Genomic DNA, 115,343 nt, shown 5'->3' with positions numbered 1-115,343 from the left:
ATCTGAGTTGTAAACCACATATCATCTTCTAAAAGTATAAAATATTCACTGCCTTTTAAAACTTCATCTCTCCAAAAATTGGCAGGAATCACTTTTTCCGGAACTATATTTGAAGAAATAGCTGCACTTTTTTGATTGTAATAAGGCGATTTTACAACTTCTACTTCTGGAAATAAATTTACAATTTTATCTAAATATTTTTGAGGTGTTCCATCATCTAAAACCACAATTCTTGCATCGAAATGTTGTAAAAAATGATATATACTGGCAATGGTACGATGCAGCAAATACGGGCGATTAAACGATTTTATATACACATCCATTTAAAAACCATTCATTTTTTCAATTATAAAATCTTGCTCATCAACCGTTAGCGATGGGTTCAGAGGAATACTCACAATTTGCTTGTGAACCAACTCTGAAATCGGGAAACGCAAATCATTTAATTCGCTCATTGCTTGTTGTTTATGAGGCGGAATAGGATAATGAATCAACGTTTGAATATTGTGATCCATGAGATATTGCTGAAACTCGGCCCGATGCTCTACCCTCACTGGGAACACATGAAAAACATGCGCACTAAAATCATTTACAAACGGCAAAACAACCAACGGATTTATAATTTCTGTTAAATATCGTTTTGCGATGCCTTGTCTTTTCTTGTTATCAAAATCTAAATCTGGTAATTTCAATCGCAAAAAAGCCGCTTGTAATTCGTCTAGCCGCGAATTGATACCTTTATATATATTGTGATACTTTAATTCAGAACCATAATTTCGCAAACTGCGCACACAATCAGCAAGTTGTGCATTGTTTGTGGTTATGGCACCACCATCGCCCAAACAACCTAAATTTTTGCCTGGATAAAAACTAAATCCGGCCGCATTGCCAATAGCACCGGCTTTTCTATCATTTGCCACCGCGCCGTGTGCTTGTGCTGCATCTTCTATTAGCAGCAATCCAAAATCTTTACAAAATGTTTGAATAGCCAACGCATCGGTGATTTGTCCGTATAAATGCACCATCAAAACCGCTTTGGTATTTTGGGTAACTTGCTGCTGCAACACATCAATTGTAAGATTATAATTTAAAAAATTAGTATCGACCAATTTCGGGGTTAAACCTGCATTTTGTATGGCTAAAATACAAGCAATATAGGTATTTGCAGGCACAATCACTTCATCGCCCGGTTGCAAAGCTCCTAGTTCAATATAAGCTTTAAAAATTAACAGTAAAGCATCTAAGCCATTGCCAACGCCAATGCAGTGCGACACCTTGCAATAGGCTGCAAATTCCTGCTCAAATTTCAACACTTCATCACCTAAAATATAATGCCCTTTATCAAAAAAAAGTTTGGTTTTTGATAAAAAAGCTTCCTGATACGGCTGGTTTATTTTTTTTATGTTTAGATAAGGAATCATAGCCTAATTTGATAAATGTTTTGTGGATATGCACGGCATCCCAATTCTTTTTTCTGATTCATTAAACCAAGATTGATACCCTCGGGAAAAGAGGCATCAGTCGCGGTACCCATATCAAAAAAAGCAAAATTAAGTTTTTTAAATTTATGGATGAGTTCAATAAATAAAAAGTCCATAGCTCTTAATTTTTTTCCTAAAGCTGACGATGCACCGTATTGCGATTTAACAATAAATCCGGCATGTACAAACAACGTAATTCCTGCCACAATTTCATCCTTATAATAAAGGTTGCATTGAATGATATTTTTATGGAATTTTTTCTTTAAAGATGTAATTTCTTCCAACGAATGCAAAGGTTTTGTTAGATATTTCTCTTTTAACAAAGGTTCTAAAATTTCTTCCCAAAAAGGTTCAAACGCATCATCTTCCACCAATAAAAAATTATTTTTTACTGCACGGTGATAGTGCTTTAATTTACTTTTAGAAATTTTAAAATCATTAAGGTTCACTTGAAAATTACTCGTTTGCTGAACTAATTTTCTATCAAGACTTAAATCATCATTCCACATTTGCCTTTGATAAGGCGTTGGCATTTCTTTAATAATCAAATCGGTAAAACCCATCCCTGAAAGATAATCTTTAATATGTTGCCAAAAAAATGCATGAGTTTCATCGGTGCAATGAGGTGCAATTAGCAATCCACCAAAAGTTAAACCTTGGTGTGAATATATCGTTTTATCTAAGACATTAGCGGGCAAAATGGCTTTTAAACTGCCCTTGCAAAAAAGCATAAGCGAAAAATCTTCGAATCGGTCTTTGTGATATTCCATAAAAGCTCTATGAAACAAAAAAGTTCCATTTTCAGCATTATCAACAAAGGAATCCCAATCGTTTTTAAAACGATTTTTATACCGAACAATTTCTACCAAATCTTTTGTAATCATTATAACAACGAAATAAAGCAAAAACTATAACATTTCATAATGAAAGCTTACTATTTTTTGTTAAGGTAAAATAATTCTTTAGTATATTTGCATGATAAATTTAAAAAGCAAAATGATTAAAATAACATTACCAGATGGTTCGGTGCGCGAATACGCTTCAGGCGTAACACCGCATGAAGTCGCTTTAAGCATAAGCGAAGGTTTAGCACGTAACGTAATTTCAGCAAATTTTAACGGAACAACCGTTGAAACGGTTACGCCTTTAACCACCGATGGTAGTTTAACGTTATATACTTGGAACGATGCCGACGGAAAAAAAGCTTTTTGGCACTCTACATCACACGTTATGGCACAAGCTTTGCAAGAGATGTATCCGGGCATTAAATTAACAATTGGCCCTGCAATTGACAACGGATTTTATTATGATGTGGATTTTGGTGCAAATAAAATCTCAGACAATGATTTCAAAGCCATTGAAGATCGAATTTTAGCAATATCAAAGGAAAAACACGAATTTAAAATGCGATCTGCTACAAAGGCAGAAGCATTAGAATTATATAAGGATAACGAATATAAAACCGAATTAATTCAGAATTTAGAAGACGGCACAATAAGTTTTTGCGACCACGCAACCTTCACCGATTTGTGTCGTGGAGGGCACATTCCAAACACCGGAATCATTAAAGCCGTAAAAATACTTTCTGTTGCAGGTGCATATTGGCGCGGTGATGAGAAGAACAAGCAATTAACGCGTGTTTACGGTATATCGTTTCCAAAACAAAAAGAACTTACCGAATATTTAGAAATGATCGAAGAGGCAAAACGCCGTGATCACCGTAAATTAGGTAAAGAATTAGAATTGTTTCATTTCTCGCAACGTGTAGGGCAAGGATTGCCATTGTGGCTGCCAAAAGGTGCTGCATTGCGCGATCGTTTGGAACAATTTTTACGCAAAGCACAAAAGAAAGCAGGTTATGAACAAGTTGTAACGCCGCACATTGGTCAAAAAGAATTGTATGTAACGTCAGGGCATTATGCAAAATATGGCGCTGATTCATTCCAACCAATTCACACACCGGCAGAAGGCGAAGAGTTTTTATTAAAACCAATGAACTGTCCGCACCACTGCGAAATTTACAATGCAAAACCTTGGTCGTACAAAGATTTGCCAAAACGTTATGCAGAATTTGGAACGGTTTATAGATACGAACAATCAGGTGAATTGCATGGTTTAACACGTGTTCGTGGTTTCACTCAAGACGATGCCCATATATTTTGTACACCCGATCAGTTAGATGAAGAATTCAAAAAAGTAATTGATTTGGTACTTTACGTATTTGGATCATTAGGTTTTGAAAACTTCACCGCTCAAGTTTCCGTTCGCGATTTAAGCAATCCGGATAAATATATTGGGTCGGTAGAAAATTGGGAAAAAGCAGAAAATGCCATCATCAGCGCAGCAAAAGATAAAGGCTTAAACTATGTGGTGGAATCGGGCGAAGCAGCTTTCTACGGACCAAAGTTAGATTTCATGGTGAAAGATGCTTTAGGACGCAGCTGGCAGTTAGGAACCATTCAGGTAGATTACAATTTACCCGAGCGTTTTGATTTAACCTACAAAGGAGCAGACGATAAATTGCACCGCCCCGTAATGATTCACCGTGCCCCCTTTGGTTCAATGGAGCGATTTATTGCCATTTTATTAGAGCATACTGGCGGTCATTTCCCATTATGGTTGATGCCAGAACAAGTTATTATCTTGTCTTTAAGCGAGAAATATGAAAATTATGCAAAAAAAGTTTTAACTTTGTTGGAAAATAACGAAATTCGCGCTAAACTTGACGACCGCAACGAAACAATAGGTAAAAAAATTCGAGAAGCCGAATTACAAAAGTATCCGTACATGTTGATCATTGGCGAAGAAGAAGAAAAAAACAACCAAGTTTCAGTACGCAAACAAGGCGAATCAGGAAAAACAAACACATCAATGAGTATTGAAGAATTTTCTTCATTAATTCAAGATGAAATAAACAAAACAATAAAACAATTTTAAGTTTAACCGCTTGGCAACAAGCACAAAATTTTAAACCCATAGCAGTACATAACAGAAGAGGTTTCAAACCTCACGAGAAGAAGGAAGATGCACACAAAACAAATGAAGCGATTCGTGTGCCAGAAGTTCGTTTAGTAGGCGATAATGTAGAACCAGGAGTATATAAAACTTCTCAGGCAATGGCAATTGCAGATGAGCAAGGATTAGACTTAGTGGAAATTTCACCCAACGCTGCACCACCTGTTTGTAAAATTATCGACTACAAAAAGTTTCTTTACGAACAAAAGAAACGTGACAAAATGTTGAAAGCTAAAACTGCACAAATTACGGTTAAAGAAATTCGTTTTGGCCCACAAACAGACGAACACGATTACGAGTTTAAAAAGAAAAATGCGATGAAGTTTCTTAAAGAAGGTTCTAAATTAAAAGCATTTGTATTTTTTAAAGGACGATCAATTATTTACAAAGAACAAGGGCAAATATTACTATTGCGTTTGGCACAAGACCTTGAAGAATATGGTAAAGTAGAAGCCATGCCCGTTCTTGAAGGAAAAAGAATGACGATGTATATTGCACCTAAAAAGAAAAATTAGTATTTTTGCAAAATATTGTTAAGTAAGATAACATAAATACCTAGGAACAAATGCCTAAAATGAAAACTAAATCTAGTGCCAAAAAACGTTTTACCGTTACAGGTTCTGGAAAAATTAAAAGAAAACACGCTTTTAAAAGCCACATCTTAACAAAGAAGTCTAAAAAGCGTAAACTAGCTTTAACACACTCTGGTTTAGTACATAAAGCAGACGAGAAAAGCATCAAAGAACAATTAAGAATCATCTAATCGTTCTTTCGGTTAAAACAATTTAATAACCCTGGAGTGGGCTGATCTTTAAAAATATTCGGTCGAAAGTGGTGTGTTTCACATCCGCCCTACTACAAAAAAAATTTAAAATTATGCCAAAAGCAAATAATGCAGTAGCATCAAGAGCAAGAAGAAAAAGAATTTTGAAGCAAGCCAAAGGTTTCTTCGGAAGACGTAAAAACGTTTGGACAGTAGCTAAAAACGCGGTAGAAAAAGCAATGCAATATGCATACCGCGACAGAAAACAAAAGAAAAGAAATTTCCGCGCGTTATGGATCATGCGTATCAACGCTGGTGCACGCTTACACGGAATGTCTTATTCTCAATTCATGGGTAAAATCAAAGCGAACAACATCGAGTTAAACCGTAAGGTTTTAGCAGATTTAGCAATGAACCACCCAGAAGCTTTCACAGCTATCGTTAATAAAATTAAATAAACGTTTGTAAAACCCGTTTATCTTACTTATCAAATATAAAAAACCTGCTTTATGGCAGGTTTTTTTATTAGATTAGAAAAAATAAGTAATAAGATTAATATATTTGCAAAAACTGATTTTATGCAAGAATTAAAAAACATCATAGAGCAAGCTTGGGAAAACAGAGAAATGTTACAACAAGAAGCTACACAAAACACCATTAGAAAAGTTATCGATTTAATTGATAATGGCGAATTGCGAACTGCAGAACCAATTGATGGTGGTTGGCAAATAAACGAATGGGTTAAAAAAGCAGTTGTTCTCTACTTCCCTATTCAAAAAATGGAAACATTAGAAGCCGGAATTTTTGAGTACCATGACAAAATGCCTTTAAAACGCAATTATGCTGAAAAAGGTGTTCGTGTGGTTCCAAATGCAGTTGCTCGTCATGGTGCCTATATTTCTGCAGGTGTTATCTTAATGCCGTCGTACGTGAATATTGGTGCTTATGTTGATGAAGGAACAATGGTTGATACATGGGCTACGGTGGGTTCTTGTGCACAAATTGGCAAAAACGTACATTTATCGGGTGGCGTTGGTATTGGTGGTGTTTTAGAGCCTTTACAAGCCGCTCCTGTTATTATTGAAGATAATGCTTTTATTGGTTCTCGTTGCATTGTGGTGGAAGGTGTTCGTGTAGGGAAAGAAGCTGTTTTAGGTGCCAATGTGTGTTTAACTGCTTCTACAAAGATTATCGATGTTACTGGTGAAACTCCTATTGAAATTAAGGGATATGTCCCAGAACGTTCGGTTGTTATTCCAGGTTCTTACACTAAAAAATTTCCCGCGGGTGAATATCAAGTTCCATGTGCATTGATTATCGGGAAACGCAAAGAAAGTACCGATAAAAAAACTTCTCTAAATGATGCGTTGCGTGAGCATAATGTAGCTGTATAAAAATAAAATCCCTTTAACGTGAAAATTAAAGGGATTTTTTATTAAACACGACCATTAATAATGTTCTGAACCACTTCGGGATTAATCATCGTTGATGTATCGCCAAAATTTTCCAATTGATTCATTGCTATTGATCGCAATAGTCTTCGCAATATTTTACCTGAACGTGTTTTTGGTAAATCATCCACAAACTGCATTTTATCAAGTTTACCAATTGGTCCGTAATGATCTGCAATTAATTGGTTAATTTCCTTTTTCAAGTTTTCTCGGTCGCGTGTGCTTCCTTCTTTTTTTAAGGAAATATATCCATATAAAGCATTTCCTTTTATATCATGTGGAAACCCAACCACTGCCGATTCTGCTACAGCCGGATGTTGGTTAATAGCATCCTCAATGGGTGCTGTTCCCAAATTGTGTCCTGAAACAATCACCACATCATCTGCCCTACCTGTAATACGATAATAACCTACTTCATCTCGCAAGGCGTTATCGCCCGTGAAATAAGTTCCTGGAAAATCAGTGAAATAGGTATTTACAAAACGTTCATGATCGCCCCAAATGGTTCTTGCAATCGAAGGCCACGGAAACTTCACACATAAACTGCCCATTACTTGATTGCCTTTTATTTCATTGTTTTTTTCGTCCATTAAAACCGATTGTATGCCGGGCAATGGTAAAGTAGCATAGGTTGGTTTAGTTGGAGTTACATACGCCAGCGGTGCAATCATTATAGAACCTGTTTCTGTTTGCCACCATGTATCTACAATCGGGCATCGTTTTTTTCCAATAAAATCATTAAACCAGTGCCAAGCTTCTTCATTAATAGGTTCGCCAACCGAACCTAAAACCCGCAAGGAAGATAGATCGTGCGAAGCAACATAAGAATAATCAGTGGTCATTAACGATCGAATGGCTGTGGGTGCTGTATAAAAATGTGTGATTTTATATTTATCAATGATTTCCCAATAGCGCGATGGATCAGGATAAGTAGGTATTCCTTCAAAAAGAACTGTTGTGGCACCGTTTAACAAGGCACCATATAAAATGTATGAATGTCCCGTAATCCATCCTAAATCGGCACTGCACCAAAAAACATCGGTATCTTTATAATTAAAAACATTTTGAAAACTATAAGCCGTTTGCACCATATAACCAGCAGTAGTATGCACCATTCCCTTAGGTTTACCGGTTGATCCCGAAGTATAAAGGATAAATAATGGATCTTCCGCATCCATAATTTCAGTAGTATTTGTGTTTTCAGCAGCTTGGTACAGTTCATCAAACCAAACGTCTTTCTCGGGATTAAACGCCACTTTTTCATTGGTGCGTTTCACAACCAAAACTTTTTCTACAGTAGTTAATCCTTCAATTGCTTTATCTACAACTTCTTTGGTTTTGATTGTTTTTTCGCCGCGGAAACCTCCATCTGAAGTTACAATTATTTTTGCAGCACAATCTTGCACACGCGAACGAATGGCCGCATCTGAAAATCCTGCAAAAATCACAGAATGTATGGCACCAATTCGGGCACAAGCCAACATGGTTATGGCTAATTCTGGAATCATTGGCAAGTAAATACATACACGATCGCCTTTTTTAACGCCTAACGATTTTAAAACATTTGCTGTTTTTGAAACGCTAGTGTACAGTTCATTGTAACTAATGTGTTGCGGTTTTTCAGACGGATTGTTCGGTTCAAAGATTAGAGCTGTTTTTTCGCCACGCTTTGATAAATGTCTATCGATACAATTTTTGGTAATATTTAATTTGGCATTCACAAACCATTTTATAGCGCCTTTGGGAAAATCAACTTCAAAAACTTTATCCCAAACCTGATACCAAATAAAGTTTTCTTCAGCAATTTTGCTCCAAAACTTTCGAGGCTCGCGGACTGATTTTTTATAATGTTTAAAATATTGTTCTAAATCGGTGATTTTGTAATAACTCATAATTTTATTTATAGGTTGGCTTTCTAAAATTAATAAAAAAAGGAATATCTATTGTAAATATTCCTTGCTTTTATGGGTTTATTATGAATTTAGAACGATAAATCGACTTTAATGGATTGATGAAAATCGGCAATAATTTCCTGCATCACATCATCAACTGGTTTAATTTCGTTAATCAAACCAACAATCTGACCAATTTCGAGTTCACCATTTTCTAAATCACCTTCAAACATACCGCGTTTCGCTCGTGCCCTACCCAACAATGCTTTTAGATCGTCTGGAGTGGCACATTTTCCGTACGCTTCTTGCACTTCGTTAAAAAATTTATTGCGAATTAACCGCACCGGTGCCAATTCTTTCAACGTAAGATAGGTGTCACCTTCTTGTGCATTCACACATGCATCTTTGAAATGTTGGTGCGAAGAACTTTCGATAGTCATTGCAAATCGGGTACCCATTTGTACGCCATCGGCACCTAAAACCATTGCAGCATGCATCGACTTTCCGGTTGCAATTCCACCTGCGGCAATCAAAGGAATTTGTAAATGCTGTTTTACCATGGGTATTAAAGTCAATGTTGTGGTTTCTTCCCTACCGTTGTGTCCGCCGGCTTCAAAACCTTCAGCAACCACAGCATCAACTCCGGCTTCTTGTGCTTTAATAGCAAACTTTGACGAACTCACCACATGAACCACCGTAATGCCTTTTTCCTTTAACCAAGAAGTCCATGTTTTGGGATTTCCTGCCGATGTAAACACAACTTTAACACCTTCTTCCACAATGATATTCATAATTTCATCGATATTTGGATACAACATGGGAACATTCACGCCAAAAGGTTTATCGGTTGTTTGCTTACATTTTTGAATATGTTCGCGCAAAACTTCCGGATACATGGAGCCGGCGCCAATTAAGCCCAAACCGCCAGCATTGCTAACCGCTGCTGCCAATTTGTACCCGCTGTTCCAAATCATTCCGCCTTGAATAATTGGATATTTTATATTGAATAATTGTGAGATTCTGTTCATTTTATTTATTTTTCGATTCTTACAAAAATAAAAAAACCAAGCCTAATATGCTTGGTTTTTTCTCGATATATCTTATTAAATCTTCGATATCACTCCAGAGCCTATTAATTCATCATCTATATGCCATGAAACAAACTGTCCTTCGGTAATGGCTGATTGCGGTTCATTAAATCGCACAAATAATCCTTTTTCGGTTTGATGCAATGTTGCTTTTTGCAACGGCTGACGGTATCGAATACGCGCCATTACTTCCATGGTTTCGCCATTGTTTATACGCAAATCTTCGCGTATCCAATGGATTTCATGTGGCTGTACCAAAAGCGTTTTGCGAAACAAGCCAGGATGAGCATGGCCTTGACCTGTATAAATGGCATTTTCGGTAACATTGGTATCAATAATGAACAATGCTTCTTGCGTTCCGCCAACATTCAAGCCTTTTCGCTGACCAATTGTAAAATAATGCGCACCGTTGTGTTCACCTACTTTTTTGGCCATTTCGAGAGTGTATTTCACTGAGGTGGCTTCCCAAGTTAATTCATCAATCAACGAATCAAAAGTCGGTTTTTGATTGGTATAAACTGCATGATCTTTAGAAACTTCGTAAATAATTCCCTTTTTAGGTTTCAATTGCTGTTGTAAAAAATCAGGTAAACGTACTTTTCCTATAAAGCACAAACCTTGTGAATCTTTCTTTTCGGCTGTAATTAAATCGTTTTTGGCAGCAATCTCACGAACTTCTGGCTTTAAATATTCACCAATCGGGAACAATGCTTTTGCTAGTTGTTCTTGTGATAATTGGCATAAAAAATAGGATTGATCTTTGTTGGGATCTTTACCAGCTAATAATTTGTAAACTTTTTTTCCGTTTACAATTGCTTCTTCTTTTCGGCAATAATGACCAGTTGCTACAAAATCGGCACCTAATTCTAATGCAATTTTCATGAACACGTCGAATTTAATTTCACGGTTGCACAAAACATCCGGATTGGGTGTACGTCCGTTTTCATATTCGTTGAACATATAGTCCACGATACGTTCTTTGTATTCTTCGCTTAAATCTACTGTTTGAAAAGGAATTCCCAATTTATCGGCAACCAATAACGCATCGTTACTATCTTCTAACCAAGGACATTCATCGGAAATGGTAACGGAATCATCGTGCCAGTTCTTCATGAACAAGCCAATCACTTCATACCCTTGATCTAAAAGCAATTGCGCTGCAACGCTGGAATCTACACCGCCAGAAAGACCTACTACTACTCTTTTTTTCATTGTTTATAAATCGAAAAGCAAAGTTACAACAATTGATTGAGTTGTATTTTATTTGGTAGTTTTTTTAGGTACAATTAGCTTTCCGTTAACATATTCGGCTTCATCAGTAATTTTTCCGTTGGTATCACGAATGATGATCTTTCCATCCAATGCACCATTTTTGTAATGCGTTTCTTTAATTTTTACTCCGTTTTCAGCATATTGATTAGAAATTCCATCTTCGATACCGTTTTTGTATTCTAGTTCTTCCGACAATTTACCCGAACTGTAATAGGCTTTTTTCACACCGTGCAATTTGTCGTTTTTATAGGGTTCTTCTGCCATTATATTTTGCCCGTCCACATGATAAATCTTCCAAATGCCTTCTCGCATTTTGTTGATATAAACCCCTTCAGACATTTTCTTTTTACCATTATAAAAAACAGTGTACACCGATCCGTCAGCTTTAAACTCTTTAGTAGCAATGAGCTTTTTATCGGGTTCATCGGCATAAAACTTAAAAGTTCCTATTTCTTTACCGTTTTTAAAGGTTCCTTCATATTTTATATGATTTGTTTTTGGATAATATCCCACCCAAACACCTTCGCGTTGCCCTTGCGCATTGGTTTTATTAACATCTTGTGCATATACCGCAACCGATGCAGACATCACAGCAGCTACTGTTATAATAGATTGTTTCATTTTTCAAAGATTATTTTTTCAAAAATACGTTTTATGATTTTGTATTTACAATTATTTTGCCAGAAATTATAATTTCACTTATCAAATTCAAGTTGGCACAAGATTTATAAACTAAAAATCGAAAATTAATAGTATAAACTTGAAAATTAGTAAAAAAAGCGTGTATTTTTGAATTATATAATTGTACTATGCATTTAAGTTTTTGGGAATTAGAAACATACTTTCGAAATATTGACTTTACTATTGTTGGAAGCGGAATTGTGGGTTTGAGCACCGCTTATCATTTACGATTGAAACATCCAAATGCCAAAATCATCATTCTGGAAAAAGGAATGCTTCCCGAGGGTGCAAGCACGAAAAACGCCGGGTTTGCTTGTTTTGGAACTTTGTCGGAAATACTTTGGTATCTGGAATCGAATGCTGAAGAAGATGTTTACAAGTTGGTGGAACGAAGAGTAAAAGGTTTGCAAAAGTTGCGGTCATTAATTCCCGATGAAAAAATGAATTATTATCAATACGGCGGTTTTGAAATTTTTCGAGAAACTGATAAAGAGTTAATGGATAAAAGCTTAGAAAATTTGGATCGAATTAATTCTTGGTTGCATCCCATTTTTCAGGAGAATGTATTTCGAAAAGCTACTAAAAGCTTTGGTTTTAAAGATACAATTGGCATGATTGAAACCGATTTTGAAGGACATATTCACACCGGAAAAATGATGAAAAACTTCATGAAATTGGTTGTTTCAAATGATGTTTCAATTTTAAATAATGTGGAAGTTGTAAATCTAAATGACACTAAACAAGAAGTTCAAATTGAACTCAAAAACGGATTTCAATTCAAATCAAAAAAAGTTTTACTCTGTACCAATGCATTTACTTCAAAATTATACGATTTAGACGTTGTTCCCGCACGGGCACAAGTTTTGGTCACCAAACCAATTGAAAATTTACCTTTTAAAGGATGTTTTCACATGGACGAAGGTTTTTATTATTTTAGAAATGTTGGTAACCGCGTGCTATTCGGAGGTGGAAGAAATCTGGATTTAGAAGGAGAAACCACTACGGAATTTGCTACAACAACATTAATTCAAAATCAATTGGAAACTTATTTAAGAGAAATCATTCTTCCGAATCATACATTTGAAATCGATCATCGCTGGAGCGGCATTATGGGTATGGGTTCAAAACGAAATCCGATTGTGAAACAGCTTTCCAACAATGTCTTTTGTGGCGTTCGTTTAACGGGTACGGGTATTGCGATTGGATCTATTGTAGGTGAAGAATTGGCTGATTTGTTGGATTAGCATAGATTGTCTTAACTAAGACCTGATTTAACTTAACATTCTTATGCAAATTCAGAAATTTAGCGTAGCTGGAGACAGAACCATTGTTAATCTTCTTCACCTAAGAAATCAAGTTCATCACTTCGTTGTTCATAATCGTGTGCAATTCCGGGTGGATTAAACAACCCCCAAGAGTCTGTAATAAAATGTTTTTTGTTAAAACCTGCAACCCATTCCACAAAAAGCAATCGAAATTCTTCAATTTGATTTCTTACAATTTTATAATATTCCACATCTTCAAAACCAAACATTTTTAAACTGTGATAAGAAACCATTAAATCGCGTGCTGCTTTGCGAATTAAGGCAGCATTTTCCATTTTTATGTCATATAACTTCGCACCAAAAGCACCAGCAAGTTTGGCTTGAATAAGCATGGCATCACCTAATAATTGCGCTTTCAGGTCTAACAATATCTCATCATCAGTAGAAAATAAATCGGTAATGGTTTTAATCGTATCGAAAATTTCTTCTGCTTTCTTGTAAATAGGTGTTTGTAAGTAATCTCTCATGATTTGCTTTTATATTAATCTACTAATCGTACTCTTAAAGGTTGGTTTTTCTTGCTTTCAAACTATGTTCTACCACATTAATATATAACCCTTTCAGGGAAAAACTATACATATTCTCTTATTACCAATGCGGTGCATTGGGTTAGAATACATTTCCCTTTCAGGGAAAACCTCACTTTTAATGAAAAGACTGAAAAGCCTTATATATCTTAACCAAAGGCAACGTCTTTGGTATGAATGCTTATAAAACTGTTGCGCCCTGAAAGGGCATGATACTATTTCTTTGAACCAAATGCGGTGCATTGGGTTAGAATACATTTCCCTTTCAGGGAAAACCTCACTTTTAATGAAAAGGCTGAAAAGCCTTACATATCTTAACCAAAGACAACGTCTTTGGTGTAAGTGCTTATAAAACTGTTGCGCCCTGAAAGGGCATGATACTATTTCTTTGAACCAAATGCGGTGCATTGGGTTAGAATACATTTCCCTTTCAGGGAAAACCTCACTTTTAATGAAAAGACTGAAAAGCCTTATATATCTTAACCAAAGGCAACGTCTTTGGTATGAATGCTTATAAAACTGTTGCGCCCTGAAAGGGCATGATACTATTTCTTTGAACCAAATGCGGTGCATTGGGTTAGAATACATTTCCCTTTCAGGGAAAACCTCACTTTTAATGAAAAGGCTGAAAAGCCTTACATATCTTAACCAAAGGCAACGTCTTTGGTTTAAGTGCTTATAAAACTGTTGCGCCCTGAAAGGGCATAATATTATTTCTTTGAACCAAATGCGGTGCATTGGGTTAGAATACATTTTCCTTTTAGGGAAAACCTCACTTTTAATGAAAAGGCTGAAAAGCCTTACATATCTTAACCAAAGGCAACGTCTTTGGTATAAGTGCTTATAAAACTGTTGCGCCCTGAAAGGGCATAATATTATTTCTTTGAACCAAATGCGGTGCATTGGGTTAGAATACATTTCCCTTTTAAGGAAAACCTCACTTTTAATGAAAAGGCTGAAAAGCCTTACATATCTTAACCAAAGGCAACGTCTTTGGTGTAAGTGCTTATAAAACTGTTGCGCCCTGAAAGGGCATAATATTATTTCTTTGAACCAAATGCGGTGCATTGGGTTAGAATACATTTCCCTTTCAGGGAAAACCTCACTTTTAATGAAAAGACTGAAAAGCCTTATATATCTTAACCAAAGGCAGCGTCTTTGGTATAAGTGCTTATAAAACTGTTGCGCCCTGAAAGGGCATAATATTATTTCTTTGAATTTTCTTTTGTCAGTTAAAAAAAAGCACCCTTTTTTAAGGATGCTTTAAATATAATCAAAAATAAATTATTTTTTCTTTTGAGCATTTTGCTGTTGCTGTGCCTGCTCCATCATTTCTTCCATTTTGCGTTGGAACTTAGATTTTGGCTTTTCTTTTGATTTATTGGTTTCGATAATTGCTTTTACTTTATCTTCTGTAACAATTTTGTTTTTAATTACATACATAATTCCTATGGTAATTAAATTTGAAATAAAGTAGTACAACGACAAACCAGAAGCGTAATTGTTAAAGAAAAACAACATCATCACTGGTGAAATATAAATCATCACTTTCATGATTTTGCTCATATCCGGCATACCTTCTTGTTGCGGAGTCATGGCAGCCTGATCGCCTGTTGTCATTTTCATATAAACAAACGTTGCCAAAGCAGCCAAAATGGGGAACAAACTTACGTGGTTTCCGTAAAATGGAATCGAGAACGGTAAAGTAAACACGCTATCATACGACGATAAATCGTCTGCCCAAAGGAATGCTTTTTGTCTTAAATCAAACGCCGAAGGGAAGAAACTAAACAACGCGTAGAAAACCGGCAACTGAATAAACATTGGAATACAACCTGCCATTGGGTTTACACCTGCTTTGTTGTAAAGCTTCATGGTTTCCTGCTGTTTCTTCATTGGATCTTTCGCATACTTTTCATTTAATTCGTTTACTTCTGGGCGAATTAATTTCATTTTTGCCTGCGAAACATACGATTTGTATTGAACTGGCGACATGATCAAACGAATCACGATTGTGAACAATACAATGGCAATTCCGTGAGGAATTAAATTCGTTAATACTGTAAAAATCGGAATAATGATTAATTTATTCAACCAGCCAAAAATTCCCCATCCTAATGGAACAATCTCGTCTAAATTTTTATCGTAATCGTTTAAGATGTTATAATCAGTGGGGCCCATATACAAATTCATGTTATACGAAAGTTCACCACCTTTATACTCTAATGGCATTACTGCCTGAAAATCTTTTAGGAAAGCAGCATTGTTATCTTCGTCTTTCACTAAATTTTCCTGACTTAATTTTGCTGTTTTGATAGGTGTTTCGGTTAATAAAACCGAAGTAAACAAATGCTGTTTGAAAGCCACATAGGTTAAATCTTGTGCATCTTCAGTAGTTGTTTTTGCAGGATTCAGATAATCGTCTTTTCCGTCTTCGTATTCATAGACAATCTCTGCATAACGATTTTCGTAAGTAATCGATTTTTCGTTTCGAGTAGCTTTTAGCTGCCAAGTTAATTCTGCCGGATTTGCCGTATTAAGCACATTGCTTAAACCAACCGATTTTATACTTAAATCAAGCATATAATCGTTAGGTTTCAATACATAACGATATTCCAAATAAGCCGTTTCCGAAGTTTTTAACTTCATAGAAATCACTGTGTTTTCACCTTCTTTTGTTTGTGTAGGTTCAAAAAACAAATCTTTCGTATTAAGAACACGGTTGTCTTTTGTGTTGAATTTTAAATTGAGTTTGGAATTATTATCTGTAATAATTTTAACTAAATCGGTATTTTGACTCGAAATTCTCTTTTGATCGTTTACCGTTACTTCTTTAATATAACCGCCTTTACCAGAGAAAACAACTGTTAAAACTCCATTGTTTACAGTAATGTCTTTTGCCCCAACAACTGTTGGTAATGCTGCGCCGTATGCAAACGACCCTAGTTCATTTTTAAGTTGTGCAGTAGCAACTGAATCGTTTTGTGCATTTGCCGCTAATTGATCAATCGGCGTTTTGGCAGCAGTTTCGGTTGTGGTGGCTTCTTTCGTTTTATTGTCTTTTTTATCTGAAAACATGTTTCCAGATACCATCCAAATTAATAAAACAGTGATAATAGCCATGCCTATAAGGCTACTTTTGTCTAACTTTTTTTCTTCCATTATTGAAAAATTAATTACTCTTAAAAAAGCGAATCTTTCTAGATTACGAATTAAGTTTTTTATCAACAGCAGCCTTCACAAACGCAGAAAACAACGGATGTGGATTAGCTACGGTACTTTTATATTCAGGGTGATATTGTGCAGCTACGAAAAACGGATGGTTGGGCAATTCAATGATTTCCACCAAATTGGTTTCAGGATTTACGCCCGAAAACACCATACCTGCTTTTTCAAATGCTTCGGTATAATAATTATTAAACTCATAACGGTGACGGTGACGCTCGTTAATCATTGTATTTTGGTACATATCAAATGCTTTTGTACCTTCTTTTATTTGGCAATCCCAACCGCCCAAGCGCATGGTTCCTCCTTTATCGGTAACTGTTTTTTGTTCTTCCATAAAGGTGATTACCGGATATGGTGTGTTGTCGTTCATTTCAGTTGAATTGGCATTCTCGTACCCCAAAACATTTCGTGCAAATTCTATAACAGCCATTTGCATTCCCAAACAAATACCCATAAACGGAATATTGTTTTCACGGGCAAAACGAACGGTTTCAATTTTACCTTCGATACCTCTTGATCCAAATCCAGGTGCTACTAAAATACCATCTAGATTCTTCATTTTATCGGCAACATTTTTAGTTGTTAAATATTCTGAATGAATACTTACCACGTTGACTTTAGTATAATTAGACGCACCTGCATGAACAAATGCTTCAAGTATCGATTTGTACGAATCTTGCAATTCTACATATTTACCCACCAAACCGATATTCACTGTGTGTTTTGGATTTTTTAATCGATGTAAAAAATCGTTCCACTTGGTTAAATCAGGTAATCCTTTTTCAGGAAGATCTAATTTTTTTAAGGCAACAGTATCCAAACCTTCTTCTAACATATTATTTGGAACTTCGTAAATGGTTGATGCATCAATTGATTGAATCACCGATTCTTGCGAAACATTGCAAAACGCTGCTAATTTACGTTTGATATCTGAAGATAGTTCGTGTTCTGTTCTGCAAACCAAAATATCGGCTTTAATACCGCTTTCCATCAATGTTTTCACAGAGTGCTGCGTAGGCTTGGTTTTCAACTCACCCGCTGCTGCCAAGTAAGGCACTAATGTTAAATGAACCACAATGGCATTTTTATCGCCTAAATCCCACAATAACTGACGCACCGATTCAATATAAGGCAACGATTCAATATCACCCACAGTTCCACCAATTTCAGTAATCACAATATCGAAATCGCCCGATTTTCCTAACAATTGCATGCGTTCTTTAATCTCATTTGTAATATGAGGAACTACTTGCACGGTTTTACCTAAAAATTCGCCACGACGCTCTTTTTCGATAACCGATAAATACACGCGACCTGTGGTAACATTATTCGCTTGTGAAGTAGGTACATTTAGGAAACGCTCGTAGTGTCCTAAATCTAAATCGGTTTCGGCACCATCATTGGTTACAAAACATTCGCCGTGTTCATACGGATTTAGTGTTCCTGGATCAACATTGATGTATGGATCAAACTTTTGAATAGTGGTTCTATATCCGCGAGCTTGTAATAATTTTGCTAGGGATGCTGCTATAATTCCTTTTCCAAGTGATGATGTTACACCGCCGGTTACGAAAATATATTTACATTGTTTCATTTGTATAATATGTTGTGTGTTGTGTTGTTTGCTATTAAACCGGGCAAAATTACAATTATAATTTGGGTTTTGAAAGTTTTAATATTAACAATTAACTGTGTTTATGGCTTTGGATATTTATTCTGAATATTTCGTATTAAAACCTCTAATCCGTTGAGCTTGATTTCATACATCATTGCCAGTTGTTTACCCAATTTACCTGCCGGAAAACCTTTGTTTTTGTACCATACATAATAAGGCTCAGGTATATCTACTAAAAAATACCCTTTGAATTTTCCAAAGGGCATACGCGAATAAGCAAGCTCTAACAAGCTGTTTTTATTATTGTTATCTATTTCTTTCACTATTTTAATTTGAAATTTGCAATCATTTCGCAATATTAATACTCTAATATCTGAGAATATTTATTCCCGGGCCAATCTTTCAAATACACTTTCAGTAAATCTTCTGTAATGTATTTTACCGTATTTTGGTAGAACGATTTCGAAATATTATAGTACTCCAATGTATTTTGCAAATGCGAAGATATGAATTCAATTTCATTTCTTTTTGATTTGATTGTAACTGATTCTAAGTTTTCAAAAAGAAATAATTTAACCTGTTCCGGCTTAATTAATATGATTGATGAATTCAATCCGTGAAAATCTTTAATGGTTCCTGAAAGCAATTTAAAGGTTAGTTCTTTATTGTTTGAAAATTCAAAAGTGATAACATCATTTTTATAAAACTTTCGGTTTTTATTTGAGTAGGCAATTTGCATATAGAAATCACCTTTCACAACTCGGAACGAAAAGCCAAATGTATTATTGGTTAAATACTGAATAGGAATATAATCTAAACCAATTTCAAATATATTGGAATGATAAAGCCTGTAAGAATCTAACATATCGTAGTTTTTTCTTACAAGCTCTATTTGATTAAGTATTTTATTTTCGGGTCCTGTGAAGATCATTGTGTAAAAATATAAAATATTATTTTTTATCTTCTGACCTACCATTGAATAGATCTTTCATTGCTATATACATTAAACCTAAAACATTTATTGTGGTTGTACCTAAAAGTGTAATTAAAACCTCATCACTAAGTTTTATAAGATGATGGTTTAGGCAAATTAAAAAGAAAACTAGTACTAAATATGTACTAACTAAATCTTGAGCCCAGCAAGCTAATTTATTTCTTAATTTTGTATTTTGGTTATATCTTTTACTATACAGGAAATCAATTGATTGTTTCTTAATATCTATTTCTTTAGCAAAATCTTTTTCTTCTTTATCTTCGTCTATTAAATCATTATAAACATCTTGCTCTCTTTGTATTAAATTAATAATATTTTCATTGTTTGAAAATATTTCCTTTTGCATATCTGAAGATAAATTTTCTTGATTTTCAAAAACATCTTTTTCTAATTCAGGCATCTAAATTTTCGTTTTTATTAGTTAGACACCTTGCTCATTTTGTTCCCCTCTACAATTCTGCGGTAATGTTCTTTTATTAGATCATTAGGTATTTGAAAACTATATTTCATTTCTCCATTCTCTAATTTATTCCAAATAATCGACCATGGTGTATTTGGTTGATGTGTTCTGTTACTTAACTGTGTTCCAGTTTCTTTTCCATAGGTTAACCATATCTTATCTAAAAACTCTTTATCGGTATTACCAATATTAAGATTATCAGTACTTATTTCTAAAGGTAGGATTGGATTATTTCTGTATGATTTAAATTTAGCATAAATACTTGGTATAACAGGCCCGTATTTCCATGCTTCTGGAGTTTCTGTTATTAATGGTTTTCCGGTAAGACCTAAGCACCAGCCATGTGCAATATAGACCAATTTAATTAATTTCATTGGTGTTATATTACCTGAACTCCCATACTTATTGATAAAGTATTGAGCTATTAAATTTGCATTGTACATAATATAATTGGTAGTGAGGTTAAACATTTACAAAGATAGTAAATATTTGATTGATACTTATAAAACATTTTTTAATTATTCATTATTAGAGTTTTAACTCAGTATATCATATAAATAATAATAAAAAAAACACCCATCTTTCAACGAGTGTTCTAGTTAAACATAAACGATTATTAAGTAAACATCCAAATATACACTATTAACCATTAGTCAACAATAGGCAAAACACCTATTAACAGTTAAATCAATATAATGTAACCTATAAAGATATAAATAAATAGATTTTTATTTTTAAAACAACTCCCCAAGAACTTCATTAATTGGAATTGACAAATCTATATATATGAAATTTATTTCGGATAACTCCCTCAAGGGTGTATACATTTTTGAAAAGGCTTTTTGGTCTTTTGAAATAAAAGCGTCAATTTTCCTATTATGAATTTGGGCAAACAGTTTTAAGTCATTAATAATAACCTTTCTTACAGAAGATTCTCTTACTTCAGCTTTATCTTTTAGTAAGAAATAATACATACCTGAGGTTTTTGCATCGCCATAATCAAACTCCAAAACTTGAAAAGTGTTTAAACCAAGAAGATTATCTGGATCGTCAGCAACAGCGTACTCACTAATCACAACAGTTGATAAATACATTTTAATATTTTTACTCAAGAAGTATTCAAAGTACCTTACAACATTTTCATGACAAGGATCGTCCTTTTTAAGTAATCTTGTAACAAATGAATTGTCTAATAAAACAGATTTAATATTCATCATATGCCATCGGTTTTTAAATCATTAATCCATTTATCTACATCTTTTATTTTGCTTAAATTTAATGATGCTTTTTGGATCATCTTATCAAGTAAACTTCTGTTAAATGTTGGTTCGTATGTAATAAACTCAACAAGTTTTAAATCAGATAATTTTCCATCTTCTAGACTTTTCTTGCCTCTCACTTTAACACCATACATCTTGTAAGTTTTCTTATCGCCTTCTTTAATTTGTTCTTTAGTAGCAGCTATTGTTAGATTACCATATTCTGGAGAGGTAATATTTATATTGGGAGTTTTACCTCCTTCTTGATATATTTCACCATACAAATAAAATTCGCTTTCAATGAATTTAGGAGCTGTCATAACAAAGTCAGTTAAACTCGAAATTATAAGATTTGAATTTTGTTGCATCGAACTATTAAATTCAAAAGTCAACCCTTTTGTAGAAGCGATTTTTTGAAATTTACTTATAATTTCTTGTCTTTTGTAATCTAAAAAATCAATTGAATTTCTTCTATTAATTTCTTGGGTTAGACCATTAAACATAATTACAGCTGATATTGGAAGATTAAATAAGTGTTTAGCAGACCCTGGTTGGATATCGTAAGATATATGTGGACGAGATTTCTTGTCTTCTTTTGTAGGGTATATAAAATTTTCGATATCGGAAATAAGATTCCTGATGTCGGAAATATCGACCTCATTAGGTGAGTAAGAATTATCAATATTTTCTACTCGTATCTCTATATATCCTTTTTCTTCCATTTAACTAGAAAAGATAATTTAATTTATTAAGACAAAGATAAATAATATAGTTGTTGTTATTTTATTTTTAGTATTTATATTAACAAAAACGAATATCACACTGCTTAACTATCCCCCATCGCAGCCTAAACAATTAGTTTCTTTGTTTTGGTGGGGTTAGTTGTTAATTTGATTTATTACACCTGGGATTCTTTTGTCTATTTCTTCAATCCACCTTTTTTGATGCTTACTTTTTAATTCTTCTAAAGCAACTTTACCGTACCTAACATCGTTAATTTTAAAGTTAGAAAATATTATTGAAATGTTGTTTTGTGTTTTTTCTATCTTAATTGAATAATGTATTTCCATAGCACTTCCATAAATCATTTTAGTAAAAAAATTCTTTGCGTAAATTGTATTATCTATATTAATAAAGTCCACAAAATTTAATTCAATAAGCTTCTTTTTAAAATCTTCTAAAGAAATAATTTCTGCTGTTCGTTGATATTTATATTGGAATAGCTTTAAATCATCGCTAAACTTTACTTGGCTTACCGCAGTGTAACTAAACAATAAAAATGTAAGCATTAAAACATAAGTAATTCTCTTCATAATTTCCGTTTATTAAATTTATAATTGATTTCTTCTTATTTTAATTGTACTTAGTAAGGTTTTTCGAAATACATCTTTTCATTTGCTAAATAGACCTTATCCAAATTAGGATAGACTACATAATAATGCCATGAAATTCCGTCACTAGTACAAGCTATAGCAAATTCATTTGAAGTTATTTCGAAAATATAATATTCGCCACATCCGTATATATTATTTTTTATTAAAACCTTTCCAATATTCGCTATATTATCACCAGCAGGCTTCCAATCATTTTTATATACTTTTGTTTTCTCAATATCATCTATTCCGCTGTCGTTTTTTGTTACATATTCACTAGAACGATTAATAGATGAAGAGTTTGGTTCTTTCGAATTAGTATCTGAACTACATTCATTTAATATAACTAAAAAGAAAATCACAGCAACAATACATATTATAGCTACTATAGATAAAAAGGAATTATCATTATTTTTAGAGAAACTTTTATTAATTGTATTGTTAGGTTTATTTTCTTCTTTTTCAGCACTAATAGGATAACCACAATTTGGGCAACTACTAGCTTTGTTGCTTATTTTTCTTTCACATTCAGGACAGTTTATTAAAGCCATAATATATAATTTATTTAAGTTACATTGCTACCCGTTCAAACTGTGCCCAAGCAACAATTTGAAACATTTTTGATACAAAAGTGATAGGCACTTCTTCCGACTCATATACTGTTTGATTATACTCTGGTAACGGATCTGGTATCAAAGTTAAAAAACCTTCTTTTTCGCTTCGTTTTACAATCTTTACCGTTCTTAATTCATTCTTCATTAATACAGCGTAAACTTCGTTTGTAGGAAAGTACATTTCCCAATCAAAGATTTGCCTTAAACCTATTACAGCTCTATGCGGTATTCGTCTTGATATAGATTGCCCAATTAAATTACATGCGAAATCTGCCTTTTCAAAATCGGGACTGGTTATAAAAAAACTTGGTAATTGGTTGGCAAACACTTCTTCACTACTCCATCCCCCAGCATAATCAATATCGTAATATGGTACCCCGTTGCTATTTTTTGCTTTTTTAACTTCATATTTAGTTTTTACTTCATATTCAGTATCGCTTTCGGAAAGTAACATTTTGTTACTTATAGACTCAAAAAACAATGATAACATTTGTTGTTTAGATTCGGGTATATCGTTTTTCGTTTCGTACGTGTTGATTGTTTTTCTACTAACATTCAGTTTTTTAGCTAAGGTTTCTTGACTAAATCCAAACTTTTCCCTTAATTCTTTTAGTTGTATTCCATTCATATTCAGTTATTTAGGTTAAGCTGTAACTTTTTTTTACTCTTATTGTAACATTTTTACTCCTTTTTACTTGTTTTGTAACTTTTTGTTACTATCTTTGTACTGTAATCAATTATTCAAAACTAATGCCAAACGCATTAACATTTGATTAAGACGGTAAATATACAAAATTATAAATGTCGTTCAATGTGGATTACCTCATCAAGGTTGACGAAACCTTTTAAAACAAAATCTCGTAGAGTGGTTGACACGATAATAGACCATAGCCGTTGCGATGCGGTTGTAGGGGGTGCCCGAAACGATATCGCCATTGAAACCATAATGTATGAAGCTATACAGTGAACCAATGCACACTATCCGCGGACAAGTAGAGTTGAGCGGTGGAAATATAAGAACGTGAATACCTATTATCGGATATACTGCTGTGAAGCATTAATCCAACAATTACCCAAATACGCAAAATGGTAAAGCGGCCATACTTAGGATATGGTGATGATGCTGGTTCGAATCCTGCTTTGGGTACTAAAAATTATAAATTATGGATCATGAATAGAGAAACTATAGCACAAATAAAGCTTATTGGATTAAAAATAGCTTTGAAAATGCACGATGGAAATTACACAAATAAAGAAGGAAAAGTTTCATCAACAGAATTATTAAAAACCGCTGATGAAATTAACAAGTGGCTTCTTGAAGATTTTAAGGATTTACCTCAAGAATGGCTCTAATAATAAACTTATTAATAGTTTGAGAATAAACATTAGGATTTTTCTCAACTGAGAAATGTATTATTTTCTCGTTTTGTTTAATCTCTTGGTTTAATTTGTTTTCAGTTTCAGTATTTCCAGATGAACTAAACTCAATAATTCTAAATCTTTTCATAATAAATTATATTAAATGTTTGACACTCTAATATAATTAAAAAACCGCTGTTGAAACAATCAATTTACAAGAGTAATACTTGCAGCGGAACTAAAATTTATAAGCATGAAAAAAGAAAATTATCAAATAGGAAACATCGTACTATATAAAGGTGAAGTAACTGAAATAACAAAAGAGCTTCTTGGAAAATATCACTTGGAACAGTTAGATGAACCATTTACACCAATAGAAATAACCAAAGAATGGCTTTACAGATTCGGTTTTAGATGTTTAGATGGTCATATTTATACCATTCTAGATAAAGGAATATATGTTTCAAAATTAAACTTAGAACATTCCGGATTTTGGTTACTTGGCTCTCCTAAATTAGCTCAATTGGCTTTTGAAATAAAGCATGTTCATGAAATTCAAAATGCTGTTTCACATTTAGAACAAACTTCAATTGATTTGAGTATAAGTACTGAAATCGAAATCTTAGGCGCAAAATTATTCAACCTGTCTCCTATTGAACAACAGATTGAAATTCTTAAAAAACAGATTGAACTATTTTACTATGAAGATAGTCCTTATAAAGAGAGTTATAAAATTGAACAACTGAAATTACTTTCTATTCTTGAAGATTTAAAAGAGAAAGAATAGCAGTAAAGCATGGAATTATCTTTACTAATTCTTGACTTGTAGGATTCGTACAGAAATTATTGATATCAATTCTATAAGTATTCATTACATTCTGGGCTAAAACGAGATCATCGACCAGAAAAGTACTTTCTATCAGAGAATTAATCTTTTCTAAAACATCTGCTTTTGGTATATCATCTCGATAAAGAAAAGCATTTATCAAACGTACAAATTCATTTTTCATAATAATTAAATTTTTGTTAGCACTTCAAATTTAATTAAAAAACCGTTGGTTTTGAAATAGAAACTTGCTTCAATGCTACAACGGTTCAAGTTAAACCATCCCAATTTATTACATAAGTCCATTTTTAGTAAGTTGTAGTTGTGGGGTGAACTGCGAGGGATGGGCGGTTCACCTTTTTTTTAACCTTAACACCCAATAAACCATGCTTAAAGGATTGATAATTGACATCAAATTAGTTGCTGGGAAGTGGCTAATTAACGGCAAAACCTATTTAAAATGCTCTAGAACCGAACAAATGTATTTTGAACAGTATTTAAAATATAACAGAGCTTAACCTATAAACCACCAATACCATGAATTTAGATGAAATCACCAACAAAATCAATTTAGAAATGCAAGCTATTTCTAAAGCAATGAAAGCAGTAATTGATCAAAACAAATCAACCGCAGCTTTCGTAAAAGAAATGTATAACCAATATAAAATAATTTGTTTGTAATATGGAAACTACCCTATCAAGAGAAGATGTGGAGCGCATTGCAAGCCTATCAGCTGTAAAAGTATTTGGTTTAATCAAAGATCTTGTTAACCCAAAAGAAGAAAAGATTAAAACCAACCGCTCCTACTCTACCAAAGAAGTATCAGAGATTTTTAGAGTGTCACCACACACCATTCGCTATTGGTTTGGAAATAACCGCGATTGCTTACTAAAAAAGCAAAAAGGTGTGAATAAGTTCTCTGGAACATCTGTAAAAGCAGAATACGAACGTATTCACGGAAAAAATTAAAGGGAGTGCTTTTTTGCAAACACTCCCTTTTTATTAACCTAAATCAGAATTATACCACTAATCCTAATTCTATGACAAACTTAAACAAATCTTCGTTAAAAGGAAAATTTAAAAAAGTCTTTTTCCTTAATTCCAATCAGGAATCTAAATTTTCAAATCTTGTTTTAAAAGAATTTGAAAAAACCACAGATAAGCAGAAAGCTTTTGAATTGGTTGAATTATCCAAAGACAAAAACTTTCCATTCGCTCACAAAATAGAGCAAAAATTCAATTTAAAATACCACGCTAACCTACATTAATTATGAAAAGCATTGCCTTAAAAAAGTTATCTCTTACAAATTTCAAAGGGATTAAAAACCAACACATCGATTTTAGCGATGTAACAAATATTTACGGTGCCAATGGTACTGGTAAAACAACCATATTTGATGCGTTCACCTGGTTGCTTTTTGGAAAAGACAGCCAAGACCGAAAAGACTTTGATATTAAGCCGCTAGACAAAAACGGATTGCCAATTCAAAAAATAGAAAATGAAGTGGAAGGCGTTTTGGATGTAAACGGTGAGGAAATCGTTATTAAAAGAATACACCGCGAAAAATGGGTAAAGAAAAGAGGATTTTCAGAACCTGAATTTACCGGAAACGAAACGGTTTATTTTTGGAACGAAGTGCCAATGAACGCCAAAGAGTTCACTAGCAAGATTAATGATTTGCTTGATGAATCGGTATTCAAACTTATTTCAAATCCTTTAGCGTTTAATAACCTAAAATGGCAGGATAGAAGAAAAGTATTGATCGATATTGCCGGAGATATTAATGTTGATTATGCTTCAAACGGCTTAAGTCACATTTTACAACTCACCGAAAAGAAAACTATTCGCGAATTGCAGTTAGAAAATGCTTCAAAAGTAAAAAAGGTAAAAGAAGAATTAAAGCAAATACCAACGCGCATTGATGAAGTGCAAAAATCAAAGCCGGTTCCGCTGTTATTTGAAGATTTGGAAAAAGAATTGTCGCTTAACGAACAAAGATTGAACGATATTGATTTGCAGTTGCAAGACGCTTCTAATCAAAATCAAGAGTTTATCAATAAGAAAACCTCTATTCAAAATCGAATTTTTGAACTCAAAACGCAAATCAGTACTATTGAAAACGAATTGCGAAATAAAGCTGCCAATAAAACGATGGTTGACACCTCAAAGGTTGACACATTAAAGCAACAGTTATCAAACCATCAGTACGAATTAACAAACGCTCAAAACAACTTACAGCAAGTTGATAACAAAATCACTTCATCTAAAAAACAATTGGAAAGTATTGATTTTGATATGCAGAAATTGCGTGAAGAATGGCAATCGGTTAATTCTGAAAAATTGACTTTTGATGAAAGCGCATTTCATTGCCCGGCATGTAAACGCGAGTTTGAGAGCGGTGATGTAGAAGCAAAACGAAATGAGCTTACAATTAATTTCAACACCTCAAAGAAAAACAGACTTGATGCTATCACTCAAAAAGGTTCACAACTAAAAAACGAAAAGGAGTTTCTTGAGCAAAATTTAAAAGGTTTTGAAAATCAGAAAAACAGCGCTTCTGAATATATTACGAAACTTAATAGTGAAGTCACATCAATTAATGCAGCAATTGAATTGGAACAAAATGTACTAAATTCTGCTGATACTAAATCTTTTAATGATTTGTTTACTGAAATGCTTTTAACGCATCCAGATTACGACAGTCTTAAAATTGAGTTGAACAACAAAGAAACCGAATTAAGCACCATTCAGCCTACAAACAATGAAGATTTGCAAATTCATAAAACTGCTATTCAAAATCGTATCAAAGAAATTAACGAAAAGTTAGGTACTAAAATTCAAATTGCAGCCGCTAACAACCGTATAAAAGAATTAGAGCAAGAAGAATCGCAATTAAGCAATTCGCTTCTGGAATTGGAAAAACAACAGTTTGATATTGAAAAATTCATAAAGCTAAATATTGAAGCTTTAGAAGAAAATATCAACAACAAGTTCCAGCTAGTTACTTTCAAATTGTTTGATACGCAGATTAACGGTGGTGAAGTTGAATGCTGTGAAGCTCTAATAAATGGCGTTCCATTTCATAGCGCAAATACGGCATCGCGAATTAACGCAGGAATCGATATTATAAATACATTATCTGAATTTTACAATGTTAGCTCACCCGTATTTTTAGACAATAGAGAATCAGTTTCTTATTTAATTGATACAAAATCGCAAATCATAAACCTTATTGTAAGTGAAAAAGACAATGTTTTAAGAGTTGATAATGTATCGTCTGAATTCATAATATCTGCTTAACCAACCACTCTAATCCATGGGAAAAATAATTTCTTATGGAACTCAATATAATTCTTGAAGTAGTTACAGAGGAGACCAACACCACACCCGATGTTTTAAAGTCTCCTCTTCGAAAAAGAGCAATTGCCGATGCACGCTTTTTATTTTTCTGGTTCGCATTCTACTTGACAAACAAGTCTTGTAAAGAGATTGGAGATTATTTAGGCAGAAAACACAATACCGCTATACATGGTGCCAACAGGGCAACCGAATTAAAAAAATACCATAAAGATTTTAAACAAAAATTTAAAAATATTAACGATAAACTTAACTTATCATGAACACACAAAATCCAAACCCAAACCCAAACACACAAGTATCTGAAGTAAAAAAAGATATATCTACACAGGTGCTTGCAAAAGTAGAATCATTTCAAAAGTCTGGCGAATTAGTTCTGCCAAAAGATTACATAGTTGAAAACGCTTTAAAATCTGCTTACATCATTCTTTCGGATCCTAAAAACAATCTTATTGAAAAATGCGATAAAGCATCGGTTGCAGAAGCATTATTAAAAATGGTTGTTTACGGAGTTTCGCCGATCAAAAAACAATGTTATTTCATTCCTTATGGGCAAAAATTAGAATGTTCTATTTCTTATGCCGGAAACATTGCAATTGCTAAAAGATATGGCAATCTTAAATCAATCAAAGGAAACGCAATTTTTGAAGGTGATGTTTTGGAATTCGAAGTTGATGCAATGAGCGGTCGCAGGAAAATAATCAAACACACTCAGTCTTTAGATAGTATTGGCAGTACAATTTTAAAAGGCGCTTATGCTGTTTATGAATTGAAAGACGGTACCGTAGATGTTGAAATTATGAACATAAAACAAATTCAGGCTGCTTGGGGTCAAGGTGGTTCAAAAGGCAATTCTCCGGCACATAAAAACTTCCCTGATCAAATGGCAGTCAAAACCGTTATTAACCGAGCTTGTAAATTATTGATCAGCAGTTCAGACGATTCAATCCTATACGATCCATTAGAAGAAAACGATTACGTTGATACTGAAAAAGGTAAAGTTCAACACGAAATCAACCAAAATGCAAATAACGAAACAATAGGATTTGAAAACTATGAAGAAGCTGAAATCGTTGAAGAAAACCATCAGGAAATCATCGACAATCATAATGAGGTGGTTGAACAAGAAGCACCGCAAACAGTAATGGATGGACCAGGGTTTTAATTTAAAAAGTGAAATATGAAAATCTATAAATATAATTTAAGTGAACTAAATCTTTTTAAAAATTACAGTTCAATTGAGCTAAAAACAATCTTGAGTATATTTTCAATATTGGCTTTTAGACAAAAAAATCTTTCTGCCCCTCATAAATTAATTCTTAATTCTCAATTCTTAAACACTAACGGAAGTAACGTTTTTATATCATTAAAAACATCAAGTTTTGAAATATCAAAACATAAATTTAGTAGTGATAAACCAGGAGGTAGACAACAAAAAGAAGTTATTCAAACGCTTGAAAGTATTAGTTCAAAGCATGGGACTCTAAAAATAAGTTTTTGTAACACGAACGAAATTCGCGTATTAATTGATCCGATTTTAACAGATACTCAGGTTTTTAAATTCATTTACTCAAATATTGATTTTATTTACAAATTCAATAACTACTTTACCTTTAACAAAGGTACTTCAAGAGTGAGTGAGCTTTTTTTTAGATCGTTTATTTTCATTTTATCTCAAAACACAACCTTTGAGATAACAAAAAATCTACTGTTTGAAATTATAGCTCCAAAACATTTCTCTAAAAGTAGAATAAATTTAATAGATGAACAGTTGGAAGAAGTTGTTGATTTTTTAAAAAAAATAAAAGTTATTAAATCTTTTAAAAAGGAACACAAACCTCTGTTTCTTGGAGGGGATCATTTTAAGTTCATTATCAATGAACCTTAAAGTAATTGCACGATTAGACTTAATAATCGTGCTTTTTATAAATATCAATTATGGCAAAATGGAAACTTCAACACAGTAAAAGCAAACCTGCTTGGAATATTGTAGGCACGCAATTGGGTGGTAGATATAAAATCGCACAATTTTCATACTTAATTAGTCAAGACTTTTCTGAAGAATGGAATAATAAAGAAATGGATGAGCAAAGGCAAAACGCTTTGAAATGTATTCACGCCGAAGATATGTTTGAAATCCTTGACACATTAGAAAATGACGATAATTCAATACCGAATTTTTTATGGTCTAAAATTCAAAACGTCTTAAAAAGAATTAAAGATGAACCTTAAAGTAATAGGCACAGGAAGCCAAGGTAACGCATACCTTCTCTACAACAAAGAGGAGGTATTGCTTATTGAATGTGGTGTTGTTATCAAAAAGATAAAAGAAGCTTTAAATTACGACTTTTCAAAGGTTGTAGGCTGTTTGATTTCTCACGAACATGGCGATCATAATAAAGCGATAAAAGATGTTCTTTCTGCCGGGATTAAAGTTTACGCAAGTCATGGAACGTTAGAAGCATCCGGAGTAGCAGAACATCACAACACTCACCCTATTCAATCAAAAAAAATATATCAAATCGGAAACTTTAAAATTATTCCATTTGATATACGGCACGATGCAAATGAACCTTTAGGTTTTTTAATACAGCATCCCGAGTGTGGTGTAACATTATTTTTGACGGATAGCTTTTATTCGCCTTACAAATTCAACGGTTTAAACAACTTGATAATTGAAGCTAATTTTTGTGAGGACATCATCGACCAAAAATTAAAGTTTGATAGAAAGTTTTTAAGAGATCGTATTTTAAAATCACACCTATCTATTCAGAAGTGTATCGATCTGCTTAATGTGAATGATTTAACGGCAGTTAACAACATTGTTTTAATCCATTTATCTGATTCCAACTCTAACGAAATAGAGTTCCAAAAGAATGTCCTAGAAGCAACCGGAAAGAATACCATTGTTGCGTATAACGGACTTGATATTCTATTTAATAAAAATCCTTTTTAGAATGAGTATCACATCAAAAGAAAATATTCAAAAAGAACTCGGGGAAATACAAAATTTCCTTGAGATTACTCTCAGCGAGGATATAAATGAAGCTGTTGTTCGCGGTAACGATTTAGCAGTTTATATGGCTCGTTCTGGAAAGCTTTTAGCTGATGCTAAAATTCATAAGGATGAAGCGCTTAAAAGCGAAACAATGGCACGAATAAAAGAGCTTTTGAGTTTGCCAGCAAGTACTTCAAATAAATTCATCGAAACATTAACCAAAGATGAAAATCATCTTGTTACATGGGCTGATAGAATTAACGCAGCATGTTCGCGCCAATTAGAATGGTGTAGGACTGTAATTTCAAAAGGTAAGGCAGAATATCAAGCCTTACATTCATATCAAGGATAGTAAATTATTTATTATGTTAGTAATCAATCATCATGAAAACCTACCTGAAAACCAAAAACATTTCGACCAAAACAAACGACATTTTTCTGCGCAGTGTAGTATCGTTTTACAAGCTTTGCAACGCGGTGAACGACTTACTACTATTACGGCCTTAATGAAATACAAAATAGGCGATTTAAGGCGAAGAATCAAAGACCTTAAAGATTATCACAACGTTGATATTCAATCTTCTTTTGTTCCAGGAACACGATTCAAAGAGTATTTTTTAAACAACTAATCACAAACTTTTTTACATGAAAGATCCTGCATTTTTACTTTATTCAAAAGATTTTCAATCCGGTACTCAGGATATGAGTTGTGAAGAGGTTGGAGCTTACTTAAGGCTTTTATTGTATCAACATCAAAATGAAAAAATACCGAATGAAAAAGAAAGATTGATGCGAATAACGGGTATTTTTTTAGAATCAAAATTTGATGCAATTTGGGAAATGGTTGGTAAAAAATTCAACCAAACGGACAACCATTTGGTTAACCAAAGGCTTAACCGAGAGGTCAACGAAAGAGCAACCGGCAAACCTAAAAAAATAGCTTCGGCAACTTTTGCCGGGCTTATTTCTAAGTCAAATTTAAACTTAAAACAAACGCAAAAAATCAAAAAAAGTTTCCAAATTTCTGATTTTATATATGAAAATGGAATTTTAATTAATGATGAAAACCTAATAAAATCAAGCGTTAGAGAGTGGTTTAATAAAATGGTTAACCAAATGGTTAACAATTTAGCAGATGCAAATGCAGATGCAAATGCAAATGCAAATATAAATGTAGATAAAGATAAAGGGGGTGTGGGGGAAAAAGAAAACAAAAAATTCATTCCGCCATGTTTAGATGATGTTGTTGATTTTTTTAAAGAAAATGATTTTCCTGAAAATTACGCCCAGCATGTTTTTAAATACTACAACGATGCAAATTGGAAAGATTCTTCCGGCAAGCAGGTTTTGTCTTGGAAACAAAAAATGCGCGCCGTATGGTTTAAAGATGATAAAAAAATAAGTCAAAATGGAAAATCAACATTCTCAACAAACCGATAATCTAATTGGCAAAGGAATTGGCAGGCATAAATATGCCGAGCTAAAATCAAAAGATCCTAAAATTCTCACAGAATTTGAAAAAAGGCAAATAGAAATTTATGAACATCGTAACAACCGTGGAAAAGAAGCCAATGCTTATATTCATGATTATTTCGAAAAAATAAGCAAACCAAAACCGGTACGAGAAATAAAAATCGAAGCTAACCAACTTTTTTCGGCTTTTAAAAATCAATTCGAAATTGAACAAAATAAAAAATTTGTTTTAAACGAAATTACACGTGAAAATATAGCGCCATTTCTCTACTATTTTTCAAATGATAAAAAATTCTTTAGCTGTAAAAATCTCACAAATTTATCAAAACCATCTTTTGAAAAGGGGCTTTTAGTTATCGGAGATTTTGGAAACGGAAAAACAACTGTTTTTAAAACTTTTGAAAGTTTATTTAAAAAATTACCAAGCCATATTTTTACCGGATACACCGCAAATTACGTTGTTTCTGAATTTGAAAAATGTTCTGATGAAGAATTAAGAAAAGACTTTGAACGCAGAATGTTCAAAGGGCGTAGGTATTTTGATGACTTAAAAACAGAGCGTATCGCATCAAATTACGGCAAAGTAAATATCTTCAAAGAAATACTCGAAGAACGTTACAATAGGGAATCAAAAACTTACATCTCATGTAATTACAAAGATCAATTCCCTAACGACATCAACGAAGCTTTGAAAGAGTTTGGAGAAAAATACGGTGGACGTGTTTACGATCGATTATTTGAAATGTTCAACATCATTGAATTTAAAGGAAAATCATTTAGAGTATGAAAGCAATCACAATAAAACAACCATGGGCTTATCTTATAGCATCAGGCGTCAAAGACATCGAAAACCGTACTTGGAAAACTCACTTTCGAGGAAGAGTTTATATTCACGTATCGGCAAAAAAGGCTAATTTTTGGTTAACAGAGCAAGCGTCTATTGTTCATGATGAATTAGTAAAAATCAGCCTTGATGATTATAAAAAAACTACAGGTTTATTCTCCGCTATCATCGGAGAAGTTGATATTGTTGATTGTGTGATAAATCATCCGAGTATTTGGGCTGAAAAAGGGTTTAATTATGCTTCATATGATGGAACGCAATACAAAGAAGTTTACAATTGGGTACTTGCAAATCCAATTCTATACGAAAAACCAATCCTAAACGTTAAAGGGAAGTTGAGTTTTTGGGATTTTGACCCTTCAATTTTGAATAATGTCTAAAAAAGAACTCTGGCTACAAGAAAACCTTGTTGAAATCAGGAATAAAAACCTACAAACACCCATAAAATTAGATCAAGCAACAACGATTATGAATATTGAAAAATATTTGAATTGTTTAGAAAAATCACTACTACATACTTCCAATAAAAAACTAGAAAGGCTTTTTGTGGATAAAATTGAAGCATTATTGAAACTATAATTTTTGAACAATGGCGGATAATTCAGAATTCAAACACACAAGGCATCAAATTGAAAGAAAAGAAGCCTTAAAAGCTCAAGAAATTGCTAGAAAGCAAACAGCCGAAAAAATTAAAGCAGGCGCAAAATATGTTTCTGGCCCGATTAGAAGCATGATTTTAAAAAAATAATTTTTAACCTAAATTTTTATATCACATGATTAATTTATTTAATACCCAAATCGAAAGTTTATCAATCCACCGTGTGGGAAATAAAAGCCGTAACGAAGCGGTTTTTTTATCTGAAAATAATTTCAGATTAAACGATGAAGTTACACCGCTTTTAAAAGAATATTTCTTCAAACCTTTTCGTGAAAAAGAAGAAAATTACTACCAATTTGCACACGATGTTGATTTAGATTATAACGATGTTTATCAATTCGCAAATGAGATTTTCTCTAATCCGAATAAAGCGCACGATGTTTCAAAAAAGATTACAAAGCATCTTTACGAACAATCAAACCATCCGCATATTAAAAACGGTGAGGTTTATGTCTGCTACCTTACAAACGTTACCATTGATAACAATGTTGTTGATGCAATAGGAATATTCAAAAGTGAAATAAAAGCAGATTTCATTCAGTTTCAAGAAAAGGAAAGTAACCTAGAAATGGAATTGAAGCAGGGAATAAATTTGTCAAAATTGGATAAAGGCTGCATTATTTTCAACTACAAAAAAGAAGAAGGCTATAAAATCTTAACAATAGATAGCAATCGTTATGATGCGCGTTACTGGATGGAACATTTTTTATCGGTTGATACTTTTCAAGATGAAAAATTCAACACTAAAAAATACTTGAAGTTTGTTCAGGATTTTGCAAAAGACGTGGTATTACCTGCCGAAGATAAAAAAGAAGAAGTGATGTTTATGAACCGATCAGTAAACTACTTCGCTAAAAATGACGAGTTTGAAGAGGAAAATTTTATAAATGAAGTAATTGAAAATCCTGACTTACAAGCTGAATTTAAAAGCTATAAAACAGACCGTGCCGAGAAGTACTCAATCGAAGATTTAAGCACATTTCCGATTGATAATGGAGCTGTTTCGGAAGCTAGAAAAAAGATTAAAAATGTTATTAATCTTGATACGAACGTAACTATCAAACTTGATTTTATCAATCCTGAATCTACCGAAAAGTTCATTGAAAAAGGTTGGGACCAAGAAAAGCAGATGTACTATTATCTTGTTTATTTTAATAAAGAACAAAAATCGTAGAGTTATGGATTACATAGTATCAGTTAAATCAACAATTCAAGTAAGCAATGAATCCTGGGAAAGAGTTCTAATTGTTGGAACATTTCACAAAGAGAATTCAATTGAAGATATATTTAATTGGGCTGAATCAAAGAAAGGCGATTTGTCAACAATTAAAATTCACAAGAATGAACAAAATAGATAAAGTAGCAGCGGTATTATTTACCGCTTTTTTAGTGTTTAATTTTTTAAGGATACTATTATGAAAGGAACAGATCATTTTAAAACCGCCATTCAAAACCACTTGAATGGTTTAGCTGCAAAAGATGAATTATTTGCCGATAGTTTGAAAAAAGATAATAAAAATATAGATGACTGCATCACTTACATCTTAAACCAAGTAAAAGCATCAGGTTGTAACGGCTTTGCAGATGAAGAAATATATCAAATGGCAGTTCATTACTATGATGAAGATGATATTGCTATCGGAAAGCCATTAAACGGAACTGTTGTTGTTAATCATACAGCTACTAATAAGTCAAAGGTAAATATAGAAAAACCTAAAAAAGTAGCGAAGCCTACTAAAAAACAGAAAGTTGTTGAAATGGACACATCAAAACAGGTATCACTTTTTGATTTTGAAGGTGTATGAAACCAAGAACAAAAGCCCAAGTTGAAGTCTTTAATTTAAGTAAAATTGTACTCGATGTAGAAGATAAAATTAAAGACTGGGCTTTCAAAGAGTGCAACGAACATATTGGAATAGCAACTAAAAAATACTTTTGGTGTATTGATTGCGGAAACGAACATTCTATAGACATGGTTGAAAACAATAAAGTAACCTGCCCTGCCTGCAATACTGAATTAAATATTACAAAATCATTGAAAAGAACGTTCGAACAAAGTTACTACGTTGCTTTTGCGGAAGTTTTAGGCGATTATCAAGTTGTTAGATTGTTTGAAATAATTTCATATCACAAAAAATATACAAAAGCTATTTTTAGCATACGAGAAAACGTAATGCAATTTATTCCTCCAGATCATTCGAAAATTCAGTATATCGGAAGAATGTGCAACACTGGCGCTGGTAATCCAAGATATGGAGCTTTAGAGAACAGAAAACCGTCTTACTACAAGGAACAATGCTACAATCCGTATCCTTTCAAATACTATCCTGGATCACAATTCAAAGACGAATATTCTAAATACGGAATAAACCACGAACTACAAGGATTAACGTTTTTAGGAGCATCAAAAGTACTTAAATACAACAATAAAGCAGAAACGTTATTAAAGGCAAAACAATTTAGCTTATTTGCTCATACAAATTATCATCCAAACCTCATCGCTACATATTGGGCATCAATAAAAATAGCTATGCGAAATAATTATGTTGTAGCAGATGCAAGTTTGTGGCTTGATTACCTTGATTTACTTTCGTATTTCTTAAAAGATCTGAGAAGTCCGAAATATCTATTTCCAATTGACTTAAATAAAGCGCATGATAGGTTAGTCGAAAAGAAAAAGAAAATTGATAAAGAAAAAGAGTTAAAAGAGCGTTTAAAACAAATTAAACAAGAACAAAAGAATTACTCTCAAAAAATTCAAGACTTTGTTGGATTGGAATTTTCAAAAGGAAAATTATCGGTAAAAGTTTTAGAAACTATTCAGGATTTTATTGATGAAGCTGATACGCACAAACATTGCGTTTATACTAATAAGTATTATTCAAAAGATGATTCTTTAATATTTTCTGCTACTTATAACGGTAAAAAAGTAGAAACGGTTGAACTTTCACTTTCAAAATTAAAAATTATTCAATCTAGAGGATTTGGAAATGAAGCTACCAAGTATCATAAATCAATTATATCTCTAGTTAACGAAAATTTAGATTTGATTTCACAACGAAAAAATAAACTACAAAATACTGCTTAAAAAATGCGCAAAAACAGATTTGACACCATAGGCTACTTATTTGTAGCCTTTATTTTTTTACTAACAATTTTAATGATGTATTTATGGTAAAATCAACACAAGACAAAATAGTACACGCTATTCTTTCATCACAATTAGCGTTAAACAACAATGAAGATTTAAAAAATTCATTGCCAAATGTATTTTCAAAAACTTTAAAATCACGAACAAACAACTATTTAGAAGAACTTATCAAACGCGAAAAAGATTTTGACTTACTTTTTGATAAAGAAGAAGATTCTTTAAAACAAGTTTATAATGTTCTTGAGAAATTCACAAGTGTAATATCAAAAATCCCAATTTGGGAAATGGAAAATTTCACACAAGTAGTAAAAGCTTATTTTAAAGACCGAAGTAGTATTGAGGGAATTGTAAAAAAGATAAATAGATGAAAGAGAATATTATAAGTGTAGTCAATAGACTATACGGTATTGATGGAAATGATATTTTTAATCATACACGAAAAAAAGAAATTGTTCAAATAAGGTATCTTATATTTTACTTTTTAAGAGAAAATAGAAAATGGACATTTAGAAAAATAGGTGAATTTTTCAATTTAGACCACGCTACTGTAATTTATGGCGCAAATTCTTTTAAAAACGGTTTGGAAATCTATAAAAAAGACAGAATTAACTTCCTAAAATTCCAGAATTTTATGGAAAACAAAGGGCCTTTAGATAAGTATTTGCTTGCTGAATTCATTAATGACAATGAAAAGTATTTAAGCAACGATTTAAAAGAATATTTAAAAGTTAGGTTGTAAAATTAGTAGCTAACGTTACGTTTCGGGGCATATACGCTGCCCCGAAATTGCAAAACATAAGTTGAACAGCGTATCGTCCGCAGAGGTAGCGTATATGCCTTGTTAGCGGTTCGGTGCGGTAAATGAAAACAAAATGACAGTCAAAGAATTGAAAGAAAAAATCGCAAACCTACCTGATAGTATGGATGTGTTTGTTGCTGAACGAAAAACAGAGTTTACATACGGACTTGTAAACAGTGCCTTTGTGAAGATGATAAACTTTATGGAAGAGCCAGATGGTGAAGTTTTAGCACAGGATAATGTTCTTGTTTTGGACGAGGAATAGCACTTGTAGGTAACGGGGCGGCGGCTTTACGAAGTTCTTTTTCCGAGCTTGCTCGGGGAAAGGATTTTGCAAAACCGCATGATGTGCGAAGTTCGCGAAGCGACAAGCGCATCGTGCGGTGCAGGCGCCGCCCCGATGTAGCGAAAGGAGCGTAAGCGGATTTCGCTACATCGTTATCGCATAACAGTAGTTTAGGAAAAGTAAGCCTAATCTATCGTAGTTAAAAACCAAGATTACAAGTACAAAAACAATTATAAATCTAGTCTATTGCCTAAATTACTGTTATGCAGTGTTAGCAAATCGGCTTTTTAAAACTTAAAAAAATGGAAAGAGTATTATTATTTATCGACTTTGAAATTGAAAGCTGTGAAAACAGAATTGACGAAGAAAAAAACGAAATTACTAGGCTAGGATTAAAAGAAAGAATGAAAGCTTTTAAAGAGGTAAAACATAGATTAGAAAGTGAATTAGACCACGACAATGGGATGCCTCAATTAAGAGCGTTTGGCTCAATTCCTTTGAATGGCATTGCTAGGTAAGCTGTTTGCTAACGGTTTGGCTATGCGTTCGGCTGACGATAGGAAGCCTGGAGTATAGCCGTTGTTATGCACTGATGCGGATTATTAATCTTAAAACTTTAATAGAATGAAGATACTAATAGCTTGTGAGGAAAGCCAAGCAACAACAATTGAACTTAGAAAACTTGGATTTGAGGCTTATAGTTGCGACTTACAGGATTGTAGTGGTGGACACCCTGAATGGCACATAAAAGACGATGTTTTGAATGTGCTAAATGAAGGCTGGGATATGATGATAGCTCACCCGACTTGCACGTACTTAACTAACAGCGGTGTTTGCTGGCTTTACAATAAAGACGGAAGCCGAAATGAGGAAAGGTGGCAAAACCTTAAAGATGCTGCTGAATTTTTTAAGAAGTTGCTTGATGCACCAATTCCTTTAATTGCGATTGAAAACCCAATACCTCATAAATATGCGGTTGAATTGATTGGTAGAAAATATGACCAATTGGTGCAACCCTATCATTTCGGACATACAGAAAGCAAAGCAACTTGTTTTTGGTTAAAAGGGCTACCTAAGTTGATAGCCACGAATGACGTAAAAGAGCAATGGAAGCAACTCCCAAAAAATGAAGCTCAAAGATTACACTATTTGCCACCTGGTCCAGAACGTGCAAAACTACGTTCAAAGACTTTTCAAGGTGTGGCACAAGCTATGGCGAAACAATGGGGAAACTTCCTTATGGAACACAAACGTAGCATTTGTGCATAACGTGTCGCAGCTAAAAAATCGGGCGGATTAAAGCCCACAAACTTTGAATTATGAACGAACAATTGCAAATACCCTTAGACCAATCGAAAAGCGATAACCCCGCCTGTTTTTTAGGTGATGTTAGAGCAAGTGCCCTAATTAGTGATTGCGGAAAATATCGTTATTCTTTGACCCGCATTTGGGATTCAGAAAAGCCGAAAGTGTTGTTTATAATGCTGAACCCATCAACCGCAGATGGTGAGCAAGACGACCCAACAATTAGAAGATGTATTGGATTTGCGAAGGCGTGGGGATATGGAGGATTATATGTCTGCAACTTATTTGCTTATAGAGCTACAGACCCGAAAGAATTATTGAAAGCGGATAACCCATTTGGCGATAAAAATATATGGTGTACCAAGAAATTAGCTGACAGGGTTGATAAAGTGATTTGTGCGTGGGGCAATCGGCCAATCCTGAAAAAAGTATTGAAGGGTCAAAGCGAAATGGATTTGGTTCGTTTTGCGGAGGGCAAGCTATACGCTATTGACTTTGCGAAAGACGGAACGCCCAAACATCCACTATACTTGAAATCGGAGCTTGTACCCCGTGCGTTGTCGGGGCATTTGCTCTAACACCGATATACACGCAATAAAAGTAATACTTATAACTTATGAAGCCTTTAAAGTACAGCGAAGTATTTGTTTTAAAAATAAGCAAAACACAAAAACAAACGCTTCAAAAAATTAAACAACGTGGTTTTGTGGTGCAAAAGTTTGTTCGTGAAGCAATAAAAGAAAAAATCAATCGAGATCATGCAGATTTACAACCAAAACCAACAATTGAAGACTGTCCTTTTTAATAATATTTTAATAACCCAAAATATGAAAAATAAAATTTCCATTGGCATAGATCCAGATTGTGATAAGTCTGGATTTTCTTTGATTAATGGCGAGCATTACGAACTGCAAACATTAACCTTTTTCGATATATTCAAGCGGTTTAAAGAACTTATCCTACTTCATGGCACCGAATGTATCACCGTTTACATTGAATGCGGATTTTTAAATAAATCAAATTGGCATAAAATAGTAAATCAATCGGCTAATGTAAATGCAAAAATAGGAGAAAGAACAGGCGCTAATTTTGAAGTTGCTAAAAAACTATGCGAAATGTGCGAATATTTAGGATTGAAATATATCCAAGTTAGACCAACACGGAGAAAATTAGATGCATCCACTTTTAAATCAATTACTAAAATAAATCAGCGCACAAACCAAGAAATGAGGGATTCGTTTATGTTGATTTTTGGGAGGTAAGTTATTAATGAATATTTAAAATAAGAATTATGAAAGCAACTATCAAAGTAGAAAAAGAGTTTGACTTAAAAACATTAGAAGTTTTTGCAAAAGTAAGATATTGGGAAGATTCATCTGTAAACGAAGAAGACGATACAGAGAATGGAGATTTAATTCCTTGTAAGGTTGATGATAATTGGTGCCCCATTATTGATATTGATACTGGAATTATTACCAATTGGGAAAAAGGAAAAACAGCAGAAATTCATTACAAAGTTTGCGATTGTTGTGCTTGGGGAATAAAAGATATCGAAGGTAATCTTGTTTTAAAATCTGAAGGTGATTATGTTCCAGGTACACTTTCCCCTAAAGAGCCTGGTTATGGTGATTATATCATAATGGATATAAGTGAAGATGGTACAATTCAAGATTGGCATTTCTATATCGAAGATTTTATCAAAGAAGACGAATATTAATGCAAACTAAACGCCAATCACTAATCGAAACGGTTACATCTACATTGATAGGTTTAGCCGTTTCATTTTTAACTCAAATTATCGTTTTCCCAATATATAATTTAGAGGTTAATTTTAATCAAAATTTACAAATCACAGCTATTTTTACCGTTGTATCTATTTTTCGTGGGTACTGCGTAAGAAGGCTGTTTAATAAGAAGAAAGTATGAAAGCAAATGAATTAAGAATAGGAAACTATGTAAACATAGATGGTTATTTTATAAATGTAGATTCTATAACCAATGTTGGAATTTGGTATATAGGAAAAGATTTAAAATTGTCATCTGAATTTATGAGCAACATTAAACCAATCGAACTAACAGAAGAAATTTTGTTGAAGTGTAGGTTTAAATACAGACCATGTGGAATACAAGGCGCTGATATGTGGCAAGGTTTAGCCTATTGGGATTATAAAGAATTACATTTAAGAGGGGATAAAAATATTAAATACCCTTTAAAGGTACAAGGTTTTATTAATTCTGAAATTAAATATCTACACCAACTTCAAAACCTTTACTTCGCATTAAAGGGTGAAGAATTACAAATTAATTTATAAATTTATGACTAGATTTTTAATTGATAATGGCAGAATTTTGTTTTAAATGCTCCAAAAAGCTCGGTTTAGATTTTGATGGATTTTACGAGGGTGAAACTTGCGAAAGCTGTGGCATCGTAAAGTCTAAAAACATTAATATTTTCAAAAGATTTTTAAATTTTATGTATTATATGCTAATTAAGCGATAATTTAAAATATCGTTTGACTGACCGATAAAAAAGCTACTCAATCACGAGTGGTTTTCTTCTTCTTTTGCCAATAAATAACCCAAATGCACTAATGTTTTTGCACCGTATTTAATTCTGATTTTCCGCACTTCTTTTTCAATGGAACTTAATCCATTAGGCTCAATGTTATTTTTCTTCAATTCTTCGGATATTTCTTTTTGCGTTAATCCGATTTTTAGCAGCATGATAACGTAGCTATGGAAGTCGTTTGGCTTCATAGAGTTTTTAAATTTTTAGGCAAATTATCAGTTCTACGACCCAACGCATTTATCGCTTTTTCAAACATCAGATTTAAATCTGTTTTACCTTCCTGGTCTTCAAAAAAGAAATTTACATTTATCACTTTTGCAATCTTCAAAAAAGTATCTAAAGTAGGTTTATATTTTAGCGCAAAAAAACGGTTTACATTTGATTGTAATAACCCCGTATTATCAGCTATTTCCTGCTGTGTAATTCCTTTGCTTTCTGCGATTTCTTTAAGAAGTAAAACGAGCAATTTCCACTGCTCGTTATTATTATTATTGTATTCCATATCCTATTAAATTGTTAAGACCTTCTTTGTATTCTTCTTTAAAATCTCTTAATACTCTTTGTTTTTTAAGTTCTGAAAGATCTTCAAAATTCTTGCACCACGCTCTTAAGTTAGTATCATGTGTTATGTATCTATCGCCGAAAGCAGCCTTTTGTTGATCATTTAAATTGTTCCAATCTTTTATTAGAGATTCTTGATTATTGTTTGTTTGTAAATTTTTCATAATTAATTAGTTTTTGTGTTCGTAATATTCTGCTTCTGCCATTCTTTTTTGAAAATTCTTGTAATCCGCATCTATTACTGCTTGGCTTGATTTTGCAATTTTTTTAAAAACTTTTGCTTTTGGCATTTCTTCAATTTCTACAACTTCTACAGTTGATTTCGCGAACATCTTTAATTTACCTTTATTATCTTCTGTAATAAAGAAATCACCTCTTTCGCCTGTTACTTTGTAAGTTGTGTTGTTGCTGATAATTGCTTTCATAATAATCTTGCCGTATTATCGAGTTGCCGCCTCTTTTTAAAGTTTGCTGTGTAAATCACTTCCTTAACTCTTATACAAAGATACAACTATATTTTAAATTATATCATATATGATATAATTATTTTTGTTTTTTTTCAAAATTTAACATTTGCAACGGTTTTACTGGGTTTATAAAACAAAAAAAAGCGACACATTTCTGCATCGCTAATAGATAGTTTCTCCTTTCTTTTGCAATGTGCAAATAATGCACATTAGTTAAACTAATCCAAATCTTTTTAAAACAAAATAACCCAACCCACCAATTACACAACCACCTACAATCCACAGCCAAAACGGCTCTCTACCTTTTGAGGATTGTTTTTGTTGTAAATCGGTTTTTGTTTCTGTTTGCGCATTCTCTTTGCGTTCTGTTTGCGTGTTTTCTTCGGTTGCAGCAACTTTATTGCTTTTGTTATCCGTTTGTTCGGTTTTTGCAATATCGTTTGTCTGTGATGATTTTTGACTAACCTGCGGATTTTTAAAAGTCCATTTGTTGCCGTTTTTATCTTCAAACGTTGCTTCATCAGATTTTATTTGCATCCACGCTTCAAAGAATGATTTATCGGCAGTTGTTTCCGTTTTGGAAATAACTTGGTTTTCTTCAACCGTTTCTTTTTTTGCAACGGTTGAATTATCAATCACAGAAACGTTTTCGGTCTGCGTTTCTTTAAAATCGGTTGTGCTTTTTTTGGTTTTGCACGACCATGTTGCTATTATCAGCAAAATGGTTATAAGTAGATGTATTTTTTTCATTTTATAAATGTTTATATTCTGTTTTCGCATCAAAAGACGGACAATCTTTCGCAACGTTTGGGAAATCTCTATGACCTTGAATAATAGCATTTGGATATTTAGCTTTTAAACCACAAATAATTTGCAAAAGTGTTCTTTTCTGCGCTTCGGTTCGGTTATCAATTGCTTTTCCTTTATCGTCTATTCCCCCAATGTAGCTAACGTGTATTGATTGGCTGTTATAGCCTTTTACGCCGTTGCAAATTGTTTCATCGAGCGCCAATCGTTCATGATCTCCGTTAGGTTTTACAATAATATGGTAGCCAGGTTGTTTCCAACCCAAATTTCTTTTCCAATAATTTCGGATTGATTCTACAGTGGTGTTTGGCTTTGTTGCCGTGCAGTGTACGGCTATGTATTTAATTGTTCTCATAATCCTCTATTATTAAATTTTTCTAAATCGTTAATCATTTTTTGTAACTCTCTTTTTTCTAAGCGTTGGCGCTTTAAGTCCCTTTCACGCTGACGTATTGTTTTTAATTCAATTAGCAGTTGTTGTTTTCTTTCGTCTAATTTTTCAGAAACATTTAATTGAAATTCAACACTTGTTTTTAATACAGTAAGTGCTAGTGTGTCTTTTTCAAATTGCGTTAAATCTTCATTTGTTTTGTCGTATTTTTCAGATGTAATTTGCTGATATGGTTTGATTCCTAAAAACAGAAATGGAACCACAAAAAGTATCTTTCTCATTTTAAAACCTCCTTTCTTTTTTGAATCTCTTCTTCTAACTTTTCAATTTCTTTCGATTTTTTGATATTAGTATTTGAAATATTTTCTTGAACCTTTTGCATATAATCGTAAGTGAATTCGAGATATTCGCGCTGCTCTGCTTTCAATTCATTTCGGACTTCTTCTTTTAGCACAATCATTTTATTTTGAACATCGTTCAATGTTTTTTTGAGCTCTTTATTTTCGTTTTGCAGACTTGTAACCGTTAAACGAAGATTCTCTACAAAGCCGTACCACATGCCAAAACCAGCAATTAAAAAGCCGATAGCACCGCTGCCAAATCTTGTTTTGCTGTATGATTGCAAAAACAGAAGTGTTTTTTTGAATATGTTTAATTTTTCTTCCACTATGTATTTTTTTAAGGCACTTGCACCCATTTCGTTATTTGTTCTGCCCAAATCCATCTGCTGCCTGTTGAACTGCCAAAAGAACTCGTACCGCACATAGAGAGCAATTCACCGCCTACGTTGTATTCATATCCACACGTCGTAAAACAAACTTCGTCACCATCATATTTACCATTTACTAAATCGAATGTATAAGGACCGCCGCCTGCGGTACATCGCACAATCGTCATTGCTAACTGATTATCAATTGCATGTCCTCCCGGAGTGAAATCCAAAACTTCAACACCCGGATTTGGCAAACCTGCGCCTGCTGGTCCTTGTGGCCCTTGCGGACCTTGTGCACCGGTAGCACCTTGAATACCTTGCGGACCTTGTGCGCCTGTCGCTCCTGTATCGCCCTTATCACCTTTATCACCTTTGTCGCCTTTTACTCCTTGAATACCCTGCGGACCAGTTGCGCCCGTATCGCCTTTTAAATCTACGTAAGTACCCCAAGTACCGTTTGGGTTTTCAAAACGTAGTTGCGTGCCACTCCAGCTGTGTGCTGGTTTATCGCCTTTATCGCCGGTATCACCCTTTGGACCCGGGGTAAGTGATATATTCTGAATTTCTTGGTCAACGTATGTTATATCGGCTTTTAGATCTAACTGCCCCAAATTAACTGCATGACCACTTAACGTACCGTTTGGAACAACCGGACTGTGCGTAAAAGTCTTGGTGTCTTGGATTGTTTCAACTCCCGTTTTGCCGACAAACAAACCTAAAGCTTGTGCTTGGGTGTAGGTTTGGGAAAGTAACACATAATTAGCAGGATCGAAGTTACTTGTGTGCCAAAATTCTACGAAATTTTCATTTATATTAGAACGTCTAAAAAACCTATTACCCGACAAAGAAGTCCAATCTTGTAGAACATAGTTAGTACCGGCGGTAGAAAAATACTGCTGAATTAAAAATCCACCACCACTTATTGGTTTATTCGAAGATGTAGACCTTGTGTAAGATAGATATGTTCCTAATGGCGGTGCGTTTAAGTCAATAACGTGATTAGGTAATACACTGTTAGCTACCGCACCTTTTGCTACAAAATTATCCTTTAAACTTTGAGTTGCATCATACGCTTGTTTCCATTGTGAGCTATTACCATGAGAAACTGTGTTTATTTGCTGGTTAAACGTTTTTACACCCTCAAAAGTCTGCGCCCCAGTCGTAACAACCCCAGAAAACGATGCACTCGCAGGTGTTAATTGTAAGGTTAAATCGGATAACCCAACACGTTTAAACGTGTAAACAGTACCTGCTGTTGTGCCGTTTGTGGTTATAATTTGGTCTAGGTAGTTGTTGACTAGCGTTGGTTTGTTTTTAATAAAATCAAATTTTGTAGGATCGGTTTGGTTCCAATCGGCCACAGATTCATTTGGGTTTAAGTGCCAATTAGTACCAACAGACCCTTCTTGTAGCTGAAAATTAGCAAAGTGTATACCCTCGACGGTATCATAAATATGAGGAATATCATAAGTTGCAATAGATTTCGATATAAACGTATGATATATTCTCGTTGGCGTATTAGTAACCAAATGATTAGTAATGTTGTAACTCCCTAAATAATAACTAGCGATTCTTATAGCTTGTGAAATCCCAACAGACGGATCTAAAAATACATCCATTGACCACGTGTAGGTTTTGTTAGGAAATATAGGTGTAGACTGAATTCTAAACGATGTGACGCTAGTTGTTTTTCTTAGCCATTGTTTGCCATCAATTAATGTAGGAGTGAGTCCATTTGAAGCATAATCGGTGCTATAAAAGAAACTTGGAGAATAGTTATTGGAATGCCCTCCAGGATTAGCTAAATTTCTACCACCTATATTTTCTTTAATCTCATCTAACCCCAACCAAGATTGCATACCTGATTTGTTCGTCTGAAAAATCCCGCCGTTTGTTTCAACGAAAACATTGTCGAACGTACTGCCTACATTAAAGTCCGTAAATGTGTAAGTTCCTAAACCTCCTGAACGGTGGTTTGGCCAGTATGTTTGTACTGGTATGTTGGTACCGTCTATTTTGGCTAAACCGTCTTCTATTTGTTCTATTTCTATTTTTTGCGACATAATCTACCCCATATAAACTACCTCTACCTGTTTGCCTACTTTAATAGGCGTTGGTAAAAGCGATTGGTTAATAGTCATTTGATTCCCTGCTCCGTTAATGTTGATTGCTGGTGCTGGCACTTTTACGCCATTATAAAAAGCCATTATTAACGAGGTGGTTTTTCTTACTGCCGTTAAGTTTAGCGTTACGTTTCCACCCGAGATATTACCGGCAACAACAATAAACATATCATTACGTTGTGTGCCCATAAAGGTTGTAACATCGGCCAACGATGCAAAGCTTTTACCATTCAACCAATCATTCAACACTTTATCGCTCCATAGTTTTGCAGTTGTATCGGTTCCAGCATTTAACGTTGCCAATGTACCTGCGGTATAGGTTGTATTAGTATCCGTCCACGTTGCCGTACGTGTTGAACCATTGTTTAACGTAACCGTAATAGTTTTGGTTCCAGAACCGGTAACGACTATGCTAGCAACACCTGTTGGGTCGGTTTCTGCGGTTAAGAAAATAGATGTATCTATAAAACCTGCCAAAACATCCCATGCCGTTCCGTTCCATGCTACGTTTGAGCCAGCTGGGTAATTTTGCCCACCTACTGTGAAAGCATTTACAATATTGTAGGTATGCCCGGTTTGGTTTCCAGTTGTTGGTAAATTCGCATAATTGGTTACCTGCCCTTTATAAACCATTGCCGCCGCTAAACGAGCGTTTAAATAATCTACTAATACTTTATCTGAAATTACCTTGTTTTCGGTGCTGGTTCCTGCTGCTAATGATGCTGCCGATATAGCATTGTAAACGGTATTCATATCAGAAAATGTACCCGTTACCGTATTACCATCGTTCAAGGTAATTGTCAACGTTTTGGTTGTTGTACCCGAAAAAGCAATTGAAGCAACGCCTTTTGGATCAGCTTCGGTTTTCAAAAATCCTTGACTGTTTACATAACTTTCAGTTGCAACATTAGCTGGTAATGTTGATTGCGGATTTTTAGGATCGGTATTATCGATATAGTTTCCGGTAATACTATTTACTAAATTACCGTCTATTTGCTCTTGATCTATTTTTTGCGTGCTCATTAGTATCTGTATCTAAATGTTAATTTCATACCTGCCAAAATCTCATAACCTATATTTGATTTGGCTATTATTACTTGATGATCTTGTACGATATAATCATCGTCGTTTACATATAGTCCGTTTATATGTAAATCGTAAAACTCATTAAGCAAAGGCGTTGCTTGCAATTCTAAAGTAATGGTCGCTTGCTCTATATCGGTTGGGGTGAGCGTGTGCACGAATATTTGTTTTTGTTTGGGGGCTTCTGTAAAACTTGAAATTGGAATGATTGATAATGGTTCACCCACAAAATCTAACAACTCAAGTGCATTTGTTTCTTGGTTTACTGCTAATGAAACTTTGTTTCCGTCTAAATAAGATTGGTCTAAAGTCGCCAAAATGTTACCTTCCGAATCTTTAATTTGGAGTATAGAAGAACCTAAAGGATTAGATAATTCTAGATTTTTAAGGTTTTCAAATTCTTCAGATGTTACCTCAGTTGCTTTATAAATTTTTTTACCGGTAGAAGTTCCATCGCTCACCGCTATATATAAATCAGCTTCTTCATTAGGTACGAAGTCTGATAGCTCATGTATTTTCTTTGAATTTTGAGCAATTGAATTTAAGCGGTTAGTTAACTGCGTTAATTTTTCTAAAACCAAGTTAAGAGTACGATCCATAAAAAAAGAGATTTAATCTAATTTCATTAAATCTCTTTTCTCATTAAAACATTTGGTAATTAAGTTATTGACATTGACTATAACCCAATATATCCATCAATTGTATTTTCAATTAAACCAGGGACATTGATAGTTACATCTGTAATTATTTGACTGTTATTAGAATTGCTATTGAATACAAAACCGTTTTTAATCATTGAAGCTGTCAACTTGTATAAATTCGTTGAACCAAGGTTTTCTTTTTGAAATTCAGCATTTTTCGTATATCCTACACCATCTATAAAAACAGAATCCATTGATAAGGCTAATTTTACTTTTCGATACATTTCTAAAGGCAGTGGAATAAATTCAAAATCTGTAATTTCGTAAACGTCTGATTTTAGTAATTCGGTGTTGGTATCTGTTTTGTAACTTTCGTTGGAATCACTATCAACCGCTTTAATCGTATTATATGGAATTCGTAGTAAATGTTGTATTCCAGATGAATAAATGACATTTGTGTTTGTTGAATTAAAATAACGTATTTCTAAATACTTTTCTAAACTTTCAACTACACTAATAGTTTCAGATTTCCAAATATGAGTACCAAAATTAGGGTCTTGGTTTCTAATTTCAATCATTATTTCTTTACCTAAATAATGCTGCATATCTATGGTAAACTCGTAAACCTCGTAATCTTGAATATTATAAACACAAGACACAATAACATCTTGCGTATTAGGCGATGATGTGCCATTGAAAATTAGAACCTCAGCGTTTACATTTTCATCATATCCTATTGAATCAACTGCGTAAAAAGTGCCATTTATATCAATTACATTGCCTAAAACTGCCCAAATTGGCAAACTTCCATTTAAGTTGTAAGTATCGAAAACAGCATTGGTATCATAGTCTAATATTTGGCCGGTTTCAAAATAGATACCAAATTGCGTTGGGCTTATTTGATACTTTTTTACTTGATTGTATTTTGCTTTTAAACCGATGTTGTTGGTTAATTTGCTTACGAATACGAAATCATTATTATCATCGGTTTTATTGAATAAACTAACATTTACATCATTATAATTTGATCTAAACTGTGTAGTTATTATATCTGTGTTTAAAAATTCTTGAATATAACCGTAATTCAATTTAGCAGCAGACTTGCAGAAAGTTCTATTTTCGTCTGTTTCGTATGCACCTGATGGTTCAACAAATCTTATGGAATTTTCTTTTGATATAAAAACAACCGGCTCACCAAAGTTTTCACCTAAGATTGAAAAAGGAATAATTTTAGAACATCCTAAATTATCTTTTACATACAGAGAATATTCACCTTCTAATAAACCTGCAAAAGTGTTGCTTGTTTGCCAATTTTCATTATCCAATGAAAATTCATAAATCAGCATATCAGTGTAAGGATGGATTACAGTAGCTGTTGAACTGTTATCTCCTTTATTAACCACAACTTTTATACTATCATTTACCGTTTCAATTAGTGGCGGTGTGGTTATGTTTCTACTTATTTGAGTGCCTATGTAATCGGTTAATCTTAAATTTAATGCAAAACCTCTGTACCATTCAAATTCGTAAACCGGACCATTTATAGGTATCCATGCTCCGTGATTGATACTTGCTTGAGCTATTGGCTGATTTGCAGTAACTTTTACCATAACTTTACTGCAAGGTGAATTTTCCGCGGTATAAAATTCAACGGAACTAATATTAAACCCAGAAACAGGAATTAATTGAGGGTTTAAATCTAATGGAAGTCCTATCGGTATTTTGATACTATCAACAAATTCCCAACCAGGTAATTTTGATTTCATAGAAACCAACGAACCATCAAATGATATATTGAATTCATTACCATAATCAGCTTTGAATGCATTGTTTAAATTTTGAATAGTTTGTTGTTTTGTTTGCCCTAGTTCAATTTGATAACGACCAGTTCTTTGATTTGTGAAAGTACCTATCACATTGTAATTAGCGCCTATATTGTCTTTTAAGTAAATAGCAAAATTATTCTCTAAAGAAACATTTTCCGATAAACTAATGCCTATTTCTAAAAAATTATCTTCCATTATTTTTGATATTGTAACAGTTTAAAATTTCCAGCTCCATTTGGTTTTAATGCCAATAAATAACCTTTTTCTATCTCTCCATTCTCATTGATAAATTCCACAAGGCCATAGCAATTTCTAATTTCCTTGCCAAGGATATTGCTTCTACCCTCAACCATTTTCATTATCTCATCATTACAGATGTGTTCAAATTCAATAATTCGCGGATAATACCTAGGTTTTTCAAGTTTTACATTCTCTATCTCCCCATTTTCGGCATATAAAGTAACCAAACTGCTATTTCCTTTTGAGCTTGAATATTTTATTTTTTCAAAACTATATTTTGTCAATCCTGCTGAAATGTTCCATCCGTGCCTTAACATGGAATTAAAAGGCGTGATGCGTAAATTAAATGCTGTTTCAGGCGAAAATACACCTGTTGGCATTTGGTTAAAATCATCATTCCATAAACGCGGTATATAGCTTTCAAGGGTTTTGGTCGCTCCCCTAAATGGCCATGTTGGAAATGTTACTGTTTTCGGCTCATCTTTACAATCTATGAAGAAAATATCTTGATCGTAACTGGTATCTTCGGTAGGATAGTCAAAATATGGTTTTCGTCTTGCAAACTCCATTCCGTAAGTATCTGCCCGATACTTTGAAAGCTTGGTGTATTTATTTTCCACGCGGTGAATGCAAGTTGTATAGGAATTGCGAATGTTGTATTCATCCAATCCCATGGCCTCTTCATACTCCCCTCCTTTTTCAAAACCAATTTCAATACTTTTGTAAAAACTAGTTGGATCTGTTGAACGTTTTATTTTGGTGATTTTGTTTGGTAGTTTTATAGTTGTGTTTCTATTGTAGAAATATTTTAAATCCTCTATAACTACATACTCCCTTGCTCCTATTTTTTCAATACCTACGCCAATATTTGCCACAGCCATTAAAGACTGTGTAAAATCTCTGAAATTTGTAGTTAATGGTTTGAATTTACGATCTTCTTCTGGAAGACTTGCATCAACATCTCTACTAAATCCACGAATCCAAAAACCATGTGTTATCAGAAGATTTTTCCATTTTCCTGATTGAAGAATCTCTGATTTTACAGCGTTTTTCCTGCCAGTTATAATTTCAACAAGTCTATTTGCTAATTCAAAAGGTTTTACGGCCTTACATGCCGTTTTTTTAAATTCAGAATCTTCTTGGATTTTGATAGTGCCTGATTTTAATGTGTAAAACAAATTACGTTTATATGTTCTACCCCAACCACCCAATATATCAGATTTGAAATCTGAATATATCATCACCTCTAAACCTAGACTTTCACCTTGATTTAGTGTGATATCGAACGTTTGCTCATCAATAAATACATTTCCAGAGTATATTGGATCCTTTCCAGAAAAATCAAACCTCCAAATATCATTAACGTTTCCAGTTCTGTCGAAATTAGAACCATTTGCATACACTACCAAAGAAATAGAAGCATAACCGTTATCTACTTCCCATGATTGGTTTGTGAAGAGCAAAACTTTTAAATCGCTAACTTTTACTTTAAACTTTCTAGTTCTATCAATGTTTGATAAAAGCATCATTGTTGATTGCCCAATGTGCTCATTCCCATCTGAACCGTCAAAAGTTGGGTTTGCTTGTTCGTGTGACTTTTTATCAATATCAAATGGTAAAGTATTAGATAAATATCTTTTTTCTCCGGCTGTACTCTTAATAAGCAATTCTTTTTGATACGTCATAGGCGCAGCTTTCCACGTTGACTCTAGAAATATCCTACGTCCATTCAATTCAACGTTTACGGTTTTTAGCGTATCAATCACTTTGCCATCTATCGTGTCTTTTCGGTCTATTTCTACATCTTCACCCTCTCTGTTTTTTAAAATAGATTCTAAACCACCTGAATTGAATTTTAAACTTAATTGATTGTTTTCGGTTTCTTCGGTAGACAAATCTAAATAACCTGTGTAAGCTGTTTCCCAAACATCTGTTTGGTCATTCTTGCTTTCTTTTGTTAACCTAATTTCGGCATTAATACCATCTGTTTCAGACACTAATTCGATAAAGTCTTTGCTTAATTTTGTAAATCTCAGCGCATTTGAAAGGGTCGTGAAAATACCATGCTCTTCTTTGTTTCTGCCAAATTCTTTTTCATCTTCATCCCAACCAATTGGCTCTGGTATTTGAATAGTACCAAAACTTTTACTACTTAGAAAGTAGCGGACACGGTCTGAATATTCTGTAAATATGTTAGTTGCCATAATTAAATTAGATGAATATCTAATTTAAAAGATGTGAAAATTAAATGGGTAGAATTTGTAAAGGAGTTATTGACAACGAAATATTTTTTTATTATTTGTAATTTATATTAAACTATTTTCTAATTTTGTAATAATATTTTGTTCAATATTTATATAATACAATTATGAAATTTATCAGTATTATAACAACAAGTTTTCTATCAGTATTTTCAGCTATTTCCCCTATTCTTGACTGGATTTTTAAAGATAAATCATTAAAAGAAATTAGTCTTGATAACAGGATATCTGAAGTAGAGAATGAATACAAGAAAGCCTTAAGCGATATTAGAGACGGAAATGTAAATCGTGTTAAAATAAACTTAAAAAATGGTGATACTTTAGTTTTAAAATCTCTTAAGTAATACCAATGGAAGATTTAAAATTAGCCACAAGCGCAATTGCACTTATTTTATTCCTGGTTATACCAGGAATATCTTTTAAAGGAGGTTATTATACACAAAGATTTGAAAGTTTATTAAATAGAGGTTCTTTTCAAGATAGATTAGTTTCGACAATTTTTATATCAATACTATTTCAGATATGCATTATTTTACTAAATAATTATTTTTTCGATTCTAAAATAAGTTTTAAAACCTACACAACACCCTTGCAAGAAGATTTTTTATCGAATTATAATAATATTGATTTTGATAGAAAAACATTAGTTTTCGTTTTAAAATATTTACTATTCAGTTCCGTTTTCCCATTTTTTATAGGCTTACTTTTTAATAAGTTGATTTGTTTTTTTAACTTGGATTTATATATATCTTATTTTAGATCAAATGATTATTGGTATTATTATTTTAGAGGTAATATACCTAACAATGATCGTTTTAGAAAAAAAATTAAAAACGTAAAAATTAATTCAACGATTATAGATGCGTTAATTGAAACTCCCAATGATAGCAGATTATATTCTGGATACTATGTAAATCATACATTAAAGAAAGATAGTAACGATATAGATACTCTTATTTTAACTGACGTAAATCGTTTTTCAAATAATCAAAAAAAATTCGTAACAGTTCCTGGACACTATTTTAAAATCAACGGCAACAAAATTATTAATTTAAACACTAGATATATTGAAGAAAAAGTTGTTAAAAGGAGAAGGAGTTTTGATATAAATTCGTTTTTAGCCATTCTGTTACTTACCGAAATAATAATAAGTTTTATTATTCCATTTTATTTAGAAGGAGGCTTTTTCAAATTAATTTTAAATATTATTATACTATTATTAATTAGTTTATTCTCCACTACATTGTTTCATAGTGTATTTTCAAAAGAATATAAGCCAGATAGATTAAAAACTGTTTTTGGATTTATTATATCTGTAATAATATTTGGTTTAGTTTTTTATTTTATAAACAAAGGCAGCTTTTAACTGCCTTTGTAATTTAATATCCCAATTGTTTTGCTCTCCATGCTGCGTGTGCTAAATCAATCTTTGGTGTGTTGACCGTTACAGACATATTTTTGGATTTCGTAATCTTAATAAGTTCATCGAGTTTTCTTTCTATTGTTGAATTATCTAAAATCGGCTGATTGTTAATAAATGCCTGCATTTTAAGATGATCTTTTACCAAATCATTTTTAAATTGATTTCTTCGAGATTGGCGGTATTTTTCAATAGAGCTGTGTACTTTATCGCCTTCTAATAGCTTAACGAGAGTATCTCTTCTTGGTGTAATTTCAGCAGAACCGTCTTTATGCTCAATAACCTCATGCACACCACCATCACCAACAATCGCTATTTCTTCCGGGCCATCTTCACGCCCCATTTTATATTTTGGTATTGGAGTAGCTAAAACAGCAGCGGTTTGTATAGCGCCTAAAATTCCAGCCATTATTGATAATTTTGTTGCAGTAATACCAAAATCAGCTTTAGGAACTTCAGCCCAAATACTCATTATTGCTTTTGCAGTGCTTATACCAATATCCGCAATAGCCATTGTTTTATTAAAAACAGCTTGTTTATGTTGCTCTTTTCGCTTCTTGGCTTCTAATTTTTCCCTTTCTTTTTCTTGGCGGATTCTAATGCGCTCCTGCTCCTGTTCGTTACCTTCTGCAAGTTCATATTCTCGTTCATATTTATCATCAGTACGTTCAATATCCTCATCGATGCGTTGAATACGGTTGTCAAAAATAGCATTTGTCAAGTCTATTAAAGCTATTTTTATGTCTTCTGCTAATTTTTTGTAACGTTGCGCTATCTCTTCAGTTTGCTCTAATGATTCAACATGTGATTCATTTTTAAATTCACGGACTTGATTTTCTAATTCTAACTGCTTATCAAGTATGTCTTGATTTACTTTACCTTTTTTCTTTTCGCTTTCAACAATTGTATTATAAACCGCTAACTCATCTTCAAGGTTTTTAAGCAAATACTTTCTTTTTATTTTGTAAACTGATTTCTCGTAATTTTCAACATCAGTAAGATTGCTACCTATCGAAAGTGCATTTATTTCACCAGCTTCATCTTTATTATTTTGTGAAGTGATTTTTTTTACTTTTTCCTGCGCTTGTTTCTTTAAAAGGTTTGCTTCAAATTCAACACTATCTTTTAAATCCTTCTCATTATCCTTACGCAATTTTTCCTGCGCTGCATAAAACTTTTCAAGAATTAGAAGTTCCTCGTTTGATAATTGATTTTTAATCTCTTTGCGATCAATTAAATCTTGTATTTCTTGTTTGGTAAATTCATCAGTACGTTTTTGAAAAGCACGCGAAAGGGTTAATTTTTTTTCAAGATTCAATCGCAAAGCACTTTCTTCTAACTGCTGGGATTCCATTAAAGCATTGTATCTTTCTTCTTGGGTATTCTTTTCGTTGATTGATTCGTCTTTCAAAATTTCTGCTTTGCTTTCAGTACGCCAAATCGCCAAATCGATTTCAGCTTCGTATAATTCTTTTTGCTTCTTCAAACGGTCTTGTTCCGCTTTTTCTGCTTCTCGTTGCGCCTTTTCCCTAGCGGCTCTTGCTTTTCGCTCTGCTGCTTCTCTTTTCTTTTTTTGTTCTTCGGTTTCTTTAGCTTGTGCTTCCTCCAGTTTCTTTTTTTCTGCTGCACGCTTTTCTGCTTGCTCTTTATCCCACTCATCCTCTAAATACTGTCTTCTTGATTCAGGTATTTTTTCTAATGCAGTAAAAGTTATAGGATTTTCTTCGTTAAATTTATCATAAAGATTTTTTAAGTGGTTTAAGTTTTCTGTAAGCCTTAAAATATCTTTCTCAAACCTATTTACACCTCTTGAATCAAATTGTAACGCCTTATTTTCTTTACCTAATTCACGCATTTTTTTTGCGGTTTCGTTTAGGTTATCTCTTGTTACATTTAAGCCTAAATTATATTTTAAATTTAGCTCAACGAGCTTCTCAAAAAGATTATCTTCTGCTACAATAACAGATCTTGTTGCTGCTTCAATACCTTTTAACCTATCTTGTTTTTCTTCTGCTATTATTTGTAATCTTATTCTTTCTTTATAATTATCATTTACTTGGTTTAAAGTTTCAATTAAATTTTTATTGGAATAATCTTCATCTTGGATAAAAGAAATAAAATCAGGATAGTTTTTTTTCAATTTTTCAATCAATGAAAGTCTTTCTGCGTTTGAAACATTAGCTGATGTTATTCTGCCAATAAGCATATTCAATTCTAACTGTTCATTTTGAATAGTTTTAGAAAGTTGTTCTTTTGCTCCAATTAAATCTAAAATCTTTGAAGTCATTTCAAAAAATCCTATTCCAACTTCAGTTATAGTTCCCTTACCATTATTCAAATTCTCAACAAATTCCGTCCATTTATTTGAAGCTCTGTTTTGTGCAGCTGCTAATGTTTCTACTCGTTCAACTTGATTGGCTCCAATAGCCTTTTCATATGCAACCGCAAATCGTGGCAATACGTCCGCTGCCATTACCTCACCTTTTTTAAGCATTTCGCCTAATTCCATAGTTGTTACATTCAAAGCTTTTGCCATAACTTCAAATGCACCGGGTAAACGTTCACCTAATTGTCCGCGTAACTCTTCGGACTGAACAGTTCCTTTAGACATCATTTGCGAAATTGCCAAAAACGCACCTTCTTGTTGGTCAACTGATAAACCAAGCATCGATGAAGATTTAGAAATCTTTTCAAAAATGGTTTGCATTTCTTCAAATGATAATCTACCTTCCTGAATAGCTGTTTTTGCTGATGCGTAATAATTTTTATAGGCATTGGTTGTTGTAATCAATTCTAATCCATATTGCTCTGAAATGCGTACCAAAAATTCTTTATTCTTTGCGTATGTTTCTTCCGTTTCAGAAAGCATTTTTAAAGCAATTTCTTGGCCTTGAATTAATTTTGTAGTTTCATAAATCGATTTACCCAATGCTACCAAACCAGTCAAACCCCCAACAATCCCAAATGCTCCTAAAATATTAGATACACCGGCAAAAGCCGATTTATAATTTCCTACATTTTTAGTAAAATCGCCTGCGGCTTGATCTGCTCTCCTAATTTTTTTATCAAGAACATCAAATTCCCTTTGTGCTTGGCGTAATTGTTTATTAGAAGCGTTACCTGCTGCAATTAAATCAAGTAATTTCTTTTTGGCTTCGGTTCTTTGCCTATTTAGTTTTTGATATGGGCCAATAAGCCCCATTTTAGCAAGCACCGCTTCTTTATCGGCTTTGTTTGCCAATTGTTGCTGAACGCGTTCTTCCATGGTAACAACCTTGTTTTTTTTCTTTTGGTTGTTTTCTGCATTTTCAAGATTGATTAACTCTCTTTTTAAACGAGATTCTTCTCGTTGGGTTTTAATCAACTCTTGTTTTACGCGCTCAACTTCTTTTGCGTTGGTTTGTTCGTTTTGGGCAATTTGCCTACTTAACTTTTCGTTTTCCTGCTGTACTTTTAAAAGTTCTTTTTCGGTTTTAGCGCGCTCTTGTTTTATTTTTTCGATTTCCTTTTCGGCAGCTGCTTCCATTTGTGCCTTTTTAATCGACACGTTCAAACTTTCTTGCGCAACCTTTAGCATTTCCCTTTCGGTTTTTAGTTTTTCGCGTTTAATTCGCTCCAACTCTTTTTCGAGAGTAGCCATTTGCCTTAGTTCATTTAAAATCTGTTGGTGAGCCGCACTTTCTTCTTTGGCAGCTTTACGAAAATCAAAGTTATCTTGCGCTTTTCGGTATTCGCCCGATACTTTGAATAATATTTTAAACTGATCTATTAATATTTTATTGGAAGCAATAGCTTCTTCAACGCTCTTGCTGTATTCTTTACCAAAATACAAAGCTTCATCGGTGATGATTTCTTTTCGCGTGATAATACCGTCTCCTGATGCCATAACTATCGAATGTTTAGTTTTTGAATTTGTTCATCTTGCGCTTTAATCTTGGATTGGGTTTGTTTTTTATAGGCTAAATAGGTTGTGCATGGTATGGTGTTGAAATCAAAAGAAACACCTAATATGCTGCATATAGAAGCCAGCATATCGTCAATCGAAGAATTGTCATTGCTCTTTTGAGTTGTTTTTTGTTGTTCTTTTAATCGCTGAATCTTTGTATTGATAAGACTTATTTTCTTTTCAATACGTTCTAAGTCCTTGTAGTAATATTCGGTTCTGTTTGTCCGTATTTTGTGATGAGCTTCTTGTTCTATTGATGCTTTTACTTCATCATCATATTCAAATCTTAATATCTCAACTCCTAAAGTGATGATTTTCACTTTTGTTTCTAAATGCGAAATTTCTCTTTGTAATAAAAATTCGCGGTCAAACTCCTCACCTTTGTCAATTTTATTGAATTGATCTGAAAGACTATCAAATAAATCTTTTAATTCTGTTTCATCAAGATTTGGGGCGTTCAGCAGTTTTAAATTGCCTGTTTCCTGAATTTTGTAAAAGGTTTTGATAGGTAAAAGGTCTAAAGTGTTGTAAATCATAATCCTTTTATTTTTTTATATATAATACCTAAAAGAGGAATAATTATATCATTTGTAATAACTTCACCTTTATCCGTTTTTTCAAATAATTGTTGGGCATCTATTTTCATAAAAGATGCTAACAAATCATTAATACCTGGTATGTAACTACTCAACTGATATAATTCTTCTTTATGAACTCTCCCTTTTAATAGCATTTGTGCTATAATCTGTAAAACTTCTGGATTCATATACTTAAATATTTAAAGTATTTCTAATATTTTTTAATAAAAAAGGGAGAATATCATTACTGACAATCTCCCTTAATTTGTTATCAGTCAAACCAAATAATGCATCTGATTCCCAAGTGTCGAGTATTTCGTACGTTTTAGGATCCTTAGAGAACAACCTGAAAGCATCACCTACAATTTCAAGGTAAAAACCTTTGAAAAAAGCACCTGTTTCTTGTGCTGTGAAAGGTGTTCCTGCTTTCTTTATATCCTTTCTTTGACCTAATAAATATTGATTTGTGGTAATTGCTTCAGTAGCTTTTGAGTACAAACCAATGGTTTTATTATAAACATCTTTACCTTTTGACAATTGGTCTTTATTGGCATCGATTATATCTTTTTGAATTGATTTAATAATTGCAAAAAGAAACTTTTCAATATTATTTGGCTGGATCTGTTTGGCTGTCTTTAGTGCCTGTTTTAGCGTTGCCATCTCTATTAGCTTTAGTTGCTATTTGGTAAGCCTTTTTTAATTCTGCTTCTCGCTTATTTTCTGGAATATTTTTAAAAACATGAGTTGAAGCAAACTCTTTTTTAAAATCCGCAAAGGACTTATTATAGCCCTCTGCGAATGTTATTCCTTTATAGCTGCCCATTATGCAACTGTAATTTTAGTTGGTTCAGGAGATTCAAAGTTCATATCGTCCACCGTAACAACATTTGTTAATCCGATTGTGTAATCGGTAGCGAAACCAGTGCCTGTAACTGTATAAACTCCATCTGAATCGGCTGCAACAAAAGAAACAGTAACTAATGCTCCAGAAGCATCACGAACCTCAACATCCCCGGATGCTAAATCGTGTACTTGCTCATCGCCAGAACCGCAACCTGAAGCTACTGTAAACTTGATTTCTGTTGATGAAGCAGATACTACATTTACAAAGGCATCGAAAATTCCGTACAACTCAATGTAACTCCATTCAGGACGTAAATCGGCACCCATATCCTCACGTTCGTTAAAATCTTTGTAGTTTACTGTTACCACAGCGTTTTGTGGTAATTCAGCTGTAGAATCTTGCAATCTACCTACGTTCAACGTAACTGTTTGGCCTTTCACCTTTCCATCAGCAGTTAAAACCGCCTTTACACCAGGATCAGTTGTAAACTCGAAAGCTTGCATTTCTTGACCGTCAAAAGATTTTAAAGCGTTGTAAGAACACAATCCTAAAATAGAACGGAAAGTTCTAATTTTCTTTGCCGGAGTGGTTTCAATTCGCGTGTTTTCACCTTCCCAATATGCAGCTTCTGTGTCTGCTACTGCATATTCTTCAGCATCGTATAATGGGAATAGTTTTTTGTCTGCAATAGCTGCATCCCATTTGGTTTTGTCTTTTGCATCTTCAATAGAATCAAAACTAAAACCTTTTACCGCAACGGCATAACGCACCGTTTTCTTTAATGTACATTGCTTTTTAGCACCTGTATTTTTAAAACTTGTTTTTTTAGAGCCACACTCTACGTAAGGTCTATTCATAACTAACAATTATTAATGTTATATTTTATTTTACCTGTGATTGAGAATATGTGCCAAGGCTGCATATCACTCAATTTAATTTTAGAAGTATCAAAATCATTTAAGGCATTCAAACCAATAGTTAAATCTGCTAATTCGAATTGCGGCAACTGTACTAAAAGTTCAAGAACTTCATGCTGCACTTCGATATCATTTCTAAGATTGTCACCTTTTAATTGAGAAAGGTTAAGAATAAAAATGATTGACAAATCAGTTTGCATGTGTTGAGTATTCTCAACTGTATGCTTAAAAGAATCCGAGAAGAATACTGTACCCGATTTTAAATCGTTTGTAAAAACTTCCTGATAGTTTTTAGCACCTGAATAAATCTCTGGAATCATCTTACCATTATCAGATTTGGTTGGGTTTTTGTAAACCCTTCCATGAAAATCAACATTCTGCCATTTTAGTTTTTTCTCTAAATGCTTTTTGATGATTGAAACCTCTCTATCTAATCCGTAATTTACCATTCGGCACCTCCTATTATTTGAATTGGTTCTGGAAAAAATATTTTTTGCGCTTTTCGAATTGAAGAATAGAATTTTGCATTCAAACCTTGCGAAATTGTAAAACCTTGCTCGTTTTTAACTCCTTCCAATTCTATTTTAAGCATTTCAAAACCTAATTTGGTATTTCGCTCAATGTAGTTTGAGCGGTTTGAACTCAAAAAGGTTTCAATGCATTTTATGGCTAAAGCATAGCCCAAAGGTTCATCAAATAATGATTGATACTTCTCAATTCTCTTATCGTAATCGAATTCAAAATCATAACAATGATGTTGATCGAGTATTTTATTCATTACTTCAATAGCACCTTGTAAACGAATATCATTTAACAATTCATTAAAATAATTTTCGCTTAAATAGCTTTCATCTACCGTGTGAAATAGATTAATAGCATTTGCTAATTGATGAAATGAATTAACACGTCTGCCGGAAGTAGCAATTTGATTTTCCTCATTAATAGAAATTGGAATTAAAGAGCCAGCCGGGTTATCCCAGCCAACTCTTTTACTAATTAATATTTTGCTACTTTCAGAATACATTACACAGCTTCGGTTATGTTAGCTTCAAATACCGCAACCTGCTCTTCATTAAACTTGTTAATGATGTTCGCTAATGCTGCATCTGTTGAATCAACTGTAACAGTAGATGTTGGTTTTACAACTTTAATTGCTGCAACTACTGAAGCTTTTGTATATGCTGTTCCGTTGTAGTCGAAATTAGCATCACCTTCTGTTTGTTCATCTTCTACGTTTGCTATTTTGGTATCTAATAAAGAAATCAAACCTCCATTATCAATAACCGGTAAACATAAAGCCTCTGATGAAGTCCACTCAGAAAAAGGTTTGTTTTCAGACCATTTCTTTACTAAGATATAAGCACCAGCTTTTTCGTATGAAATCGATGTGTTTTTTCTTGTCTCTTCCGCAAGGGTTCCGTATACTAATCGACCGACATTCTCAGAAGGTAAGAATGTTGCAATACCTGTTTCCCACGGCGTTTGCGTAGAACGTATTCCATTCTTTTCTGAGTTCATAGTGCGATCAACTACGATAAGGTTTAATTTGAATTTAGTTTTGAAGAAGGACATCAATTGTTCATCACTAAGTGTGGGAACGGTTCCTCCTTCAGTTACAATACCTTTATTAAACGCAAAATGATTTTTTACTTGATCATTAGCACATAAGTACGATAATGTACTATCATCAATCATCAAAACCTTATACTTTATCCCTTGTGCTTTAGCAGCCTTAATCACACGACTGATATCATCAATTATTAAAGCTGTGTTATCACTCCAAGGTTTCGAAGCATTGTGTTTATTTTTTTCTTTAAACCCAAAGTCAATACGAACTCCAAGACCTACATTATCTTTATCTTCGATTAATGTTTGACCTGTCGATAACGCTTGTAAAAACATGAATTCGTTATTTTCATGGATACCCAGTATCGATTTTTTAACTTGTTCAAATATTTTACTCACATAATTTACAACGGACATACCTTTAGCAATCATTGTATCAATATCAGATAATTGCTTTTCGGTCAACTTAAACATCATACCTTGTTTTGGTATTTCACCAGACGCTGTTTCAATAGCATCTTGTCTTTTTAATGGTAATTCAGAATCCATAGCAACAACATCAGCTCTAATAATTGATTTGTTGTATGTAGAACTCCCCCATCTTAAATCGGCAGAATGCTCTTCTTTAAGCATTTTTTTATGTAAGTAATCTTCACCATCATTTTCTAGCTTACCATCTGTAAAAACAGATAATTTACCTACAATTTTACCGAACCATTCTTTTAAGTGTACAAAAATTGACTTTTCCATCTTTTATTTATTCTTTAATGAAACGAATTAATGGAGCAAGTCCATTTTTAATAGCTGTTGTTGGCGGATATGGTGAAGCAATTTCATTTACTGTACCTCTAACACAGATTCCAACAAATGGCTTTTTAGCATCAACGGTTGATATTACCACGCCAACAAATGAATGACCAGCAGGTAAAGCTTCATACGCATCAGCATTACTATTTAGCGGCATTGGTTTATGGTCTCCCGTTGAATCTTCTTTAATCACAACTGTACCAGCCTTAATAATTTCAGGTGTAAAACCTGTAGTATCTAGTGTCCTACCACCGATAACGGTTTCCATTACACGAGGTATAACAATAGTGTCATTCCCTGTATCAAAACCTTGTTTTTCATTGTTTAATGAAGCAGTTACTCCCATTTTAATTAGTTTTAAATTCTACAATCTACCCATTACAGCATCTAGATCAGCATCAGCAACTGCTGTTTTACCCTCGGTTTTATTAAAAGTGCCGCCAGCTAAATCTGCTGAATCAGCAAAAGACTGTCTTAGTTCGGTGTATTCAGTTTCTAATGATGCTACTTCAGCAGCTAAATCTTCAGATTCTAAATTCACACGTTTTAACCAAGATTGTTTTTGATTTTCTGGAAGTCCTTTCAATATTTCAGATTTTGAGAATAAATCTGCAACGGTATTGGCTTTTGATTCGGTGATTTTACCTTTTTCTAAAGCATCCACTTTACTAAGTAAAGCTTTAGCCCATTCAGGTGTGTCATCTTTTGGCGGCTCAGGTGTAGGATCATCTTTTGGCGGATTTCCACCTTCATCACCTTTTTTTTGATTTGCTTCAAGCGTTCTTACTCTATCGTCCTCTTTGGCTATTGCTTCAAAGTCCATGAATTCGTTAGCTTGATTTACAATCTCGTCAATTGCCGTATCGTCTGCATCATCTGATACTTTAGATTCAAGTTTAGCCGTAATCACGTCTATCCTTTTAGTCGATAAGTTAGCCTTAGGGAAAAGTGCCTTAAGTCTACCTGCTATCTTTTGTCTTTTGTTCATGATACTGTTATTAAGTTATTTAATGTTCAGTATCTAATTTAGTTAGCGGTTGTGGTAGATAAAAATTTTTAGGTAGTGAGTTATTGACATTTGAGAATGGTAATAAAAAAAACACCTATAAAGGTGCTTTTTCATTTGTAATACTTTTTTCGTTATTTATTTTATCCAATTCTTCTGTTTTATCCTCAACCATATCTAAATAATCGACAGCAGTTTCTTTGCTCATAACACCACCATTCACCGCGCTTGTAGCAATTTCAACAGCTTCTTTTAAATCATTTGGAAGTATGGAATTGAATTGAACTGTAATAAGTAGATCTTGTTTACTTAATTTTGTTTCAACTGTTTTTTTGGTACCAGATGCAATGATATTTAAACAACGTTCAACCATCGTCCTGTTTTCTCCTTCATTCATTTTTGCCTTAATTATTGCATCAAGGAACATTAATTTTAGAGCAATTCCACTCATAGCGCCTAAACCTTTTAGATTTTCAAAAGCGATATCTGGGGTTGAACTCATAGCGTGGATTAATGAATAAAGTTTTTCCAATTCTAATTTAACGGATTCAGCAGCGTTATTTGCAGTTAAAAATTCTGCATCACCATGTATTGTTTTACCTGTATCGTCAACTTCTTTCATAGGAAAACGTAAAGTTTTTCCATCGTCGTTGCGGTCTGGCATTGATACCAACTCACCGTAAAGCTTTAATAAAGGATAACCTGCATAATCATTTGAACCTCCAAGCTTTGACAATGCAACTTCAAAACGGTCAATTATTGTTTTTACATCCTCCCACTCTGGCAAATCTTGTTGCAGATACATAACTGGAATACGATCAAAACCGTGCGGTTTTCTAGATGTGATTGAATAAGTGTTGTTAACCGAGTTATCTAAATCAATACGTTCTTTATCTGTATAAATCCAAATATTATCAATTTCGGAATGGCTCTCACTTTTAGAAGTAAAACGCCATACAAACATTTGCATATTACCGTATTGGTCAAATATAGGATACATTCTACCCTCTTTATTAGTTTTTACATTTGATTTTATCCTTTTCTTTTGGGTAGTAAATAGCTTAGTAATCCATGTTTTATCTCTTGGAACATCTTCAATATGAAAAATAATACAGCTTTCAAGTTCTGATTTCTTTTTCTTTAACGCTTCTTGGAGTTTAGAATCCATTCTATTCAGTTTCCATGTGCTTTTAACCGAATCATATAGCTCGTTCTTTTCATCAGCAATCAAAGTAACCGGTTCACCTAATTCAAAAGCAACTGCTGTATTTACAATCTTCTTTGCAAAAGGAATAGATAAACGAATTGCAGTAACCGATTTTGCTTTTTCACCGGTGCCAACAATCTTATCTTTTTGAATTCTACCAACTTGGGAGTTTCGCAAATCTCTTGCATTTCCGTTAAACTCTTTATTTAGATATTCCCAAGTATAAGCTTCTAAACGATGCTTTTGGTTTTTTTCAATAAAACCAATTGCTTTCTGAATGTCTGTTTTTAATAATTCTAAAATATCCATGTTTTTACAACTAATAATTAATACCCAATTCATTCAATGTTTCGGTGGTTTGGTGTAAGGTAAGCGGTGTATTAAATGCCATGTGAGCGTATCTACAGTTATGAACTAAAATACCATTTGCAAAATATTCGTGCTCATTATCAACAGACAAATCAAAGACCTCTCTTTCGTAGAGCCCAGTTACATGTAAGCGAACAAGTTTTGCCTCTACTATATTTGTTGGTTGTGTATTCTTTGTTGCAACTTGGGCATATTTTAGTGACGTTATCACTTCCGATTGCTCTTCTGTGCTTTGATTTACATTTGTTTGAGCAAAATTGGTGGTCAATGTTACTCTTTTCAAATTCTTTATTACAGGATTTGCATTTGGATAGCCCATATTTTTTTGAACCAAAATTGAATTTCTCTGCATGTTCTTTATGCCATTTAATTCCTTCTGGCGAACCATGCCAGTCTTTTGCTGACTTAACACCTTTTGAAATAAAATCTTCAAACCATTTTTTATTCGTTTGAACTCTTTCTTTCGTATGCCTTGATATATGTAAAGCACCTTCAAGCAACTCCAAATTTTCAATTCTGTTATTATGCGGGTTATTGTCTTTATGGTGAACATGAAATCCTTTGGGTATTTTTCCATTAAAGAATTCCCAAACGTCGATATGCATTCTTTTGTTCCCTCTTGAAAAGTATCGTTCGTTTTTATAAAGTTTGTAACATTTTCCGTTGAATTCTTGTTTAAGTAAACCGTCATCCCCTCTTTCAATTTTGAAATCTCTATCCATCCTTTATTTGTTTTTATTTTATGATTTTCGGTACACTCTAATTCTAGTGTTTTACCTTCGAGAATTAATGTGTATTTTCTAACTTTCTTGATTCCGTTTTTAAAAACATGATTTACCAAATTTAAACCTCCAGAAGTGTACACATAATCTCCAATAGCGATGTTTTTTATACATTTTACCCCTTTATCGGTTTTGACTAATGTATCGCCTACAAAACAACTATCCCACATGTGGTTGTATTTATCTATTGGTTGGTTTATTGGTATTCCGTTAACTTCTTTAAATCTGTAATTCTGCTGCTCGATCTTTACGAACTTTCCTAACTTCTCATTTCTTATCACCAGATGAATTTTCTTTTTTTTCATTGAACCAATCCAATAGACAACACCTTTGTTTTTAGAAACCTTTTTAATGGCATATCCTTTCTTTTTTAATGATCTGACCATTTCAACAGTTCCTTTGTTTTCACCGGTGTATTTATCAGATGAATCTGCGGTAATTGGAATATCTTTTTCAACCTTGAGGCTAACAAATGCTGTATCTAAATCATCTGGATGGTCAATTGGTTCGTAAAGCAACAGTTCAATCCATATATTCTGATCATCTTCACCAAATCTAGTTAATGCGGTTGGGTCATTAGTGAAACCAAAATCAAGACCATATGTCCATGCAATATCTTCTGGCCATTTGGTTACATACTCAACATTTGAGAAAATAACGCCGGTCATTGCGCCGCGTAATCCTAAGCCATATACTTTCCAGTAGAACTCATTCGCTGTACCCTGCTTGATATTTTTCGGGTGCGGAGGCGGTTGGTTATCATCTGATATTGGCTCAACTTTTCCGGTTTTCTTATTAAAGCATTTGATAATATCATCTTCAACAATATAAGATCCTGGAAGCCATGGTTCAGAATTTAATATTTCTATTTTTTGACCAATAGGAATATGTGGATTACCTCTGAATGTTGAGCGTAAATGCCCAACATCATCACGTGTGATTACTTCATTAAATATCCAATGTTCAGTTACAGACGGGTTAAAATCCGATATCCAAAACTTATTACAACGCATTGTAAGGTTTTTGAATACTGCCTGATCAATGGTAAGAACTTCATTAAAATATAAATAGTCAGATGTTGCACCGTGCACCTTACTTGGTTGATCGGCTCCCATGAAATTTATTTGATTGCGACCGATGTAAAACGATTGTACATCTTTAGCAGTTTCAAATGGATTTGGTAAACCGAATTCACGCAATATCTTTTTGAAATCTAAATACAGTGTTGTTTTAAATTCGTTGTATGTTTCACGTACGATATTAATAACGCATGTTTCTTCAACATGTAAACAGATGTATAATATGAAGTAAAGACTAGAATAAGTTTTTCCTGAATTATGTACTAAAATTGGCTCTGAATTTGTTTCAATAAAAAAATTAGAATTATCCTCTACTTCAATATCATAAACAATAGGAACGTCTATTAATTTGATAGATTCAATATTTTCGAAATCTATTTCCATAAAACATTACCGTTTACTATCTCCTGAATATGTTTAGCGGATACGCCGAATTCTAACGCATATTTATTTCTGCCCCAAAACCTTCCTTTTGTTCTCTTTTCGTTTCTTAAAAAGTCAACTTGGTCTCTAGTTAATTTTGATGCAGGATTGCTTTCTCCCTTTAATGGAATTTGAAGTTTATTATCAAAAGAATGTTGAATGTTTTCAGAATGCGTGAGCCATTCCAGATTGTCAGGTCTATTATTCAATTTATTGCCATCTATGTGATTAACTTCATGTTTTAACGATGGTTTATTCTGCTCTGAATTCATTATTACTACGTGAACCCGGACTGTTTTATATTTATTATCATCATTTAGTAAAACTGTTTTATAATAACCTCCATCAAGAGCAGGTTTAAGAATTACTTTTCTATTTGAGTTTTTATAATTAGTAGATCTAATCAATCCAGTATTTGAATATTCATATCTTGAATATCCTTTTACTTTTTTCCATATTAATTTTTCATTATCCATAACTATAAATTCAAAATATCTTTAATTGCTAAATACTCACCTTTATAAAAAAATTTATGTGATTCAGTACACCTTATAACACTTCCATCTTTTAATGTTATTTCAAGGCATTTTTTTACATTTTTTTGAGGAATTTTGTCTAATACTTTTTTTAATTCCGTTTCATTTGTGGAATGATTAAATGACAAAACACGTTCTCCAATTTCAATGTCGCTAATCGGCTTACTACCGTATTCTGTTACAACTAATTGATTAGGGCTAAAACAACGCGCCCCCCCTTCTAATACTACGCCTTTTGAACCAGCGACTAATTGTTCGTTAACATACTTTTGATCTTCAAACTGCTTTTTTAAATACTTATAGTTTATGTTAACTTCTTTCGGTAAAATGTTCAACTCTTCAATTTTGATAAGTTGTTCCATTTCTAATATTTCGGCATCGGTTAACATTACCCTTTAAGTTTGCTTTTTAATTGCTCTAGTCGGCTTTGGCGGTCTTCCTGTTTAAATATGTTGATTGCTTTTTGTTTGTTGTCTTTTTCATAGAAGCCTAGATGTTTACATATTTTTTCAATTGACCAATCAATACCATGTAATTTTAATTCAAGTCCGTACTTACCTTCTTTAATGCTTTCGATACACATAAGTTGTTCTTCTGTTAGTTCATCAAAAGGCTTAAATTTTAGCACTGGGTAGCTACTAGTACGCGGAAAACCATCATCATCAAGTTCTGTACTTTCTCGATATTCCAAAACAACATAATCATCTATTCTAGCTTTTCTCAAAATATTAAGATGGTTCAATATTTCCTTGTGCGTGATTTGAAATTCTTTTTCTGCAATTTCTCTCGCTTTTGATTGTAGTTCATCTATCCTTGCATTAACCTTGTACTCTTTTGACAACCTTGATGCTCTTTCATGAATAGTTTCAGGCTTCATCTTAGAACAAGAATAAACCTCTCTGTAAGCAGCAGATTTATCACCTAAACGCATATACGCTTGGCAAAAAGCTTCCTGTTTAACTGTGAGAGGTTTATTACTCATTACTAACCTTAAAAATTTATTATGAAAAAAAACTATATCTAAAGTAAAATATATGTTTGTGAGTGAGAAGAAAATGCCAAATGAGTTATTGACATTTAGTAAATTAAAAAATCCTTTAGTATAGCAGTACTAAAGGATTTTACAAAAATTAATTACTAAAAATTTATGACAGGAAAAGATATTAATAAAATTTTAAAAAAAGAGGGGAACCACCCCCTCTTTATAGCTTAACCTAGATCACCTTAATCCATGATTGTTGATGAATGCTTCAAAAGTACTTTATATATTTTACAAAGCAAGATAATAACTAACAAAGTTATTGACATTATTTTATAGAATTAAAAACTAAGTCTAATACTTTTTTATGTTCACGATCTTGTACTTGATGATTTATAGCTCCTTGGTACCCAAAAGTCATGCCCTGAGGTTTATGCCCTTGAATTTTCATAATGATTAAATCATTTATTAAAAGGTTTCCGGCTATTGTTCTAAATAAATACCTCGGTGCTTTTGTTTTAATATCTGTATCAATACCTAGGTACTGGGTTGCTTTTTTAAATCTTGACTTATTAAGTCTTGCTAAGAAATTATGATAAATCTCGTAATCATCATTAGGATCTGGAATATGGCTAAAAATACGTTCTGATGATTTATCTCCATATTTTTCAATTACATCATTAGCAAAATCACTTAACATAACACTCACTTCTACTGGGCTTACTTTATTTCTGTTTTTAGTACGATGAAAAACCAAACGATTTTTTTTTATGTTGTTCCATTTCAAATTAGCTACATCAATGAAGTCATGACCGCCGATAGCAAATTGAAAAAGAAAAATATCAATATCTCTTTTTATGGTTTCTACCGTGCTAACTCTCGTAATATTTTTTAAAGAAACCTCTTTAAAATCGCTATTGACTAATTTTGATAAATCTTCGATACTGATTTCGTATTCAATTTTTCTTCGTTCAGGAATAAATATTTTATAAAAAGGATTTGTTTTCTTGATATTTAAAGACTCTCTGGATTGCGCTTCTTTGTAAATTGAACTTAAATATGTGAAATATGTTTTTATAGTCTTTGGTTTATTACCTCTTTCGGACATCTTAATTTCTAAATCGATAAGAAACTCTTTTGTTAAATCGTTTATTGCAAAATCCTCCTCTGGTTCAATTAATATTTTAAGAATATTTAAAATAGTAGTATGAGCTTTTACATCTTTATTTAAAAGCTTTCTTTCTTTGATTAATTCCTGGGTAAATTGCAAAAAACCTTTTTTATTTTTGATAGAACTTTTCTTGTATAATTGTTCGAGCTTAAATTCTAACAATTTTATTTCACTTTCAATATCATCTAATGGAATGCCGTTAAGAATAATATCGAACGCTTGGTTTAACCTTAAATTATTTTTGTTACAATAATCTATTTCTTTTTCAAGATCAAGGTATCGTCTTTTTAAAAAACTATCTAGTTTAAGTATTTTGGAATTTTGGTAAACTTTTAAGGGAATATATCTATGGGGGGAATTCTCCTTTTCTAAAGAATCGTATATTCTTATTTTAACTGGAAATCCTTTTTTGGTTTTTCGTCTATCATCAATAATTATTTCGGCACTTATCATAACAATATATAGCGGGTTAAGGTCATTGCAAATTTAAAATTATTTGCAATCAATTTGCACTATTATATTTCTTTTTTAATGCTTTTTTACGTTTTATTATTCGTTTACAAATTCCGTAAGAACTTATATACTATATAAATAAAGTGAAAACCAATTAATTATAACGGATTACAAAAACAGAATACCCTTTGAATTTTCCAAAGGGCATTTTTGTATGTGCTAAATCTAACAATTCTTTATTTTGATTTTCCATTTGATTATAAATGAACACATTGTGGTTTTTTAATTAAAGTGTTACATTAAACACTTGCTCTTAAATTATCTTCAATTAGAGCTCTTGCGAATAGGTATTTATCAGGATGCACTTTTTGCAAAATTGATAATCTGTGTAAATCTTCTTCGTCTAAATCTTCTATTGAATGATAATTTTTTTCTTCTTTTTGATCAATAATAATTTTAGTAAGATCATAAAGAATGATTTCTTTTTCTTCTTCTGATAGCATATTTTTTAATTTAAGGTTCACCTAAATGTACGCATTTTTATAAAACCTTACAATTACATGACCCAGAAATTAGTTCCAGTTAAAATTTATGGTTTTTTTAATATCGGGGTGCAAACTTAAAAAAACTGGGCAGGTCATTGCTGCACGCTCTAAAATAACTCGGTTTTTTTCATCGGAAACTCCTTTCATATTTAAAACCACTATTATTTCACTGATTTTTCTAGGTTCGGCTTGCATTATTTTTGTAACATCGGCTGTGGATCCTTCTATATGAACATTCATAGCATTTGCCTTAATACCCATAATGCTAAACATACACGTTGCCAGTGAATTGGCAACCATATCTGTTGGTGAAAAAGCTTCGCCTTTGCCATGATTATCGGTTGGGGCATCGGTTATAATAACTGTACCCGATTGCAAATGGGTCGATTCGGTGCGTAATGTTCCTTTGTAAACAACTGTACTTGTAGGCATTATTGAGCTTCTTTTAGAGTTAAATCTTCATTGTATTGCAAAATGTAAACTGCATTGTTATAAACACCACCATTTTCATTCACGTATGCAAATTTGTTTTCAACTTGTTGCGATCCGTAATCAAAAATATTAGTATCTTCTTCAGATTCAAACATGCGGGTAATAACATCGTAGGTGACATCGTATCCACGAACGGCAAACCTGCTCGGATTTTTTCCATAAGCAGTTCGATAGGTGTTTATAAACTTGCTTTTCTTGGAATTTTCGGCATCGTTTGTAATTGATGGAAAGGTATATTTTAAAGCAATTAGATCATTAATGGCTACATCTGAAGAATCTAATACCTCTAACTTTTCAAGTGTTACCAACTGAATTATAAACTCTTTTTGCAATGTTTTCAGTGTGTTTAAAAGCTCTACCGTTGTGGTTAACGAATTGGCATCATACAGAATATAATTTGTTTGCTCTTTTGACAGTAAATTTCTTAAAATCGTTGGACTTACTTTTTCATCTGTTAGCACATTTAACGAGGTAATTGTAGGAAAATTCGTAGCAAAATAGTTGGCATTTGTATTCTTTCCGTCGGTAATGGCAATGATTCGCTCTTGTTTAGAAAGCAAATATTCAAGCATTTCTTTTTTTACCATATCGCTGTTTGGCATGGTGTGTACTTGGCGAGGATACGGTTTACCTTTGTCGGTAGAAAGTGGCGAAACCACAATAGTGTGCTGGTTTTTAAAAGCTTCGGAAACAGCATCAACATTTTTTTGAAAAAATGGCCCAATAATTACATCGGTTGCAGCAAAATCGAAATCATCTTTTAAAGTGCTTACATCAAGTGCTCGTTTTGTTTCTTTAGAATCTACAATTCGGATGTTTAAATTATAATTTTTATCTTTTAAATGTTCAATTGCCAGCTTTACACCCGAATAAAAATCTAAAGTCATGTTTAAAAACACGTCTTCTTTAATATTTTGATGTATCGATGGGTTATTAAAATGATGTTTTACTGTATTAAAAGGCAACAACAAAACCAATTCCTTAGTTGAACCATCGTTTGGCAACGTTAAATCGATTCCTTTTTTTGTAGAAAAAACGCTGTTTTCAAAAGGAACTGTATTAGGAATTTTACTATTTGGGATGCTATTATCCGATTCATAACCCACAATTAGTGTGGTTCCTTGTTTTAAACCATTGATAAGTTCGGGATTCCATTTCATTAATTGTTCTTGTGAAACATTGTAGGATTTCACGATACTATAAATGGTCTGCTTGGGTTGAACAACAATGGTTTTAGGATTACGTTTAGTTCCTTCAACTTTTAAAGGTCTATTTTTATACTCATCAATAATCATTGTACCTTTATTATCAATGAAAACAGGAATATTAATCGCCTGCCCTACCTTTAAACCATTTTCTAACAGCCCCGGATTTAATTCATACAAAACCGAAACCGTTGTGTTGTTTTTAACGGCAATTCCGTAAATAGTTTCGCCTTTTTCAACAATTACTGTTGTGCTGGCAACGTTTTTTAACGATGACGCATTGGAATGAACACCACTTAAATTTAAAGATTGCCCAATCTTTAAACCATTTTCCTTTAAACCAGGGTTCAAATCGTATAATTTTTCAATGGCAATATTGTATTGCTTTGAGATGCCATAAATGGTTTCTTTCGGTTGCACAGTATGCTGAACACCCGCTGTGGTTGGTATTTTTAATATTTGATTTTCACTGATGCCATCAACTGCTTCCGGATTCAATAAAAACAAAACATTTTTGGTGGTATTGTATTTTTTTGCAATCTGTGTAACTGTTTCGCCCTTTGCAACAGTGTGTGTTGTAGTAGCTGTTTGTGCATACAAAGTTGTTGCACCAAACAAAACCGATAATGTTAATAATATTCTTTTCATAAAAACAAATATAAAAACAAATAGGCTTTTTTGCACCATCAAATATTTAATAATTTGACTTCTTAATGTGCGATTTATTATTTCATGAAAAGCTCCACGCTAAAATTCTGCTTCGTTTATTGCCCTGCATCATGGGCACTATTTCTATGCGCTTTGCTTTTTGTTGAAGTTGATTTTGTAAGGGTTTCAAATGATTTTCGTTTGATATTAAGCTGCTAAACCAACCCACTTGTGTTTTAAACAGAAAACTTTCTTTAATATAATTCAACACAAAAGATAATTCGCCGCCTTTGCACCACAATTCGTTGTTTTTACCCGAGAAATTATGAATCAGTTTGGGTGTTTTGCGTTTAGCTAATCCTTTTAATTTACGAAGCGTTTGTGCTTCGGCTTCTTCTTTCGATTTAAAAAATGGCGGATTGCACATCACAGCGTCAAAATAATCATTTTTAGTAATGATTCCTGAAAGTATCTTTTTTTGATTAGATTGATGTCTTAATTCGATTTTTGAAGATAAATGCGGATTTTTCTCAATAATTTTCTGAGCAATTTCTATTGATTTTGGCTCGATATCGGTTGCAACAAAATTCCAATGATAAACCGAAGTTCCAATTAACGGATACACCAAACTTGCACCTGTGCCAATATCTAAAATAGATGTTTTTTTAGAATCATCAGCCTTTAATAAATCAGCTACATAATGAATGTAATCTGCCCTACCCGGAATGGGCGGCACCAGATTTTGATTGGGAATATCCCAAAAATTCAAATTATAAAAATGCAGCAGTAAAGCTTTGTTCAAATAATAAACTGCCTTTGGATTAGCAAACAAAATGGTATCAATTCCCTCTCGATTTTTTACAATGAATTGTTTTAATTCGGGAACTTTTACAATCAATTCCTGAAAATTATAAGGCTTGTTGTGAAAACTTCTAGGATGCAATTTATCTTTTGAATGATTCATTTAGAAACTATCTTATATAAAAACAGCCTTAAAGTTAATTTTTAAGGCTGTTGTAATTTATTATTCCCACTCAATTGTTGCTGGTGGTTTAGAGCTTATATCGTATGCAACGCGGTTAATACCTTTTACTTCGTTTATGATTCGGTTTGAAACCAATTCTAAAAATTCGTAAGGTAATTTACTCCAAGTTGCCGTCATAAAATCAATAGTGTTTGCCGAACGCACAACCGCTGTATATTCATACGTACGCTCATCGCCCATTACACCTACCGATTTTACTGGTAACAATACTACGAAAGCTTGCGAAACTTCGTCGTATAAATTATGATTGTAAAGCTCATCGATAAAAATCTGATCAGCTTCTTGCAAAATTCTCACTTTTTCGGCATCAACTTCACCTAAAACACGGATTCCTAATCCTGGTCCTGGAAACGGATGGCGGTAAACCAATTCGCGCGGAATACCTAACTCAACACCCACTTTACGCACTTCGTCTTTAAACAATTCGCGCAAAGGTTCTAACAATTGCAATTTCATGTGTTCTGGCAATCCGCCCACATTGTGGTGAGATTTTATAGTTGCCGATGGTCCTTTTACCGACTGCGATTCAATAACATCAGGATAAATTGTTCCTTGTGCCAAGAATGATGCATCGCCAAATTTTTGAGATTCTTCATCGAAAACAGCCACAAAGTCACGCCCTATTGATTTGCGTTTTGCTTCAGGCTCATCGATTCCTTTTAAATTGGTTAAGAAACGTTCCGAAGCATCAACCATTTTAATGTTCATGTGAAAATGCTTGCCGTAATTTTCCATTACTTTTTTGCCTTCGTCTTTGCGCAACAAACCTGTATCAACAAAAATACACGTTAATTGGTCGCCAATGGCACGATGAATTAAAACAGCTGCAACCGAAGAATCAACTCCGCCCGAAAGCCCTAAAATAACTTTTTTATCGCCAACCACTTCTTTAATTCGTTGAATTTCGGTTTCGATAAAATCTTTTAAAACCCAGTTTTTCTCTGCTTTACAAATATCAAAAACAAAGTTTTCTAACATTTTAGATCCAAATTCAGAATGGGTTACTTCGGGGTGAAACTGCACCGCATAAATACTTTTGGCTTCGTTTGCCAAAGCAGCAATTTCTATATTCGATTTTCCTGAAACAACGAAACCTTCTGGTGCTTTTTCCACTTCATCAAAATGGCTCATCCAAACGGTAGATTTATCAGGAATTCCGTTAAATAATCTATTAGCAGCTAATACGGTTAATTCAGATTTTCCATATTCGCCTTTTACACCTTTCTTCACTTCGCCACCCAAAAGATGCGAGATCAACTGCATTCCATAACAAATTCCCAAAACAGGAACTCCCATTTCAAACAATTCTTTTTCCACTAAAGCAGCCTCACTGCCAAAAACAGACGAAGGACCGCCAGAGAGAATAATTCCTTTGGGATCGTGTTTTTTTATTTCGCTAATAGGTGCATTGTAGGGAATAATTTCAGTGTAAACTCCAAATTCTCGAATTCGGCGGGCAATTAACTGGTTATATTGCGAACCAAAATCTAAAATAATAATACCTTGTGTCATTGTGCTGTTTGTGTTTGTGCAAAAATAACCTAAATCTTGCATTTTTAAAATATATTATGCCTTTTTTACCATTATTTTTTTGTTTTGATAAATAATGGAATTATTTTTGTTAAACTTACAAAAAGATAAAAAATTGTTTTGCTTATGAATTCTTTTAAGAATTTACTTCTTGCTGCGGCTTTTGTACCTGCTTTTTTTTCTTGCACAGAAAAGAAAGAAGAAAAAGTTTTTATTCGGCCGGATTTATTAGACACCATTTTTAGCAGTTCGTTTGAAGGCGTAATTCCTTGTCCGGATTGTCCTGGAATTGAATCATCTGTAAGAATTTATAGCGACAGCACCATTTCGCGAACGGTTTATTACCAAGACCGAAATGAATTGCCGGTTACCAAAGTGGGCACTTGGAAACTAAACGATAGTATTTTTACGGCAACTTTTGACAGAGAAAAATTGTTTTTCAAGATTAAAGATTACAATAAAATTTTGCGTGTGGGTAGCGATTTAAAAGAAGTTACCGGCGAATTTGCAAATGATTACGTGTTGCACAAACGCAAAACCTTTAAGCCTGAAAATATTGAAGGTATTTATTGGGTGGGCGATACATTGAATTTATACAACAAATTGCATATAAAACATTTGAAAAAAGAAAACTATAATTTGGTTTTTTCGCACTACAATAAATTGGATTCGTTGAGTAATTGCAAAACCTCATTTAAAGCTGTTTTAGATAAAAATCTGCAATTAAACAGCAAGTTGAATGATAGTTTGGGCGATTTACGCATTGTTTTCACTCGGAAAGCTGCTCATGTTTTGTTTGAAAATGTTTCAAAAGATTCTTTGCGTTTTAAATGTAACGATACCGTTCGTTTTGTTCCGTATAAAGGTTCTTATAAGAAAAGATAGTTGTTTTTCTGCTAAAAAAACAACTATCTCATTGATAATCATAAAAAAAAGCTGTTCAATCGAACAGCTTTTTTTATTAAAATCTATATCCTACACTAAAGTCGCCTCTAAAAATACCAGACGCATTAGGGTTTTCATCCATAAGGTTTCTACCGTAACCTGCTTTTATTTCGAAAACAAAACCAATAGTGTTTACCCACTTCCAACCTAAAGCAAAACCTGCTGCAACGTCAAAGTAATCATCTTTTCTTTCATAATAATAATAGTTTCCATAAGGATCTATTGTATAATTATTAAAGTAGTTATAAGTTCTACCAGAATAGAAATCTGCAAAACCTTCTACAAACATCCCTTTTGCACCGTATTCTTGACTTTTGTTGAAATAGAATCGGTAGTAAGGTGATATTGAGAAAAGCTGTTCTGTATAAGCTATATCTTGATTGCTTCCAAAGCCAATAAGCATATTTGCACCAAAACTTTGGTTTCTGTCAATAATTCTTTCGTAACCTAAATCGAATGAATTTCCAGTTAACAATCTTATTGTACCTATGCGCAATTCATTTTTTTTGTTGAAAACCATATCCGATGACTCGGGATAAGTGGTCTGTGCGTTTCCAATAATGCCTGCAAGCAGTGAAAACATTAGTGCAACTTTTTTCATAATTTATAGTGTTATTTTTTTAAGAATTAATTATTGCGCTTCCATATCAACCGTAGTTTCTGCAGCGATTTTTTTGTAAGTTCCATCGATTAATTTTCCTCTTATAGCTTCAAAAGCAGCCAATGTTTGGTCGATATCTTCGTAGGTATGTGACGCGGTTGGAATTACACGCAATAAGATGATTCCTTTTGGAATAACCGGATATACCACAATTGATAAAAAGATGCCATAATTTTCGCGTAAATCGTTTACCATAATCATTGCTTCAGGTATCGATCCTTCTAAATAAACAGGTGTTACGCAGGTGTTGGTATCACCGATATTGAAACCGCGGTCTTTTAAACCATTTTGTAGGCGGTTTACGTTGTCCCACAATGTATCTTTTAAGCTAGGGTTTTCTCTCAACAACTGTAAGCGTTTCAATGCACCTTTAACCAAAATCATTGGTAGTGCTTTGGCAAACATTTGCGAACGTAAATTGTATTTTAAATAATCGATAATATCTTGATCGGCAGCAATAAATGCACCAATTGAAGCCATAGATTTTGCAAAAGTAGAGAAATACACATCAATACCGTCTTGACAATTTTGCTCCTCTCCTGCTCCTGCTCCTGTTTTTCCTAAAGTTCCAAAACCGTGTGCATCATCAACCAACAAACGGAAATTGTATTTTTCTTTTAAAGCAACAATTTCTTTTAGTTTTCCTTGCTGACCACGCATACCAAAAACACCTTCGGTAATCACCAAAATACCTCCGTTTTGTTCGGCAGCCATTTTAGTAGCACGTTGTAAGTTTTTTTCTAAAGACTCCACATCGTTGTGTTTGTAAGTGAAACGTTTACCCATGTGCAAACGTACACCATCGATAATACACGCATGTGAATCAACATCATAAACAATTACATCGTTTTTAGTAACCAATGCATCGATAGTAGATACCATTCCTTGGTATCCAAAATTTAATAAATAAGCGGCTTCTTTATGTACAAAAGCGGCTAATTCATCTTGTAATTTTTCGTGCCAATCTGTATGCCCAGACATCATGCGAGCTCCCATTGGGTATGCTGCGCCAAATTCTGCTGCTGCATCGGCATCAGCTTTCATAACTTCAGGGTGCGTAGCCAAACCTAAATAGTCGTTTATAGACCAGTTTAACACTTCTTTCCCTTGAAACTGCATTCTTGGTCCTAACTTTCCTTCTAATTTAGGAAATACAAAATAACCTTCTGCTTGTGAGGCCCATTTTCCTAATGGACCTTTATTATCGTGAATTCTTTCAAATAAATCTTTAACCATTTTTATTTGTTTTTTTAACCGTGCAAATGTAGTGATTTTTTTAATGTAAAATATTTTATTTATTAACGTTTTGAAAATGATTGCTTTAACACTACTTAAATTTTAAATAGTGAATGATTGTAATTGCCACCACTGCATAACTGTATAATAAAATAAATAAAATGATACATGCTGTTTTACGTTCTTTAGTTGATGCGCTTCGTATGTGCTTTTTGAGTTTTCTATAATTAAAAATTGTATAAATTGAGAGCGTAATGGCTAATAAATATGCAAGCAGCAACGCAATTTGAAATCCAATAGAATGCCTTAATGCAAAGGCGTCGTTGCCTTTAAACATTTTCATTTTATCTTTCAGCGGATGCTGGTACAAGTTGACCGCTTTTTTATCGATAAGTTTATTTAAACTTCTTTCGTGGATATATTCTAATTCTTTTTCAATAATCTGCTTACTAAAAAAAGGTTCTACCCCCACTATGGCATAGTGTTTAATTTTTTCATTTTTGATTTGTTCAGCACCCTTTTCATCTACATAGTGAATTGCAACTGGTGTATAAATCATTTCTAGGAAATTAAGCGGCGTGGATACCTTTCTGGTTTCTTCTTTATGAATAGACACCACTTCTAGTTTGTTCCACTTTGGATGCGAAATTTTAAATTCTAACGACCTGAAATAAGGTGAAAAGGTGTAGCAAATGGCAGCAATTACTGTAAAAGTGCAAAATAAATTCACGAATTGTTTGTCGGATCTTTTTCGTGTACCAAAAAAAGCGCGGTCTATAATTACAATTATAAAACTGATTACAAAACCGTAAATAAACAGGCGCACACTGTTTAACAATACCCATGTTAAAAACAGCAACCAAAGAATAACTTTAAACGGATTGTATTTCATTGTTGAATTATAATTTATCAAATATAAAAAAAAGCAGACAGAAATAATAAACCCTCAAAAAGTTTAACTTCATGAGGGTTTTCAATTTTTTATGCATTATAAACCTTTAATGCTTCTTTAATGATATCGGCAGATTTAATTAAGTCTTCTTTATTGAGAACATAAGCCAATCGCACTTCGTTTAAACCAACACCAGGTGTTGAATAAAAACCTGCAGCTGGTGCAACCATAACAGTTTCGCCGTTTAAATCATACGATTCTAATAGCCATTTTGCAAAATCTTCTGCATTTGCAACTGGCAATTTTGCGATACAATAAAAAGCACCTTTTGGCATGGAAACCTGAACGCCATCAATAGCATTTAGTGCGTTTACCAAGGTATCTCTTCTGTCTTTATATTCTGTAATTACGTTATCAAAATACGATTGCGGCGTATCTAAAGCTGCTTCTGAAGCAATTTGGGCATAAGTTGGGGGCGATAAACGTGCTTGTGCAAATTTCATAGCCGTTGCCATTAATTCTTTATTTTTTGAAACAATGCAACCAATACGGGCACCGCACATGCTGAAACGTTTTGATACAGAATCAATCATGATAGCGTTTTGAGCAATACTTTCTTCGTTCATTACAGAAAAATGCTCGAATCCATCATAAGCAAACTCGCGATAAACTTCATCGGCAATTAAAAACAAATCGTGTTTTTTAACCAATGCTGCCAATTGCTGAATTTCCTCTTTGCTGTACATATATCCCGTAGGATTACCTGGATTACAAATTAATATTGCTTTGGTTTTTGAAGTGATTAGTTTTTCAAAATCGGCAATTGGTGGCAATGCAAAACCTGTTTCAATGCCCGACATTACTGGAACTACTTTCACACCGTTTTGCGTTGAAAATCCATTATAATTTGCATAGAAAGGTTCCGGAATAATGATTTCGTCTCCTTCGTCCATTGTAGATCCCATTGCAAAAATCAATGCTTCTGAACCTCCCGTGGTAATAATGATGTCTTCTTTATTAATAGGCAGTCCTTGCTTTTGATAATAGGCAGCCAACTTTTCTCTATATGAATCAAAACCTGCAGAATGACTATATTCTAGCACAGAGATATCGACATTTTTAACAGCGTTTAAGGCAACCTCTGGCGTTTTAATATCGGGTTGACCAATGTTTAAGTGATACACTTTATTTCCTTTTTTCTTTGCTGTTTCGGCAAAAGGAACCAATTTTCTTATTGGTGATTCTGGCATTTGCAAGCCTTTATGTGAAATTCTAGGCATGATGTTTAGTTTATTTGATTTGCAAATTTAGTTTTTTATATCAAACAAAACACCTCTTTTTTTATTTGTTTAAATTTAGTTAAAATAAAGGCTAACCTATATAATTTAAGTATTTTTGTGAAATTTCAAAGTACACAACAACATACTATGAGCAAAATTATCTCCTTTTTGTCATCTACCCGGTTAATGGCCGTTCTTTTCCTTGTTTTTGCAGCTGTAATGGGAATTGCAACTTTTATAGAAAATGAATACAATACAGACACTGCCCGCATTTTGGTTTACAACACCAAATGGTTTGAAGCCATTATGCTAATTTTTGTTTTTAACTTTATTGGAAATATTAAAAGATACAATTTGTTCAGCAAGGCTAAATGGGACACTTTAATTCTGCATTTGTCTTTTATTTTAATCTTAATCGGAGCTTTTGTAACTCGTTATATTAGCTTTGAAGGAATGATGCCGATTCGAGAGGGCGAAACAGAAAATCAATTTTATTCCGACAAAACTTTTGTATCTATTTGGGTTGATGGTGATTATCAAGGTGAACCTAAACGTAAGAAAATTGAGCAGCAACGCTATTTCTCGGCAGCACTTAATCAAGACAATTTCATTAGCAATTTTGCTTCAAATGATTTTAAAATCAAGGATAAATTTGATCAAACACCTTTTGAAGTAGAATTCAAAAACTTTATAATGGGTGCCGAAGAAACAATTGTAGCAGATAAAAACGGAAAAAGTTTTCTGAAATTAGTAGAATCCAGCCATGGAGAACGCCATGAACATTTTATTGAAGAAGGAACCCAACAAGATATCCATGGTATGCTGTACACCTACAACAAAAAGGTAGAAGGCGCCGTAAATTTCTTTACAAACGAAAGCGGTGAAATGCAAATAAACACGCCATTTTCTGGTTCATACCGTATCATGGCCACACAAGCTACTGGCGAAGTTACTGCAAACACTACCGCTCCGTTAAACTATCGTTCCCTATATGAATTGGGTGGTTTGGTACAGTTTGTAATGGATCGGCCAATAATTGGAAAGCGTGTTTTGAAATCGAACGGAGATTATAAGGCAAAAGGCACAATCGATGCTTTGGTTTTAAACGTGCGTTCACAAGGACAAGAAAAAGAGGTTACTTTAATGGGATCGAAAGGACAAATGGGCGTTCCGCAATCTTTTAAATTAGGTGATTTAGAATTCACTTTATTTTATGGATCAAAAGTTTACACCACTCCTTTTCAAGTAAAACTAAACGATTTTATTGCTGAAAAATATCCAGGAACCGAAAAGAATTATTCTTCGTTTGAAAGTCAAGTAACGATTATCGATCCAGAAAAAACATTTGATTACCGCATTTATATGAACCATGTTTTAGACCACAAAGGCTATCGTTTCTTTCAAGCTTCGTATCAACCTGATGAAAAAGGAACAATTCTTTCTGTAAACCACGATTTTTGGGGAACTTGGATTACTTATATTGGCTACACGTTGTTATATATTGCCATGTTGTGTATTTTATTCAACAAAAACACCCGTTTTAACGACCTAAAAAAGAAATTAGACAAAGTTCGCAGTAAAAAAGCTGCACTAACCATTTTATTGCTCTTTTTTGGATTTATTGCAAACGCACAACACGCACACAATAAACCTACTGCAAAACAGATTGATTCGTTATTGGTTAAAACAACCGTTTCACAAGAACATGCCGATTTGTTTGGAACTATTATCATTCAGGATGCAGGCGGACGTATGAAACCCATTAACACCTTTTCATCTGAATTGCTCCGAAAAGTAAGCAAAAGCGATCATTTCCGAGGTATGGATTCTGATCAAGTAATGCTTTCTATCACCCAATTTCCGCAGTTGTGGTACCATGTACCCATTATTAATCTTAAAAAAGGAAACGATAGTATCCGCTCTGTTATTGGAATTCCTGCCGATGCAAAATTTGCAACATTAGCCGATTTTTTTGACGACAAAGGAAACTATAAATTAGATAAATATTTAGATGAAGCCCAAAGAGCCGCTGTAAAAGATCAGTTTCAAAAAGATTACATCAATGCCAATGAAAAAGTAAATCTTTTATATTCGGCAATTAGCGGACAAATCATGAAAATATTTCCAATTCCCGGACACGAAAACAACAAATGGGTTTCGTATTTAGAATTGAATGAATCGGGCATGAAAGGTATGGATTCTATCTATTCAAAAAACATCTTGCCCATGTACACCACCACGCTTTTAAAATCAATCGAAACAAAAGACTTTAAACCGTCAGATGAGCTTTTAACATCCATAATAAACTTCCAAAAAAAATACGGCAGCGAAGTGATGCCAAGCGAACAAAAAATTAAAACCGAAATTTTATATAATAAATACGACATCTTTAAAAAGTTGTTCTCTTATTATATGTATGTTTCAGCGTTAATGTTCATTATCTTAATCGTTCGTATCTTTAAAGAAAATATAATCTTAGCCGTTTTAACAAAAATATGTACCATTTTAATTATAGGGTTATTTGCATTACACACCTTTGGCTTAATTGCCCGTTGGTATGTTTCAGGACATGCACCATGGTCTGATGCTTATGAATCGATGATTTTTGTGGGATGGGCTACGGTTTTATTTGGATTGCTCTTTGGACGAAAATCCGAATTAACCATTGCTTCCACTGCCTTTGTTGCCAGCATGATTTTAATGATTGCACATTGGAATTGGATGGATCCTGCAATTGGAAACCTTCAACCAGTGCTTGATTCTTATTGGTTAATGATTCACGTTGCCGTAATTGTTGGTAGTTATGGACCTTTTACGTTAGGAATGATTTTAGGCGTTGTAGCATTGCTTTTAATGGTTTTCACCACGAAAAACAATAAAGCCAAAATGGAATTAAACCTAAAAGAAATCACTTATATCAATGAAATGGCATTAACAGTTGGTTTGGTGATGCTAACAATAGGAAACTTTTTAGGCGGACAATGGGCAAATGAAAGTTGGGGACGCTATTGGGGCTGGGATCCTAAAGAAACATGGGCATTAATATCAATTATGGTTTATGCTTTTGTGATTCACATGCGCTTTGTTCCAGCATTGCGCGGTTTATGGATTTACAACCTTATATCTGTTTTAGCGTTTTACAGTATTTTAATGACCTATTTTGGAGTAAATTTCTACTTATCAGGCTTGCACTCTTATGCAAAAGGCGATCAAGTAGTAACACCATCATTTATATGGATTTCGGTAGGATCGGTAGTTTTACTTGGTTCACTAGCCTTTTACAAATACAGAAAATACTATAAAAAATAAACATAAAAAGCTTTCCTTTGGAAGGCTTTTTTTGTAAATTTATAAACCTAAATATCCTTAAAACAATGAAAATTTTAGTATGTGCAGCCGCTTTTTTAGCATTGAGTTGCAACGATAAACAAAAACCAACCCCTAATCCTGAACAAGTTATGGAACAACAAAAAAGTGTAGAACCAATCTATCAATTTAAAGTTAAAGATATCACTGGCAGCGATTTTAACCTGTCCGATTTAAAAGGAAAAAAAGTGCTTATTGTAAACACAGCATCTAAATGCGGATTGACCCCACAGTTTGAACAATTAGAAGCCTTGTATCAAAAATATAAAGATCAAAACTTTGTAATTATTGGTTTTCCAACGAACGATTTTATGAGTCAAGATCCGGGGACTAATGAAAAAATTGCAGAATTTTGTAAGTTGAATTACGGAGTTACTTTTCCAATGATGAGTAAAATTGTAGTAAAAGGCGACAACAAAGAACCTTTGTTTGAATATCTTACCACCAAAGCACAGAATGGTTTAGATGATTATGAGGTGGAATGGAATTTTCAAAAGTTTTTGATTAATGAAGATGGTAAACTAGCAAAAGTGATTAGTCCGCGTACATTGCCAAACGATCAAGAAATAATCAATTGGATTGAAGGAAAATAAGCTTATTCAAGCAAAAAATTTCAGGATAGTTTGTATCTTTGATTAATTAATTTTTAGAAATGAATTATCCTGAAATACCTTTGGCTCAGAGCATTTTGCAACTTTTTAAGGCAAAGGAAATCAAACATATTATTATATCACCAGGTTCTAGAAACGCACCGCTCACAATTGGGTTTACAAACGATTCTTTTTTCACCTGCTACAGCATTGTAGATGAACGCTGTGCTGCTTTTTTTGCTTTGGGAATTGCTCAGCAAACCCTTCAACCTGCTGCCGTTTTGTGTACATCGGGTTCGGCTTTGCTCAATTATTACCCAGCAGTTGCCGAAGCTTTTTACAGTCAAATTCCTTTGATTGTTGTTTCCGCAGACCGTCCTACTTCAAAAATCGATATTGGCGACGGACAAACCATTCGCCAACGAAATGTTTTTGAAAATCATTCGCTGTTTAATGCCAATTTATCAGACGTAGCTTCCGTGGCAAACGATGAATTGATTCAAAATGCCATAGCTGCTGCTAAAAATAAAAAAGGTCCGGTGCATATCAATGTTCCTTTTGAAGAACCACTTTATAATTTGATACATGCACCAACTTACCAAGCAAGGGTTATTGATATACCGCAAGCTGTGGTAGATTCATCTGATTTCAAAAAAGTTTTTTCAACCATAGAAAATGCAAATAAAATAGTTGTATTAATTGGAGCTCAAAATCCAAACGCAATTTCAAAAGAACATATTGATTACTTAGCCAATTTACCCAATGTATTGCTTTTAACCGAAAGCAATTCCAATGTGCATCATGCGCGTGTTGTGGCCAATATTGATACTTTGATAACTACTTTTTCTGAAGAACAAATTCAGGATTTCCAACCCGATGTTTTACTAACTTTTGGAGGAATGATTGTATCAAAACGAATAAAAGCGTTGTTCAGAAAATATCCACTTGCTTTTCATTGGCATATCGATGAATTAAGAGCTTATGACACTTTTGGTGTTTTAACCGATCATTTGGTAAGTGCTCCCAACGATTTTATTGATCAAATGAAGCAGAAAATTAGTGCAAAAAGTTCTTCGTATGCAGACTTCTTCCTAGAAACAATGCAAAGAAGAAGAGAAAAGCACAACGAATATGTGGCATCTATTCCTTTTTCCGATTTAAAATCGTTTGGTATTATTTGGAACCATTTACCGCAAAATATACAACTGCAAATAAGCAACAGCGCTGTGATAAGGTATGCTCAATTATTTGAAACACACCAAAGTATAGATGTGTATTGCAACCGCGGCACGAGTGGTATTGATGGATCCACATCAACCGCAATTGGGGCAGCAGTTGCCGCACAGCAACCCGTTGTTTTTTTAACGGGTGATATCAGCTTTTTTTACGACAGCAATGCATTATGGAACAATTATATTCCAAAAAATTTTAAAATCATCATCATAAATAATAGCGGTGGTGGCATTTTTAGAATTTTGCCTGGTCATCAAGAAAACAACACTTTTAATACATTTTTCGAAACAGAACATCATTTAACAGCCGAACATTTATCAAAAATGTATCAATTTGATTATCTTACGGCAAAAAATGAAGAAGAATTAAATATGGCATTGAAATTGCTATTCGCTAACGATTCGCATCCACAAATTTTAGAAATTTTTACACCTTCTAAGATTAATCGTGATTTGTTGCGAAATTATTTCACAAGTATCTCTTAAATAAAAATTTAGTATGAAAAAAATGATCATTCCAATCGCAGTTGTTTCATTTATGTTGGCAAACTGCTCGGGCTTACAACAAGTTGCTAATCAACTTCCGCAAATCTTAGAAAATGGTTCGCTAGGACAAACCCAAATTGCTGCTGGTTTAAAAGAAGCTTTACAGCAAGGTATAGACAAACAAGTGGTAAACCTTACCAAAACCGATGGTTTTTATAACAATTCATTGGTGCGTATTGGTTTGCCCAGTGAGTTACAAAAAGTAGAAAAAACCTTGCGTGATGTGGGCTTGGGCAGCCTTGCAGATGAAGGAATTAAATCGTTGAACAAAGCAGCAAGCAACGCCGTTAAAGAAGCAACACCCATTTTTGTAGATGCCATTACCAGCATGACTATTTCTGATGCTACAAGTATTTTAATGGGCAACCGAAATGCAGCTACTCAATATTTGCAAAAAACTACCAAAACATCGCTTTACAACAAATTTAATCCTGTAATTAAATCTTCGTTTACCAAAGTTGGTGCAGATAAAGTATGGAGCAATATCATTACAAAATACAACGCACTACCAATGGTGAAAAAAGTAAATCCCGATTTAACCGATTATGTTACCCAACAAGCATTAAACGGCGTTTACACCATGATTGAAAAAGAAGAAGCAAACATTAGAACAAATGTTTCCGCACGTTCCACAAACCTTCTGAAATCTGTTTTTGCCATGCAAGACAAGAAATAATGAAAAGGTCAGTTTAAAGCTGACCTTTTTTTATTTAATTTTAGCACCGGTATAGTAAAATGCCAAAATTGAATAGAGAAAAAACACGTACTGGAAAATAATAAAACATGACACAGCTTCAGATTATAGAAATTATTAAGCAAACCTTGCCCCAATTTGATGTAAATAATGAAGGTGATTTAATAAAAGCTGAAAAAATTTTAAAAGCCTATCAAAAGACCGATGCCGCACTAAGCCACAACGAGATTGAAGCATTTCTTGATTTCTATAAAAACAATGGAAATAAGTATGAGGAACTGTTACAAGAAAAAAACATACACAAACTTCTTGCAGATCCAGCGCATCAAATAGTTTTAGCCGATTGCGTCTTTTTTGCTAAATTTAAAGATTTATATGAAGAGTTTGCGGTTGATTTTGCAGAACCTGTTGCTGATTATATCCAATGGAATGTAAAAAATAATTGTTGGGCAAATCTTAAAAATTTCTATAACAATTACCACCAAATCATCAGTTTTGAAAACAGAGATTTGTTAATTGAAAGTATAACCTCAAAAAACAACCTGATTAGAACTGTTATTCCTTATCCTGAACATTATCAGTTGTTGCTGAACGAATATAAATTTAGTGTGGATAGAAATTTTTTTGCCATACAATCTGATATTGATGCTGCCTATTTCAACAGTGAAATTTTAGATATAAATAACGATATTGCTGATTATCAATCAGAACATATTTCATCCAAACCGTATCTGGGAAGAATTTTAATTGCTTTAGGGGCTTTTGATGCTTATACCGATGACCTGAAAAAGATTTTAGCAGATAACGCAAAAATTGGAATGAGTTGGGCAAGCAAAAAAATAACAAAACCCAAAAAGAAAAAAGTTATAGTTGAAAAAGACTATGGCAAAACTGCCGAGTGGATTTTGTTAGTAATTTTTTATCTGGTGCTTTGTATAATTGGTTATTTAATCTACACGAAATTTAATAGTGCTTTTTGGATTTTGCTGGTGTTTGAAACGCTGCTGTTCGCTATTTTGAATAAAAAACTAAATGGGCATTACAAAGAAACATCACAAGTAACAAACGACTCCTCGTTTCGCAGAAAACTAAAAAAATTCAGTTTCAAATTGCTAATTCTTCAGGTGTATGCGTTAGCAGTTGCAGCAATTTTGGCGTTAGGTGCGGCATTGGTTGGAATAGTCTTTTTATCTGGAGGTGTTGGTATTGGTGGATTTTTAGTTATTTTCTGGATTATTAGAGCAACCATCAAAAAGAACTAGCCATATTAAAAACTAAAACCCTCAACGCGAGGGTTTTTAGTTGATTTATTTTAAACCTAAACTTCCATTGGTATCTTCGTATCGATCTTTGGGTTTCACTTTTAGCAAGTCGTACAACTCATGGATGATAAATTTCACTTCTTTAAAATTATTGTTTTCCATTGCTTTATCACCCGAAGCGATTAATTTGCTTGCTTTTTTGGCATCTTTATAATCATCTAAATCGCGGTATTTGTAATAATAATACAGGTTGCCATACGATTCTTCTTTTTGATAATAAATATCGGAACACAATTGATCCAACTCTTTCGTTTTACGTTTAATAAGCGCTTTTTCGTTCGATTCAAGAAAAACTTTTTCGCTTTTAATGATTTTTTGAAATTGTTCTTTTTGACGAGGAGTTGCTTCATCCAATCTACTTTCCGCTTCGGCTTTTGTATTTTTGTACAGATCAATCTCATAAATCACATCTCGAAAACGCACGATTTGATCGTATGCTTGCAAAGCACGTCTTTTGCGTTCATCCAGCTGAAAAATGCGTTCCGATTGGTCGTCTTCATCCACCTCAACCAAATCAAATTTTATATTGAAAAGTTCGTCTTTTATCTTTTTAAATTTCACTAAAACCGCAATATCTTCCGGATCTGCATTATCAATATCATCCACATAGCTCAATTCGGTTTCAATAGCATCAAGAACCTTATCAATATCTTCATCAAATTTCTTTCTATTGATATTTTTGGTGTGTGGATTAAAAATTTCTTTCTTTTCAAAATCAATCGAACTGATATAAACCGCCACCGAAAGATCGCGCGATTCACTCATACTGAATTTCAGTTCAATATCCATTCCTTTCAAAAGATTCATCGGAAAATCTTTGGAATTGATTTCAATATAACCAATACTCATATTGCTTGCTGGCAATGTGGCACTTTTTCCTTCTAAAATATTGATGATTAATTTATCGTTTGCCTCTACACTAAAATTTTTCGATGTGGTTTTATAAACGGTTTTTGTAAGCGGCAGAATATCATTTTTCTTGAAAATTCGCTCTAAATAAGTGTCGCCAAACTGATCATCGACTTCTAAACAAATGTCATTGGGCAAAGGTTGACCCGATATGTTATAAATTCCGTGATTAATAGCTACATTATTTTCTTCATAAACTAATTCCTGATTTTGATTGAAAACCGAAACCGTAAATTGATTTTTTTGTTTAGGAAGAATTTTTACAAATTCAGAAAATTTGTTTTTAAAAGTCATTAAACCGGTATCAAATCCTCCATCTTTCCTAATGATTCGATAAAATCCATCAAAATCACTCAAAACTTGACCCACCAAAAGTTCTTCACTGTCTTGGGTGTTTACTTCATAAATCAATTTAAAATCGATTGATTTTTTTGGTCGATTTTCCGTGTTTTCAGTCACAGAATTGTTTATGGTTACAAGCTCGGGGTCTGTTTCTTTGGTACCGGCAAAATACGCTGCGCCAGCCATTACAGCAGTTGTAGGGTCAATAGAATGATCTACCATAATGCCAAAAACCTCCTGCAAATGTTGTCGTATGTAAGGAATATATGTGGTGCCGCCCACCAAAATAATGCGTTCTATTTCGTTGGTACTTTTTTGATTGTCTTCTAAAAGTTTTTGTATCAATACAATGGTTTCGTCAACTTTCGGAGCAATTACCTCATTAAATTGCGTTCTAGAAATTTCAAAATCAATGTAATGGTCGCCGTCGTTCCATTCAAGTTCGGTATGAATTATTTCCTTCACAGACAATTCTTTTTTCACCTCTTCTGCCTTGTACAGCAATTCGTAATACAATTTTGCATAGAAGTTATTTTCTTTGGTTATTAATTTTTTGAATAAATGTTGTTCTTGCAAAATTTGTTCAATCTTGGGAACAAACAAATGTTCAATCACCAAATGGTCTAGATCTACACCTCCCAGGAAATTATTGCCTTCATGGTCGGTTATTTTTAGTTCGCGTTCGTTAATTTTCACCAAAGCTACATCAAAAGTACCGCCACCAAAATCATATACCAACCAATTTTTTTCTTGCGTTTGATCTTGTTCTTGCGAATTGGCATAAGCCAAACAAGCGGCAATGGGTTCTTGCAACAAAACCACTTGTTGAAAACCGGCCAATAATCCGGCTTTTTTTGTAGCATTTGATTGTACCGTATCGAAAGAAGCCGGAATGGTAATCACAATAGCTTGCGGTTTTTCATCGGGCAAAAAACTTTGCAGCTCTTTAAGAATCATTGCCGATAATTCCACCGGGCTTTTTTGCTCTTGTGTATCGGCTATCTGATATAAATGTTCGGTACCCATTTTCCGTTTGAAAGACGAAAACACATCTAAATGAGCCGTTTTTAGAAGCTCTCGGGCTTTGTCGCCAATAAATATTCTGCCTTTCTTGTAAGCAACAATAGAAGGTAGTGTATCGCTAAAGCCCACGGGATTTTTGTAAATAGTAACTTTACCGTTTGTGAATTGAGCAATACCCGAATTGGTTGTTCCTAAATCTATTCCGAAATTAATTGTTCCCATATTATTCAGCTATTACGATACCTTTTTGTAGCAAAACCGTTTCTGTGCCATCATTTTGAAAAATGGCAGGCTTTAAAACTTTAGTAATGATTGGATTTGCAGCATTTCCAACAATATTAGCTTCTACCGAAGTATCGCGAGCATCGTAGTGTTTGCCAATTGGATTGCTGATTGTGTAGCCCATTTCTTGCAATTCATGATGAATACGTTCAAAATTTCGTTCAAAAAGGGAAATGTTTTGATCGTTGGATTTTTTTTCGATTTCAAAAATTTGGTTAATAATTTGAAGCATGTTTTATAAGAGTTTTAAAAGTACAATGTAGGTATTTTTTTAAAATTTGACAAATAAATGCGGAATTTAAGATGCCCTTTTTTAATGTGGAATTATTTTAGTTTGGGTGATGGAAATGCCCCAAATAGTAAGAAACTAATTGGGGCATTTTTCATTCTTGGAGTTTAATATACTACTCCTTATTTTTAATTACCAATCGGAAACCTTCGCCGTGGATGTTTAAAATCTCTACATTTTCATCGGGCTTTAAGTATTTTCGCAATTTGGCAATATACACGTCCATACTTCTTGATGTGAAATAATTGTCATCGCGCCATATTTTTGTTAAGGCTACTTCGCGTGGCATTAAATCGTTTTCATAAAGAGCCAACATTTTCAACAATTCATTCTCTTTTGGTGACAATTTGATAGGTTCTTCGTTTTCGAATGTTAAAAAGCGAAGTTTGGAATTCAAATTAAACTTTCCGATTTGAAATTCGAATTTGGTATTTTCTGCTTTTACTTCCGATGATTTGCGTTGCATAATTGCTTTAATCTTCATTAGTAAAACTTCAGAATCGAATGGTTTGTTTAAATAATCGTCTGCTCCTACTTTGTATCCTTTCAAAACGTCTTCTTTCATTGTTTTGGCAGTTAAGAAAATAAGCGGAATTTCCTTATTTTTATCTCTAATTTCGCGCGCCAATGTAAAACCGTCTTTATAAGGCATCATTACATCTAGAATGCATAAATCGAATGTATCTTTCTTAAATTTTTCGAATCCTTCCATACCGTTTTTGGCAAGAGTTACCTCGAAATCGTTCATTATTAAATAATCTTTTAAAATAGATCCGAAATTTGGATCATCTTCTACTAGTAAGATTTTTTTGTTCTTTGTTTCCATATTTACACTATTTGTTGTTTCGTTTTAATTTATTAATGGTATTTTGATAATAAAGGTGCTGCCTTTTCCTTTTTCGCTTTCCACATAAACTTGTGCATTGTGGTCATCTACGATTTGTTTCACATAAGCCAAGCCTAAACCGTGTCCTTTCACATTGTGCAAATCGCCGGTGTGTTCGCGGTAAAACTTATCAAAAATCTTTTTGGTTGCGGCTTTACTCATTCCTGCTCCTTTGTCTTTTATTCGTACGATAATGGTGTCTTTTACATTTTCGGTATAAATATCAATAACTGGGGCATTGGGCGAATATTTAATAGCGTTGTCTAAAATATTTACAAAAACGCTTGTGAAATGTGTTGGGTTTATAAGAACGGTATCTCTTGTGGTGTTGAAATGCGTGTTCAATTCGCCTTCGCGGTCTTCAATCAACAAAGAAACGTGGTCTATGGCAACTTCGAGCACCTCGGTTAATTCTACTTTTTCTTTGGGAATATCTAATTCTTTTTTCTCTAGTTTCGATATTCTTAATATGTTTTCAATTTGTGCGTGCATGCGTTTGTTTTCGTCGCGGATCATTTGCACATAGCGCAACACTTTTTCTTCATCGCTTATGATTTTTGGGTTTTTAATGGCATCTAATGCAAGGTTTATGGTTGCAATAGGTGTTTTAAACTCGTGTGTCATATTGTTGATAAAGTCATTCTTTATCTCTGAAATCTGCCTTTGAGTGATTAATTGTCTAATAGCACTGTAATAGGCCGCAATGATAACAATTGTAAACAATAAGGATATCAGAATGAAAGGCAATAAATCGGATACTAAAAATTTTGATTTCTGCGGAAAACTAATATACAGTTGGTATTTTGATCGATTTTCTAAATCGGTTAAAATAGGCACTGAATAGGTATTATTATCATTGAAAACAAATTTACCAGATTTCACAGATGTTTCTAATCCGTTATTAAAAACAGCATATTCAAAATTGGTAGTAAGTTTCCTATTTGCGAGTTCTTGCTTCAATAGTGATTGCAACACTTTGTTGTCTAAGCGCTCTTCAATAGGATAGGTTGATACAATATCGTTATAATAAATATCAAAAAACTCTACAACATTCTCTTCTTTTTTAATTACTTCATCGGGTTTGCTTTGCGTATTTAAAGACCTGTGAACACCTGCTTCTAACCCGTCGATAGGTTGTTCTTTTCCTTTATATATTTCTGTTTTGCTACTGCTTATATAATTTTTATAATCTTTTTTTGATCCGCTGGCACTGTCAATGAACGTTTTCCCAAAGTTGAAATCTTTAATATTTTCAACAGATATGATGTTTGAATAAACAATTTCTTGATTGGTTCTATTGTCTTTTTCGATATAAAATATCTCCTTTATGGCTTTTTTATCTGGTGCTTTTCCAGTTTTTGTTTGATATTCATAAAACTTCTTGTTAAATGCATATCGTTCTTTTTCTTTTACTTTATCGGCAACTTTACCAATGGTTTGATTTACCAAGTGCTGAAATTGAATATCATTGTTTTGATAGCTTGCACTAATCCAATAAAGTTGTATTAAAATGATGCCTAATAAAGCCAAGCTCATTAGTACAATTAAAAACTGAAACCTGTATTTATTCATTATTTTTTTAAACTATACTTCAAATTTAACATTTTAACAATTCAAAAATAGTGCTTTTAACCTAAAGTTAACATTAAAAATCAAATTGTTTTAATTTTTTCTAGAACATAGTCAACACTCTTAAATGTTTCGTTTAAATCGATATTCTCAACAACGAAAGTAGCTAAGAGAGATTTCTCTTCATCAGATAGTTGGTTTTTTACCCGGTTTAATACTTCTTTTTTTGTAACCTGATCTCTTTTCATAACACGTTGCATACGAATTTCTAACGGAGCAGTAATTAATATAGTGGCACTACATTCTTTGTAAGCACCCGATTCAAACAAAACAGCAGTTTCTTTAAAAACAAAAGGCTCTTTCTGATTGCGTTCAAGAAAATTTTTAAAATCAACCATCACTGCCGGATGCACAATCTGGTTCAATTGTTTCAACAGTTGGGCATCATTGAAAACCAATTTTGCAATTTTAGATCGATCTAAAAAACCATCGTTTTGCAACACATCATTATTGAAAAGTTGTTGTACTTTTTCAATGATTTCGGGCTTTTTCATCACTTCTCTACCCGCGTCATCGGCCACATAAACGGCGTAGCCTTTTGATTGGATATAATTAATCACAGTGGTTTTTCCGCTACCAATCCCGCCGGTAACACCTATAATCTTTGTCATTTTATTTAAAAAACATTTCAGGCATTGCTTCAACAGCATCCTCCTTTTTTATATTTAACAGAAAATAACTATACAAAAACCCTGCCCCATATCCAAAAAATTGAATAAAACTTGCAATTATAGTTAAAAAACTTATTTTTAAGCTTTTTGTTGCAACTAAACTTTGCATGAATAATGCCAAAAAATAGAACACATACAATGCAATAAATACATATATTCCTAGAAAAAGAGCAAAAACCGAAAAACAAAACCCAATAATAAACAACGACGGAAACCAATAGGTGATTTTGTTGTATTCAGGATAGCGCTGGTTTAAAATAGGGCGTGCTTTTCCAAATTTATTTACTTGTTTGTAGAATTTTTCCCAATCGATTCTGCGTTTGTGGAAAACATAAGCATTTGTTATTAAAGCAGTTTTAAAATGCAATTTCCACAAGCGTATCGATAAATCGGGATCTTCGCCGGGATGAATTCTTCCAAAACCTCCCGACTCCATAAATGCTTTTTTAGAAATTCCCATATTGAAACTTCGTGGTTGAAACTTACCTAATTTTTCAGATGCTCCGCGAATACCACCTGTTGTTAAAACCGATGTCATTACTTGGTTAATTGCCTTTTGAACATCAGAAAACGATTCGTGGGCAGCATCGGGTCCGCCAAAACAATCTACATAATTGTGGGTGAGATACGCATGCACTTCCGTTAAATAATTGGGTGGAAGAATACAATCTGAATCCAAAATTATGAAATAATCTCCTTTTGCCACCTTCATGCCATAATTGCGTGAATCGCCCGGGCCGGAGTTATCTTTATAGTGGTAAGCAATGTTTAGTTGATCGCTGTATCTGTTCACCACCTCACGGCAATCAATAGTTGACCCATCTTCCACCACCACCACTTCAAAATAATCGGTATAGGTTTGTTTGGATAAACTATAAAGCAATTCTTCCATTTCCTCCGGACGGTTAAATATAGGTATTACAAAAGAATAATTCATTTAAAATTTTTAGTTAACCCAACGGCTAATTGCTGTTGTTTTTATTAATAAGTGGTACAAATGTACCGAAAAACAAAATATTTATAGCATTTTTGCAATAAATAACCCTTGCAATTTTTAGGTGTTTTTTAAGAAATGGATACAAGATTTTTTAGTACATTTAAACCTTGATACCCTTTTACATTTAAAAGGTTAAAACATTATTGCTATGAACGAAATTAAGATATTATGGGTTGATGACGAAATTGACCTTTTAAAACCACATATATTATTTTTAGAAAAAAAGGGATACCAAGTCACTACTGCTACCAATGGGCAAGATGCGATTGATTTGTTTGATGAAGACAATTTTGACATTGTTTTTTTAGATGAAAACATGCCGGGAATTACCGGTTTGGAAACGTTGGCAGAACTAAAAGAAAAAAAATCGACCACTCCTATTATAATGATTACAAAGAGTGAAGAAGAATATATAATGGATGAAGCCATTGGTTCTAAAATTGCCGATTATTTGATAAAACCCGTAAATCCCAATCAAATTTTATTGAGTTTAAAAAAGAATTTAGACCATTCAAGGTTGGTTTCCGAAAAAACTTCTTTAGATTATCAAAAAGAATTCCGAAAAATTGCGATGGATATGATGCAGGCAAATTCGCACCAAGATTGGGCCGATTTGTACAAGCGTTTGATTTTTTGGGAAATGCAATTAGAAAATATTGAAGATCAAAATTTGGCGGAGATTCTAGAACGCCAAAAAGAAGAAGCCAATATTCAGTTTGGTAAATTTGTAGAAAAAAACTACGAAGATTGGATCAATGATGAAGAAACTGCCCCATTATTTTCGCACAAATTATTCGTAAGAAAAGTAGTGCCTGAGCTTCGTGGCGAAGAAAATATCTTATTTATTGTGATTGATAATTTGCGATACGATCAATGGAAAGCATTTGAAGGCATCGTGAACCAACATTATAAAGTATTAAAAGAAGATTATTATTTTTCAATACTGCCCACAGCAACTCAATATGCCAGAAACGCCATTTTTTCTGGATTAACGCCCCTAGAAATGGAAAAACAATTGCCACAATATTGGAAAAACGATACAGACGATGGCGGAAAAAATCTTTTTGAAGCCAATTTCCTAGAAGAGCAATTAAAACGTTTGCGCATAAACATTAAACACGAATACCATAAAATCACCAATTTAAAAGACGGTAAAAAATTCGCAGATAATTTTAAATCAATGAAAGACAATAAGTTAATTGCATTGGTTTATAATTTTGTAGATATGATATCGCATGCAAAAACCGAAATGGAAGTTATAAAAGAATTAGCGTCAACCGATAAAGCGTATCGTTCGCTTACTCAAAGCTGGTTTAAAAACTCTCCGTTATTAGATATTATTCAACAAGCACAAAACAACGGTTTTAAACTAATTATCACAACCGATCACGGTACCATTAACTGTAAAAACCCGTCGCAAGTGATAGGTGACAAAAACACAAGTTTAAATTTGCGTTATAAAACAGGAAAATCACTAACCTATGAACCAAAAGATGTATATGTGGTGAAAGATCCTAAAAAAGTACAATTACCGGCAATAAATATCAGTAGTTCATATATCTTTGCTAAAAGCGATTATTTTTTGGCGTATATTAACAACTATAATTATTATGTGAGTTATTTTAAAAATACGTATCAGCACGGAGGAATTTCTCTAGAAGAAATGATTATACCATTTATTACATTAACACCAAAAAAGTAAAAAATGACCATTACCTACTCTATCCAAAATTTAGATGAAGTGGCGAAGAAGTTAATCAATAGCAGCACGCACAAAACATGGCTTTTTGAAGCACAAATGGGTGCAGGAAAAACCACGTTGATCAAAGCACTTGCAAAAAATTTGGGTGTAACCGATATGGCAAATAGTCCTACTTTTTCTATTGTAAACGAATATTTCGGAGATAAAGGCAAGGTTTTTCATTTTGATTTGTATCGATTAAAAAATCAAGAAGAAGCTTATGATATGGGATTAGATGAATATTTTACTGAAAATGTGTGGTGTTTTGTAGAATGGCCTGAAATGGCTATGGATGTAATACCCGATGAAACCCACAAAGTTTCCATCAGAATAATAAATGAACACACACGCGAATTAAATTTTGAATAATTTATGGATACAATGAGCCCTTTTTCAAAATCGCAATTAATTCCTCAAGAGGAAAAACTGGAAATCCGTAAAAAACGCGGACAACTTTTTATTGGTATTCCCAAAGAAGATTTTAAAATTGAAAAAAGGGTGTGCCTTACACCCGAATCGGTAAATATGCTTGTAAAAGCCGGTCACAAAGTATTGATTGAAGCAGGTGCGGGTGTAGAAGCTAGTTATGACGATAAAAAGTACAGCGAAGCAGGTGCTGTAATTACCCACGACAAAGAAAAAGTTTTCGGCTGCCCTATTCTATTAAAAGTAGAACCACCTACAATAGAAGAAATACGGCTCATGAAACCCAAAACCTATCTGTTTTCAGCCATACAATTAAAAACGCAAACAAAGGAATATTTCGCAGCACTCGAAAAAAAGAAAATTACTGCTTTGTGTTATGAATTCATCAAAGACCGCTACAACGCTTATCCGTTTTTAGATGCAATAAGCCAAATTGCCGGAATTGCTTCGATTCAAATTGCTGCCGATTATATGTGCAGAATGAATGGTGGCAAAGGCTTGCTTTTTGGCAATGTAGCCGGTGTGCCTCCAACAGAAGTTGTTATTCTCGGGGCAGGTTTGGTGGCAGAATCGGCCATACGAACGGCATTGGCTTTAGGCGTAAACGTGAAAGTGTTCGACAATAACATTCACAAATTAAAACGTTTACAAAAAACATTGCCTTCACAAGTTTTCACATCAACCATACAAGAAAAAGTACTTTCAAAAGCGCTTATGCGTTGCGATGTGGCCATTGGCGCCGTAAAAGGTTGCAACCGCTCCCCTATTTTGGTAACAGAAGAAATGGTGCAACGCATGAAACCAGGTGCTGTGATTATAGATGTTTGCATAGACAATGGTGGTTGTTTTGAAACATCGGAAGTAACCACACACGAAAAACCAACTATCACAAAATATGGCGTGATTCATTATGGAGTGCCTAATATCACAGCAAAATATTCTAAAACAGCCTCTTTGGCTATAAGCAACATTATATCGCCCTATTTGCTAGATTTAAGTGAAAACGGTTCCATAGATGATGCGGTGAGCTACGACAACACCATTCGTTCGGGAATTTATATGTACAAAGGAATTTTGGTTAACGAAGCAATAGGCAAATGGTTTCACTTAAATTATAAAGACATTAATTTAATAGTGCTTTAAATGAGAATAGTTGTACTTTTGGCAAAATTATTTTAATATGAAATTTTCACAGCGTTTCGCTTACTATTTATTAGGACTTTTAATTGGCGGTATCATTGTATTCTATTTTTTCGATGCAAAAGATACGGAGTTTTGCTACCTACCCAATTGTAGGGTTTTAAAAGATTTACGTTCAAAACCATTAACAATTTCTGATAAAGCACAAACAAGTTTCGACCAATCGGTGGTAGATATGAACGATATTAAAATGTGCTTAACCCACGGCGACGTAGATTTTGACAGAAGCAACATTGCCGAGCAAAATGGTAAATTATACGTTATCGAAGGACAAAATGCTCAAAAAGAACCTATTACTGTCGAAATGATCAATTACAGCGACAAAGTGCTTATTAAAGACGTTTATCCCACAAAAAAATAATTTTGTTTTTTTATTTCTGAAAATGAAACAGTTATAAAAAAAATAAAAAAAAACACACAAAAGCCTTTGCAGAATAGGAAATTCCCTCTATATTTGCATCACAATTAACGAAGGAAACAACGTTAAGGAGAAATGGCAGAGTGGTCGAATGCGGCAGTCTTGAAAACTGTTGACTGTAACAGGTCCGGGGGTTCGAATCCCTCTTTCTCCGCAAAAATGGTCCGGGGAGATACTCAAGCGGCCAACGAGGACGGACTGTAAATCCGTTGGGAAACCTTCGCAGGTTCGAATCCTGCTCTCCCCACAAAAAAGCTTAACATATAGTTAAGCTTTTTTTGTTTTATCTACCTTAAATAAACTGCATTACACTTCTTTTAATTGTTCCTTTTTAATATTTTTGTAAAACTTAAATTTTAAAAATGGAAAATAAACAACATATTATTGACCGATTTGTAAGTTACGTGACCGTAGATACCGAATCGGATCCAAATTCAGAAACTACACCATCAACCAAAAAACAATGGAATTTAGCCAACCAATTAGTGGAAGAGCTGAAACAAATTGGTATGGAAGATGTAACGATTGATGAAAACGCATACATCATGGCAACATTGCCGAGTAACGTATCGCACGATGTGCCAACAATTGGTTTTGTTTCGCATTTTGATACATCGCCCGATTTTACTGGTGCAAATGTAAAACCCCAAATTGTACATAACTACGATGGTGGTGATATTGTATTAAACAAGGAAGAAAACATTATTCTATCACCCAATTATTTTGATGATTTGTTGCAATATAAAGGGCAAACACTAATAACAACAGACGGAACAACTTTGTTAGGTGCAGATGACAAAGCAGGTATTTGTGAGATTGTATCCGCTATGGAATATCTGATCCAGCACCCAGAGATTAAACATGGCAAAATCCGAATTGGCTTTACACCCGATGAAGAAATTGGCCGCGGAGCCCATAAATTCGATGTAGCAAAATTTGGTGCTGATTGGGCATACACCATGGACGGAAGCCAAATTGGTGAATTAGAATACGAAAATTTTAATGCTGCAGGTGTAAAATTAATCTTTAAAGGAAAAAGTGTACACCCAGGATATGCAAAAGGAAAAATGATTAATTCTATGCTTTTGGCAAATAAATTCATATCTAAATTACCAAGCAAAGAAGTACCGGAAAAAACAACCGGTTATGAGGGCTTCTTTCATGTAAACGATATTCATGGATCAATCGAAGAAACAGAAGTGCACATGATTATTCGCGACCACAGTATGAAAAAATTTAAAAAGCGTAAAAAGTTAATCCGCGAAATGGTAAACAAATTCAATAAAAAATACGCTGAGAAATTTGGTGATAAAATCGTTGAATGTGAAATTAAAGACCAGTATTATAATATGAAAGAAAAGGTAGAACCTGTGATGCATATTGTTGATATTGCTGAGCAAGCGATGAAGGAATTGAATATAAAACCAATTATAAAACCAATTCGTGGTGGTACGGATGGCTCACAGCTTTCGTATATGGGATTACCTTGTCCAAATATTTTTGCAGGCGGACACAACTTTCACGGAAAGTACGAATATGTTCCAGTTGAAAGTATCATGAAAGCTACACAAGTTATTGTGAAAATTGCCGAAATCACCGCTAAAAGATAATTCTTTTTAAATAAAAATTAGTTGTAAAATCAGCACTTGTAAAAGTATTTTTGCAGGTGTTTTTTTTGATTTATTGGTTTATGCTGAACATGTTTTTGTTAATTTTGGCTGCAAATAAGCGTATTCTATCTTCTGTATGAAGTGTTAGGGATTTAGGTGGTAAAAGTCCATCTAATGACGCTAAAATAACTTCCAACATAAATTCTATAAACGGTGTTGAATTTCCTTTTTTATCGGATTCAAATAATTTGTTGTAATGGTCATCTTGTTTTTGCTTGATGAGTGATTCCACAAGTAACTTTAAAATGGCATCGGTAATCTAATAAGGTGGTTTCATACACTACTTACTATTTTTATAATACTGTCGGATTCAATCTCATAAACTCGATTTCATTTATTATAGTATCATTTGATAGTATCATAAATATACGTAAAAACTAATAAGCCACAGGTAAATTATTTATCTCTCGCTTATAAGTCTTCCAATTAGGCATAAACCTACTTAAAAGAGCCTTAAAATTATCATTGTGATTGCGTTCGATAAAATGTATTAACTCGTGAACAATTACATACTCTAAACAATGTCTTGGCTTTTTAGCCAATTCAAGGTTTAATAATATTTTTCTTTTTTCAATACTACAAGAACCCCATTTTGTCCGCATTTTTTTTACATCCCAAGAATTGCAATTTTGTCCTGTTTTATCTTCCCAAAATTCTAAAATCTCTGGAACAATATTTTTGAGGTGGTTTCTGTACCATACATTGAAAACCTTTTTTCATATCTTCCTATTCTTCTTAAAATTCTCTGCTTGTTCCAACACGTTTTTATACACATCGTCTTGTGTAATGGGTGGATAGCCAAATTGATGCAATTTTACGATAATATCCATTTTTAATTGCGCTTTAATGTCGTCACGATCATTCCAATCAGGATATTTAGCTGTGCTATCAACAATCTTTTTTATTTCACGAGCTAATTCCAACATCTTGTCATTATCAAACTCAAAACCGTATTGCTTACAAATCATATCTAGAATGTCATAGAACGCTTTTTCTTCGTAATCAATGCCTAAATCTTCGAACGAATCCATTTCTGCACGAAGTTTTATGATGAGATTCAGCATTTGTTCGGCTGTATCAAACTGAATGCCTTCATAATCTAAAATATCACCCTCGCTGCGTTCGTTGTAACGGTTGATAATCGACTGCAATCGTTCTGCAAAATCTTGTCCTTTTACTTTGTTTACTTTTTTAAAATCGTTGATTGCCTGCTTCAACAAGCGTTCTAATATTTTGATTTTTGTATTGGGTAATTCTAAATTAGCTATTTTTTCGATGAATTTATCATTGAACAAATCAATGGCATTGGCTTTATTGTCATCTAACTTAAAAATCTCTTCGACTCCTTCTGAAATAATGGCTTCTTCTACCAACTTAGCAACTTTAAGGTTCATCTGAGCTGTATCGGGTGCTTCGCCTTTTGTTAGTTTCACCACTATTGATTTTACGGCAAAATAAAAATGAATTTCATCTACTTCTTTTTCTGTAAACAATTCTGAACCGCTGACTAAATTGTAGGAAGATTTTAACTTTTTGGTTACGTTCACAAAAAACTTTTCTGATTCTTCGGTTTGTAATACAAATTCCGAAGCGCTGTTTAAACAGTTTAAACGCTGAATAGGCGAGCCTTCGAAATAATCTTTTGTATCAAAGCGATGAAAAAATTTGCCTAATAAATCCAATTGGTCTCTAACCAATATTTCCGCCTGCGAAATATCTTCAAAATCATCATCGGCAGTTTGGCTATTAAACAAACTTAGCGCATGATTCAGATTCTTTTTGATGCCGATATAATCAACTACCAAACCACGATCTTTTCCTTGGTATTTACGATTTACACGCGAAATAGTCTGTATTAAATTATGTGTTTGTAAAGGTTTGTCAATATAAATCGTATCCAAAAAAGGAACATCAAAACCGGTTAACCACATATCAACCACGATGGCAATTTTAAAATTGGAATTGATCTGTTTAAACTGTCGATCCAATTCTTTACGATCATCTTTACTGCCTAATAAATCCCACAATTCCTTTTCATCATCTTTATTACGTGTCATAATCAACTTTACACGCTCCATCGGTTTTATTTCCTTTTGTTCTTTTTCGTTTAAACCTTCAGGAAGCAGCATTTCTCCCCATTCTGGTCGTAAAGCTAAAATCTCTTTAAATAATTTGTAAGCGATACCGCGAGATGCACATACAAACATTACTTTGCCAGCTACCGTTGCGTTTTCTTCTAAACGATTTTCATAATGCTCCACAAAATCTTTCGCTATTGCTTTTATACGGTCACCATCGCCTAAAACTACTTCCATTTTGGCAATAGCTTTTTGACTGGCTTCTACATGATATTCCGAAGCTCCTTCTGCAACAGCATTTTCGTAATACTGTTCAATTTCCTGAACTTTATTGTAATCTAAATTTACTTTTGCAGCCCGACCTTCATATACCAAGCGTACGGTAATTTCATCATTTACCGATTCAAACATGGTATATTGATCTACCACCTCACCAAAAACTTCTAAGGTTTTATCAATTGGTGTTCCTGTGAAACCCACATACGTTGCATTGGGTAAAGAATCGTGCAGGTATTTTGCAAAACCATACGATTTGGTTACGCCTTTCTCTTCATCTATTTTAACTTTTAAATCTAAGTTTACTTGTGAACGATGCGCCTCATCTGATATACAGATGATATTCGTTCTGTCTGATAAAATCTCAGCATCCTCAGCAAATTTTTGAACGGTAGTTAAATACACACCACCACTTTCAATTCCTCGTAAACGATCTCTTAAATCTGCTCTTGATTCAATATTGATGATGTTTTCATCTCCAATAAATTTTTTGGCATTGGTAAAATCCTTAGATAATTGGTCGTCTAAATCGGTACGATCTGAAATGATGATGATGGTTGGACTTGCAAAATCGGTTGAACGCATTAATAACCTCGAAAGATATAACATGGTATAACTTTTTCCACAGCCTGTTGCGCCAAAATACGTTCCACCCTTACCATCTCCTTCTGGTTTTCGGTGTTTTAAAATATTTTGATACAATTTATTCGATGCGTAATATTGCGGATAACGTGTCAATATTTTTAGTTCATTTTTTGAAGTATCGGGAAACAACACAAAGTGATGAATAATATCAACTAAACGGTTTTGGTTCAACATTCCGTGAACAATCGAAGTTGTGGTGTCAATTCCTGTCAATGCTTTCTTTTCATCGCCTGTAATTTTGTTCCAACCATAAAAGAATTCGTAAGGAGAAAATACCGTTCCTGCTTTGTTGTTTACCCCATCACTAATTACACAAAAAACATTGTATTTCATCATTTCCGGAATAGCCCTGCGGTAACGAACCGTTAATTGTTTAAACGCATCATAAATGGTAATTTCTTCCTCAATAGCCGTTTTAAATTCAAACACCACCACCGGAATGCCATTGATGTACAAAATTAAATCGGGAATACGCAATTCCGAACCTTGAATTTCTAATTGATTGACAATCTTAAAAGTGTTAGCTTGTATATTTTCAATATCAATATATCGAATGTGTAAATCTTTCTTAGCCGGATCATTGCGTTTAAAAATCAATCCATCAGCCAATAATTTACATATATATTTATTTGATTCATACAAATTAGATGCAGATTGAAAAGCAATTTCATTGATAATGCTTTCAAGTTCTATTTCTTCTAAATCACTGTATCGAGCCAACAAAAAAGTACGTAAATCTTCTTTGATTAATACTTCTTGATTGGAAGTTCTAACCAATTCTTTTCCGTTGATATAGCGATAACCTTCTGTTTCCAGTAGGCTGATAAAGGCTTGTTCTAATTGAGATTCGGTGTATTTCATGCCAGGGATTTCAAGTTTAGTTTTTTTGTTTTCAATTAATGGATCGTATCCATTATTTGGTTTTCTTTTCTAAGGTAATTTCTCCAATATTATAAGCGTAGACTGAGGCTGGAACAAAAGTAAAACTGATCTCACTCTCAAGCTTTGTATCTTGCTTGTCGATCGTGGTTACTAATGCCTTTTCAAATTGGTTGGCTTTACAAAATTTTATTAAACTCTTTAAATCTTGAGGCATTTCGAAAAAGCGATTACTCCATTTTATTTCTACACCCCAAACAGGTTTAAATTTTTTATCGTCTACTAAAACCAGATCTACTTCGCCTTCAGAACGTCCATCTTTCCATCTTGCATAGGTTAAATCCAAATTTTCACGGTGCATCCATTGGGAGAGAATGGCCGTTTCTACCATATTTCCCATTTCACTATCCATGCCTTTTACGGGTGAAAATAAAGCGGTTCGAAGGGAGGGATTGGTTAAATACACTTTGAAGCTGGTCACTCTTTTTAATCTTTTAGCATTGATGTCCACTTTGTTTAGCACTTTTATTAAAAAAGCAGCTTCTAGATATTCTAAGTATTTTTTCAGTGTTTCTTTTTGAATTCCAGAATCTTTAGACATGGTTTCGTAGGAAAATTCGTTTCCTGTATTATAGGCGATGTAAGTAAAAAAACGATTGAGTTCTTGTACATCTTTGATGCCGTATAAGCTGGGTAAATCCCTTAATAACACTTTATCTACAATGTCGTTTTTCACATACCTTCCCATATCCTTTTGGATTTTTTCGGATAATACCACTTCGGGGTAACCACCAAAATTCAGGTATTGAATAAACTCATCGTTCAACTCATCAATATTTATGGGTAAGCAATACGGAATTTGTTTATCACCGTATTGTATGGTACTTTTCTGAATGAGGTGATCTCTGTTTTTTAGATGGATGAATTCCTGAAAAGTAAGAGGAGGCAACATAAAATCTGTAAATCTTCCCGCACCACTTTCTGTACTATGCCACTTCAGAGCGGCAGCAGCAGAACCCGACACAATAAATTTGGTCTTGGGATAGGTATCTACCAATACTTTTAAGTGGCGTTCCCAATCTTTGAGATACTGTATTTCATCAAAAAATACAAAGCAGTTTTCTAAATTTTCCACCTTTACAGAATCTTTGCATAAATCTAAAATCTCCTGTAAGCTTAAATTAACATAGATGGGATTATCAATACCTATAAAGAAAATACGTTGTGGATTTATATTTTCATTAATTAACTCGTCTATGGTGTGAAACATCATGACGGTTTTACCCACACGTCTAGGCCCCATTAAAACTACTGCTCTGCGAATGTCTGTCTCGGTAACAAAGGGATAAAACAAATCAAAATACAGACGTTTGGACATTTCTTTATAGAGCGAAGGAATCTCTTTAGTCGCCCACCACGGATTTTCGTACTGCAAGCGTTCTATAATTTTCTCTGTCGGAATAAGTCTTGAGTTGCTCATTTTTTTTCTTATTTACACAAATATAGTTAAAATAAACAAGTTTAAATGTGTTTATTGTTGCAAAATTGTCTATGTAGTTTGTTTTACGACCTTCTTAATTATTTATTTTCACCATTCACAATAAGGATTATTCTGTTGTGGTTTTTGTTTTTAAAAAAGCTTGTACTAATTGAGATTCGGTGTATTTCATTTTATATTTTTTTTTGTTGAGGCGAATCGTTAGGGTTTGGGCAAATTGCAATTCGCCCGTACTACGAAATTATTTTATCCTATAAAATTTATCATCGTCCCAGCGTTTCGGATTATTTCTAATATAGTCAGATATTCTTTCGTATGCCTGTTGGTTTCTAATGATATGCTCATAATAATTCCTTTGCCAAATCTTAAAATCTAATTCTTTTATCTTTTCCGTCGGGGCGATTGGGGCGGTCGGGGCGATTGGGGCGGTTGGGGCGGTTGGGGCGGTTGGGGCGAATTGCAATTCGCCCGTACTGTTTATTTTTTCGCTCGTTCTTCCTGAAGATTTTTCGCCCATATTTAAGATATAATCTTTTATTTTTTTAATCGTTGCTATTTTATATCCTCTGATAATAGCTCCCACCGTTTGTGATGGCGATTTAAATTTCCCAATCTCATTATTTCCTTTTTGAAATTTTATTTCTACGATTGAATGAAAATGATTAGGCATCACGACAAATTCGTGTAACAAAACATTATCTCTTATTTCACTAGTATTTAGCCATTCTTTTTGTACTATTTCTCCATAGCTGTTCAATATCATTTCTCCGCTTACAACCTTCCCAAACAAATGCGCTCTATCCTGACAACAAATCGTGATAAAATACAATCCTTCCTGGCTATAATCATAATCTTGCAAACGTATCGATCGGCGATGGTGTTTTTGTGGATTGTATCTATTCATAATTAATTTATCGTTTTTATTACGTTACCGTTGGGGCGGTTAGGGCGGTTGGGGCGGTTGGGGCGATTGGGGCGGTTGGGGCGATTGGGGCGATTGGGGCGGTTGAGGGCGGTTGAGGGCGGTTGAGGGCGGTTGAGGGCGGTTGAGGGCGGTTGAGGGCGAATTGCAATTCGCCATTACACCGTTATCTTTTTCCTTTCTTCCTCCCCAACCGCCAACCGAGACAACAACAAACTTTGGAGTTGAGTGAGTTTTTGGTTTTCTATTTCGATTTTACTTTTTAAAATGAATGGTTTTTCTACATAATTTTCGAATAACTTTAAATCAAAATTTGGAAGTAATACTTTCAATTGTTTAAGGTCAGTTTGAGTTAATAGTGCCTGAACACCTCCTTTGTTTAATTCATCATAATTTAAAAATTTCAATATAAAATAACTGAAATACAAATTTTCAGGTGTGAAAACTAACGTATTATCTGAAGGATATGATTTTTCATATTCAATAAATACTTTTCCGTGCGTTCCAACTCTTCCTATAATTATTATTTTTTCATTAAATAAATAATCATCTGAGTATCCAGTTATTCCTCCAGCTCCATATATTGGATATTTTGTCCCTAAATCTCCTTTTGATTTTTTGCCACTTGTTACTTTAGCAATTGTTTGAAATTCTTTCACTTCCCACCCCTCCGGAATCTCCTTCCCAAGTTCCTCATTCCAAACCATTTTACCGCCAGAAGATTTGTATCCTCTGGTGGCTGAGGCTCTCGAAGCCACACCAGACACTTCGGGAGCCTCACCTAACACTTCGAGAGCCTCACCAGACACTTCGGGAGCCTCACCAGACACTTCGAGAGCCTCAGTGTCCGATAAAGGAGCCACTGTGTCGGATAAAGAAGCCTCAGTGTCCGAAAAGGGAAACTCAAAATCTACAAACCAATGTTTATACAAAGCCTGTGCAGTAGCTTCTAGTTTTTCGCAAATGGCTTCGTTAACTCGTATTTTGTTTTCTACCGCTTGGTATTGGGCTACAATTTCACGTTGCTTTTCGATGGATGGAATGGGTAATTCAACTTCACACATATCTTTCCAATCAAAAACTTCTCTAACACTTCCAATAGAATGATATCTGGCGTATCGATCAAACTCTGGTCGTGAGAACCACATCATCAAGTAATCTGGTGATAGTTCATTTTCATCAATAATTTTAAAACTTGTATATGCTTGTGAAATCATAGCTTTATCAAACTCTTTCAACAATGCTATTCCTATTTTATCGCCTCGCCTAGATGTATCTGCTATATAAACAAAATTATTCCTCTCAATCAGTTTATATTTTGACATATCGGATCCAATTGTATTGGCTATTGAGGGGATAAATCGTTTTTGTACAGAAACGCCTAGTAATGGAGCATCTGACAATTCTTTATTCCGATTGTCTATTAGTGTAATATATTTTCCTAGTTTTTTATAACTCATACCCCAAAGTTTTAAAAACGTTGGCAACCTCTTCTTTTAATCGGCTTTCTTTCTGAAACAAATCTTTCAAATCTGCTTGTAAACTTTGCATCTGTTCGTTATAATCCAAACTTTCATCACGGTTTACAAATTCGATATATTTACTTGGTACTAAAGAATAATCTTTTTTGCGGATTTCTTCTAATGTGGCTGAATAAGAATATTCGGGAATATCTTGATACGTTTCTTTCCAATCGGTTTGTTGCCAGTTATGATAATGTGTAGCGATTGAGGTAATCTCTTCTTCGCCAAACTGAATAAATTTCTTTTCAAAAGGTTCGCCTTTTTGGCGTAAATCCATAAACAAAACTTCGCCTTTGCGGTTACGGTAATTCTTCATACCGTCGTTTACCACAAAAGTTCTTTCGTTCTTATTTCGGTTCAATATCCAAAGCGTCACCGAAATATCAGTAGAATAAAACATGGCTCTTGGTAAAATCACAATCGCTTCCACCAAATCGTTTTCAATAATTTGTTTACGTATTTTGTATTCTTCGCCACCACCAGAAAGTGCACCATTTGCCAAGATAAATCCAGCTACTCCGTTTTGTGACAATTTAGAAATCATAGTCAAAATCCATGCGTAATTGGCATTAGATTTTGGAGGCACTTCGTAACCTGCCCAACGTGGATCGTCGGTTAATTCGTTTTCGGCACGCCAATCTTTTAAATTAAAAGGTGGATTCGCCATAATGTAATCGGCTTTCAATTCCTTGTGCTGATCGTCTCCAAACGTATCGGCAGCTTTATTGCCTAAATTAGCAGAAATGCCACGAATTGCCAAGTTCATTTTTGCCAGCTTAAAGGTAGTATTGGTTAACTCTTGTCCATAAATGGAAATGTCTTTTTTGTTTCCTTGATGCTTTTCAATAAACTTCAACGATTGTACAAACATACCACCCGAACCACAAGACGGGTCATAGATTTTTCCTTTGTAAGGTTCAATCATTTCGGCAATTAAATTTACAATCGACTTCGGCGTATAGAATTCTCCTTTTCCTTTTCCTTCGGCAATGGCAAATTTGCTCAAAAAGTATTCATACACACGACCCACAATATCTTGCGCTTCATCTTTCAGTGTATCAATATTGTTTATGGTATCTAATAAGGCAGAAAACTTAGATTGATCCAAACCTAAGCGTGAGAAATAATTGTCGGGCAAAGCGCCTTCCAAAGATTTGTTGGTGCGTTCAATGGTTTTCAGTGCAGAATCAATTTTTAACGTAATATCGTCTTGTTTTGCATTTGCGATAATGTAGGTCCAACGAGATGCTTCTGGCAGGTAAAACACATTTTCCGCCTGATAAAATTCGGGAATATCCAAAAAAGCTTCTTTGTGTTCGTTGATGAGTTCTTGTCTTCGTCTCAGAAATTTATCATTCGCAAATTTGAGGAAGATGAGACTTAAAACCACGTGTTTATATTCAGACGGTTCTACAGAACCACGTAATTTATTGGCAGAATCCCATAAGATTTCTTCGGTGCTTTTTGTTTGAACTTTTTTAGCCATTTGTGATAATGATAGTGTTTTAATGTTTGTCCGTAAATATACTAAATGTTAAAATACAAAAGAAACGAAAAGAAAGGAAAATATGATGAGGAAACCCGTAAATAGGTGAGATTTTTTTGTTAAAAAATCAAAATTATCATCTGCTATATCAAAATTTATGAAGTTATACCTATTGTGCATTTACAGATTTAAAAGGAATGAGCATATTCATTAAATTAAAAAAATTATATATTAATTTGATTGTCAATCCATTAAAAGTATGAACAATCTTATTCTAAACTACTAAATTATTTTAAAAGAATTGACAAAAGCGGAATCTTTCATTAGAATAATTTTTCACTTGCAAATGTTCACGATTTTAACTATCTGAACTACATTAAACATGACTTCTAAAACTGTTTATTAATTGGTAATAGAGGATCTATCAGTAAAATATTCAGGAAGATTTATTCAATTATTTCGAGGATAAACTCTCCGTTCCTATGAGAAAAAATCAATATACTTTCCACAATTTTCCAAAACAAAATCTAAAATTAGAAAGCGCATTAAAACTGAAGTTTCTCAATTATCGATTCAATATCTGAATTTTTACGTTTTAAAAGAAGTTAAAACAAAATAAAAATTTATTTCTGCTAAATGCACAGCAGGTAAAAAAAATCCATATTTACACCTTTAAAATTATAAAACACTAACTATCAATAATTAAACTTTAAAAGTAGTTTTGAACAAGTATTGTAAAGATAGCTAATTACTGCTTTTCAAGCTACTGCGCTAAGAAGAAAAAAAATAAGTTAAAAATTATATGTATGCATATAAAATTATTATATTTGGAGTTCATAAGTGTTTTTTTTGGTTAATTAAGAGGTTGTATGTTTTCTAACTGCAACCTCTTTTTAGTTCACTTAAAAATTTTAGTTTTTTGCTATATATCTTTTTATTCATGGATTGGTTTACTGCAGCGAAAGTCTTTAAAAAATAATAATCCATAAGCTTACTATAATATGTTTCTTAAAAGATTTTGTTTTCTCTAATCCAGTTGCTATTTGATTCTTTTAATGAATGAAGAGCAATGGCATTGCTTTTATGATAGTGAGCGTGTAAGAAAGCAAAAGGCTTAGAACTTAATCTAAGCCTCGATTCTTTAAGGAGATTCATTTAATTGTATAGATTATTCCTGGTCAGTGGCATCAAAATTTATGTCGTTATAAGCTGCTTTCGTGAGCGTTACATCGGCATCTTTTTCTTCGTTTAGCGTTTCTTCTAGCAAAGAGGCTACTTCCTCTTCGCCTAAGGTTTTTGCAAATGCTACTAAAGTACCATAGGAAGCAATTTCATAATGCTCTATTTTTTGTGAAGCAGAAATAATGGCAGCATCACGAACCGCACCTGGCTCGGTTTCTTCTAAAATACTCTCTCCTTCTTTAATCAAACCCTCCATGGCATCACATTTTTTTCCTCGGTCGGATTCATCTAATATATCAAAAACTTTACGCAAACGTTCCACTTGTTGTTCTGTAACACTTACATGAGTTTCAATTGCTTTCTTAAGTTTGATGCTGCTACAGTTATTAGCCATTTTAGGCAACGCCTTTAAGAGCGCTCGCTCGGCATACACAATATCTTTTAGTTCATCAATAAACAAGGATCTTAAACCTTCAGCAGCTGAACTTTTAGGGCTTACCATTCTGGTATTTTGTGAATTTTGGTTTTCTGTTTTTTGTTCCTTTTTCATATTCTTAATTTTTAATTATTATTTAATTTTTAAAAAGTTTAACTAACTAATTAATAAAACGTGCACGTTGTTCTTTAGTTGGTAGTGTGCAGTTATTGGTACGGATATGCTTTCGATTCTCTGCCACTAAATCATAAATTTTATCGCGAATTACTTTGGGAATTATCTTAAAAATACCAAACCATTTATACCAGGCTTTTAACAAGCTACCTATTTTTAAAATAGCATCCGACTTTTTGTATGTTTTACCGTTTGGATGAATTAAATACAAGGTGTTGAATTTATCTAAAGGTAAATTGTTTTTTGAAAGAAAATTTTGTCCAAAATCTCCTTGTAAAGATGCAAAGTGGATATCCCCTTTTTTATCATTACGCATCACCCAATTCACCCAATAATTACAGAATCCACATTCGCCATCGTATAATAAAATATATCTATCATTCATTTTTTGTGCTACTTATCATTTAACAATCCTTCTGCAAGTGATTTCCATTGCAGGTTACTTATACCTAAAATACCAAAGGTTGCAAGGGTGATATTCCGCATTTTTTTTGCTAAATGCGCTACATTGAGATTTATTTTTTCGTTTCTACCATGAATTGATAAATAAATCTTAGTAGCATCGCGGTACAATATAAATGTATTCGAAGCTTCACTAGTGAAAAAATGGTCTATTTCATTTCCTTTTTTCTTGGGGTTGTGTGCCGGTCGCAATTGCATAACTAATGCATCACCAACCATTTTTGGCTCATTAACTAGTTGGGCTATGTGTACAAAATCATACGGAGCAAAAAATATTTTTTGAAGTTTAGAAAATCTAATTTTTATAAAAGAACCTTCAGTTGCCCATCCGTCTGAATTGTTACCATTTTTATCTAATAGTATAAAATCAGTATTTGTTAAATGCGCATAAAGTGACCAATTATTCACATGGAGCAATCTATTTTTTATACTGGCATAAACCGCATCTGAAGTATTCCTCTCTTCAATTTTTATGCTGCTGTAAGTGTCTGTACACCTTCCTATTCGCTGTTCTGGCACACGCTTTCTCAGTTCTATTGGAATAATGTGCCAATCATCTTCTTTCATAAAATATATTTTTTGGTAGGTTCGATAGAACTAACAATCTTTAGAATTATAATCCAATTCATTATCTCTGTCAGCATCTGCTTTATAAACCACTTTATCTCTCTTAAATAATTTTCCATTTAAACCATCAATTATTTTCCCTGAAAGATAATTAGGTTGCTTCTCCAATTTATTGTTTAAATTTTCACTGTTGCTGCAATTTAATTTATCTGTATCCATAACTTTTATATTTAGTTAAAAAAGAGTATGGTAGTGGTTTTATTACACATCAATTAATAATATGCTACTTTACTTAAATACAAAATTTAGACCATAATTCTTGACCGTTTGCGATATTCATAACCGCTTTTGTTATCCAATAATCCGGCGTGGTTCAAGGGTTTAAAACATATTGAAATCATTTTAACTTATTATTTAAAAAACTATATAACAATCAGTTAACAAAAAAATATAGATCTAATTATAGTTTTTAGCACTAAAAATTTAAAATATAATATAAAACTCAAGATTATTAATAATTATTTATAAACTAACCAAAGATTATATTAAATAAATAGAGATGTTTTTAAATAAGATGTATAAATTAACCAATAACTCAAAAAAGAACAATAGGTAAAGATTTCTCAAAGTGTATATAAAAACC

General features: G+C 33.5%; 128 protein-coding genes, 3 tRNA genes and 2 pseudogenes (1 of these 133 only partly in view). 56 read left to right on the top strand and 77 right to left on the bottom strand.

Features of this window, described 5'->3' with window-relative positions; all coding sequences use genetic code 11:
- The 3 genes in view from MG290_RS02050 to MG290_RS02040 are tightly spaced (each overlapping or abutting the next) and all read right to left on the bottom strand, a layout consistent with a single transcriptional unit that may run on beyond the window.
- A protein-coding gene (locus MG290_RS02050; protein ID WP_264562258.1) for a glycosyltransferase family 2 protein crosses the window boundary here: on the bottom strand, positions 1–323 show its beginning. Its footprint begins 661 nt before the window's first position; only the first 323 of its 984 coding nucleotides appear in the window; the start codon lies at positions 321–323; its stop codon lies off the left edge, out of view.
- Positions 324–1,421, bottom strand: coding sequence for a DegT/DnrJ/EryC1/StrS family aminotransferase (locus MG290_RS02045; RefSeq protein ID WP_264562257.1), 1,098 nt, complete (start codon positions 1,419–1,421; stop codon positions 324–326).
- Entirely contained in the window at positions 1,418–2,365 is a 948-nt protein-coding gene (locus MG290_RS02040) for a FemAB family protein (RefSeq protein ID WP_264562256.1), read from the bottom strand. The genes MG290_RS02045 and MG290_RS02040 overlap by 4 nt, the downstream gene beginning before the upstream one ends.
- Positions 2,366–2,477: 112 nt before the next feature.
- Here MG290_RS02040 and thrS point away from each other — a divergent pair, with 112 nt between their 5' ends.
- The 5 genes from thrS (at position 2,478) to MG290_RS02015 (ending at position 6,653) form a co-directional block, all read left to right on the top strand.
- On the top strand, positions 2,478–4,418 hold the full coding sequence (gene thrS / locus MG290_RS02035) for a threonine--tRNA ligase (RefSeq protein WP_257498852.1): 1,941 nt from the start codon (positions 2,478–2,480) through the stop codon (positions 4,416–4,418).
- 38 nt (positions 4,419–4,456) lie between these two features.
- Positions 4,457–5,011 (top strand): translation initiation factor IF-3, encoded by a 555-nt coding sequence (gene infC / locus MG290_RS02030; RefSeq protein WP_257500747.1) that lies wholly within the window; start codon positions 4,457–4,459, stop codon positions 5,009–5,011.
- A gap of 50 nt (positions 5,012–5,061) precedes the next feature.
- The gene (rpmI, locus tag MG290_RS02025; RefSeq protein WP_257498851.1) at positions 5,062–5,259 is read left to right on the top strand and encodes a 50S ribosomal protein L35; all 198 of its coding nucleotides are present in this window, start codon (positions 5,062–5,064) and stop codon (positions 5,257–5,259) included.
- Positions 5,260–5,372: 113 nt separating this feature from the next.
- Positions 5,373–5,717 carry a 50S ribosomal protein L20 gene (gene rplT / locus MG290_RS02020; protein ID WP_091096657.1) on the top strand — a complete coding sequence of 115 codons (345 nt, stop codon included), beginning with the start codon at positions 5,373–5,375 and terminating at the stop codon, positions 5,715–5,717.
- Positions 5,718–5,837: 120 nt separating this feature from the next.
- Positions 5,838–6,653 carry a 2,3,4,5-tetrahydropyridine-2,6-dicarboxylate N-succinyltransferase gene (locus MG290_RS02015; RefSeq protein WP_264562255.1) on the top strand — a complete coding sequence of 272 codons (816 nt, stop codon included), beginning with the start codon at positions 5,838–5,840 and terminating at the stop codon, positions 6,651–6,653.
- 41 nt (positions 6,654–6,694) lie between these two features.
- On the opposite strand, the gene acs is transcribed toward MG290_RS02015, so the two are convergent.
- The 4 genes from acs to MG290_RS01995 all read right to left on the bottom strand — a co-directional run bounded on the left by acs (position 6,695) and on the right by MG290_RS01995 (position 11,583).
- On the bottom strand, positions 6,695–8,602 hold the full coding sequence (acs, locus tag MG290_RS02010) for an acetate--CoA ligase (protein ID WP_264562254.1): 1,908 nt from the start codon (positions 8,600–8,602) through the stop codon (positions 6,695–6,697).
- Positions 8,603–8,691: 89 nt separating this feature from the next.
- Complete coding sequence (locus MG290_RS02005) at positions 8,692–9,630, bottom strand: NAD(P)H-dependent flavin oxidoreductase (protein WP_336297989.1); 939 nt, start codon at positions 9,628–9,630, stop codon at positions 8,692–8,694.
- A 75-nt stretch (positions 9,631–9,705) separates the two neighbouring features.
- Positions 9,706–10,902 carry a tRNA 2-thiouridine(34) synthase MnmA gene (gene mnmA / locus MG290_RS02000; RefSeq protein ID WP_264562253.1) on the bottom strand — a complete coding sequence of 399 codons (1,197 nt, stop codon included), beginning with the start codon at positions 10,900–10,902 and terminating at the stop codon, positions 9,706–9,708.
- 48 nt (positions 10,903–10,950) lie between these two features.
- The gene (locus MG290_RS01995; RefSeq protein WP_264562252.1) at positions 10,951–11,583 is read right to left on the bottom strand and encodes a toxin-antitoxin system YwqK family antitoxin; all 633 of its coding nucleotides are present in this window, start codon (positions 11,581–11,583) and stop codon (positions 10,951–10,953) included.
- Between the two features lie 188 nt (positions 11,584–11,771).
- On the opposite strand from MG290_RS01995, the gene MG290_RS01990 reads away from it, so the two are divergent.
- Positions 11,772–12,887: an NAD(P)/FAD-dependent oxidoreductase gene (locus MG290_RS01990; protein WP_264562251.1), complete on the top strand. Its 1,116-nt coding sequence runs from the start codon at positions 11,772–11,774 to the stop codon at positions 12,885–12,887.
- Positions 12,888–12,973: 86 nt separating this feature from the next.
- Here the strand turns inward: MG290_RS01990 and MG290_RS01985 are convergent, their stop codons facing one another.
- The 12 genes from MG290_RS01985 to MG290_RS01930 form a co-directional block, all read right to left on the bottom strand.
- Entirely contained in the window at positions 12,974–13,435 is a 462-nt protein-coding gene (locus MG290_RS01985) for a hypothetical protein (RefSeq protein WP_264562250.1), read from the bottom strand.
- Positions 13,436–14,779: 1,344 nt separating this feature from the next.
- Complete coding sequence (gene yidC, locus MG290_RS01980; RefSeq protein WP_264562249.1) at positions 14,780–16,657, bottom strand: membrane protein insertase YidC; 1,878 nt, start codon at positions 16,655–16,657, stop codon at positions 14,780–14,782.
- A gap of 43 nt (positions 16,658–16,700) precedes the next feature.
- The gene (locus MG290_RS01975; RefSeq protein WP_264562248.1) at positions 16,701–18,317 is read right to left on the bottom strand and encodes a CTP synthase; all 1,617 of its coding nucleotides are present in this window, start codon (positions 18,315–18,317) and stop codon (positions 16,701–16,703) included.
- Between the two features lie 101 nt (positions 18,318–18,418).
- Positions 18,419–18,661 (bottom strand): DUF3820 family protein, encoded by a 243-nt coding sequence (locus tag MG290_RS01970; RefSeq protein WP_413614614.1) that lies wholly within the window; start codon positions 18,659–18,661, stop codon positions 18,419–18,421.
- A 35-nt stretch (positions 18,662–18,696) separates the two neighbouring features.
- Entirely contained in the window at positions 18,697–19,269 is a 573-nt protein-coding gene (locus tag MG290_RS01965; protein ID WP_264562247.1) for a hypothetical protein, read from the bottom strand.
- A gap of 19 nt (positions 19,270–19,288) precedes the next feature.
- Positions 19,289–19,732, bottom strand: a complete 444-nt coding sequence (locus MG290_RS01960; RefSeq protein WP_264562246.1) for a hypothetical protein — start codon at positions 19,730–19,732, stop codon at positions 19,289–19,291.
- Between the two features lie 17 nt (positions 19,733–19,749).
- On the bottom strand, positions 19,750–20,262 hold the full coding sequence (locus MG290_RS01955; RefSeq protein WP_264562245.1) for a Panacea domain-containing protein: 513 nt from the start codon (positions 20,260–20,262) through the stop codon (positions 19,750–19,752).
- Positions 20,263–20,526: 264 nt separating this feature from the next.
- Positions 20,527–21,009, bottom strand: coding sequence for a hypothetical protein (locus MG290_RS01950; RefSeq protein WP_264562244.1), 483 nt, complete (start codon positions 21,007–21,009; stop codon positions 20,527–20,529).
- Entirely contained in the window at positions 21,006–21,773 is a 768-nt protein-coding gene (locus MG290_RS01945; protein ID WP_264562243.1) for a hypothetical protein, read from the bottom strand. The genes MG290_RS01950 and MG290_RS01945 overlap by 4 nt, the downstream gene beginning before the upstream one ends.
- 156 nt (positions 21,774–21,929) lie before the next feature.
- On the bottom strand, positions 21,930–22,364 hold the full coding sequence (locus MG290_RS01940; RefSeq protein WP_264562242.1) for a hypothetical protein: 435 nt from the start codon (positions 22,362–22,364) through the stop codon (positions 21,930–21,932).
- Between the two features lie 50 nt (positions 22,365–22,414).
- Complete coding sequence (locus MG290_RS01935) at positions 22,415–22,975, bottom strand: zinc ribbon domain-containing protein (protein ID WP_264562241.1); 561 nt, start codon at positions 22,973–22,975, stop codon at positions 22,415–22,417.
- Positions 22,976–22,994: 19 nt separating this feature from the next.
- Positions 22,995–23,666, bottom strand: coding sequence for a helix-turn-helix transcriptional regulator (locus tag MG290_RS01930; RefSeq protein WP_264562240.1), 672 nt, complete (start codon positions 23,664–23,666; stop codon positions 22,995–22,997).
- A gap of 443 nt (positions 23,667–24,109) precedes the next feature.
- Between MG290_RS01930 and MG290_RS01925 the strand changes: the two genes are divergently transcribed.
- The 3 genes from MG290_RS01925 to MG290_RS01915 all read left to right on the top strand — a co-directional run bounded on the left by MG290_RS01925 (position 24,110) and on the right by MG290_RS01915 (position 25,184).
- Positions 24,110–24,185 (top strand) — tRNA-Leu (locus tag MG290_RS01925).
- A 23-nt stretch (positions 24,186–24,208) separates the two neighbouring features.
- Positions 24,209–24,391 carry a hypothetical protein gene (locus MG290_RS01920; protein ID WP_264562239.1) on the top strand — a complete coding sequence of 61 codons (183 nt, stop codon included), beginning with the start codon at positions 24,209–24,211 and terminating at the stop codon, positions 24,389–24,391.
- A gap of 259 nt (positions 24,392–24,650) precedes the next feature.
- Positions 24,651–25,184 carry a hypothetical protein gene (locus MG290_RS01915; protein WP_264562238.1) on the top strand — a complete coding sequence of 178 codons (534 nt, stop codon included), beginning with the start codon at positions 24,651–24,653 and terminating at the stop codon, positions 25,182–25,184.
- Here the strand turns inward: MG290_RS01915 and MG290_RS01910 are convergent.
- Complete coding sequence (locus MG290_RS01910; RefSeq protein ID WP_264562237.1) at positions 25,153–25,407, bottom strand: hypothetical protein; 255 nt, start codon at positions 25,405–25,407, stop codon at positions 25,153–25,155. The genes MG290_RS01915 and MG290_RS01910 overlap by 32 nt on opposite strands.
- Before the next feature lie 353 nt (positions 25,408–25,760).
- On the opposite strand from MG290_RS01910, the gene MG290_RS01905 reads away from it, so the two are divergent.
- The 31 genes from MG290_RS01905 (at position 25,761) to MG290_RS01760 (ending at position 42,408) form a co-directional block, all read left to right on the top strand.
- Positions 25,761–25,904, top strand: a complete 144-nt coding sequence (locus MG290_RS01905; protein ID WP_264562236.1) for a hypothetical protein — start codon at positions 25,761–25,763, stop codon at positions 25,902–25,904.
- A gap of 1 nt (position 25,905) precedes the next feature.
- Positions 25,906–26,193 (top strand): helix-turn-helix domain-containing protein, encoded by a 288-nt coding sequence (locus MG290_RS01900; protein ID WP_264562235.1) that lies wholly within the window; start codon positions 25,906–25,908, stop codon positions 26,191–26,193.
- A gap of 71 nt (positions 26,194–26,264) precedes the next feature.
- A complete protein-coding gene (locus MG290_RS01895; protein WP_264562234.1) occupies positions 26,265–26,492 on the top strand; it encodes a hypothetical protein in 228 nt (75 codons plus the stop codon).
- Positions 26,493–26,494: 2 nt separating this feature from the next.
- Positions 26,495–28,525: an AAA family ATPase gene (locus MG290_RS01890; protein ID WP_264562233.1), complete on the top strand. Its 2,031-nt coding sequence runs from the start codon at positions 26,495–26,497 to the stop codon at positions 28,523–28,525.
- A 35-nt stretch (positions 28,526–28,560) separates the two neighbouring features.
- A complete protein-coding gene (locus MG290_RS01885) occupies positions 28,561–28,845 on the top strand; it encodes a helix-turn-helix domain-containing protein (protein ID WP_264562232.1) in 285 nt (94 codons plus the stop codon).
- The gene (locus MG290_RS01880; protein ID WP_264562231.1) at positions 28,842–29,747 is read left to right on the top strand and encodes a recombinase RecT; all 906 of its coding nucleotides are present in this window, start codon (positions 28,842–28,844) and stop codon (positions 29,745–29,747) included. Before MG290_RS01885 ends, MG290_RS01880 begins: the two co-directional genes overlap by 4 nt.
- A 15-nt stretch (positions 29,748–29,762) precedes the next feature.
- On the top strand, positions 29,763–30,470 hold the full coding sequence (locus MG290_RS01875; RefSeq protein WP_264562230.1) for a hypothetical protein: 708 nt from the start codon (positions 29,763–29,765) through the stop codon (positions 30,468–30,470).
- Between the two features lie 50 nt (positions 30,471–30,520).
- Positions 30,521–30,814 (top strand): hypothetical protein, encoded by a 294-nt coding sequence (locus MG290_RS01870; RefSeq protein ID WP_264562229.1) that lies wholly within the window; start codon positions 30,521–30,523, stop codon positions 30,812–30,814.
- A complete protein-coding gene (locus MG290_RS01865) occupies positions 30,804–31,538 on the top strand; it encodes an MBL fold metallo-hydrolase (protein WP_264562228.1) in 735 nt (244 codons plus the stop codon). Before MG290_RS01870 ends, MG290_RS01865 begins: the two co-directional genes overlap by 11 nt.
- 1 nt (position 31,539) lies before the next feature.
- The gene (locus MG290_RS01860) at positions 31,540–31,932 is read left to right on the top strand and encodes a hypothetical protein (protein ID WP_264562227.1); all 393 of its coding nucleotides are present in this window, start codon (positions 31,540–31,542) and stop codon (positions 31,930–31,932) included.
- A 13-nt stretch (positions 31,933–31,945) separates the two neighbouring features.
- Positions 31,946–32,209, top strand: a complete 264-nt coding sequence (locus MG290_RS01855) for a helix-turn-helix domain-containing protein (protein ID WP_264562226.1) — start codon at positions 31,946–31,948, stop codon at positions 32,207–32,209.
- Positions 32,210–32,225: 16 nt separating this feature from the next.
- Positions 32,226–33,020 (top strand): YdaU family protein, encoded by a 795-nt coding sequence (locus MG290_RS01850; protein ID WP_264562225.1) that lies wholly within the window; start codon positions 32,226–32,228, stop codon positions 33,018–33,020.
- Positions 32,989–33,840: a hypothetical protein gene (locus MG290_RS01845; protein ID WP_264562224.1), complete on the top strand. Its 852-nt coding sequence runs from the start codon at positions 32,989–32,991 to the stop codon at positions 33,838–33,840. Before MG290_RS01850 ends, MG290_RS01845 begins: the two co-directional genes overlap by 32 nt.
- Positions 33,837–34,277, top strand: a complete 441-nt coding sequence (locus MG290_RS01840; RefSeq protein ID WP_264562223.1) for an ASCH domain-containing protein — start codon at positions 33,837–33,839, stop codon at positions 34,275–34,277. Before MG290_RS01845 ends, MG290_RS01840 begins: the two co-directional genes overlap by 4 nt.
- The gene (locus MG290_RS01835) at positions 34,270–34,476 is read left to right on the top strand and encodes a hypothetical protein (protein ID WP_264562222.1); all 207 of its coding nucleotides are present in this window, start codon (positions 34,270–34,272) and stop codon (positions 34,474–34,476) included. Before MG290_RS01840 ends, MG290_RS01835 begins: the two co-directional genes overlap by 8 nt.
- Before the next feature lie 10 nt (positions 34,477–34,486).
- Positions 34,487–34,645, top strand: a complete 159-nt coding sequence (locus MG290_RS01830; protein WP_264562221.1) for a hypothetical protein — start codon at positions 34,487–34,489, stop codon at positions 34,643–34,645.
- Positions 34,646–34,670: 25 nt separating this feature from the next.
- Positions 34,671–35,729, top strand: a complete 1,059-nt coding sequence (locus MG290_RS01825) for a nucleoid-associated protein (protein WP_264562220.1) — start codon at positions 34,671–34,673, stop codon at positions 35,727–35,729.
- A 4-nt stretch (positions 35,730–35,733) separates the two neighbouring features.
- A complete protein-coding gene (locus MG290_RS01820) occupies positions 35,734–35,913 on the top strand; it encodes a hypothetical protein (RefSeq protein ID WP_264562219.1) in 180 nt (59 codons plus the stop codon).
- A gap of 57 nt (positions 35,914–35,970) precedes the next feature.
- Positions 35,971–36,360, top strand: a complete 390-nt coding sequence (locus tag MG290_RS01815) for a PcfK-like family protein (RefSeq protein ID WP_264562218.1) — start codon at positions 35,971–35,973, stop codon at positions 36,358–36,360.
- On the top strand, positions 36,357–37,643 hold the full coding sequence (locus MG290_RS01810) for a PcfJ domain-containing protein (protein WP_264562217.1): 1,287 nt from the start codon (positions 36,357–36,359) through the stop codon (positions 37,641–37,643). Before MG290_RS01815 ends, MG290_RS01810 begins: the two co-directional genes overlap by 4 nt.
- Before the next feature lie 83 nt (positions 37,644–37,726).
- Positions 37,727–38,074: a hypothetical protein gene (locus MG290_RS01805; RefSeq protein WP_264562216.1), complete on the top strand. Its 348-nt coding sequence runs from the start codon at positions 37,727–37,729 to the stop codon at positions 38,072–38,074.
- Positions 38,071–38,445, top strand: coding sequence for a helix-turn-helix domain-containing protein (locus MG290_RS01800; protein ID WP_264562215.1), 375 nt, complete (start codon positions 38,071–38,073; stop codon positions 38,443–38,445). The genes MG290_RS01805 and MG290_RS01800 overlap by 4 nt, the downstream gene beginning before the upstream one ends.
- Before the next feature lie 133 nt (positions 38,446–38,578).
- Positions 38,579–38,770, top strand: a complete 192-nt coding sequence (locus MG290_RS01795; protein ID WP_264562214.1) for a hypothetical protein — start codon at positions 38,579–38,581, stop codon at positions 38,768–38,770.
- 323 nt (positions 38,771–39,093) lie between these two features.
- Entirely contained in the window at positions 39,094–39,309 is a 216-nt protein-coding gene (locus tag MG290_RS01790; protein WP_264562213.1) for a hypothetical protein, read from the top strand.
- Between the two features lie 106 nt (positions 39,310–39,415).
- Positions 39,416–40,060, top strand: a complete 645-nt coding sequence (locus MG290_RS01785) for a hypothetical protein (RefSeq protein WP_264562212.1) — start codon at positions 39,416–39,418, stop codon at positions 40,058–40,060.
- A gap of 50 nt (positions 40,061–40,110) precedes the next feature.
- On the top strand, positions 40,111–40,674 hold the full coding sequence (locus tag MG290_RS01780) for a DUF1643 domain-containing protein (protein ID WP_264562211.1): 564 nt from the start codon (positions 40,111–40,113) through the stop codon (positions 40,672–40,674).
- Positions 40,675–40,712: 38 nt separating this feature from the next.
- Positions 40,713–40,901: a hypothetical protein gene (locus MG290_RS01775; RefSeq protein WP_264562210.1), complete on the top strand. Its 189-nt coding sequence runs from the start codon at positions 40,713–40,715 to the stop codon at positions 40,899–40,901.
- 22 nt (positions 40,902–40,923) lie between these two features.
- On the top strand, positions 40,924–41,358 hold the full coding sequence (locus MG290_RS01770; protein ID WP_264562209.1) for a hypothetical protein: 435 nt from the start codon (positions 40,924–40,926) through the stop codon (positions 41,356–41,358).
- Positions 41,359–41,387: 29 nt separating this feature from the next.
- Positions 41,388–41,813, top strand: a complete 426-nt coding sequence (locus MG290_RS01765; protein ID WP_264562208.1) for a hypothetical protein — start codon at positions 41,388–41,390, stop codon at positions 41,811–41,813.
- Positions 41,813–42,022 carry a DUF7220 family protein gene (locus tag MG290_RS14845; protein WP_442900781.1) on the top strand — a complete coding sequence of 70 codons (210 nt, stop codon included), beginning with the start codon at positions 41,813–41,815 and terminating at the stop codon, positions 42,020–42,022. Before MG290_RS01765 ends, MG290_RS14845 begins: the two co-directional genes overlap by 1 nt.
- Complete coding sequence (locus tag MG290_RS01760; RefSeq protein ID WP_264562207.1) at positions 42,019–42,408, top strand: hypothetical protein; 390 nt, start codon at positions 42,019–42,021, stop codon at positions 42,406–42,408. The genes MG290_RS14845 and MG290_RS01760 overlap by 4 nt, the downstream gene beginning before the upstream one ends.
- 229 nt (positions 42,409–42,637) lie before the next feature.
- Here the strand turns inward: MG290_RS01760 and MG290_RS01755 are convergent, their stop codons facing one another.
- From MG290_RS01755 to MG290_RS01695, 13 genes are all read right to left on the bottom strand, one after another.
- A complete protein-coding gene (locus MG290_RS01755) occupies positions 42,638–42,853 on the bottom strand; it encodes a helix-turn-helix transcriptional regulator (protein ID WP_264562206.1) in 216 nt (71 codons plus the stop codon).
- Complete coding sequence (locus tag MG290_RS01750) at positions 42,850–43,167, bottom strand: helix-turn-helix domain-containing protein (RefSeq protein ID WP_264562205.1); 318 nt, start codon at positions 43,165–43,167, stop codon at positions 42,850–42,852. Before MG290_RS01750 ends, MG290_RS01755 begins: the two co-directional genes overlap by 4 nt.
- A complete protein-coding gene (locus MG290_RS01745) occupies positions 43,154–43,390 on the bottom strand; it encodes a hypothetical protein (RefSeq protein ID WP_264562204.1) in 237 nt (78 codons plus the stop codon). The genes MG290_RS01750 and MG290_RS01745 overlap by 14 nt, the downstream gene beginning before the upstream one ends.
- Before the next feature lie 6 nt (positions 43,391–43,396).
- On the bottom strand, positions 43,397–43,651 hold the full coding sequence (locus MG290_RS01740) for a hypothetical protein (protein ID WP_264562203.1): 255 nt from the start codon (positions 43,649–43,651) through the stop codon (positions 43,397–43,399).
- A gap of 255 nt (positions 43,652–43,906) precedes the next feature.
- Positions 43,907–44,443, bottom strand: coding sequence for a hypothetical protein (locus tag MG290_RS01735; RefSeq protein ID WP_264562202.1), 537 nt, complete (start codon positions 44,441–44,443; stop codon positions 43,907–43,909).
- A gap of 1 nt (position 44,444) precedes the next feature.
- The gene (locus MG290_RS01730) at positions 44,445–44,855 is read right to left on the bottom strand and encodes an N-acetylmuramoyl-L-alanine amidase (RefSeq protein WP_264562201.1); all 411 of its coding nucleotides are present in this window, start codon (positions 44,853–44,855) and stop codon (positions 44,445–44,447) included.
- Positions 44,852–45,172, bottom strand: coding sequence for a hypothetical protein (locus MG290_RS01725; protein ID WP_264562200.1), 321 nt, complete (start codon positions 45,170–45,172; stop codon positions 44,852–44,854). The genes MG290_RS01730 and MG290_RS01725 overlap by 4 nt, the downstream gene beginning before the upstream one ends.
- Positions 45,169–45,615, bottom strand: a complete 447-nt coding sequence (locus MG290_RS01720; protein ID WP_264562199.1) for a hypothetical protein — start codon at positions 45,613–45,615, stop codon at positions 45,169–45,171. Before MG290_RS01720 ends, MG290_RS01725 begins: the two co-directional genes overlap by 4 nt.
- Positions 45,570–47,666, bottom strand: coding sequence for a collagen-like protein (locus MG290_RS01715; RefSeq protein WP_264562198.1), 2,097 nt, complete (start codon positions 47,664–47,666; stop codon positions 45,570–45,572). The genes MG290_RS01720 and MG290_RS01715 overlap by 46 nt, the downstream gene beginning before the upstream one ends.
- 3 nt (positions 47,667–47,669) lie before the next feature.
- Positions 47,670–48,749 (bottom strand): hypothetical protein, encoded by a 1,080-nt coding sequence (locus MG290_RS01710; protein WP_264562197.1) that lies wholly within the window; start codon positions 48,747–48,749, stop codon positions 47,670–47,672.
- Positions 48,749–49,408 (bottom strand): hypothetical protein, encoded by a 660-nt coding sequence (locus MG290_RS01705; protein ID WP_264562196.1) that lies wholly within the window; start codon positions 49,406–49,408, stop codon positions 48,749–48,751. The genes MG290_RS01710 and MG290_RS01705 overlap by 1 nt, the downstream gene beginning before the upstream one ends.
- 77 nt (positions 49,409–49,485) lie before the next feature.
- Positions 49,486–51,471, bottom strand: a complete 1,986-nt coding sequence (locus tag MG290_RS01700; RefSeq protein WP_264562195.1) for a hypothetical protein — start codon at positions 51,469–51,471, stop codon at positions 49,486–49,488.
- A complete protein-coding gene (locus tag MG290_RS01695) occupies positions 51,471–53,720 on the bottom strand; it encodes a hypothetical protein (protein ID WP_264562194.1) in 2,250 nt (749 codons plus the stop codon). Before MG290_RS01695 ends, MG290_RS01700 begins: the two co-directional genes overlap by 1 nt.
- A gap of 164 nt (positions 53,721–53,884) precedes the next feature.
- Here MG290_RS01695 and MG290_RS01690 point away from each other — a divergent pair, with 164 nt between their 5' ends.
- The gene (locus MG290_RS01690; protein ID WP_264562193.1) at positions 53,885–54,121 is read left to right on the top strand and encodes a hypothetical protein; all 237 of its coding nucleotides are present in this window, start codon (positions 53,885–53,887) and stop codon (positions 54,119–54,121) included.
- A 5-nt stretch (positions 54,122–54,126) separates the two neighbouring features.
- Positions 54,127–55,143 (top strand): hypothetical protein, encoded by a 1,017-nt coding sequence (locus tag MG290_RS01685; protein WP_264562192.1) that lies wholly within the window; start codon positions 54,127–54,129, stop codon positions 55,141–55,143.
- 13 nt (positions 55,144–55,156) lie between these two features.
- Here the strand turns inward: MG290_RS01685 and MG290_RS01680 are convergent, their stop codons facing one another.
- From MG290_RS01680 to guaA, 23 genes are all read right to left on the bottom strand, one after another.
- Positions 55,157–58,561 carry a tape measure protein gene (locus tag MG290_RS01680; protein ID WP_264562191.1) on the bottom strand — a complete coding sequence of 1,135 codons (3,405 nt, stop codon included), beginning with the start codon at positions 58,559–58,561 and terminating at the stop codon, positions 55,157–55,159.
- Between the two features lie 524 nt (positions 58,562–59,085).
- Entirely contained in the window at positions 59,086–59,679 is a 594-nt protein-coding gene (locus tag MG290_RS01675) for a hypothetical protein (protein WP_264562190.1), read from the bottom strand.
- Positions 59,676–59,909, bottom strand: coding sequence for a tape measure protein (locus tag MG290_RS01670; RefSeq protein WP_264562189.1), 234 nt, complete (start codon positions 59,907–59,909; stop codon positions 59,676–59,678). The genes MG290_RS01675 and MG290_RS01670 overlap by 4 nt, the downstream gene beginning before the upstream one ends.
- Positions 59,910–59,913: 4 nt before the next feature.
- Positions 59,914–60,381, bottom strand: a complete 468-nt coding sequence (locus tag MG290_RS01665) for a hypothetical protein (RefSeq protein WP_264562188.1) — start codon at positions 60,379–60,381, stop codon at positions 59,914–59,916.
- Positions 60,329–60,544, bottom strand: coding sequence for a hypothetical protein (locus MG290_RS01660; protein ID WP_264562187.1), 216 nt, complete (start codon positions 60,542–60,544; stop codon positions 60,329–60,331). Before MG290_RS01660 ends, MG290_RS01665 begins: the two co-directional genes overlap by 53 nt.
- On the bottom strand, positions 60,544–61,422 hold the full coding sequence (locus MG290_RS01655) for a hypothetical protein (RefSeq protein WP_264562186.1): 879 nt from the start codon (positions 61,420–61,422) through the stop codon (positions 60,544–60,546). Before MG290_RS01655 ends, MG290_RS01660 begins: the two co-directional genes overlap by 1 nt.
- A 2-nt stretch (positions 61,423–61,424) precedes the next feature.
- The gene (locus MG290_RS01650) at positions 61,425–61,931 is read right to left on the bottom strand and encodes a hypothetical protein (protein WP_264562185.1); all 507 of its coding nucleotides are present in this window, start codon (positions 61,929–61,931) and stop codon (positions 61,425–61,427) included.
- Positions 61,925–62,506 (bottom strand): hypothetical protein, encoded by a 582-nt coding sequence (locus tag MG290_RS01645; protein ID WP_264562184.1) that lies wholly within the window; start codon positions 62,504–62,506, stop codon positions 61,925–61,927. Before MG290_RS01645 ends, MG290_RS01650 begins: the two co-directional genes overlap by 7 nt.
- A complete protein-coding gene (locus MG290_RS01640) occupies positions 62,506–63,798 on the bottom strand; it encodes a hypothetical protein (protein ID WP_264562183.1) in 1,293 nt (430 codons plus the stop codon). Before MG290_RS01640 ends, MG290_RS01645 begins: the two co-directional genes overlap by 1 nt.
- A gap of 7 nt (positions 63,799–63,805) precedes the next feature.
- Positions 63,806–64,201, bottom strand: a complete 396-nt coding sequence (locus tag MG290_RS01635) for a hypothetical protein (RefSeq protein ID WP_264562182.1) — start codon at positions 64,199–64,201, stop codon at positions 63,806–63,808.
- A gap of 18 nt (positions 64,202–64,219) precedes the next feature.
- Positions 64,220–64,843: a hypothetical protein gene (locus MG290_RS01630; protein WP_264562181.1), complete on the bottom strand. Its 624-nt coding sequence runs from the start codon at positions 64,841–64,843 to the stop codon at positions 64,220–64,222.
- Positions 64,844–64,958: 115 nt separating this feature from the next.
- Positions 64,959–66,377 (bottom strand): phage portal protein, encoded by a 1,419-nt coding sequence (locus tag MG290_RS01625; protein WP_264562180.1) that lies wholly within the window; start codon positions 66,375–66,377, stop codon positions 64,959–64,961.
- Between the two features lie 10 nt (positions 66,378–66,387).
- Entirely contained in the window at positions 66,388–68,682 is a 2,295-nt protein-coding gene (locus tag MG290_RS01620; RefSeq protein WP_264562179.1) for a hypothetical protein, read from the bottom strand.
- Positions 68,673–69,197, bottom strand: coding sequence for an NUMOD4 motif-containing HNH endonuclease (locus MG290_RS01615; RefSeq protein ID WP_264562178.1), 525 nt, complete (start codon positions 69,195–69,197; stop codon positions 68,673–68,675). Before MG290_RS01615 ends, MG290_RS01620 begins: the two co-directional genes overlap by 10 nt.
- A 2-nt stretch (positions 69,198–69,199) precedes the next feature.
- Positions 69,200–69,646 (bottom strand): Hint domain-containing protein, encoded by a 447-nt coding sequence (locus MG290_RS01610; RefSeq protein ID WP_264562177.1) that lies wholly within the window; start codon positions 69,644–69,646, stop codon positions 69,200–69,202.
- The gene (locus tag MG290_RS01605) at positions 69,646–70,239 is read right to left on the bottom strand and encodes a terminase small subunit (RefSeq protein ID WP_264562176.1); all 594 of its coding nucleotides are present in this window, start codon (positions 70,237–70,239) and stop codon (positions 69,646–69,648) included. The genes MG290_RS01610 and MG290_RS01605 overlap by 1 nt, the downstream gene beginning before the upstream one ends.
- 325 nt (positions 70,240–70,564) lie before the next feature.
- Positions 70,565–71,860 (bottom strand): tyrosine-type recombinase/integrase, encoded by a 1,296-nt coding sequence (locus MG290_RS01600; RefSeq protein WP_264562175.1) that lies wholly within the window; start codon positions 71,858–71,860, stop codon positions 70,565–70,567.
- A 154-nt stretch (positions 71,861–72,014) separates the two neighbouring features.
- Positions 72,015–72,113 carry a putative quorum-sensing-regulated virulence factor gene (locus MG290_RS14840; RefSeq protein ID WP_413614613.1) on the bottom strand — a complete coding sequence of 33 codons (99 nt, stop codon included), beginning with the start codon at positions 72,111–72,113 and terminating at the stop codon, positions 72,015–72,017.
- A 46-nt stretch (positions 72,114–72,159) separates the two neighbouring features.
- Positions 72,160–72,363 carry a hypothetical protein gene (locus MG290_RS01595; RefSeq protein ID WP_264562174.1) on the bottom strand — a complete coding sequence of 68 codons (204 nt, stop codon included), beginning with the start codon at positions 72,361–72,363 and terminating at the stop codon, positions 72,160–72,162.
- A 69-nt stretch (positions 72,364–72,432) separates the two neighbouring features.
- A complete protein-coding gene (locus tag MG290_RS01590; RefSeq protein WP_264562173.1) occupies positions 72,433–72,837 on the bottom strand; it encodes an OsmC family protein in 405 nt (134 codons plus the stop codon).
- Entirely contained in the window at positions 72,837–74,750 is a 1,914-nt protein-coding gene (locus tag MG290_RS01585) for a LysM peptidoglycan-binding domain-containing protein (RefSeq protein ID WP_264562172.1), read from the bottom strand. The genes MG290_RS01590 and MG290_RS01585 overlap by 1 nt, the downstream gene beginning before the upstream one ends.
- A gap of 82 nt (positions 74,751–74,832) precedes the next feature.
- A complete protein-coding gene (rlmF, locus tag MG290_RS01580; RefSeq protein ID WP_264562171.1) occupies positions 74,833–75,714 on the bottom strand; it encodes a 23S rRNA (adenine(1618)-N(6))-methyltransferase RlmF in 882 nt (293 codons plus the stop codon).
- A 60-nt stretch (positions 75,715–75,774) separates the two neighbouring features.
- Positions 75,775–77,307, bottom strand: coding sequence for a glutamine-hydrolyzing GMP synthase (guaA, locus tag MG290_RS01575; RefSeq protein WP_264562170.1), 1,533 nt, complete (start codon positions 77,305–77,307; stop codon positions 75,775–75,777).
- A 144-nt stretch (positions 77,308–77,451) separates the two neighbouring features.
- On the opposite strand from guaA, the gene MG290_RS01570 reads away from it, so the two are divergent.
- Positions 77,452–78,210 (top strand): copper resistance protein NlpE, encoded by a 759-nt coding sequence (locus MG290_RS01570; RefSeq protein ID WP_264562169.1) that lies wholly within the window; start codon positions 77,452–77,454, stop codon positions 78,208–78,210.
- Between the two features lie 76 nt (positions 78,211–78,286).
- On the opposite strand, the gene MG290_RS01565 is transcribed toward MG290_RS01570, so the two are convergent.
- The 4 genes from MG290_RS01565 to MG290_RS01550 all read right to left on the bottom strand — a co-directional run bounded on the left by MG290_RS01565 (position 78,287) and on the right by MG290_RS01550 (position 82,339).
- Positions 78,287–78,871 carry a hypothetical protein gene (locus tag MG290_RS01565; RefSeq protein ID WP_264562168.1) on the bottom strand — a complete coding sequence of 195 codons (585 nt, stop codon included), beginning with the start codon at positions 78,869–78,871 and terminating at the stop codon, positions 78,287–78,289.
- Positions 78,872–78,901: 30 nt separating this feature from the next.
- The gene (locus MG290_RS01560) at positions 78,902–80,167 is read right to left on the bottom strand and encodes an aminotransferase class I/II-fold pyridoxal phosphate-dependent enzyme (RefSeq protein ID WP_257498828.1); all 1,266 of its coding nucleotides are present in this window, start codon (positions 80,165–80,167) and stop codon (positions 78,902–78,904) included.
- A 91-nt stretch (positions 80,168–80,258) separates the two neighbouring features.
- The gene (locus MG290_RS01555) at positions 80,259–81,059 is read right to left on the bottom strand and encodes a hypothetical protein (protein ID WP_264562167.1); all 801 of its coding nucleotides are present in this window, start codon (positions 81,057–81,059) and stop codon (positions 80,259–80,261) included.
- Between the two features lie 89 nt (positions 81,060–81,148).
- Positions 81,149–82,339: a pyridoxal phosphate-dependent aminotransferase gene (locus tag MG290_RS01550; protein ID WP_264562166.1), complete on the bottom strand. Its 1,191-nt coding sequence runs from the start codon at positions 82,337–82,339 to the stop codon at positions 81,149–81,151.
- A gap of 147 nt (positions 82,340–82,486) precedes the next feature.
- Here MG290_RS01550 and ccsA point away from each other — a divergent pair, with 147 nt between their 5' ends.
- From ccsA to MG290_RS01525, 5 genes are all read left to right on the top strand, one after another.
- Positions 82,487–85,648, top strand: coding sequence for a cytochrome c biogenesis protein CcsA (ccsA, locus tag MG290_RS01545; protein WP_264562165.1), 3,162 nt, complete (start codon positions 82,487–82,489; stop codon positions 85,646–85,648).
- A 149-nt stretch (positions 85,649–85,797) separates the two neighbouring features.
- The gene (locus MG290_RS01540; RefSeq protein ID WP_264563168.1) at positions 85,798–86,298 is read left to right on the top strand and encodes a glutathione peroxidase; all 501 of its coding nucleotides are present in this window, start codon (positions 85,798–85,800) and stop codon (positions 86,296–86,298) included.
- A 59-nt stretch (positions 86,299–86,357) separates the two neighbouring features.
- A complete protein-coding gene (gene menD / locus MG290_RS01535) occupies positions 86,358–88,013 on the top strand; it encodes a 2-succinyl-5-enolpyruvyl-6-hydroxy-3-cyclohexene-1-carboxylic-acid synthase (RefSeq protein ID WP_264562164.1) in 1,656 nt (551 codons plus the stop codon).
- 13 nt (positions 88,014–88,026) lie between these two features.
- Positions 88,027–88,749, top strand: coding sequence for a DUF4197 domain-containing protein (locus tag MG290_RS01530; protein ID WP_264562163.1), 723 nt, complete (start codon positions 88,027–88,029; stop codon positions 88,747–88,749).
- Between the two features lie 107 nt (positions 88,750–88,856).
- Positions 88,857–90,029 carry a hypothetical protein gene (locus tag MG290_RS01525; protein WP_264562162.1) on the top strand — a complete coding sequence of 391 codons (1,173 nt, stop codon included), beginning with the start codon at positions 88,857–88,859 and terminating at the stop codon, positions 90,027–90,029.
- 45 nt (positions 90,030–90,074) lie between these two features.
- On the opposite strand, the gene MG290_RS01520 is transcribed toward MG290_RS01525, so the two are convergent.
- The 6 genes from MG290_RS01520 to MG290_RS01495 form a co-directional block, all read right to left on the bottom strand.
- On the bottom strand, positions 90,075–92,585 hold the full coding sequence (locus MG290_RS01520) for an Hsp70 family protein (RefSeq protein WP_264562161.1): 2,511 nt from the start codon (positions 92,583–92,585) through the stop codon (positions 90,075–90,077).
- A gap of 1 nt (position 92,586) precedes the next feature.
- Positions 92,587–92,877, bottom strand: coding sequence for a hypothetical protein (locus MG290_RS01515; RefSeq protein ID WP_264562160.1), 291 nt, complete (start codon positions 92,875–92,877; stop codon positions 92,587–92,589).
- Between the two features lie 172 nt (positions 92,878–93,049).
- Positions 93,050–93,760 (bottom strand): response regulator transcription factor, encoded by a 711-nt coding sequence (locus tag MG290_RS01510; protein ID WP_264562159.1) that lies wholly within the window; start codon positions 93,758–93,760, stop codon positions 93,050–93,052.
- A 24-nt stretch (positions 93,761–93,784) separates the two neighbouring features.
- On the bottom strand, positions 93,785–95,392 hold the full coding sequence (locus tag MG290_RS01505) for a sensor histidine kinase (protein ID WP_264562158.1): 1,608 nt from the start codon (positions 95,390–95,392) through the stop codon (positions 93,785–93,787).
- An 80-nt stretch (positions 95,393–95,472) separates the two neighbouring features.
- Positions 95,473–96,060, bottom strand: a complete 588-nt coding sequence (coaE, locus tag MG290_RS01500) for a dephospho-CoA kinase (protein ID WP_264562157.1) — start codon at positions 96,058–96,060, stop codon at positions 95,473–95,475.
- 1 nt (position 96,061) lies between these two features.
- On the bottom strand, positions 96,062–97,057 hold the full coding sequence (locus tag MG290_RS01495) for a glycosyltransferase (RefSeq protein WP_264562156.1): 996 nt from the start codon (positions 97,055–97,057) through the stop codon (positions 96,062–96,064).
- Positions 97,058–97,265: 208 nt separating this feature from the next.
- On the opposite strand from MG290_RS01495, the gene MG290_RS01490 reads away from it, so the two are divergent.
- From MG290_RS01490 to pepT, 7 genes are all read left to right on the top strand, one after another.
- On the top strand, positions 97,266–98,819 hold the full coding sequence (locus tag MG290_RS01490; RefSeq protein ID WP_264562155.1) for a T9SS response regulator signal transducer PorX: 1,554 nt from the start codon (positions 97,266–97,268) through the stop codon (positions 98,817–98,819).
- A 3-nt stretch (positions 98,820–98,822) separates the two neighbouring features.
- Entirely contained in the window at positions 98,823–99,227 is a 405-nt protein-coding gene (gene tsaE, locus MG290_RS01485) for a tRNA (adenosine(37)-N6)-threonylcarbamoyltransferase complex ATPase subunit type 1 TsaE (protein ID WP_264562154.1), read from the top strand.
- A 3-nt stretch (positions 99,228–99,230) separates the two neighbouring features.
- Entirely contained in the window at positions 99,231–100,427 is a 1,197-nt protein-coding gene (locus MG290_RS01480) for an alanine dehydrogenase (RefSeq protein ID WP_264562153.1), read from the top strand.
- Positions 100,428–100,464: 37 nt separating this feature from the next.
- Positions 100,465–100,845 carry a DUF4258 domain-containing protein gene (locus tag MG290_RS01475; protein ID WP_257498810.1) on the top strand — a complete coding sequence of 127 codons (381 nt, stop codon included), beginning with the start codon at positions 100,465–100,467 and terminating at the stop codon, positions 100,843–100,845.
- A gap of 126 nt (positions 100,846–100,971) precedes the next feature.
- Positions 100,972–101,056 (top strand) — tRNA-Ser (locus MG290_RS01470).
- Between the two features lie 12 nt (positions 101,057–101,068).
- Positions 101,069–101,149 (top strand) — tRNA-Tyr (locus MG290_RS01465).
- A 115-nt stretch (positions 101,150–101,264) separates the two neighbouring features.
- Complete coding sequence (gene pepT, locus MG290_RS01460) at positions 101,265–102,512, top strand: peptidase T (protein ID WP_264562152.1); 1,248 nt, start codon at positions 101,265–101,267, stop codon at positions 102,510–102,512.
- Between the two features lie 70 nt (positions 102,513–102,582).
- Here pepT and MG290_RS01455 read toward each other — a convergent pair whose 3' ends face one another.
- The 7 genes and pseudogenes from MG290_RS01455 to MG290_RS01425 all read right to left on the bottom strand — a co-directional run bounded on the left by MG290_RS01455 (position 102,583) and on the right by MG290_RS01425 (position 111,879).
- Positions 102,583–102,804, bottom strand: a complete 222-nt coding sequence (locus MG290_RS01455; RefSeq protein ID WP_264562151.1) for a hypothetical protein — start codon at positions 102,802–102,804, stop codon at positions 102,583–102,585.
- Positions 102,805–102,949: 145 nt separating this feature from the next.
- Positions 102,950–103,273 (bottom strand): annotated as a pseudogene (locus tag MG290_RS01450) (M48 family metallopeptidase); the annotation flags it as partial.
- A gap of 15 nt (positions 103,274–103,288) precedes the next feature.
- Positions 103,289–106,432 carry a type I restriction endonuclease subunit R gene (locus MG290_RS01445; protein ID WP_264562150.1) on the bottom strand — a complete coding sequence of 1,048 codons (3,144 nt, stop codon included), beginning with the start codon at positions 106,430–106,432 and terminating at the stop codon, positions 103,289–103,291.
- Between the two features lie 52 nt (positions 106,433–106,484).
- A complete protein-coding gene (locus tag MG290_RS01440; protein WP_264562149.1) occupies positions 106,485–107,930 on the bottom strand; it encodes an ATP-binding protein in 1,446 nt (481 codons plus the stop codon).
- A gap of 259 nt (positions 107,931–108,189) precedes the next feature.
- Entirely contained in the window at positions 108,190–108,852 is a 663-nt protein-coding gene (locus MG290_RS01435) for a transposase (RefSeq protein ID WP_264562148.1), read from the bottom strand.
- Positions 108,853–109,028: 176 nt separating this feature from the next.
- Positions 109,029–110,330: a restriction endonuclease subunit S gene (locus tag MG290_RS01430; RefSeq protein WP_264562147.1), complete on the bottom strand. Its 1,302-nt coding sequence runs from the start codon at positions 110,328–110,330 to the stop codon at positions 109,029–109,031.
- A complete protein-coding gene (locus MG290_RS01425; protein WP_264562146.1) occupies positions 110,320–111,879 on the bottom strand; it encodes a type I restriction-modification system subunit M in 1,560 nt (519 codons plus the stop codon). The genes MG290_RS01430 and MG290_RS01425 overlap by 11 nt, the downstream gene beginning before the upstream one ends.
- Before the next feature lie 303 nt (positions 111,880–112,182).
- On the opposite strand from MG290_RS01425, the pseudogene MG290_RS14835 reads away from it, so the two are divergent.
- Positions 112,183–112,515 (top strand): annotated as a pseudogene (locus MG290_RS14835) (IS982 family transposase); the annotation flags it as partial.
- A gap of 532 nt (positions 112,516–113,047) precedes the next feature.
- Here the strand turns inward: MG290_RS14835 and MG290_RS01420 are convergent.
- Genes MG290_RS01420 through MG290_RS01405 form a run of 4 tightly spaced genes read right to left on the bottom strand, consistent with a single transcriptional unit; the run spans position 113,048 to position 114,919 of the window.
- Complete coding sequence (locus tag MG290_RS01420; protein WP_264562145.1) at positions 113,048–113,611, bottom strand: YciE/YciF ferroxidase family protein; 564 nt, start codon at positions 113,609–113,611, stop codon at positions 113,048–113,050.
- A gap of 46 nt (positions 113,612–113,657) precedes the next feature.
- Positions 113,658–114,056 carry a thiol-disulfide oxidoreductase DCC family protein gene (locus tag MG290_RS01415; RefSeq protein WP_264562144.1) on the bottom strand — a complete coding sequence of 133 codons (399 nt, stop codon included), beginning with the start codon at positions 114,054–114,056 and terminating at the stop codon, positions 113,658–113,660.
- Positions 114,057–114,064: 8 nt separating this feature from the next.
- Positions 114,065–114,700: a hypothetical protein gene (locus MG290_RS01410; protein ID WP_264562143.1), complete on the bottom strand. Its 636-nt coding sequence runs from the start codon at positions 114,698–114,700 to the stop codon at positions 114,065–114,067.
- A 30-nt stretch (positions 114,701–114,730) separates the two neighbouring features.
- Positions 114,731–114,919, bottom strand: coding sequence for a hypothetical protein (locus MG290_RS01405; protein WP_264562142.1), 189 nt, complete (start codon positions 114,917–114,919; stop codon positions 114,731–114,733).
- Between the last annotated feature and the right edge of the window lie 424 nt (positions 114,920–115,343).

Origin of the sequence: Flavobacterium sp. CBA20B-1, from assembly GCF_028473145.1 — a bacterium.
Classification (GTDB): Bacteria; Bacteroidota; Bacteroidia; order Flavobacteriales; family Flavobacteriaceae; genus Flavobacterium.
The sequence above is the reverse complement of the archived record's forward strand: the minus strand, read 5'-3'. Positions and strand labels throughout refer to the sequence as shown.

Excerpts from the sequence above, each read along its gene's own strand:
- yidC (WP_264562249.1), bottom strand. The coding sequence starts at position 16,657 with ATGGAAGAAAAAAAGTTAGACAAAAGTAGCCTTATAGGCATGGCTATT.
- MG290_RS01505 (WP_264562158.1), bottom strand. The coding sequence starts at position 95,392 with ATGAATAAATACAGGTTTCAGTTTTTAATTGTACTAATGAGCTTGGCT.
- MG290_RS01940 (WP_264562242.1), bottom strand. The coding sequence starts at position 22,364 with ATGAAGAGAATTACTTATGTTTTAATGCTTACATTTTTATTGTTTAGT.
- MG290_RS01600 (WP_264562175.1), bottom strand. The coding sequence starts at position 71,860 with ATGATAAGTGCCGAAATAATTATTGATGATAGACGAAAAACCAAAAAA.
- MG290_RS01540 (WP_264563168.1), top strand. The coding sequence starts at position 85,798 with ATGGAACAACAAAAAAGTGTAGAACCAATCTATCAATTTAAAGTTAAA.
- MG290_RS01845 (WP_264562224.1), top strand. The coding sequence starts at position 32,989 with ATGGAAAATCAACATTCTCAACAAACCGATAATCTAATTGGCAAAGGA.
- MG290_RS01590 (WP_264562173.1), bottom strand. The coding sequence starts at position 72,837 with ATGCCTACAAGTACAGTTGTTTACAAAGGAACATTACGCACCGAATCG.
- guaA (WP_264562170.1), bottom strand. The coding sequence starts at position 77,307 with ATGACACAAGGTATTATTATTTTAGATTTTGGTTCGCAATATAACCAG.
- MG290_RS01630 (WP_264562181.1), bottom strand. The coding sequence starts at position 64,843 with ATGAACAAAAGACAAAAGATAGCAGGTAGACTTAAGGCACTTTTCCCT.
- MG290_RS01930 (WP_264562240.1), bottom strand. The coding sequence starts at position 23,666 with ATGAATGGAATACAACTAAAAGAATTAAGGGAAAAGTTTGGATTTAGT.
- MG290_RS01555 (WP_264562167.1), bottom strand. The coding sequence starts at position 81,059 with ATGAAATACAATCCGTTTAAAGTTATTCTTTGGTTGCTGTTTTTAACA.
- MG290_RS01735 (WP_264562202.1), bottom strand. The coding sequence starts at position 44,443 with ATGAAAAAAATACATCTACTTATAACCATTTTGCTGATAATAGCAACA.
- MG290_RS01480 (WP_264562153.1), top strand. The coding sequence starts at position 99,231 with ATGGATACAATGAGCCCTTTTTCAAAATCGCAATTAATTCCTCAAGAG.
- acs (WP_264562254.1), bottom strand. The coding sequence starts at position 8,602 with ATGAGTTATTACAAAATCACCGATTTAGAACAATATTTTAAACATTAT.
- MG290_RS01530 (WP_264562163.1), top strand. The coding sequence starts at position 88,027 with ATGAAAAAAATGATCATTCCAATCGCAGTTGTTTCATTTATGTTGGCA.
- MG290_RS01855 (WP_264562226.1), top strand. The coding sequence starts at position 31,946 with ATGTTAGTAATCAATCATCATGAAAACCTACCTGAAAACCAAAAACAT.
- MG290_RS01800 (WP_264562215.1), top strand. The coding sequence starts at position 38,071 with ATGAAAGAGAATATTATAAGTGTAGTCAATAGACTATACGGTATTGAT.
- MG290_RS01725 (WP_264562200.1), bottom strand. The coding sequence starts at position 45,172 with ATGAGAAAGATACTTTTTGTGGTTCCATTTCTGTTTTTAGGAATCAAA.
- MG290_RS01750 (WP_264562205.1), bottom strand. The coding sequence starts at position 43,167 with ATGGAATACAATAATAATAATAACGAGCAGTGGAAATTGCTCGTTTTA.
- MG290_RS01850 (WP_264562225.1), top strand. The coding sequence starts at position 32,226 with ATGAAAGATCCTGCATTTTTACTTTATTCAAAAGATTTTCAATCCGGT.
- MG290_RS01995 (WP_264562252.1), bottom strand. The coding sequence starts at position 11,583 with ATGAAACAATCTATTATAACAGTAGCTGCTGTGATGTCTGCATCGGTT.
- MG290_RS01740 (WP_264562203.1), bottom strand. The coding sequence starts at position 43,651 with ATGAAAGCAATTATCAGCAACAACACAACTTACAAAGTAACAGGCGAA.
- MG290_RS01510 (WP_264562159.1), bottom strand. The coding sequence starts at position 93,760 with ATGGAAACAAAGAACAAAAAAATCTTACTAGTAGAAGATGATCCAAAT.
- MG290_RS01665 (WP_264562188.1), bottom strand. The coding sequence starts at position 60,381 with ATGGCAACGCTAAAACAGGCACTAAAGACAGCCAAACAGATCCAGCCA.
- MG290_RS01770 (WP_264562209.1), top strand. The coding sequence starts at position 40,924 with ATGAAAAATAAAATTTCCATTGGCATAGATCCAGATTGTGATAAGTCT.
- MG290_RS01440 (WP_264562149.1), bottom strand. The coding sequence starts at position 107,930 with ATGAGCAACTCAAGACTTATTCCGACAGAGAAAATTATAGAACGCTTG.
- MG290_RS01520 (WP_264562161.1), bottom strand. The coding sequence starts at position 92,585 with ATGGGAACAATTAATTTCGGAATAGATTTAGGAACAACCAATTCGGGT.
- mnmA (WP_264562253.1), bottom strand. The coding sequence starts at position 10,902 with ATGAAAAAAAGAGTAGTAGTAGGTCTTTCTGGCGGTGTAGATTCCAGC.
- MG290_RS01515 (WP_264562160.1), bottom strand. The coding sequence starts at position 92,877 with ATGCTTCAAATTATTAACCAAATTTTTGAAATCGAAAAAAAATCCAAC.
- MG290_RS01955 (WP_264562245.1), bottom strand. The coding sequence starts at position 20,262 with ATGTTTAACCTCACTACCAATTATATTATGTACAATGCAAATTTAATA.
- MG290_RS01585 (WP_264562172.1), bottom strand. The coding sequence starts at position 74,750 with ATGAAAAGAATATTATTAACATTATCGGTTTTGTTTGGTGCAACAACT.
- ccsA (WP_264562165.1), top strand. The coding sequence starts at position 82,487 with ATGAGCAAAATTATCTCCTTTTTGTCATCTACCCGGTTAATGGCCGTT.
- MG290_RS01425 (WP_264562146.1), bottom strand. The coding sequence starts at position 111,879 with ATGGCTAAAAAAGTTCAAACAAAAAGCACCGAAGAAATCTTATGGGAT.
- MG290_RS01415 (WP_264562144.1), bottom strand. The coding sequence starts at position 114,056 with ATGAATGATAGATATATTTTATTATACGATGGCGAATGTGGATTCTGT.
- MG290_RS01780 (WP_264562211.1), top strand. The coding sequence starts at position 40,111 with ATGAACGAACAATTGCAAATACCCTTAGACCAATCGAAAAGCGATAAC.
- MG290_RS01895 (WP_264562234.1), top strand. The coding sequence starts at position 26,265 with ATGACAAACTTAAACAAATCTTCGTTAAAAGGAAAATTTAAAAAAGTC.
- MG290_RS14845 (WP_442900781.1), top strand. The coding sequence starts at position 41,813 with ATGCAAACTAAACGCCAATCACTAATCGAAACGGTTACATCTACATTG.
- MG290_RS01905 (WP_264562236.1), top strand. The coding sequence starts at position 25,761 with ATGAATTTAGATGAAATCACCAACAAAATCAATTTAGAAATGCAAGCT.
- MG290_RS01755 (WP_264562206.1), bottom strand. The coding sequence starts at position 42,853 with ATGAAGCCAAACGACTTCCATAGCTACGTTATCATGCTGCTAAAAATC.
- MG290_RS01560 (WP_257498828.1), bottom strand. The coding sequence starts at position 80,167 with ATGGTTAAAGATTTATTTGAAAGAATTCACGATAATAAAGGTCCATTA.
- MG290_RS01765 (WP_264562208.1), top strand. The coding sequence starts at position 41,388 with ATGAAAGCAACTATCAAAGTAGAAAAAGAGTTTGACTTAAAAACATTA.
- MG290_RS01705 (WP_264562196.1), bottom strand. The coding sequence starts at position 49,408 with ATGGATCGTACTCTTAACTTGGTTTTAGAAAAATTAACGCAGTTAACT.
- MG290_RS01610 (WP_264562177.1), bottom strand. The coding sequence starts at position 69,646 with ATGTTAACCGATGCCGAAATATTAGAAATGGAACAACTTATCAAAATT.
- MG290_RS14840 (WP_413614613.1), bottom strand. The coding sequence starts at position 72,113 with ATGGAAAATCAAAATAAAGAATTGTTAGATTTAGCACATACAAAAATG.
- MG290_RS01890 (WP_264562233.1), top strand. The coding sequence starts at position 26,495 with ATGAAAAGCATTGCCTTAAAAAAGTTATCTCTTACAAATTTCAAAGGG.
- MG290_RS01920 (WP_264562239.1), top strand. The coding sequence starts at position 24,209 with ATGAATAGAGAAACTATAGCACAAATAAAGCTTATTGGATTAAAAATA.
- MG290_RS01820 (WP_264562219.1), top strand. The coding sequence starts at position 35,734 with ATGGATTACATAGTATCAGTTAAATCAACAATTCAAGTAAGCAATGAA.
- MG290_RS01490 (WP_264562155.1), top strand. The coding sequence starts at position 97,266 with ATGAACGAAATTAAGATATTATGGGTTGATGACGAAATTGACCTTTTA.
- MG290_RS01965 (WP_264562247.1), bottom strand. The coding sequence starts at position 19,269 with ATGATCTTCACAGGACCCGAAAATAAAATACTTAATCAAATAGAGCTT.
- MG290_RS01635 (WP_264562182.1), bottom strand. The coding sequence starts at position 64,201 with ATGGGAGTAACTGCTTCATTAAACAATGAAAAACAAGGTTTTGATACA.
- MG290_RS01565 (WP_264562168.1), bottom strand. The coding sequence starts at position 78,871 with ATGAAAAAAGTTGCACTAATGTTTTCACTGCTTGCAGGCATTATTGGA.
- MG290_RS01775 (WP_264562210.1), top strand. The coding sequence starts at position 40,713 with ATGAAGCCTTTAAAGTACAGCGAAGTATTTGTTTTAAAAATAAGCAAA.
- pepT (WP_264562152.1), top strand. The coding sequence starts at position 101,265 with ATGGAAAATAAACAACATATTATTGACCGATTTGTAAGTTACGTGACC.
- MG290_RS01645 (WP_264562184.1), bottom strand. The coding sequence starts at position 62,506 with ATGTATTCTGAAAGTAGCAAAATATTAATTAGTAAAAGAGTTGGCTGG.
- MG290_RS01655 (WP_264562186.1), bottom strand. The coding sequence starts at position 61,422 with ATGAATAGACCTTACGTAGAGTGTGGCTCTAAAAAAACAAGTTTTAAA.
- MG290_RS01650 (WP_264562185.1), bottom strand. The coding sequence starts at position 61,931 with ATGGTAAATTACGGATTAGATAGAGAGGTTTCAATCATCAAAAAGCAT.
- MG290_RS01475 (WP_257498810.1), top strand. The coding sequence starts at position 100,465 with ATGAAATTTTCACAGCGTTTCGCTTACTATTTATTAGGACTTTTAATT.
- MG290_RS01605 (WP_264562176.1), bottom strand. The coding sequence starts at position 70,239 with ATGAGTAATAAACCTCTCACAGTTAAACAGGAAGCTTTTTGCCAAGCG.
- MG290_RS01660 (WP_264562187.1), bottom strand. The coding sequence starts at position 60,544 with ATGGGCAGCTATAAAGGAATAACATTCGCAGAGGGCTATAATAAGTCC.
- menD (WP_264562164.1), top strand. The coding sequence starts at position 86,358 with ATGAATTATCCTGAAATACCTTTGGCTCAGAGCATTTTGCAACTTTTT.
- MG290_RS01690 (WP_264562193.1), top strand. The coding sequence starts at position 53,885 with ATGAAATTTATCAGTATTATAACAACAAGTTTTCTATCAGTATTTTCA.
- MG290_RS01860 (WP_264562227.1), top strand. The coding sequence starts at position 31,540 with ATGAGTATCACATCAAAAGAAAATATTCAAAAAGAACTCGGGGAAATA.
- MG290_RS01410 (WP_264562143.1), bottom strand. The coding sequence starts at position 114,700 with ATGAAAGAAGATGATTGGCACATTATTCCAATAGAACTGAGAAAGCGT.
- MG290_RS01745 (WP_264562204.1), bottom strand. The coding sequence starts at position 43,390 with ATGAAAAATTTACAAACAAACAATAATCAAGAATCTCTAATAAAAGAT.
- MG290_RS01910 (WP_264562237.1), bottom strand. The coding sequence starts at position 25,407 with ATGAAAAATGAATTTGTACGTTTGATAAATGCTTTTCTTTATCGAGAT.
- MG290_RS01595 (WP_264562174.1), bottom strand. The coding sequence starts at position 72,363 with ATGCTATCAGAAGAAGAAAAAGAAATCATTCTTTATGATCTTACTAAA.
- MG290_RS01525 (WP_264562162.1), top strand. The coding sequence starts at position 88,857 with ATGACACAGCTTCAGATTATAGAAATTATTAAGCAAACCTTGCCCCAA.
- MG290_RS01730 (WP_264562201.1), bottom strand. The coding sequence starts at position 44,855 with ATGAGAACAATTAAATACATAGCCGTACACTGCACGGCAACAAAGCCA.
- MG290_RS01835 (WP_264562222.1), top strand. The coding sequence starts at position 34,270 with ATGTCTAAAAAAGAACTCTGGCTACAAGAAAACCTTGTTGAAATCAGG.
- MG290_RS01840 (WP_264562223.1), top strand. The coding sequence starts at position 33,837 with ATGAAAGCAATCACAATAAAACAACCATGGGCTTATCTTATAGCATCA.
- MG290_RS01420 (WP_264562145.1), bottom strand. The coding sequence starts at position 113,611 with ATGAAAAAGGAACAAAAAACAGAAAACCAAAATTCACAAAATACCAGA.
- thrS (WP_257498852.1), top strand. The coding sequence starts at position 2,478 with ATGATTAAAATAACATTACCAGATGGTTCGGTGCGCGAATACGCTTCA.
- MG290_RS01990 (WP_264562251.1), top strand. The coding sequence starts at position 11,772 with ATGCATTTAAGTTTTTGGGAATTAGAAACATACTTTCGAAATATTGAC.
- MG290_RS01915 (WP_264562238.1), top strand. The coding sequence starts at position 24,651 with ATGAAAAAAGAAAATTATCAAATAGGAAACATCGTACTATATAAAGGT.
- MG290_RS01885 (WP_264562232.1), top strand. The coding sequence starts at position 28,561 with ATGGAACTCAATATAATTCTTGAAGTAGTTACAGAGGAGACCAACACC.
- MG290_RS01760 (WP_264562207.1), top strand. The coding sequence starts at position 42,019 with ATGAAAGCAAATGAATTAAGAATAGGAAACTATGTAAACATAGATGGT.
- MG290_RS01710 (WP_264562197.1), bottom strand. The coding sequence starts at position 48,749 with ATGAGCACGCAAAAAATAGATCAAGAGCAAATAGACGGTAATTTAGTA.
- MG290_RS01570 (WP_264562169.1), top strand. The coding sequence starts at position 77,452 with ATGAATTCTTTTAAGAATTTACTTCTTGCTGCGGCTTTTGTACCTGCT.
- MG290_RS01625 (WP_264562180.1), bottom strand. The coding sequence starts at position 66,377 with ATGGATATTTTAGAATTATTAAAAACAGACATTCAGAAAGCAATTGGT.
- MG290_RS01825 (WP_264562220.1), top strand. The coding sequence starts at position 34,671 with ATGATTAATTTATTTAATACCCAAATCGAAAGTTTATCAATCCACCGT.
- MG290_RS01620 (WP_264562179.1), bottom strand. The coding sequence starts at position 68,682 with ATGGAAATAGATTTCGAAAATATTGAATCTATCAAATTAATAGACGTT.
- MG290_RS01975 (WP_264562248.1), bottom strand. The coding sequence starts at position 18,317 with ATGAAACAATGTAAATATATTTTCGTAACCGGCGGTGTAACATCATCA.
- MG290_RS01875 (WP_264562230.1), top strand. The coding sequence starts at position 29,763 with ATGAAAATCTATAAATATAATTTAAGTGAACTAAATCTTTTTAAAAAT.
- MG290_RS01430 (WP_264562147.1), bottom strand. The coding sequence starts at position 110,330 with ATGAGTTATAAAAAACTAGGAAAATATATTACACTAATAGACAATCGG.
- MG290_RS01960 (WP_264562246.1), bottom strand. The coding sequence starts at position 19,732 with ATGCCTGAATTAGAAAAAGATGTTTTTGAAAATCAAGAAAATTTATCT.
- MG290_RS01715 (WP_264562198.1), bottom strand. The coding sequence starts at position 47,666 with ATGTCGCAAAAAATAGAAATAGAACAAATAGAAGACGGTTTAGCCAAA.
- rpmI (WP_257498851.1), top strand. The coding sequence starts at position 5,062 with ATGCCTAAAATGAAAACTAAATCTAGTGCCAAAAAACGTTTTACCGTT.
- MG290_RS01805 (WP_264562216.1), top strand. The coding sequence starts at position 37,727 with ATGGTAAAATCAACACAAGACAAAATAGTACACGCTATTCTTTCATCA.
- MG290_RS01880 (WP_264562231.1), top strand. The coding sequence starts at position 28,842 with ATGAACACACAAAATCCAAACCCAAACCCAAACACACAAGTATCTGAA.
- rlmF (WP_264562171.1), bottom strand. The coding sequence starts at position 75,714 with ATGAATCATTCAAAAGATAAATTGCATCCTAGAAGTTTTCACAACAAG.
- MG290_RS01435 (WP_264562148.1), bottom strand. The coding sequence starts at position 108,852 with ATGAATAGATACAATCCACAAAAACACCATCGCCGATCGATACGTTTG.
- MG290_RS01615 (WP_264562178.1), bottom strand. The coding sequence starts at position 69,197 with ATGGATAATGAAAAATTAATATGGAAAAAAGTAAAAGGATATTCAAGA.
- MG290_RS01900 (WP_264562235.1), top strand. The coding sequence starts at position 25,906 with ATGGAAACTACCCTATCAAGAGAAGATGTGGAGCGCATTGCAAGCCTA.
- MG290_RS02015 (WP_264562255.1), top strand. The coding sequence starts at position 5,838 with ATGCAAGAATTAAAAAACATCATAGAGCAAGCTTGGGAAAACAGAGAA.
- MG290_RS01815 (WP_264562218.1), top strand. The coding sequence starts at position 35,971 with ATGAAAGGAACAGATCATTTTAAAACCGCCATTCAAAACCACTTGAAT.
- MG290_RS01950 (WP_264562244.1), bottom strand. The coding sequence starts at position 21,009 with ATGATGAATATTAAATCTGTTTTATTAGACAATTCATTTGTTACAAGA.
- MG290_RS01405 (WP_264562142.1), bottom strand. The coding sequence starts at position 114,919 with ATGGATACAGATAAATTAAATTGCAGCAACAGTGAAAATTTAAACAAT.
- MG290_RS01795 (WP_264562214.1), top strand. The coding sequence starts at position 38,579 with ATGACAGTCAAAGAATTGAAAGAAAAAATCGCAAACCTACCTGATAGT.
- MG290_RS02045 (WP_264562257.1), bottom strand. The coding sequence starts at position 1,421 with ATGATTCCTTATCTAAACATAAAAAAAATAAACCAGCCGTATCAGGAA.
- MG290_RS02005 (WP_336297989.1), bottom strand. The coding sequence starts at position 9,630 with ATGAACAGAATCTCACAATTATTCAATATAAAATATCCAATTATTCAA.
- MG290_RS01685 (WP_264562192.1), top strand. The coding sequence starts at position 54,127 with ATGGAAGATTTAAAATTAGCCACAAGCGCAATTGCACTTATTTTATTC.
- MG290_RS01785 (WP_264562212.1), top strand. The coding sequence starts at position 39,416 with ATGAAGATACTAATAGCTTGTGAGGAAAGCCAAGCAACAACAATTGAA.
- MG290_RS02040 (WP_264562256.1), bottom strand. The coding sequence starts at position 2,365 with ATGATTACAAAAGATTTGGTAGAAATTGTTCGGTATAAAAATCGTTTT.
- MG290_RS01830 (WP_264562221.1), top strand. The coding sequence starts at position 34,487 with ATGGCGGATAATTCAGAATTCAAACACACAAGGCATCAAATTGAAAGA.
- MG290_RS01870 (WP_264562229.1), top strand. The coding sequence starts at position 30,521 with ATGGCAAAATGGAAACTTCAACACAGTAAAAGCAAACCTGCTTGGAAT.
- MG290_RS01810 (WP_264562217.1), top strand. The coding sequence starts at position 36,357 with ATGAAACCAAGAACAAAAGCCCAAGTTGAAGTCTTTAATTTAAGTAAA.
- MG290_RS01945 (WP_264562243.1), bottom strand. The coding sequence starts at position 21,773 with ATGGAAGAAAAAGGATATATAGAGATACGAGTAGAAAATATTGATAAT.
- MG290_RS01495 (WP_264562156.1), bottom strand. The coding sequence starts at position 97,057 with ATGAATTATTCTTTTGTAATACCTATATTTAACCGTCCGGAGGAAATG.
- MG290_RS01985 (WP_264562250.1), bottom strand. The coding sequence starts at position 13,435 with ATGAGAGATTACTTACAAACACCTATTTACAAGAAAGCAGAAGAAATT.
- MG290_RS01865 (WP_264562228.1), top strand. The coding sequence starts at position 30,804 with ATGAACCTTAAAGTAATAGGCACAGGAAGCCAAGGTAACGCATACCTT.
- MG290_RS01550 (WP_264562166.1), bottom strand. The coding sequence starts at position 82,339 with ATGCCTAGAATTTCACATAAAGGCTTGCAAATGCCAGAATCACCAATA.
- tsaE (WP_264562154.1), top strand. The coding sequence starts at position 98,823 with ATGACCATTACCTACTCTATCCAAAATTTAGATGAAGTGGCGAAGAAG.
- MG290_RS01700 (WP_264562195.1), bottom strand. The coding sequence starts at position 51,471 with ATGGAAGATAATTTTTTAGAAATAGGCATTAGTTTATCGGAAAATGTT.
- MG290_RS01935 (WP_264562241.1), bottom strand. The coding sequence starts at position 22,975 with ATGGCTTTAATAAACTGTCCTGAATGTGAAAGAAAAATAAGCAACAAA.
- MG290_RS01790 (WP_264562213.1), top strand. The coding sequence starts at position 39,094 with ATGGAAAGAGTATTATTATTTATCGACTTTGAAATTGAAAGCTGTGAA.
- coaE (WP_264562157.1), bottom strand. The coding sequence starts at position 96,060 with ATGACAAAGATTATAGGTGTTACCGGCGGGATTGGTAGCGGAAAAACC.
- MG290_RS01640 (WP_264562183.1), bottom strand. The coding sequence starts at position 63,798 with ATGGAAAAGTCAATTTTTGTACACTTAAAAGAATGGTTCGGTAAAATT.
- MG290_RS01695 (WP_264562194.1), bottom strand. The coding sequence starts at position 53,720 with ATGGCAACTAACATATTTACAGAATATTCAGACCGTGTCCGCTACTTT.
- MG290_RS01675 (WP_264562190.1), bottom strand. The coding sequence starts at position 59,679 with ATGATTTACAACACTTTAGACCTTTTACCTATCAAAACCTTTTACAAA.
- MG290_RS01670 (WP_264562189.1), bottom strand. The coding sequence starts at position 59,909 with ATGAATCCAGAAGTTTTACAGATTATAGCACAAATGCTATTAAAAGGG.
- rplT (WP_091096657.1), top strand. The coding sequence starts at position 5,373 with ATGCCAAAAGCAAATAATGCAGTAGCATCAAGAGCAAGAAGAAAAAGA.
- MG290_RS01445 (WP_264562150.1), bottom strand. The coding sequence starts at position 106,432 with ATGAAATACACCGAATCTCAATTAGAACAAGCCTTTATCAGCCTACTG.
- MG290_RS01720 (WP_264562199.1), bottom strand. The coding sequence starts at position 45,615 with ATGGATTTGGGCAGAACAAATAACGAAATGGGTGCAAGTGCCTTAAAA.